At 37.5% G+C, this 115,343-nt stretch carries 115 protein-coding genes, 2 tRNA genes and 1 pseudogene (2 of these 118 only partly in view); 65 read left to right on the top strand and 53 right to left on the bottom strand.

Translation table 11 applies throughout. From position 1 onward, the window contains the following. On the bottom strand, positions 1 to 147 hold the start of the coding sequence (locus V3Z67_RS08765) for a tetratricopeptide repeat protein (protein ID WP_330442938.1). The gene continues 2,868 nt to the left of window position 1, outside the view; 147 of the gene's 3,015 nt are visible here — the first part of the coding sequence; the start codon lies at positions 145 to 147; its stop codon lies beyond the left edge, outside the window. 195 nt (positions 148 to 342) lie between these two features. On the opposite strand from V3Z67_RS08765, the gene V3Z67_RS08760 reads away from it, so the two are divergent. The 5 genes from V3Z67_RS08760 to V3Z67_RS08740 are packed head-to-tail and all read left to right on the top strand — an operon-like array spanning position 343 to position 4,909. Further along, positions 343 to 1,026, top strand: coding sequence for a cell division ATP-binding protein FtsE (locus tag V3Z67_RS08760; RefSeq protein WP_035132629.1), 684 nt, complete (start codon positions 343 to 345; stop codon positions 1,024 to 1,026). A 2-nt stretch (positions 1,027 to 1,028) separates the two neighbouring features. After that, a complete protein-coding gene (locus V3Z67_RS08755; protein ID WP_330442937.1) occupies positions 1,029 to 1,760 on the top strand; it encodes a glycosyltransferase in 732 nt (243 codons plus the stop codon). Then, positions 1,750 to 3,051 (top strand): hypothetical protein, encoded by a 1,302-nt coding sequence (locus V3Z67_RS08750; protein ID WP_330442936.1) that lies wholly within the window; start codon positions 1,750 to 1,752, stop codon positions 3,049 to 3,051. The genes V3Z67_RS08755 and V3Z67_RS08750 overlap by 11 nt, the downstream gene beginning before the upstream one ends. 28 nt (positions 3,052 to 3,079) lie before the next feature. Beyond that, complete coding sequence (locus V3Z67_RS08745; RefSeq protein ID WP_330442935.1) at positions 3,080 to 3,961, top strand: glycosyltransferase family 2 protein; 882 nt, start codon at positions 3,080 to 3,082, stop codon at positions 3,959 to 3,961. 3 nt (positions 3,962 to 3,964) lie between these two features. Beyond that, positions 3,965 to 4,909, top strand: a complete 945-nt coding sequence (locus V3Z67_RS08740) for a glycosyltransferase family 2 protein (RefSeq protein WP_330442934.1) — start codon at positions 3,965 to 3,967, stop codon at positions 4,907 to 4,909. Here the strand turns inward: V3Z67_RS08740 and V3Z67_RS08735 are convergent. Next, entirely contained in the window at positions 4,906 to 5,322 is a 417-nt protein-coding gene (locus tag V3Z67_RS08735) for a sugar 3,4-ketoisomerase (protein WP_330442933.1), read from the bottom strand. The genes V3Z67_RS08740 and V3Z67_RS08735 overlap by 4 nt on opposite strands. Beyond that, positions 5,319 to 6,134 carry a glycosyltransferase family 2 protein gene (locus tag V3Z67_RS08730; protein WP_330442932.1) on the bottom strand — a complete coding sequence of 272 codons (816 nt, stop codon included), beginning with the start codon at positions 6,132 to 6,134 and terminating at the stop codon, positions 5,319 to 5,321. Before V3Z67_RS08730 ends, V3Z67_RS08735 begins: the two co-directional genes overlap by 4 nt. A 44-nt stretch (positions 6,135 to 6,178) precedes the next feature. On the opposite strand from V3Z67_RS08730, the gene V3Z67_RS08725 reads away from it, so the two are divergent. Beyond that, a complete protein-coding gene (locus V3Z67_RS08725; RefSeq protein WP_330442931.1) occupies positions 6,179 to 7,315 on the top strand; it encodes a glycosyltransferase in 1,137 nt (378 codons plus the stop codon). A 2-nt stretch (positions 7,316 to 7,317) separates the two neighbouring features. On the opposite strand, the gene V3Z67_RS08720 is transcribed toward V3Z67_RS08725, so the two are convergent. Genes V3Z67_RS08720 through V3Z67_RS08700 form a run of 5 tightly spaced genes read right to left on the bottom strand, consistent with a single transcriptional unit; the run spans position 7,318 to position 12,591 of the window. Next, positions 7,318 to 8,592 (bottom strand): O-antigen translocase, encoded by a 1,275-nt coding sequence (locus V3Z67_RS08720; protein WP_330442930.1) that lies wholly within the window; start codon positions 8,590 to 8,592, stop codon positions 7,318 to 7,320. Between the two features lie 8 nt (positions 8,593 to 8,600). Then, complete coding sequence (locus V3Z67_RS08715; protein ID WP_330442929.1) at positions 8,601 to 9,542, bottom strand: GNAT family N-acetyltransferase; 942 nt, start codon at positions 9,540 to 9,542, stop codon at positions 8,601 to 8,603. Continuing rightward, positions 9,529 to 11,025 (bottom strand): hypothetical protein, encoded by a 1,497-nt coding sequence (locus V3Z67_RS08710; RefSeq protein WP_330442928.1) that lies wholly within the window; start codon positions 11,023 to 11,025, stop codon positions 9,529 to 9,531. Before V3Z67_RS08710 ends, V3Z67_RS08715 begins: the two co-directional genes overlap by 14 nt. A gap of 2 nt (positions 11,026 to 11,027) precedes the next feature. Next, positions 11,028 to 12,410 (bottom strand): class I SAM-dependent methyltransferase, encoded by a 1,383-nt coding sequence (locus V3Z67_RS08705; protein ID WP_330442927.1) that lies wholly within the window; start codon positions 12,408 to 12,410, stop codon positions 11,028 to 11,030. Next, a complete protein-coding gene (locus V3Z67_RS08700) occupies positions 12,394 to 12,591 on the bottom strand; it encodes a hypothetical protein (RefSeq protein WP_330442926.1) in 198 nt (65 codons plus the stop codon). The genes V3Z67_RS08705 and V3Z67_RS08700 overlap by 17 nt, the downstream gene beginning before the upstream one ends. 158 nt (positions 12,592 to 12,749) lie before the next feature. Between V3Z67_RS08700 and V3Z67_RS08695 the strand changes: the two genes are divergently transcribed. From V3Z67_RS08695 to V3Z67_RS08685, 3 genes are all read left to right on the top strand, one after another. Next, on the top strand, positions 12,750 to 15,215 hold the full coding sequence (locus V3Z67_RS08695; protein ID WP_330442925.1) for a gliding motility-associated C-terminal domain-containing protein: 2,466 nt from the start codon (positions 12,750 to 12,752) through the stop codon (positions 15,213 to 15,215). A gap of 13 nt (positions 15,216 to 15,228) precedes the next feature. After that, complete coding sequence (locus V3Z67_RS08690; RefSeq protein ID WP_330442924.1) at positions 15,229 to 15,792, top strand: hypothetical protein; 564 nt, start codon at positions 15,229 to 15,231, stop codon at positions 15,790 to 15,792. Between the two features lie 85 nt (positions 15,793 to 15,877). Then, a complete protein-coding gene (locus tag V3Z67_RS08685) occupies positions 15,878 to 16,459 on the top strand; it encodes a hypothetical protein (RefSeq protein WP_330442923.1) in 582 nt (193 codons plus the stop codon). Here the strand turns inward: V3Z67_RS08685 and V3Z67_RS08680 are convergent. Then, on the bottom strand, positions 16,456 to 17,061 hold the full coding sequence (locus tag V3Z67_RS08680; protein ID WP_330442922.1) for a trimeric intracellular cation channel family protein: 606 nt from the start codon (positions 17,059 to 17,061) through the stop codon (positions 16,456 to 16,458). The genes V3Z67_RS08685 and V3Z67_RS08680 overlap by 4 nt on opposite strands. Further along, positions 17,061 to 17,801 carry an RDD family protein gene (locus tag V3Z67_RS08675; RefSeq protein ID WP_330442921.1) on the bottom strand — a complete coding sequence of 247 codons (741 nt, stop codon included), beginning with the start codon at positions 17,799 to 17,801 and terminating at the stop codon, positions 17,061 to 17,063. The genes V3Z67_RS08680 and V3Z67_RS08675 overlap by 1 nt, the downstream gene beginning before the upstream one ends. 21 nt (positions 17,802 to 17,822) lie before the next feature. Between V3Z67_RS08675 and V3Z67_RS08670 the strand changes: the two genes are divergently transcribed. The 19 genes from V3Z67_RS08670 to V3Z67_RS08580 all read left to right on the top strand — a co-directional run bounded on the left by V3Z67_RS08670 (position 17,823) and on the right by V3Z67_RS08580 (position 38,594). Further along, positions 17,823 to 18,794 (top strand): stage II sporulation protein M, encoded by a 972-nt coding sequence (locus V3Z67_RS08670; protein WP_330442920.1) that lies wholly within the window; start codon positions 17,823 to 17,825, stop codon positions 18,792 to 18,794. Then, entirely contained in the window at positions 18,787 to 19,704 is a 918-nt protein-coding gene (locus V3Z67_RS08665; RefSeq protein WP_330442919.1) for a hypothetical protein, read from the top strand. The genes V3Z67_RS08670 and V3Z67_RS08665 overlap by 8 nt, the downstream gene beginning before the upstream one ends. After that, the gene (locus tag V3Z67_RS08660) at positions 19,697 to 20,443 is read left to right on the top strand and encodes a DUF4129 domain-containing protein (RefSeq protein WP_330442918.1); all 747 of its coding nucleotides are present in this window, start codon (positions 19,697 to 19,699) and stop codon (positions 20,441 to 20,443) included. The genes V3Z67_RS08665 and V3Z67_RS08660 overlap by 8 nt, the downstream gene beginning before the upstream one ends. A gap of 2 nt (positions 20,444 to 20,445) precedes the next feature. Then, entirely contained in the window at positions 20,446 to 21,639 is a 1,194-nt protein-coding gene (locus tag V3Z67_RS08655) for a DUF4350 domain-containing protein (protein ID WP_330442917.1), read from the top strand. A 116-nt stretch (positions 21,640 to 21,755) separates the two neighbouring features. After that, positions 21,756 to 22,712, top strand: coding sequence for an AAA family ATPase (locus V3Z67_RS08650; protein WP_330442953.1), 957 nt, complete (start codon positions 21,756 to 21,758; stop codon positions 22,710 to 22,712). Beyond that, entirely contained in the window at positions 22,712 to 24,043 is a 1,332-nt protein-coding gene (locus V3Z67_RS08645; protein ID WP_330442916.1) for a DUF58 domain-containing protein, read from the top strand. The genes V3Z67_RS08650 and V3Z67_RS08645 overlap by 1 nt, the downstream gene beginning before the upstream one ends. A 41-nt stretch (positions 24,044 to 24,084) precedes the next feature. Next, on the top strand, positions 24,085 to 24,873 hold the full coding sequence (locus tag V3Z67_RS08640; RefSeq protein WP_330442915.1) for a TrmH family RNA methyltransferase: 789 nt from the start codon (positions 24,085 to 24,087) through the stop codon (positions 24,871 to 24,873). A gap of 66 nt (positions 24,874 to 24,939) precedes the next feature. Beyond that, positions 24,940 to 25,347 carry a hypothetical protein gene (locus V3Z67_RS08635; protein WP_330442914.1) on the top strand — a complete coding sequence of 136 codons (408 nt, stop codon included), beginning with the start codon at positions 24,940 to 24,942 and terminating at the stop codon, positions 25,345 to 25,347. Beyond that, complete coding sequence (locus tag V3Z67_RS08630) at positions 25,337 to 25,870, top strand: hypothetical protein (RefSeq protein ID WP_330442913.1); 534 nt, start codon at positions 25,337 to 25,339, stop codon at positions 25,868 to 25,870. Before V3Z67_RS08635 ends, V3Z67_RS08630 begins: the two co-directional genes overlap by 11 nt. Then, positions 25,870 to 26,418, top strand: coding sequence for a cupin domain-containing protein (locus V3Z67_RS08625; RefSeq protein ID WP_330442912.1), 549 nt, complete (start codon positions 25,870 to 25,872; stop codon positions 26,416 to 26,418). The genes V3Z67_RS08630 and V3Z67_RS08625 overlap by 1 nt, the downstream gene beginning before the upstream one ends. Positions 26,419 to 26,518: 100 nt before the next feature. Further along, positions 26,519 to 28,741 carry a RelA/SpoT family protein gene (locus V3Z67_RS08620; RefSeq protein ID WP_330442911.1) on the top strand — a complete coding sequence of 741 codons (2,223 nt, stop codon included), beginning with the start codon at positions 26,519 to 26,521 and terminating at the stop codon, positions 28,739 to 28,741. Beyond that, positions 28,741 to 29,082, top strand: a complete 342-nt coding sequence (locus V3Z67_RS08615) for a hypothetical protein (protein ID WP_330442910.1) — start codon at positions 28,741 to 28,743, stop codon at positions 29,080 to 29,082. Before V3Z67_RS08620 ends, V3Z67_RS08615 begins: the two co-directional genes overlap by 1 nt. A 51-nt stretch (positions 29,083 to 29,133) precedes the next feature. Then, positions 29,134 to 29,586: a Fur family transcriptional regulator gene (locus V3Z67_RS08610; RefSeq protein ID WP_330442909.1), complete on the top strand. Its 453-nt coding sequence runs from the start codon at positions 29,134 to 29,136 to the stop codon at positions 29,584 to 29,586. A 107-nt stretch (positions 29,587 to 29,693) separates the two neighbouring features. After that, positions 29,694 to 30,965, top strand: coding sequence for an adenylosuccinate synthase (locus tag V3Z67_RS08605; protein ID WP_330442908.1), 1,272 nt, complete (start codon positions 29,694 to 29,696; stop codon positions 30,963 to 30,965). A 134-nt stretch (positions 30,966 to 31,099) separates the two neighbouring features. After that, positions 31,100 to 32,761 (top strand): OstA-like protein, encoded by a 1,662-nt coding sequence (locus tag V3Z67_RS08600; protein ID WP_330442907.1) that lies wholly within the window; start codon positions 31,100 to 31,102, stop codon positions 32,759 to 32,761. A gap of 14 nt (positions 32,762 to 32,775) precedes the next feature. Then, positions 32,776 to 33,963 (top strand): aspartate aminotransferase family protein, encoded by a 1,188-nt coding sequence (locus V3Z67_RS08595; RefSeq protein WP_330442906.1) that lies wholly within the window; start codon positions 32,776 to 32,778, stop codon positions 33,961 to 33,963. A gap of 116 nt (positions 33,964 to 34,079) precedes the next feature. Continuing rightward, positions 34,080 to 35,477 carry a tetratricopeptide repeat protein gene (locus V3Z67_RS08590; protein WP_330442905.1) on the top strand — a complete coding sequence of 466 codons (1,398 nt, stop codon included), beginning with the start codon at positions 34,080 to 34,082 and terminating at the stop codon, positions 35,475 to 35,477. Between the two features lie 168 nt (positions 35,478 to 35,645). Then, entirely contained in the window at positions 35,646 to 36,407 is a 762-nt protein-coding gene (locus V3Z67_RS08585; protein ID WP_330442904.1) for a shikimate dehydrogenase family protein, read from the top strand. Between the two features lie 156 nt (positions 36,408 to 36,563). Then, positions 36,564 to 38,594 (top strand): DUF349 domain-containing protein, encoded by a 2,031-nt coding sequence (locus V3Z67_RS08580; protein WP_330442903.1) that lies wholly within the window; start codon positions 36,564 to 36,566, stop codon positions 38,592 to 38,594. Positions 38,595 to 38,628: 34 nt separating this feature from the next. Here V3Z67_RS08580 and mazG read toward each other — a convergent pair whose 3' ends face one another. From mazG to def, 3 genes are all read right to left on the bottom strand, one after another. After that, positions 38,629 to 39,402 carry a nucleoside triphosphate pyrophosphohydrolase gene (mazG, locus tag V3Z67_RS08575; RefSeq protein WP_035132563.1) on the bottom strand — a complete coding sequence of 258 codons (774 nt, stop codon included), beginning with the start codon at positions 39,400 to 39,402 and terminating at the stop codon, positions 38,629 to 38,631. Positions 39,403 to 39,537: 135 nt separating this feature from the next. Then, on the bottom strand, positions 39,538 to 39,981 hold the full coding sequence (locus V3Z67_RS08570) for a DUF5606 family protein (RefSeq protein ID WP_035132562.1): 444 nt from the start codon (positions 39,979 to 39,981) through the stop codon (positions 39,538 to 39,540). Positions 39,982 to 40,038: 57 nt separating this feature from the next. Beyond that, positions 40,039 to 40,626: a peptide deformylase gene (gene def, locus V3Z67_RS08565; RefSeq protein ID WP_330442902.1), complete on the bottom strand. Its 588-nt coding sequence runs from the start codon at positions 40,624 to 40,626 to the stop codon at positions 40,039 to 40,041. Between the two features lie 167 nt (positions 40,627 to 40,793). On the opposite strand from def, the gene V3Z67_RS08560 reads away from it, so the two are divergent. After that, a complete protein-coding gene (locus V3Z67_RS08560) occupies positions 40,794 to 43,010 on the top strand; it encodes an FUSC family membrane protein (protein ID WP_330442901.1) in 2,217 nt (738 codons plus the stop codon). 49 nt (positions 43,011 to 43,059) lie between these two features. Here the strand turns inward: V3Z67_RS08560 and V3Z67_RS08555 are convergent, their stop codons facing one another. From V3Z67_RS08555 to V3Z67_RS08545, 3 genes are all read right to left on the bottom strand, one after another. Next, the gene (locus V3Z67_RS08555; protein WP_330442900.1) at positions 43,060 to 44,568 is read right to left on the bottom strand and encodes a malate:quinone oxidoreductase; all 1,509 of its coding nucleotides are present in this window, start codon (positions 44,566 to 44,568) and stop codon (positions 43,060 to 43,062) included. A 107-nt stretch (positions 44,569 to 44,675) separates the two neighbouring features. Further along, positions 44,676 to 45,092, bottom strand: coding sequence for a Holliday junction resolvase RuvX (ruvX, locus tag V3Z67_RS08550; RefSeq protein WP_330442899.1), 417 nt, complete (start codon positions 45,090 to 45,092; stop codon positions 44,676 to 44,678). A gap of 17 nt (positions 45,093 to 45,109) precedes the next feature. Continuing rightward, positions 45,110 to 45,856 (bottom strand): class I SAM-dependent methyltransferase, encoded by a 747-nt coding sequence (locus V3Z67_RS08545; RefSeq protein WP_330442898.1) that lies wholly within the window; start codon positions 45,854 to 45,856, stop codon positions 45,110 to 45,112. A 136-nt stretch (positions 45,857 to 45,992) separates the two neighbouring features. On the opposite strand from V3Z67_RS08545, the gene V3Z67_RS08540 reads away from it, so the two are divergent. After that, the gene (locus V3Z67_RS08540) at positions 45,993 to 46,808 is read left to right on the top strand and encodes a 2,3,4,5-tetrahydropyridine-2,6-dicarboxylate N-succinyltransferase (protein WP_330442897.1); all 816 of its coding nucleotides are present in this window, start codon (positions 45,993 to 45,995) and stop codon (positions 46,806 to 46,808) included. A 52-nt stretch (positions 46,809 to 46,860) separates the two neighbouring features. On the opposite strand, the gene V3Z67_RS08535 is transcribed toward V3Z67_RS08540, so the two are convergent. After that, positions 46,861 to 47,628, bottom strand: coding sequence for a lipopolysaccharide kinase InaA family protein (locus tag V3Z67_RS08535; RefSeq protein ID WP_330442896.1), 768 nt, complete (start codon positions 47,626 to 47,628; stop codon positions 46,861 to 46,863). A gap of 58 nt (positions 47,629 to 47,686) precedes the next feature. On the opposite strand from V3Z67_RS08535, the gene V3Z67_RS08530 reads away from it, so the two are divergent. Continuing rightward, positions 47,687 to 48,748, top strand: coding sequence for a glycosyltransferase family 9 protein (locus tag V3Z67_RS08530; protein WP_330442895.1), 1,062 nt, complete (start codon positions 47,687 to 47,689; stop codon positions 48,746 to 48,748). Positions 48,749 to 48,764: 16 nt separating this feature from the next. Here the strand turns inward: V3Z67_RS08530 and V3Z67_RS08525 are convergent, their stop codons facing one another. After that, the gene (locus tag V3Z67_RS08525; RefSeq protein WP_330442894.1) at positions 48,765 to 49,583 is read right to left on the bottom strand and encodes a glycosyltransferase family 2 protein; all 819 of its coding nucleotides are present in this window, start codon (positions 49,581 to 49,583) and stop codon (positions 48,765 to 48,767) included. A gap of 59 nt (positions 49,584 to 49,642) precedes the next feature. On the opposite strand from V3Z67_RS08525, the gene V3Z67_RS08520 reads away from it, so the two are divergent. Beyond that, positions 49,643 to 50,380, top strand: a complete 738-nt coding sequence (locus V3Z67_RS08520; RefSeq protein WP_330442893.1) for a glycosyltransferase family 2 protein — start codon at positions 49,643 to 49,645, stop codon at positions 50,378 to 50,380. Here V3Z67_RS08520 and V3Z67_RS08515 read toward each other — a convergent pair. Then, positions 50,372 to 51,082, bottom strand: coding sequence for a polysaccharide deacetylase family protein (locus V3Z67_RS08515; RefSeq protein ID WP_330442892.1), 711 nt, complete (start codon positions 51,080 to 51,082; stop codon positions 50,372 to 50,374). The two genes, V3Z67_RS08520 and V3Z67_RS08515, sit on opposite strands and share 9 nt — an antisense overlap. Positions 51,083 to 51,154: 72 nt before the next feature. On the opposite strand from V3Z67_RS08515, the gene V3Z67_RS08510 reads away from it, so the two are divergent. After that, entirely contained in the window at positions 51,155 to 51,907 is a 753-nt protein-coding gene (locus V3Z67_RS08510) for a glycosyltransferase family 2 protein (protein WP_330442891.1), read from the top strand. A 3-nt stretch (positions 51,908 to 51,910) separates the two neighbouring features. Here the strand turns inward: V3Z67_RS08510 and V3Z67_RS08505 are convergent, their stop codons facing one another. Together V3Z67_RS08505 and V3Z67_RS08500 are read right to left on the bottom strand one after the other, a co-directional pair. Next, positions 51,911 to 52,705: a glycosyltransferase family 2 protein gene (locus V3Z67_RS08505; RefSeq protein ID WP_330442890.1), complete on the bottom strand. Its 795-nt coding sequence runs from the start codon at positions 52,703 to 52,705 to the stop codon at positions 51,911 to 51,913. Then, the gene (locus tag V3Z67_RS08500) at positions 52,705 to 53,613 is read right to left on the bottom strand and encodes a hypothetical protein (protein WP_330442889.1); all 909 of its coding nucleotides are present in this window, start codon (positions 53,611 to 53,613) and stop codon (positions 52,705 to 52,707) included. Before V3Z67_RS08500 ends, V3Z67_RS08505 begins: the two co-directional genes overlap by 1 nt. A gap of 170 nt (positions 53,614 to 53,783) precedes the next feature. Here V3Z67_RS08500 and V3Z67_RS08495 point away from each other — a divergent pair, with 170 nt between their 5' ends. From V3Z67_RS08495 to V3Z67_RS08465, 7 genes are all read left to right on the top strand, one after another. Then, a complete protein-coding gene (locus V3Z67_RS08495) occupies positions 53,784 to 54,752 on the top strand; it encodes a hypothetical protein (RefSeq protein WP_330442888.1) in 969 nt (322 codons plus the stop codon). Continuing rightward, the gene (locus V3Z67_RS08490) at positions 54,753 to 55,700 is read left to right on the top strand and encodes a hypothetical protein (RefSeq protein ID WP_330442887.1); all 948 of its coding nucleotides are present in this window, start codon (positions 54,753 to 54,755) and stop codon (positions 55,698 to 55,700) included. A 26-nt stretch (positions 55,701 to 55,726) separates the two neighbouring features. Further along, positions 55,727 to 56,839 carry a DegT/DnrJ/EryC1/StrS family aminotransferase gene (locus V3Z67_RS08485; protein ID WP_330442886.1) on the top strand — a complete coding sequence of 371 codons (1,113 nt, stop codon included), beginning with the start codon at positions 55,727 to 55,729 and terminating at the stop codon, positions 56,837 to 56,839. A gap of 2 nt (positions 56,840 to 56,841) precedes the next feature. Continuing rightward, positions 56,842 to 57,417 (top strand): L-threonylcarbamoyladenylate synthase, encoded by a 576-nt coding sequence (locus tag V3Z67_RS08480; RefSeq protein ID WP_157483282.1) that lies wholly within the window; start codon positions 56,842 to 56,844, stop codon positions 57,415 to 57,417. Next, on the top strand, positions 57,418 to 58,860 hold the full coding sequence (locus tag V3Z67_RS08475; RefSeq protein WP_330442885.1) for a CCA tRNA nucleotidyltransferase: 1,443 nt from the start codon (positions 57,418 to 57,420) through the stop codon (positions 58,858 to 58,860). 138 nt (positions 58,861 to 58,998) lie between these two features. Next, positions 58,999 to 60,024 (top strand): COX15/CtaA family protein, encoded by a 1,026-nt coding sequence (locus V3Z67_RS08470; RefSeq protein ID WP_330442884.1) that lies wholly within the window; start codon positions 58,999 to 59,001, stop codon positions 60,022 to 60,024. Between the two features lie 109 nt (positions 60,025 to 60,133). Further along, positions 60,134 to 60,316, top strand: coding sequence for a CsbD family protein (locus tag V3Z67_RS08465; RefSeq protein WP_330442883.1), 183 nt, complete (start codon positions 60,134 to 60,136; stop codon positions 60,314 to 60,316). A gap of 86 nt (positions 60,317 to 60,402) precedes the next feature. Here V3Z67_RS08465 and V3Z67_RS08460 read toward each other — a convergent pair whose 3' ends face one another. From V3Z67_RS08460 to V3Z67_RS08430, 7 genes are read right to left on the bottom strand one after another with little or no spacing between them, the layout of a single operon-like run. After that, on the bottom strand, positions 60,403 to 61,158 hold the full coding sequence (locus tag V3Z67_RS08460) for a LytR/AlgR family response regulator transcription factor (RefSeq protein ID WP_330442882.1): 756 nt from the start codon (positions 61,156 to 61,158) through the stop codon (positions 60,403 to 60,405). A gap of 33 nt (positions 61,159 to 61,191) precedes the next feature. Continuing rightward, positions 61,192 to 61,518 (bottom strand): 2TM domain-containing protein, encoded by a 327-nt coding sequence (locus V3Z67_RS08455; RefSeq protein ID WP_330442881.1) that lies wholly within the window; start codon positions 61,516 to 61,518, stop codon positions 61,192 to 61,194. An 8-nt stretch (positions 61,519 to 61,526) separates the two neighbouring features. After that, positions 61,527 to 61,823, bottom strand: coding sequence for a 2TM domain-containing protein (locus V3Z67_RS08450; protein WP_330442880.1), 297 nt, complete (start codon positions 61,821 to 61,823; stop codon positions 61,527 to 61,529). A gap of 2 nt (positions 61,824 to 61,825) precedes the next feature. After that, positions 61,826 to 62,143: a 2TM domain-containing protein gene (locus V3Z67_RS08445; protein WP_330442879.1), complete on the bottom strand. Its 318-nt coding sequence runs from the start codon at positions 62,141 to 62,143 to the stop codon at positions 61,826 to 61,828. 2 nt (positions 62,144 to 62,145) lie between these two features. Next, positions 62,146 to 62,469, bottom strand: coding sequence for a 2TM domain-containing protein (locus tag V3Z67_RS08440; RefSeq protein ID WP_330442878.1), 324 nt, complete (start codon positions 62,467 to 62,469; stop codon positions 62,146 to 62,148). After that, positions 62,460 to 63,806, bottom strand: coding sequence for a 2TM domain-containing protein (locus V3Z67_RS08435; RefSeq protein ID WP_330442877.1), 1,347 nt, complete (start codon positions 63,804 to 63,806; stop codon positions 62,460 to 62,462). Before V3Z67_RS08435 ends, V3Z67_RS08440 begins: the two co-directional genes overlap by 10 nt. Before the next feature lie 42 nt (positions 63,807 to 63,848). Continuing rightward, positions 63,849 to 64,484 carry a hypothetical protein gene (locus V3Z67_RS08430; RefSeq protein WP_330442876.1) on the bottom strand — a complete coding sequence of 212 codons (636 nt, stop codon included), beginning with the start codon at positions 64,482 to 64,484 and terminating at the stop codon, positions 63,849 to 63,851. A gap of 318 nt (positions 64,485 to 64,802) precedes the next feature. On the opposite strand from V3Z67_RS08430, the gene V3Z67_RS08425 reads away from it, so the two are divergent. Continuing rightward, on the top strand, positions 64,803 to 65,324 hold the full coding sequence (locus tag V3Z67_RS08425; protein ID WP_330442875.1) for an STM3941 family protein: 522 nt from the start codon (positions 64,803 to 64,805) through the stop codon (positions 65,322 to 65,324). 32 nt (positions 65,325 to 65,356) lie between these two features. Here V3Z67_RS08425 and V3Z67_RS08420 read toward each other — a convergent pair whose 3' ends face one another. Beyond that, positions 65,357 to 67,510, bottom strand: a complete 2,154-nt coding sequence (locus V3Z67_RS08420) for a TonB-dependent receptor (RefSeq protein WP_330442874.1) — start codon at positions 67,508 to 67,510, stop codon at positions 65,357 to 65,359. A 184-nt stretch (positions 67,511 to 67,694) separates the two neighbouring features. Here V3Z67_RS08420 and V3Z67_RS08415 point away from each other — a divergent pair, with 184 nt between their 5' ends. The 10 genes and pseudogenes from V3Z67_RS08415 to V3Z67_RS08370 all read left to right on the top strand — a co-directional run bounded on the left by V3Z67_RS08415 (position 67,695) and on the right by V3Z67_RS08370 (position 80,353). Beyond that, entirely contained in the window at positions 67,695 to 68,069 is a 375-nt protein-coding gene (locus tag V3Z67_RS08415) for a VOC family protein (RefSeq protein ID WP_330442873.1), read from the top strand. Between the two features lie 15 nt (positions 68,070 to 68,084). Next, positions 68,085 to 68,441, top strand: a pseudogene (gene gloA2, locus V3Z67_RS08410) (SMU1112c/YaeR family gloxylase I-like metalloprotein); the annotation flags it as partial. A gap of 105 nt (positions 68,442 to 68,546) precedes the next feature. Further along, positions 68,547 to 69,086, top strand: a complete 540-nt coding sequence (locus tag V3Z67_RS08405) for an IS1096 element passenger TnpR family protein (RefSeq protein WP_157483299.1) — start codon at positions 68,547 to 68,549, stop codon at positions 69,084 to 69,086. Positions 69,087 to 69,151: 65 nt separating this feature from the next. Next, positions 69,152 to 70,210 carry a nucleoid-associated protein gene (locus V3Z67_RS08400; protein WP_330442872.1) on the top strand — a complete coding sequence of 353 codons (1,059 nt, stop codon included), beginning with the start codon at positions 69,152 to 69,154 and terminating at the stop codon, positions 70,208 to 70,210. Between the two features lie 149 nt (positions 70,211 to 70,359). Beyond that, on the top strand, positions 70,360 to 72,243 hold the full coding sequence (locus V3Z67_RS08395) for a hypothetical protein (RefSeq protein WP_330442871.1): 1,884 nt from the start codon (positions 70,360 to 70,362) through the stop codon (positions 72,241 to 72,243). Positions 72,244 to 72,336: 93 nt separating this feature from the next. Further along, positions 72,337 to 73,236, top strand: coding sequence for an ABC transporter ATP-binding protein (locus V3Z67_RS08390; RefSeq protein ID WP_330442870.1), 900 nt, complete (start codon positions 72,337 to 72,339; stop codon positions 73,234 to 73,236). A gap of 9 nt (positions 73,237 to 73,245) precedes the next feature. Beyond that, the gene (locus V3Z67_RS08385; RefSeq protein WP_330442869.1) at positions 73,246 to 74,085 is read left to right on the top strand and encodes an ABC transporter permease subunit; all 840 of its coding nucleotides are present in this window, start codon (positions 73,246 to 73,248) and stop codon (positions 74,083 to 74,085) included. 63 nt (positions 74,086 to 74,148) lie between these two features. Continuing rightward, the gene (locus V3Z67_RS08380; RefSeq protein WP_330442868.1) at positions 74,149 to 76,917 is read left to right on the top strand and encodes a T9SS type B sorting domain-containing protein; all 2,769 of its coding nucleotides are present in this window, start codon (positions 74,149 to 74,151) and stop codon (positions 76,915 to 76,917) included. Positions 76,918 to 76,973: 56 nt separating this feature from the next. Next, positions 76,974 to 79,469 (top strand): T9SS type B sorting domain-containing protein, encoded by a 2,496-nt coding sequence (locus V3Z67_RS08375; protein WP_330442867.1) that lies wholly within the window; start codon positions 76,974 to 76,976, stop codon positions 79,467 to 79,469. 65 nt (positions 79,470 to 79,534) lie between these two features. Then, on the top strand, positions 79,535 to 80,353 hold the full coding sequence (locus V3Z67_RS08370) for a hypothetical protein (protein WP_330442866.1): 819 nt from the start codon (positions 79,535 to 79,537) through the stop codon (positions 80,351 to 80,353). 40 nt (positions 80,354 to 80,393) lie between these two features. Here the strand turns inward: V3Z67_RS08370 and typA are convergent, their stop codons facing one another. After that, the gene (gene typA / locus V3Z67_RS08365; RefSeq protein WP_330442865.1) at positions 80,394 to 82,193 is read right to left on the bottom strand and encodes a translational GTPase TypA; all 1,800 of its coding nucleotides are present in this window, start codon (positions 82,191 to 82,193) and stop codon (positions 80,394 to 80,396) included. Between the two features lie 198 nt (positions 82,194 to 82,391). On the opposite strand from typA, the gene V3Z67_RS08360 reads away from it, so the two are divergent. Beyond that, positions 82,392 to 83,441, top strand: coding sequence for an endonuclease/exonuclease/phosphatase family protein (locus V3Z67_RS08360; protein WP_330442864.1), 1,050 nt, complete (start codon positions 82,392 to 82,394; stop codon positions 83,439 to 83,441). A gap of 62 nt (positions 83,442 to 83,503) precedes the next feature. Here V3Z67_RS08360 and rpsT read toward each other — a convergent pair whose 3' ends face one another. The 4 genes from rpsT to proS all read right to left on the bottom strand — a co-directional run bounded on the left by rpsT (position 83,504) and on the right by proS (position 85,567). After that, a complete protein-coding gene (gene rpsT, locus V3Z67_RS08355; protein ID WP_035132483.1) occupies positions 83,504 to 83,755 on the bottom strand; it encodes a 30S ribosomal protein S20 in 252 nt (83 codons plus the stop codon). A gap of 35 nt (positions 83,756 to 83,790) precedes the next feature. Then, positions 83,791 to 83,862 (bottom strand) — tRNA-Glu (locus V3Z67_RS08350). Between the two features lie 76 nt (positions 83,863 to 83,938). Beyond that, positions 83,939 to 84,010: transfer RNA gene (locus V3Z67_RS08345), tRNA-Glu, on the bottom strand. A gap of 81 nt (positions 84,011 to 84,091) precedes the next feature. Continuing rightward, on the bottom strand, positions 84,092 to 85,567 hold the full coding sequence (proS, locus tag V3Z67_RS08340; RefSeq protein WP_330442863.1) for a proline--tRNA ligase: 1,476 nt from the start codon (positions 85,565 to 85,567) through the stop codon (positions 84,092 to 84,094). Between the two features lie 105 nt (positions 85,568 to 85,672). On the opposite strand from proS, the gene V3Z67_RS08335 reads away from it, so the two are divergent. The 4 genes from V3Z67_RS08335 (at position 85,673) to V3Z67_RS08320 (ending at position 90,350) form a co-directional block, all read left to right on the top strand. Next, the gene (locus tag V3Z67_RS08335) at positions 85,673 to 86,791 is read left to right on the top strand and encodes a hypothetical protein (RefSeq protein ID WP_330442862.1); all 1,119 of its coding nucleotides are present in this window, start codon (positions 85,673 to 85,675) and stop codon (positions 86,789 to 86,791) included. 56 nt (positions 86,792 to 86,847) lie between these two features. Beyond that, positions 86,848 to 88,344: an OmpP1/FadL family transporter gene (locus tag V3Z67_RS08330; RefSeq protein ID WP_330442861.1), complete on the top strand. Its 1,497-nt coding sequence runs from the start codon at positions 86,848 to 86,850 to the stop codon at positions 88,342 to 88,344. Between the two features lie 142 nt (positions 88,345 to 88,486). After that, positions 88,487 to 89,815: a 30S ribosomal protein S12 methylthiotransferase RimO gene (gene rimO / locus V3Z67_RS08325; protein ID WP_330442860.1), complete on the top strand. Its 1,329-nt coding sequence runs from the start codon at positions 88,487 to 88,489 to the stop codon at positions 89,813 to 89,815. Positions 89,816 to 89,900: 85 nt separating this feature from the next. Continuing rightward, positions 89,901 to 90,350, top strand: a complete 450-nt coding sequence (locus V3Z67_RS08320; RefSeq protein ID WP_330442859.1) for a hypothetical protein — start codon at positions 89,901 to 89,903, stop codon at positions 90,348 to 90,350. 16 nt (positions 90,351 to 90,366) lie between these two features. On the opposite strand, the gene V3Z67_RS08315 is transcribed toward V3Z67_RS08320, so the two are convergent. Then, on the bottom strand, positions 90,367 to 92,580 hold the full coding sequence (locus V3Z67_RS08315; RefSeq protein WP_330442858.1) for a B12-binding domain-containing radical SAM protein: 2,214 nt from the start codon (positions 92,578 to 92,580) through the stop codon (positions 90,367 to 90,369). A 98-nt stretch (positions 92,581 to 92,678) separates the two neighbouring features. On the opposite strand from V3Z67_RS08315, the gene V3Z67_RS08310 reads away from it, so the two are divergent. From V3Z67_RS08310 to V3Z67_RS08295, 4 genes are all read left to right on the top strand, one after another. Next, the gene (locus V3Z67_RS08310; RefSeq protein ID WP_330442857.1) at positions 92,679 to 93,158 is read left to right on the top strand and encodes a hypothetical protein; all 480 of its coding nucleotides are present in this window, start codon (positions 92,679 to 92,681) and stop codon (positions 93,156 to 93,158) included. Positions 93,159 to 93,160: 2 nt separating this feature from the next. Beyond that, the gene (locus V3Z67_RS08305; RefSeq protein ID WP_035132470.1) at positions 93,161 to 93,511 is read left to right on the top strand and encodes a hypothetical protein; all 351 of its coding nucleotides are present in this window, start codon (positions 93,161 to 93,163) and stop codon (positions 93,509 to 93,511) included. Between the two features lie 167 nt (positions 93,512 to 93,678). Beyond that, entirely contained in the window at positions 93,679 to 95,268 is a 1,590-nt protein-coding gene (bshC, locus tag V3Z67_RS08300) for a bacillithiol biosynthesis cysteine-adding enzyme BshC (protein ID WP_330442856.1), read from the top strand. Between the two features lie 76 nt (positions 95,269 to 95,344). Then, positions 95,345 to 95,764 carry a nucleoside-diphosphate kinase gene (locus V3Z67_RS08295; protein WP_035132464.1) on the top strand — a complete coding sequence of 140 codons (420 nt, stop codon included), beginning with the start codon at positions 95,345 to 95,347 and terminating at the stop codon, positions 95,762 to 95,764. Between the two features lie 55 nt (positions 95,765 to 95,819). On the opposite strand, the gene V3Z67_RS08290 is transcribed toward V3Z67_RS08295, so the two are convergent. Beyond that, complete coding sequence (locus tag V3Z67_RS08290) at positions 95,820 to 96,116, bottom strand: DUF721 domain-containing protein (protein WP_330442855.1); 297 nt, start codon at positions 96,114 to 96,116, stop codon at positions 95,820 to 95,822. After that, entirely contained in the window at positions 96,116 to 96,538 is a 423-nt protein-coding gene (locus V3Z67_RS08285) for a hypothetical protein (RefSeq protein ID WP_330442854.1), read from the bottom strand. The genes V3Z67_RS08290 and V3Z67_RS08285 overlap by 1 nt, the downstream gene beginning before the upstream one ends. A 118-nt stretch (positions 96,539 to 96,656) precedes the next feature. Here V3Z67_RS08285 and V3Z67_RS08280 point away from each other — a divergent pair, with 118 nt between their 5' ends. Beyond that, positions 96,657 to 97,748, top strand: coding sequence for a serine hydrolase domain-containing protein (locus tag V3Z67_RS08280; RefSeq protein ID WP_330442853.1), 1,092 nt, complete (start codon positions 96,657 to 96,659; stop codon positions 97,746 to 97,748). Between the two features lie 36 nt (positions 97,749 to 97,784). On the opposite strand, the gene V3Z67_RS08275 is transcribed toward V3Z67_RS08280, so the two are convergent. The 12 genes from V3Z67_RS08275 to V3Z67_RS08220 form a co-directional block, all read right to left on the bottom strand. Beyond that, on the bottom strand, positions 97,785 to 99,005 hold the full coding sequence (locus tag V3Z67_RS08275) for an outer membrane beta-barrel protein (RefSeq protein ID WP_330442852.1): 1,221 nt from the start codon (positions 99,003 to 99,005) through the stop codon (positions 97,785 to 97,787). A gap of 36 nt (positions 99,006 to 99,041) precedes the next feature. Next, complete coding sequence (gene ftsY, locus V3Z67_RS08270; protein ID WP_330122788.1) at positions 99,042 to 99,995, bottom strand: signal recognition particle-docking protein FtsY; 954 nt, start codon at positions 99,993 to 99,995, stop codon at positions 99,042 to 99,044. 95 nt (positions 99,996 to 100,090) lie between these two features. Further along, entirely contained in the window at positions 100,091 to 100,243 is a 153-nt protein-coding gene (locus V3Z67_RS08265) for a DUF4295 domain-containing protein (RefSeq protein ID WP_330442851.1), read from the bottom strand. 9 nt (positions 100,244 to 100,252) lie between these two features. Continuing rightward, a complete protein-coding gene (gene rpmG, locus V3Z67_RS08260) occupies positions 100,253 to 100,435 on the bottom strand; it encodes a 50S ribosomal protein L33 (RefSeq protein WP_035132451.1) in 183 nt (60 codons plus the stop codon). Between the two features lie 28 nt (positions 100,436 to 100,463). Beyond that, entirely contained in the window at positions 100,464 to 100,700 is a 237-nt protein-coding gene (rpmB, locus tag V3Z67_RS08255) for a 50S ribosomal protein L28 (RefSeq protein WP_035132449.1), read from the bottom strand. 79 nt (positions 100,701 to 100,779) lie between these two features. Then, positions 100,780 to 102,027 (bottom strand): competence/damage-inducible protein A, encoded by a 1,248-nt coding sequence (locus V3Z67_RS08250; RefSeq protein ID WP_330442850.1) that lies wholly within the window; start codon positions 102,025 to 102,027, stop codon positions 100,780 to 100,782. 6 nt (positions 102,028 to 102,033) lie between these two features. Then, positions 102,034 to 102,378 carry an Hpt domain-containing protein gene (locus V3Z67_RS08245; protein WP_330442849.1) on the bottom strand — a complete coding sequence of 115 codons (345 nt, stop codon included), beginning with the start codon at positions 102,376 to 102,378 and terminating at the stop codon, positions 102,034 to 102,036. Next, entirely contained in the window at positions 102,378 to 102,992 is a 615-nt protein-coding gene (locus tag V3Z67_RS08240) for a fumarylacetoacetate hydrolase family protein (protein ID WP_330442848.1), read from the bottom strand. Before V3Z67_RS08240 ends, V3Z67_RS08245 begins: the two co-directional genes overlap by 1 nt. Positions 102,993 to 103,022: 30 nt before the next feature. Further along, on the bottom strand, positions 103,023 to 103,799 hold the full coding sequence (locus V3Z67_RS08235; protein ID WP_330442847.1) for a 3'-5' exonuclease: 777 nt from the start codon (positions 103,797 to 103,799) through the stop codon (positions 103,023 to 103,025). 9 nt (positions 103,800 to 103,808) lie between these two features. Next, positions 103,809 to 104,480, bottom strand: coding sequence for a M15 family metallopeptidase (locus V3Z67_RS08230; RefSeq protein WP_330442846.1), 672 nt, complete (start codon positions 104,478 to 104,480; stop codon positions 103,809 to 103,811). Between the two features lie 103 nt (positions 104,481 to 104,583). After that, positions 104,584 to 106,008, bottom strand: coding sequence for an RtcB family protein (locus V3Z67_RS08225; RefSeq protein ID WP_330442845.1), 1,425 nt, complete (start codon positions 106,006 to 106,008; stop codon positions 104,584 to 104,586). A 692-nt stretch (positions 106,009 to 106,700) separates the two neighbouring features. Next, positions 106,701 to 108,215, bottom strand: a complete 1,515-nt coding sequence (locus V3Z67_RS08220) for a TROVE domain-containing protein (RefSeq protein ID WP_330442844.1) — start codon at positions 108,213 to 108,215, stop codon at positions 106,701 to 106,703. A gap of 280 nt (positions 108,216 to 108,495) precedes the next feature. On the opposite strand from V3Z67_RS08220, the gene V3Z67_RS08215 reads away from it, so the two are divergent. The 3 genes from V3Z67_RS08215 (at position 108,496) to V3Z67_RS08205 (ending at position 110,523) form a co-directional block, all read left to right on the top strand. Further along, positions 108,496 to 109,515 (top strand): helix-turn-helix transcriptional regulator, encoded by a 1,020-nt coding sequence (locus tag V3Z67_RS08215; RefSeq protein ID WP_330442843.1) that lies wholly within the window; start codon positions 108,496 to 108,498, stop codon positions 109,513 to 109,515. Positions 109,516 to 109,732: 217 nt separating this feature from the next. Then, positions 109,733 to 109,948, top strand: coding sequence for a hypothetical protein (locus tag V3Z67_RS08210; RefSeq protein ID WP_330442842.1), 216 nt, complete (start codon positions 109,733 to 109,735; stop codon positions 109,946 to 109,948). A 32-nt stretch (positions 109,949 to 109,980) separates the two neighbouring features. Further along, a complete protein-coding gene (locus tag V3Z67_RS08205; RefSeq protein ID WP_330442841.1) occupies positions 109,981 to 110,523 on the top strand; it encodes a DinB family protein in 543 nt (180 codons plus the stop codon). Between the two features lie 76 nt (positions 110,524 to 110,599). Here the strand turns inward: V3Z67_RS08205 and V3Z67_RS08200 are convergent, their stop codons facing one another. The 4 genes from V3Z67_RS08200 to V3Z67_RS08185 form a co-directional block, all read right to left on the bottom strand. Continuing rightward, positions 110,600 to 111,922, bottom strand: a complete 1,323-nt coding sequence (locus V3Z67_RS08200; RefSeq protein WP_330442840.1) for a dihydrolipoamide acetyltransferase family protein — start codon at positions 111,920 to 111,922, stop codon at positions 110,600 to 110,602. A 104-nt stretch (positions 111,923 to 112,026) separates the two neighbouring features. Next, complete coding sequence (locus V3Z67_RS08195; RefSeq protein WP_330442839.1) at positions 112,027 to 113,187, bottom strand: glycosyltransferase family 2 protein; 1,161 nt, start codon at positions 113,185 to 113,187, stop codon at positions 112,027 to 112,029. A 103-nt stretch (positions 113,188 to 113,290) separates the two neighbouring features. Continuing rightward, positions 113,291 to 113,791: an Hsp20/alpha crystallin family protein gene (locus tag V3Z67_RS08190; protein WP_330442838.1), complete on the bottom strand. Its 501-nt coding sequence runs from the start codon at positions 113,789 to 113,791 to the stop codon at positions 113,291 to 113,293. 92 nt (positions 113,792 to 113,883) lie between these two features. Beyond that, positions 113,884 to 114,444 carry a DUF2199 domain-containing protein gene (locus tag V3Z67_RS08185; protein WP_330442837.1) on the bottom strand — a complete coding sequence of 187 codons (561 nt, stop codon included), beginning with the start codon at positions 114,442 to 114,444 and terminating at the stop codon, positions 113,884 to 113,886. Positions 114,445 to 114,546: 102 nt separating this feature from the next. On the opposite strand from V3Z67_RS08185, the gene V3Z67_RS08180 reads away from it, so the two are divergent. Then, on the top strand, positions 114,547 to 115,343 hold the beginning of the coding sequence (locus tag V3Z67_RS08180; protein ID WP_330442836.1) for an ABC-F family ATP-binding cassette domain-containing protein. The gene runs 1,069 nt beyond the window's last position; only the first 797 of its 1,866 coding nucleotides appear in the window; it begins with the start codon at positions 114,547 to 114,549; its stop codon lies off the right edge, out of view.

The raw sequence follows: 115,343 nt of genomic DNA, 5'->3' as shown, positions 1-115,343 counted from the left end.
TGCAGCCTGGTATTGCTTTTCACCATAAAGCGTCACAGCCTTATCAAAGTCTTTTAGGTCGTGTGTGTAAATTTTAGATTGTTGTGCCGATAGGCTAAGGGCACATAACGGTACTGAAAATAATAGTAACCTGTTTAGTCTGCGCATATTGGTTTTTTTATTTTATGGGTAGCCAAATATATCAATTCTTATTCTATTAAACGGTTTTTAATACAGATTTAGTATTAGTTTAATAAAAACCTCAAAAGCATAAAAAAGGTTAAATTTCAACCACCTTAAAGAATAATTTTTTGAATAAAACCGTTTACTTTATTACTTTTACCAAATAAACAGACTAAGACTATGTCCCAACCCGTATTATCGTTAAAAAACGTAAATGTATATCAGGATAACAATGCCGTAATAACCGATATAAACCTTGAGGTTTTTCCCGGAGAGTTTATTTATATTATTGGTAAAACCGGGTCTGGTAAAAGTAGTTTTATGAAAACCCTGTATGGCGACCTTAAGCTAAAACAGGGAGAGGGTACTTTTGTAGATTATGATCTTGCGACCCTTAAGGAAAGAAACATCCCTTACCTGAGAAGAAAAATAGGAATCGTTTTCCAGGACTTTAAACTCCTACCCGACAGAAACGTGTATGACAACCTTTTATTTGTACTTAAGGCCACAGGCTGGAGCGAAAAAAGGGAAATGGACGTTAAGATAAACGAGGTACTGGATAAGGTAGGAATGAAAAATGCCGTATACAAAATGCCTCACCAAATTTCAGGTGGTGAACAACAAAGGGTTGCGGTAGCACGCGCACTGCTAAATGACCCTGAGGTTATTATTGCCGATGAGCCTACCGGAAACCTTGACCCGCAAACCAGCGTAGAGGTAATGCAGCTTCTTAAGGAAATTAACCAAAACGGTAAAACCATTATTATGGCAACGCATGATTATGCCCTTTTAATGAAATTCCCTTCTAAAACACTTAAATGTGACAGCGGTACCCTTTTTGAAGTGGTACAGCGAACGGTATAATTATGAACAAAAAGCTATTGCTTATTATTCCGTTTTATAATGAAGCGTCCAGAATTGACTTAGCCACTTATAATAACACATTTCAACATTATACCGACTGTGACTTCCTGTTAGTTAACGACGGTAGCAGCGACAATACTGCTTCGGTTATTAAAGACCTAAGTAACAAACACCCTAATGCAACTACTCTTGATTTAAAAGTAAACAGAGGAAAAGCTGAAGCTATAAGACAGGCTGTACTACACAGTAAAAATAAAAACTACACGCACATAGGATATCTTGATGCCGATTTAGCCACTCCGTTTGATGAGTTTTTCAGAATGTGGGAGTTTGCACAGAAAAACTCTAATTACAGCTTTGTAATGGGAAGCAGGATAAAAAAACTGGGCAGCGATATAACACGCTACTCCTACAGGCATTATTCCGGTAGGATATTTGCAACCATTGCCAGTAAACTAATACTTAGAACCCCTGTTTATGACACTCAGTGTGGTGCAAAAATCATAAACTATGAACTGGCAATAACACTGTTTGAAAAACCTTTTATAACCAAATGGATTTTTGATTTAGAACTTCTTTTGCGATTCAAGGCAATTGAAAAGCATTACCTTCATAAAATATTTGAGTACGACCTTAGTATCTGGATTGAAAAAGGAGACAGTAAAATAACATTTAAAGATTTGTTAGGCTTCCCCTATCAGCTGGTAAAAATATACTTTGCTTATGGCAGGTAAAATAATAAATTTTATTACTAAAAAGCCCATTACCGCTATTATTGCATTTTGCATAATAAGCAGGCTTATTATTGTACTGCTCTATCAAAACATAACTATTTTCCCCGACTCATCCGGCTATATAGAGCTTGCAGAACGCATTGCCGGTTTTAACCTGAAAGATTATGACGGAACACGCAGCCCCGGCTACCCTATACTAATTGCCTTAGCCGGAAACTCATTAATTATCACTATAGCCTTACAATTCATTATAGGGATTGCAAATGCTGTTTATCAATACAAAACATTACGACTGCTTAATTTTACTACCCAAACATCATTTACCCTTACAGTAGTTTTTAACTGTTTGCTTCATGTAATTTTTTATGAAACAAACATTCTAACAGAAAGCCTCACATTGTTTTTTGTAACCCTTGTATTCTACTTTACCATTAAAGGAATAAACACAGAGCAGAAACTTAAAAACAGTATAATTATAAGTCTGCTAATAGGTTTTCTTGTACTTGTAAAGCCTTTTTATATTTTCCTCCCTTTTTTAATTTACGGTTTTTACACACTAAAAAACTTCAGGCTTTCAAACATTATAAATACTCGCCTTACACTACTTCTGTTCCCTCTTGTTTCTTTTTTAGGATGGTCTTATGTAAATAAGATGAATACAGGGTATTTTGTCTCTACTACTTTTTGGGGAATAAACATAGCCCAAAACTGTGTGTATTTTGCCGAAAAGTGCCCTGAAGAATATAAAGAGATAGGAGATGCATATGCCAATTACAGGGAAAGAATTATTGCTGCCGATAAGGATGTAGCTATGACCATTTGGTATGCAAGACCCGAACTTATGCACATAACCAAACTGTCTTCCCTACCCGACTTTTCTGCCAAACTTAGTCAATACAGCAAGGCCACCATAAAGAAAAATCCTTTAGATTATACTAAGCAGGTGTTTGTATCATGGAGAGACTTTTGGGATACTGCTATTTATTGGAACTATAAAAAATTTAAAGTACCACACGCCAATCAGGGACTGGTTGTAATTTGGTACATACAAAGTTTTATACTGTATTTAATTAAAGTACTCTTTGTATTACTTATACCCTATCACTTAATTCAGTTTCTGCGTAAAAAAGAGATAAATGCAGTAGTTATAATCACAACTGTTATTTTTGCAGCCTCGCTTTTACAGGCTATGGCAACCTATGGTACTAACTCGAGGTTTAGCTATCCCTTCGAGTTTTTAATGATGGTAACTATACTGCTCACTTTCGCAAAAAAGCTCAAACTAACATAATCTTGTTATTTTTGCTAAAACTCTGTTTATGCTATCTATATTAATTCCTGTATATAACTATGATATTAGCCAGCTTCTTCAAAAGATACATACTGAGGTTATTTCATTAAATATACCTTTTGAAATAATTGTGATAGATGACAAATCTGAAAAGTCTTTCCTGAAAAAAAACAAAACCCAGGCTGAACTGCTAAATTGCAAATTCATTGAAAACAAAGTTAACTTAGGACGTACACAAACCCGAAAAAAACTTGCGGAAGAGGCACGTTACCAATCGCTTTTATTTTTGGATTCAGATACACTTCCTGTTTCTGATAATTTTATAGCCAATTACATTAAAGTTATGGATAAAGCTCAGGTAATATTGGGAGGAATAGCTTATAAAACTGAACCAAAAGACCCAAACACTTCTTTAAGGCTGAAATACGGGATTGAAAGAGAGTCTAAACCAGCACAGGTAAGAAGCCTTAACCCGTATGGAAATGTACTTTCGGCAAATTTATTGATTGACAAACAGGTGTTTTTGGAAAACAACTTTTCAAAAGAAGCTAACTTATACGGACTTGATATTTACTTTGCTTACAATCTCTACAAAAATCACACCCCCCTACTACACATAGACAATCCTGTTTACCATATTGGACTGGAGAGTAACGAAGTCTTTTTTAAAAAATCACTAAATGCAGTAAAGTCCAGAAAAGATATCTTAGTAAATAAAGAAGGTATTGAAAACATAAACTCATTACTAAAACATTACAAAAAACTAAAAAAATACGGGTTAAAACCTTTGGTTTCGTTAGGGTTTAAAGCAGCAGAACCAGTCCTTAAACGAAAAATATTAAACGACAATCCTAATCTTTTTTGCCTTGACTTATACAGGCTTGGTTATATTTGTTCTTTAAAAGATTAACATATGCCTTTTTTCTCTGTAGTTGTACCATTATACAATAAGCAAAATGACATAAAAGCAACTTTGCTTAGTGCCCTTGAACAAAGTTTCAGGGATTTTGAGCTTATTGTTATTAACGATGGCTCTACAGATGATAGTGAAAAACACGTACTTTCACTTACAGATGAAAGGATAGTCTATATCAAAACTGAAAACAGTGGTGTTTCTCAAGCCCGAAACTTAGGAATTGAAAAGGCTAAAGGAACTTATATTGCTTTTTTAGATGCCGATGATTACTGGTATCCTAACCACCTTGAAGTACTGCATGAACTTTGCAAATCTTTTCCTGAAGCAGGCGCAGTTACTACAAATTATGAATTTTTACATCCCGGCGGATATATAGAAAACACGTTATTTAACGATATTGACACAGGATATACGGGAATCGTAAATGACTTTTTTAAATCAAGTCTAAAATACCGTTTAATATGGACTACTGCTGTTGCGGTTAAAAAGGAAGTTTTTAAAACGATAGGCGATTTTGATACTCAAATTACACTGGGTGCCGGTGAAGATACTGACATGTGGACACGCATAGCTTTAAAATATCCCATTGCCTATAATGATACCATTACTGCCACCTACAGGCTTGAAGGCGGAAATAGGGTTTCACATGCCCAAACATTAAAACGTGTATTTGCTAAGCTGGATAAGTTTAAGGAAGAGGAAAAAAATAATGTTTCATTGCAAAAGTTTCTTGATTTATATCGCGCTTCCTATGCTCTGAAGCATAAGCTTGCAGGTGATGATAATACATTCCGTTATTATTACAAATCCATAAACAGTCTAAAAAATATATCGGGCAAAACAGCTTTGCTTTTAAAACTCCCTGCACCTTTATTACGAATATTTTATCAGTTAAAACAGCAACTAAAAAAATCAAACATTCATTTTGACATTTACAGCTAAGAGTTTTTACTCTTAGTAAAGTCATCAAAATCACGAATGTAATCCTCTTCAAGGTACACGTCTGACGCTATTACAAGGCATACCGCTCCCGATGAAAAGTTTTTCAGTTCACGCCATATCCCTTTAGGAATTAAGAGCCCCTTGTTAGGGATGTTAAGGGTTACAGTAGTTTCCTGTTCTCCATCGTTTAAAACCACTTCAAAACTGCCGCTTAGTGCGATAAGGAATTCCTGCTGATCTATATGTGAATGCCCTCCCCTTTCGGCACCTCCGGGTACGTCATAAAGGTAGTAAACCCTTTTCATTTCATAAGGAAGTACCTCTTTCTCAATAACAGATAAATTACCACGCCTGTCTTCAATGCGCGGAAGTGAAATTATTTGTATATCTTTTATGGTAGTGTTGGTGTTCATTTTGTTTCAATTAGATCTTTTCTTCCTTTAGAAGCTGCTTTAAGTGCAGTATATATTTCTCCAAATTTAAGTTTTCCCTGTTTCAGGTCAAAAAATACTTTTAAAAACAGCCATTTAAAATAAGCCCCCTTAAAAACACGGCTTAGAAAAGCTCCCTGTACATAATACTTTTTCTTTACGCTTTGTATCAGCGCCGAGTGTACTTCAGGGTGCTGCACTATAACCTCGGGTTCCATAGCTATAATATAACCTTTATCTTTAAGGGTATAGATAAATATAGCTTCCTCTCCCATACTAAATTGTGCTCCAAGACCAAAGCGTTCGTCAAACTTAACATAATCCTTTAAAACGGCTTTATTAATCACCATTTCTACCGACATAATACTGAGCATATTAAAATCAGTAAGAGTAGTAATTCTTTTAGAAGGATATTTTTTAAATAACGAACCATCGGGCTTTACTGTCCTAAAAGCAATCAGGGCAGCATTTCTCTCGGCGTTAAATGCCTGCAGTACCTTTTCTTCAAACTGTGGTTTAAAAACCACATCATCATCGGTAATAATACATATTTTACCTGTGGCTTTACTAAGAGCCAAATTCCTACTTTTAGAGAGCCCTGTTTCAAATGAATTAATAACCCTAACATTGGGATAGTTTGATTCTGCTATAGCATCGCTGGTGGTTTGATTAATAACCAGTATGGAATAGCCCGAAAAATGGTTAGGAAACATCGGGATTAAAAAATCAAGCGAACTTCGGTTCATGGTAGAAACCAAAATTTCAATATCCGATTTTTTAAATCCTTCCTGCAATTGTTTATATATTTACACAAATATAAAAATTTCCCTACGCACTAATGAAAATACTTTTGGTTGGCGAATACAGCAGGCTTCATAACTCCCTAAAGGAAGGCTTAACCACTTTGGGGCATGAGGTAACCATAGTTGGTACAGGAGATCATTTCAAAAAATATGATACCGACTACTCCATCCATCCAAAATACTTTAGTGATTACCTGTTATTACGCAAGGCTAAAAACTTTATTAAAAAGCTTACCGGCTACAATTTTGAAGAAACCGAAAAAGGATATAGGTTCAAAAAATTACTCCCTAAACTAAAAGGGTTTGACCATATACAGCTAATTAACTCAAACGCCATTGAAACCCAACCCGGTTTTCAGATAAAATTGTACAAAAAACTATTACAACAAAACAGGCAAATGAGTTTGCTTGTTTGTGGTGACGACACCCCTATTATAGACTATTGCCTTAACGGAGACCTTAAATACTCCATACTCACACCTTATATTGAAAAAAGGGCAACGGCCCAATATTACAACTATTCTCTAAAGTACCTTACCCCTGCTTACCGCGTGCTATTTAATTGGGTTAAAGATAATTCGGTTTGCCTTGTAACATCTGATTTGGATTATGAAGTCCCTATGAAGGCTCAGGGTTACACTACACGCTTTATACCTAACCCTATTAATACTGATTTGATTACTTACAATCAACCTGCAATTACCGATAAGATTATCATTTTTTTAGGGATAAACCGAATGAGTTACACTAAAAAAGGAATCAGCTTTTTTGAGGAAGCACTCAATATAGTAAAGCAAAAGTATGAGGATAAAATAGAGATTATTGTAACCGAGAATATCCCGTACAAAGAATACATAAAGCTGTATGACAGGGCACATATTTTACTGGATCAGGTTTATGGTTACGACCAGGGATATAATGCCCTTGAGGCTATGGCTAAAGGAAAAGTGGTTTTTACAGGTGCAGAAACCGAATTTACCCAACATTATAATCTTACCGAAAGAGTTGCTGTAAATGCATTACCTGATGCCGAAGCCATTGCAAAAGAACTTTCGTTTTTAATCGAGAATCCCAAAGAGATTAAAGTTATCAGTAAAAGTGCAAGAAGTTTTATAGAACGGGAACACAACTACATTAATATAGCCGAAAAGTATATTGAGGCATGGAAATAAAATCAAGAAAATATCTTTTTTCTGAAGAAAAATGTTAAAATCAATAAATAAATAGCGTAGGTAAATGTGTGTGCCATAACAGCACCTTGTGCCCCAAAACTTTGTATAAAAAAAGTAGCCGTGATATAAAGTATTGCAAAAGACAACAGCTCTGTAATTATAAATGCCTTAGTCATTTTTTTAGCAAAAAACTCATAGCCCAATATAAGAGAGCATGCCTTTAAAAAATCTCCCGTTAATTGCCATACAAATAGCTCACTCATGGGTAAAAACTCATCACTAAGTAAAATGGTAATTATGAAACGTTTAATCAAAAAAATAAAAATCAGCGCAACTCCAAACAAAGGTATTACGGTTTTATAATAACTAAAAAAAACTTTTTGGGTTTCCTTATTTGTTACAGCTTTACTGAGTTTAGGAAAAAAATATACCGTAAGTAAAGTAGAGACAAACATAAGATAGTAAGTAGAAATACGGTTTACAGCCTCCCAGTAACCAGCTTCATTCTCGCCATACTGAGAAATAATACTATTCCTGATATACAACGACACCAAAGCTCCCATTACTACTGTAACCAAAGCCATTAAGCTATAAGAAAAAAAGTTTTTTAATACTCCCGGATTAAAAAAAGAGAAATCAATATAACCAAAGCCCGGCAGCTGTTTTTTTAGCATTAAAAATGAAAAAACAAACATAATTGCAGGCGTAAGGGTTACAGCCAGTAACGCCCCCTCTATACTATATTGCCAGGTTAAAAATGCAGAAAGCAATACACCTGTTATGTTACCTGCTATATTTACTTTTATAACCTGTTTGTACTTACTAAGTCCGTTTAAAACAGAAGTAATTACAATATTACCTGCATACCAGGGCAGTGCAAAAGCCAAAACCTTAAACACCCACTGATGCTCAGGATTCTTTAAAAAAAATAAGCTGAAATAATCTGCCGAAAAAAACAGGACAGTACCCAAAATAAGCACCAATCCCAGAATGGAAAAAAACAACGTAGATAAAACTTCATTTAGTTTTGTTTCATTTTTTTCAAACTCTGCAACATATTTAATTATACCGTTTTGAAAACCAAGGGTAGAAACCGAATCGGTTATAGAAAGAAAGTTTCTTTGATTTCCTATAAGAGCTAAGCCTGAAGGTCCTAAAAACTTAGCTATAATTTTAGAAGTTATAAGTCCGCCCAATACCCTTATCACTACACTAACAGAGTTAAGTGAAAAGACTTTAAAAAGCGATGATTCGAATATTTTTTTTATTCTTTTCAAGATTAATTTTATCCTATTTCCAACTCATAAAAGTCCTGTACCACAATGCGGGCACCAAAACTCTCTTTCCAAAACAAAACACCTTCGTTTATAGTTTTGCGGTCGTCACCAAAAGAAGGTCCTAAATCAAAGTATCTCTTATCTTTAAAAAGGGTTGTTATTAACTGCGAATACAGATAATCAATGCTCCCCAGTTCATTCTTATCGGGTGTAGCCGATATATATTGCGGCTTAGCAACCGTATCAGTAACAAACATAGTTGTTCCGGCTACGATTTCCCCATTATGATAAACATTAAAATGTTTTATGTTTTGAGGGAACTTGCTGTACAGCATTTTAATTTCTTCAAGCGTATGTACAGGGCGTGCTTCATGTTTCCTTTTAAGATTAGGTATTAAAACCTTACCCCAAAACAAGCCAAATTCGGGCTCTTCAACAATGGTAAGCTTGTTCTTCTCCCCTCTTCTTATAGCCTCTTTTCGCTTTCTTGTAAAAGGCAGCGGATTTTCTTGATCGTATACAGATACCCCGTCACGCCTTACCAATTTTGCTCCTAAATTAAACAAAGTAAACTCGGCCTCCTGAGCAGGATATTTATGATATATAGCAGGCACCTGCTTTAGGCAAAGCTTATTTATACCTTCATTCTTTAGAAAAGTGATAAGTGTAGTAAAAATCTCTGTAATGGCTAGCTGCTTAGTTTTAGGAGTATAAATGAGTCCGCCATAGGTAAGCCCCTGGTGTGAATACACAACACCATTATCCACATTAGCAGGAAGCACAGCAATTAGCTTATCTTCCTGAAATACCAGTAGTGAATAATCGGTAAAACGATCACTATGATATTCCATAAAATCTCTTTGAAACAAAAATGTACCGTTTTTGGACTCAGCTATAAAATCATTCCAAAGCGAGTAATGGGTAGTATTATATTTCTCAATCCTGTACATTTTCTAACTTTTCAAATACATGTTTCCCTTCGGCATCAATATAAATATATATTTCCTGAGGTTCTTTAAGATGAACATAACTTGCATCCTCCTGCAGGTTGTTTAATAATGCTTTGTCCTGAGAAAGATATGAAAACACAACCCTAAACAGGTTTACATTTGTTTTTAAATCTTTGTCAAACAGTTTAGCATTATCATCGTTCCATTTAATAGCCAGCAAAGTCCCGAACATTGAGTTCTTTTTAAGCTTATTATTTGTTTTATACTGACTTTGTAAACTATAGGCAAAACCTGCAAAACCACCATGATCTGCACCTATAATGATAATACCGTTAGGGTCGTTTTTAGTAATGTAGCCTATTAACTCTTCCAGCCAAACGTTAGCATCCTTAATACCATTTAGGTATGTAGCTCTCTCGGTGTCTATTTCTTTTTCAAGCTCATTATCCAAAAGCTTTTTATAAACACTAATATGCCCCGGAGTAAACTTTTCTACAAAGAAAAAATTCCCTCCCTGAGATGTATTTTGCATTTGTTGCTTTAAGTCCTCTATGACATTATAATTTTGAGACCAACCATCTTTTAAAAACGGAATATCACTATAAGCCACATTACAAAAATCATATCCCAAATCAGGTCTGTTTATTAACAGGTAAGGCTTTTCAGTTATAAAATGAGTTTTATAATCATTATGCTTTAATGTTCGTAACACAGCATTATCTCCCACAATAATATCTCTGGCACTATACTCCTCAATATCGCCTGCACAATAGTGATGTTTCATGGAGAAGGTTGCCGAGTTAGACAGTAATGTAGAATAGTAATTAGACCTTTGGTTTGGATATACTGTAAAGCCATTATTGTTTAGATATGTCCAAAAAGTACTGTTATCAAAATTATGGATACTATCTTTAAGGTTTACAGGGTTTGTATAGCCATCGGGCTGAATGTAGTATATATTAGGTTTCTTTTTAAAAGTAACCTGTTCAATAGTATCAGGTTGTTTTTGCCATTGGGTACTTCGTTTGGTAAAAGCAGCTTCTAAAATAGGCGGCAGGTTAAAAACCGAAAGAAAAAACAGCAGTACAATAAAAAGCTTATAATACTTTCTGTATTTTTTAGAAATAAACCAGCTAACAAGCATTATAGCCACAAGTGTTCCTTTCTCTGTAAACGGTAAAGCAATCAGTTCAAAAATGTAGTAAAAAAACAAAACAGGCATCACTACAAAAAGGTAGTTTTTCCTGTAGTTTTCCATTTTAAACAGCGGCAGTATTTTGTATCCGGCATACAAAACCACAACAGGAACAAGCACATAATAAGCCGTAAAAAATAAAAACTGAACTAACGAATTCGCTAAGGCAAAATTACCGGAGTAATAAAACAACATAAGATAAAACCCAACAGCCAAACCTGCCAGTACAGGAGTATCTTTATCCGAATTAATAAAATCTAAAATACGCTGCCTTAGTTTTTCTATCATACTTATTTCCTTTTGAGTAAAAACATTGTTCTGTGTGTGTTAGGTATTTTCTGTTTTTCTAAAACATCAAAATACACACTGTATTCCTTTTCAAAGTCGGTAAGATTATAACCGTCAAAGTGATTTTTAAACTCACGTTTGCTCTTTAAAAGGAAATCAACCCACGAGTCTTCCCTATCGGGAAACTCAATGATAAGATATGGCGTTAAGGAAGCAAACAGCTTTGCCGACATATCAAAAGGTACATTACCCGTAAGGGAGATATGATGTATTAAAGCTAGTGCCATAGCCACATCATAATTGGCATTTTTAATCCTGTCCAGTAATGAATCTCTTTCGGTATTGTTTAGCCCTATGCCCGGTACAGGGTTAACCAAATCACTTACCAACGGTAAAATATTAGTTTCCTTTTGCTTTAGTACCTCAACATAGTTTTGATCTACCGCATTTGGGTCAATATCTGTTACCAGTATCTCTTTGGCTAAATCTTTAAGAACTCTTGAGAAAGTACCGTCGTTACCGCCAAAATCAATTAGCTTATCGGCATTAATACCCTGATACCATTTCCTTATCAGGTCTTTTTTATAAGCAAACGAGTCGGCATCGTAGTTAGTTACGCTATAGTAATCTTTCCACTCTGTTTTCTCATTAAGTTCAAGGTCTTTTATATAGTTATATAAAGAATCGAGTATTTTGATTTGCGACTCTTTAGGTATATTAACTTTCTTTTCTTTACCGCTTTCCTTATTACTGCTGTATTTTAAATCATATTTTGCAGTAAGGTAAATATTAGTGTACAGTACAGGGCTAAACCTGCATTTAAACGGTAGCATTTTAGCCACTTTATCTAACGGAACCCCATCAATATACTGCAACATTATTTTAAGCATATCGTTACCGTAGTATTTTGCTAAAAGTAACGGAGCGAAAAAGTGCATTAAAAACTGCTTGTAGGCTCTCCAGGGTTCACCTTCGTTGTAAAAATCAAACGAAAGCGTATCTACAAATATTGGCTTTCCTTTATGGTAAGTTATATTAAAAGCTGTTGCATCTTTAAGACTATAACCATTTTGCAGGCAATACTTTTGCAGCTTTAAGGTATGCAAAGCCACATGCTTGTATTGATTAAAACTCCACTCATACGGATAGGAAAAAAAAGATATATTTTCGGGTTTTAGGGTTACCCCTGTTTGTGTTGACTCTGTTTCCTCATGCGGGATTAGGAGTCCTGCCTTAAAAAGCTTTTCATAAAAACCACTACCCTTAAGCGAGTTGTACTGCTCAAAATAAATGGGGTTTACCTGCCTGAAAACCTGCCCTTGGTTAGTAAAAACATAACCGGACGGATCCCTGAAGGAAGAAGAATGCCTATTCTTTGTCTGCATCTGATTTCTCTTCTATATCAATATCACCTAAAAGATCTTCTCCCTGCTTTTTACCGAAAATCGATTTAAGCTTTAGGCTTATCCTTTTATAAAATAAAGCTATGGAAGCCCCTATCGCTACTAAAAACTGAACAATAAGTGCTCCTGTACCTGGATCGAAATATAAAAGTATATGACTCATAATTGTAATTTGAACTGGTAAAAATAAAAAATTCTGCGGCATATAGAGAATTAATCATACCTAATCGCTAAAAACATCCTTTTTATTACCTATTTAGGTAAAAAACAGCAGCTTTGGTAAATATTTTCTATTTTTAAGCAAAAAATAAAAACCAAGCAGTGAAGAGAAAACTACTTCCTTTTATACTATTATTACTTTATACTTTAACCGCAAACAGCCAGGTAGATATTGAGCTATACGAACAGTTTAACGGCAGGTATGATTTCACCTTTGTAGGTAACACATTAAACCTGCAACCTAATGGTGCAGGGGTAGACTGTAGTATACTTACCTCATCGTCGGCAGAACTTACACTTAACCCCGATGACACGATACTTAGAGCTTACCTGTACTGGGCAGGATCGGGCAGCGGAGATTTTGAAATTCAGCTAAACGGACAGGATGTAGTGGCATCACGTACCTTCCCTGTAGTATTTACCAGTAGTACTGATTTTATACCCCGTGATTTTTTTAGTGCCTTTGCAGATGTAACTACACTGGTGCAAACTACCGGAAACGGTACTTATACAGTGTCTGATCTCGACCTTACCGATGTTATTAATAACGATGTACCGCCCACACAAAACCTTTACTGTGTAAACGGAACCAACTTTGGAGGATGGGCTATTTTTGTGGTTTATGAAAATGACAATCTTCCGCTTAACCAGCTTAACCTTTATGACGGCTTACAGTTTGTACCAAACTCAATAGATATTGAACTCCCAAGCCTTAATGTTATTGATAACATAGGTGCCAAAATAGGTTTTATAGCCTGGGAAGGTGATGAGAACATTGCTAATAATGAAGTGCTTTCCATAAACGGAAACGTTTTGGGCAACCCTCCGTTAAACCCATCAAACAATGCTTTTAACGGTACTAATAGCGTAACAGGAGCCAGTGACATGTACAACATGGATTTGGATATTTACGACATCCAAAACCTTATACAGATTGGTGATGAGTCGGCAGATATTAGTCTGGAATCAGGTCAGGATTTTGTAATGGTAAATGCCATTATTACCAAACTTAACAGTCAGCTGCCCGATGCTACCATAGAGTTAGATGATATTACCCTAGCCTGTAATTCATTAGTCATTGAGGCCGACTATACTGTATACAACGTTAACAGTACCGACCTGCTTCCTGCAGGTACTCCCATAGCTATATATGCCGATGGTGTACTGGTAGCTACAACGCAAACACAAACCGAACTCCCTATTGACGGAAATGAAAGTGGTTCTATAACTATTACTCTACCCGCAGGAACTCCAACCGATTTTGAACTTGTTTTTGTTGTGGATGATAATGGTACGGGAACAGGTACAATTACTGAAACTAATGAGAATAACAACAGCTTTAGTGTAGATGTAAGCCTATGGATGTCTCCGCCATTTCAACAATTGGAAGACATAACCGTTTGCGAAACATTTAATGGCAGCGGCATTGGTATTTTTGATTTTTCGGCTTATGAGGAAGAACTTAAAAACTCTCCTACTGATGTAGTCCGTTTTTACACTTCTATGGAGAATGCTGAAAACGAAACCGATCATATTACCAACCCCGAGAACTATACTTCAAACGGACCTTCACAAATTATTTATGCCCGCCTGCAGGATGAGAACGGATGTTACAGTATAGGTGCTTTTGCGCTGCATGCTGTAGACTGCCTTTTCCCCGATGCTACTATATCTACAAACAATATTGAAAAATCGTGTGACTCACGAATAATAGAAGTTGCCTTTACGGTTTACAATTTAGACAGCGACGATATACTGCCGGCAGGGACACCAATATCCATTTATGCCAACGGACAGTTTATCGAGTATACCGAAACCCTATTAGACATCGCCATAGGCGGAAGTGAGGACGATGTAATTGTACTTACCATACCCGGTGGTATACCTATGGATTTTGAACTTACTTTTGTGGTTGATGACGATGGTACAGGGAACGGAATTGTACAGGAGATTGATGAAACTAATAACAGCTACAGCATAAACGTATCGCTGGTATCATCTCCTGTAATTACTGGACTGGAAGATATAATTTCCTGTAACGAAGGGTTTGGTTTGGGTACTTTTGATTTTTCTGATTATGAACAAAGCCTGAAACAAAACCCCGATGACATTGTAGCTTTTTACCTTACCCAACAGGATGCCGAACAAGGAATTAATCCTATAACTAATACTTCACAATTTATAACTACCGATAACCCTCAGGAAATTTTTGTGAGGTTAAACGATGAGTTTTGCTACAGTGTAGCATCATTTTTGCTCTATACCAAAAACTGTCCGCCACAAACCTACAATTATGTTACTCCAAACGGCGATGGCATAAATGACACTTTTTTTGTAAGAGGGCTGCGTAACATCTTCCTTAACTTTAAAATGAGCATTTATAATCGTTGGGGAGCACTGGTATGGATAGGTGACCACAGTAAGGAAGACTGGGACGGAATAGCCAGCGAAGCCAAAGTAGGAGCCGATAGCAGAACTGTACCTGTAGGCACGTACTACTTTGTACTGGAGCTTAACGAACCTGATTATCCGCAACCTATAGTAGGCTGGGTATATGTAAGCAAATAACACACAACTTATTATGAATTCAAAAGGCTGGAAAAGTTTTGCAGAACACATTAATGGAGAATACTTTAAAAAAGGATTTTGGTACCCGCCTAAAGTTAAAAAAGTACATAATGGTCATTCCGTTATATTTGAAAATTACTCTACAGGTGGCGAAGCACCTGTAACGTGTACAAAGGTTTACACCTACATTATTCCAAAAAAATATTTTGAATTTCATATATACAACAGCAGCATATTCAGCTCAATAGGAAAATATTTCGGCATGCAGGATATAGAAACCGGTGATCCTGTTTTTGATAAAAACTACATTGTAAAAAGTAATGATGGGTTTAAGGTAAAACAGTTACTACGAGACCCGAAAGTAAAACATGAAATTGAAAACTTTAAACGTATAAATTTAAAACTCTCAAAACCCGGGAAACTTTGGAAAAAACTTCCTGAAGGGGCTTATGAGCTTGAGTTTATAACGGAAAGAGACATTCATGATTACAGGGAGCTTGAAACAATTTACCTTCTCATAACTACAGTATTAGATCAGTTAGAAGAAATAGGTGTTCTTAACAAGAAAACAATATAAATACTTATATAAATAAGTAACAATACATTTATACAAGCTACTAATAGCATAATAACATTGATGTCTCTGAACAAAAAACCTTACTATGAAGCCTGAAAAATGGAATGATTTTGCCGAATACATTAATGGTGAGTTTATAAAAGAAAATAATTGGCACTCTGCTAAGGCCATTAAAAAGTATAAAGACCATATAGTGGTTTTTGATAACCATATAGCTTATCAAACGGTTAATAACACGACAACTACACAAATTTACACAAGGGTAACTATTCCCATAAACACCAACTACGAATTCAATTTTGAAGTGTACAGAAGAAGCCTTCTAAGCAATATAGGCAAACTCTTTGGTATGCAGGACATAGAAATTGGACATACTAAATTCGACAGGGATTTTATTATAAAAAGTAATAATGGTTTTAAAATAAAGCAGCTTTTAAACAATCCGGAAGTAAGGCAATCCTTGGAACAACTTAAAGGAATTTATATCACAACCTCAAAAAAAGAGGGTATTTGGGGCAAAAAACTTCCTAAAGGCAAAACAGAACTTACACTCTATACCTATGATGACATAACCGATTTTGAAATGCTTAAAGCCTTTTATGACCTGTTAACTACTTTGACAGATAAACTTGAAAGTATGGATTATATAAAAAGTGAAGCTATCTAATTTTTACCCAGCGATGGCAACGACCATTTAAACATCACAGCCATTAGCCTAACGATAATAATAACCCCCGATGTAAGTATATAAAGGAGTCCGTTTGAAACATCGAGCACTTTTAGTAAAAAGAAAACCCCACCACCTAAAATACAGATGGTGGCATATATTTCCCTTCTAAAAACAACAGGTATCTGGTTACATAATATATCGCGGGTCACTCCGCCAAAACAGGCCGTCATGGTACCCAGAGCAATACAAATTACAGGATGCAGGTTAACATCCAGTCCTTTTTCAAGCCCTATAAGAGTAAAAACACCAAGTCCAATAGTATCAAAAAAGAAAAGGGATGTGCGTAGCTTATCCAGTTTTTTCCTGAATATTATGGCCAGTATAAACCCGGCAGTAATCACATACATATAGTTAAGGTCCTGCATCCACCCTACCGGTGTGCGGCCTATAAGTACATCACGCAAAGTACCGCCGCCAACAGCTGTTACAAAGGCAATGACAAATACCCCAAACGGGTCCATTTTTTTGTTTAGCGCCGTTAGCACCCCCGATATGGCAAAAGCCATAGTCCCTAAAATATCAAGAAGGTAAAAAAACATTACATGTTTTGAGTGTAGTAGTTATAATCTTTTATAATAGTATCCACAAAAGCCATAGGACTACTGGAAACCGATTTTATCCCGGTTACCGATTCGATTTTGCTAACCAGTTTGGCAATAATTTCATAATCGGCAGATTTTACTGCAGTCTCATACGTTTCCTTAATGATCCTCACATCATTATCACTAAGTTTTATAACCAGCGAATAAGTAGGGACATAGTCACTTTTAAGCTCCTTTAATATGGTATGGTCAATATTAATTTTGTTTTTAAGTGTAATTACGGCCGTACCTGCTGCCATATCACCTATTCGTTGTGTTTTATCGCTTATTATCATAACAATAAGTCCTATAAAACTAAGGGGTGGCGTTACCTCGATTATCCTGAAAAGCCATCTTATAAGATAATCGGCAAAGCTGGACTGATAGCCGTCTATTTTTATCACCTTTATCTTCAAAATCTTTTTCCCTACAGTTTGCCCTTCCATCAAATTTTCAAAAAAGAGTGCATAAAAAACCACAGGCAGAGATATTAATCCATAAATCGCCATTAAAGAAGCCCCGTCTGTTTCGGCTAAATTTTCAATATTGAAAATATTGAAAAACAATACAATAATTACCGTATAGTAGGAAATAATAATTACTAAATCAAGCAAATACGCCAGTACTCTTTCGCCTATAGATGCCGTAGTAAAATTTATATTAACATTTTGAGTTGTGGTTATGGATAATTCTGACATATTTTTTATTTTAGCTTCCCTATGAGAGAAGTAGCATTTATAAAACAAAATAAAGAAAAATGGCTTGAATTTGAACAGGCTATTTTTGGTAAAGCTAAAAAAAATCCTGATGAATTAGCGAGTTTGTATATTCATTTGGTAAACGACCTCTCATTCGCACAAACCTACTATCCTAAAAGCAAAGCTGTTACCTATTTAAACCATCTTGCATCTATCACATATCAAAAAATTTATAAAACAAAGAGGGAAGAAAGCAACAGGTTTATAAGCTTCTTTAAAACAGAAGTTCCCCTAATAGTATATCAATACAGGCGATATGTTTTATATGCCTTTATACTTTTTACTGTTTTCACAGCCATTGGAGTTATATCTGCCATGAACGACACCACCTTTGTAAGACTAATACTGGGCGACCACTATGTAAACATGACTCTTGAAAACATAGAAAACGGAAATCCTGTAGCTGTTTATAAAAGCGGTAGTAATTGGGGAATGTGGTTTTCTATTACAAAAAACAATCTGGAGGTAGGGCTTAAATCCTTTTTCTTTGGGATATTTGGTGGCCTGGGTACTGCTTATATACTATTTAGAAATTGTGTTATGCTGGGATCATTCCAGTACTTTTTTATGGAACAGGGTGTTTTTTGGGAAAGTGTTCGCGGTATATGGATACATGGCGCCATGGAAATATTTGCTATGGTAATAGAAGCCGCAGCAGGCTTAATTTTAGGTGCATCATTACTGTTCCCTAAAACCTACTCACGTAAAGCCTCACTTAAAATGGGCTTTAAAAACAGTTTTAAAATTGTATTAGCCACTATGCCTTTTACTATAATGGCAGGTATACTGGAAGGTTTTGTAACCCGATATTCGCCGGATATGCCCCGCTTTTTAAATGTATTTATTATACTGGCTACTTTAGCACTTATATCATTTTACTTTTTAATTTACCCATTCATTGTACATAAAAAAACACACCTGAAAAATGTTTAAACTATACCGACTTCGTGATTTTAGCGCTCTTATTAACGACAGCTTTTCTTTTTTTAAATATCACGGGAAAAACTATTTTAAAAATTACTTCATTATAAATGGGGGAATACTTGTTGTAATAGCACTGCTTACTTACCTTACCACTAATGTTATTTTTACATCTATAGGTGATCTTAATTCACCGGGAGCACAGGAAATGCTTTTGGATTATTTTGATAACAATCTATGGTATTTTATTGGCGTAGGGGGTGTTATAGTACTACTATTAATGATACTTTCATTATTAAACTACAGTTACCCTGTACTATACCTTAAAACCCTGCAAAACAATCAAAAACCTACTGTTAAGGATATAGTAACGCTATTAAAATCAAACGCAGGGAAAATAATATTATTCCCTATTGCTTCATTAATAAGTTTTATACCTTTATTTACAATAATTGCTCTTATATCGGGATTCTTTATCGTGACAATAATTGGTATTCCGGTTGCCTGTATCATAATAGCAGCAATGGCAAGTTGGATGATGCTTTCTTTTTACGACAACATTACTACCGATAACGGTTTTTTCACTTCTTTCTCTAAAGGAATAACCATATTAACAAACCGTTTTTGGCAAAACGTAGGTGTAACAATAATAATAGCCATTGTAGTATTTTGTACTAATTTATTTTTCTCATTGATTCCTGAGTTATTATTAAAATTCACCCTGTTAACTGAAACTACCGACATTTCTTCTGTATCTGTAATTATTGCTATAATAAGCACTATTTTATCAGTATTTATAAGTTATTTATTAACCAATCTTACTGTTATTTCTCAGGGAATGATTTATTACAGCTATGAAGAATCAGTACATAACAATTCACTGGATTCAGAAATAGACTTAATTGGAGGTGAAAGTGAATAAAAAGCTTGCAATATTATATATAATTTGTATTTCATTTTTCCAGCCTGTTTTTGCCGATACTATTGAAAAAGACACCCTGAAAATCGAAATGCACTTTCCGCTTGCAGATACGGTTAAGTATACTCAAAGACAATTATCCCCTAACTTTAAAGATAAATATGAGGGTAAAGATTTTGTGTATGAGGTTAAACCGAGGGCTAAAACTGCATGGGATCGTTTTTGGGAATGGGTTGGACGCCTTATAAGAGACCTTTTAGGGGCAGGCGATAAAGCCTCAAACTCCTATTTTCTTATCTATACTTTAAGGACAATAGCGATAGCTTTAATTGGGTTTGTAATTTACCTAATAGTAACAGCGCTGCTTGGAAAAGACAAATACTGGATTTTTAAACGTTCGAGCAAAAAGATAACCGCCGAAGAAATAATGACAGAAAAACTGTCTCAGGCAAACTTTAAAGAGCTAATTGAAAAAACAAAACAGGAAGGCGATTACAGGCTGGCTACAAGGTATTACTACCTGTGGTTACTAAAACTGCTTACATACAGGGAAATAATAGAGTGGCATCCTGACAAAACCAATACAGATTATTTGTATGAAATAACTAATACAGAACTGAAAGAAAATTTTAAATACCTATCATACATTTATGACTATATATGGTATGGCGAATTTGAAATAAAAAATGACGCTTTTATCAAAGCAGAAAAAGCATTTACTAAAACCATTAATACTCTTTAACCATGAAAAAAAGCCTTATCATATATATGGTGCTGTTCGCCTTGGTTATAGCACTAATAATGGTGGTTGATGCTAACAAACCCGAACCTATAAGCTGGAGACCAAGTTATAAAACCGAAGAAAAAATCCCTTTAGGGCTATATGTTTTCGATAAAGAAGCCAAAACTATTTTTAAGGACAGTAAACTTAAAAAATTCAGCGTTACACCTTATGAATATATTACTCCCCTATACGACTATGATATTGACAATTATACCGAAAAGGGTACTTTTATAAATATTGATGTAACCAATAAGATTGACAACGAGTCGGTACAGGAACTACTGTATTTTGCCGAATACGGAAGTACGGTATTCCTTAGTATGCAGGACTTCCCTAAGGCTATTCTTGATTCACTGAAAATAGAAACATCTTATCGTTATTACAGTACCGATTCGTTAAAGCTTACTCTTGCCGATAAAACTAAAAATATCGACAAGTTATATTATAGCGAAGGGGTTGGGTTTACCTATTTTGATAAACTGGATACTTTAAACACCCTAATACTGGGTTACCAAAGGCTGGATAAGAAAAAAGATGTCAATTTCATTAAGGTTCCTTATGGTAACGGAGCTTTTATATTACATACACAACCTGCGGCATTTACTAATTTCCACCTTTTAAAAAATAATCATTACCACTATGCAGAACAGGTACTGTCATACCTCCCACAAGGTAATATATACTGGCACTCAAAATCGTTAATAGATGACCAACTTGAAGGCTCAGCTTTAAGATATTTCTTAAAACAACCTGCCTTTAAAGCTGTATATCGCTTAGGACTATTATGCCTGTTTATATTTATATTCTTTAATGCCCGAAGAAAACAACGTATTGTACATGATATACCTCCGGTAAAAAACACAACTATAGACTTTACCAAAACCATAGGTAACCTTTATTACCAGGAGAGAAACCATCATACCATAATCCAAAAGAAAATTATTTATTTCCTGGAACATATAAGAACGGTTTACCTTATAGATACTTCCAGCCTGAATAATGAGTTTGTAGAAAAACTACACCAAAAAACAGGAAAGCCTCTTGAAGATATTGAAAAAGCCGTAAGTTTGATAAAACGACACCGAAACAGCTTTGAAAGTAGCGAGGCTGATGTGATACAGATTAATAAAGCAATAGAAAAACTGATACTATAATGGAATCATTTGAAAATAATAACACCGAAAACAATCCGGAGAACCTTACTAATACAGAAAACCACACACCGGAAAACAATAATACCGAAACGCAAAGCGACAACATTAACTTTGGTATGAGGCTTGATTTAAACGAGCTGCAACAAAGCATAAACGATGTTAAGCAGGAAATAGGCAATGTTATTGTGGGGCAACACAAAATGATAGACAGGCTGCTTGTCGCCATACTGTCTAACGGACACGTATTGCTTGAGGGTGTACCGGGAGTTGCAAAAACCATTACAGCCAAGCTTTTGGCAAAAACCCTTTCTCTTGATTTCAGCAGAATTCAGTTCACGCCCGACTTAATGCCTTCAGATATACTGGGAACATCGGTATTTGATATGTCTAAATCATCCTTTGATTTCAAAAAAGGACCTATATTCTCTAATTTCATACTGATTGATGAGATAAACAGGGCTCCGGCAAAAACACAGGCGGCGCTTTTTGAGGTGATGGAAGAAAGACAAATTACTATTGAAGGAAATAGCTATAAAATGGAATCTCCGTTTCTTGTAATAGCGACTCAAAACCCAATTGAGCAGGAAGGTACTTATCGTCTTCCGGAAGCACAGCTGGATCGTTTCCTTTTCAAAATTACAATAGACTATCCAAAACTTGAAGAAGAGATTGCTATACTGCAAAGAGAAAATGCATTACAAAACAAAGAGAAATTACAGGATGTAAAAACCATACTTTCTCAGGCAAACATCATAAAATACCAGTCACTGGTAAAACAAATTGTTATAGAGCCACAGCTTTTAGAGTACATTGCTAAGCTTGTAGCAAACACACGTGACAATGCTTTCCTTTACCTTGGAGCTTCTCCACGCGCCTCGATCGCCATACTAAATGCTGCAAAAGGATATGCAGCCCTTAGAGGCAGGGACTTTGTAACGCCTGATGATATTAAAGATTCTGCTGTACCTGTACTGCAACACCGTGTTGTAATAGCACCGGAAAGAGAAATGGAAGGACTTACCGGAGAACAGATAATAAGACAGATAATTGACACTGTAGAAATTCCGCGTTAATGAAAAAGTGGCTTAAGCAAATATATCTTAACAATTTCTTTTTCTATGTATTTATAGGCATACTAATAAGCTTCACAGTAGCTTATTTTATACCTGCACTATACCATGTAACCTGGATTTTGTTTTACATTTTTATTGCCTTTACGGCGATTGATTTTGTATTGCTTTTTACCAACCAAAAGTTTAAGGCATCCAGAAACACGCCCGAAAAGTTCTCTAACGGAGATGAAAACCCTGTTACAGTAACCATGGAAAGCGGTTATAATTTCCCGGTACATGCAAAAATTATAGATGAGATTCCGTTTCAGTTTCAGGAACGTAATTTTGAAATTAAAAAGAAACTCTCTACCAATAAGGAAGAAACCCTTAAATACCAGCTTAGACCGTTAGAAAGGGGCGAATACCACTTTGGGAAACTAAATATTTACATCTCTTCTCCGCTACAGCTGGCATGCAGGAGGTTTATTTTTGACGAAGGTAAAATGGTACCCACCTACCCTTCGTTCATTCAGCTTAAAAAGTACGACCTTATCGCTTTTTCTAATACACTTATGCAGTATGGATTAAAAAAAATAAGGCGCATAGGTCATACTATGGAGTTTGAACAAATTAAAGAGTATGTATCGGGCGATGATATTCGTACCATAAACTGGAAAGCCACTGCTAAAAGAAAACAGCTTATGGTAAACCAGTTTCAGGACGAAAAATCACAAAACGTTTACATGGCTATAGATAAAGGCCGTGTTATGAAAATGCCTTTTAACGGGTTAAGCCTTTTGGATTATGCCATTAACTCAACCCTTGTACTTTCTAACGTTATCTTAAAAAAACAGGATAAGGCAGGTATGTTCTCCTTTTCCAAAAAGGTAGAAAACCGTGTTGCATCTGAAAGGCGTACTTCCCAAATGCAAAAAATAATGGACAACCTGTATAATGTTGAGACCGATTTTTTTGAAAGTGACTACGGCAGGTTGTATGCCGATATTAAAAGGAATATCAACCACAGGAGCCTTATTATTTTATATACCAACTTTGAAACTATGGACGGGCTTAAAAGGCAGTTACCCTACCTAAAAGCTATTTCAAAAAACCATCTTCTTGTGGTTGTATTTTTTGAAAATACCGAGCTGGATGAGTTTATCAATAAAAAGGCGGATGATATACAGGAAGTGTATGACAAGGTGATTGCCGAAAAGTTTGCTTTTGAGAAAAGGCTTATTGTAAGCGAACTAAAGAAATACGGTATCCATTCGGTACTAACAAAACCCGAAAACCTTACTATAGAAAGCATCAATAAGTATTTAGAGATAAAAGCAAGGGGTATATTATAATTAATATACTTTGTACCTTTACTGCCTTTAACCCTGCTTACATGAAACAGATTTCAAGTACACAAAATCCCTATATAAAATCGCTTGTACAACTTCAGGACAAAGCCAAAGCCCGCAGGCAAAGCGGAACTTTTCTTATTGAAGGGCAACGAGAAATAATGCTTGCTGCAAAAGGCGGCTATACTGCCGAAACAATTTTGTTTGTACCCGATATGATTAGCGAATCTCAGGTAAGGGAACTAAGCCAGCCTGATACCGAATTAATTGAAATAAGCAGGGACGTATACCAAAAACTAGCCTATCGTGATACTACCGAAGGGATTTTGGCTGTTGCAAAAACAAAAACATTAAGCCTTGATGATTTAAAACTAGGTGACAATCCTTTAATAATGGTAGCCGAAGCTACCGAAAAACCGGGTAATATTGGCGCTATACTTCGTACTGCTGACGCCGCTAACCTGGATGCGGTTATTATTGCCAATCCTAAAAGCGACATGTACAATCCAAATATTGTACGCTCCAGCGTAGGTTGCCTGTTTACAAATCAAATTGCCACAGGTAGTACTACCGAAGTAATTGAATACCTTAAAAACAAAGGGATAAGCATATACTGTGCAACCTTACAGGAGTCTACCTACTACCATACACAAAACTACACCACCCCTACCGCACTTGTTGTAGGCACCGAAGCTACGGGACTAACACAGGAATGGAGGGATGCATCTACCAAAAATATTATTATACCCATGCAGGGCGAAATCGATTCCATGAACGTTTCTGTAGCGGCTGCAATACTTATTTTTGAAGCGAAAAGACAGAGAGGTTTTTAACTTCAACTTTATACTATAAATACCGGGAAAACCGTTACTTTACTAAATTTATTCCTGTATAAATTTATGGAGCATATAAGCGTATCCTATCATTTACTAATTCCAAGTCTTATTTGTAGTATAGGGCTTTGTATTATATGCTTTAATTTAAAAAAATTACTAGCTAGAAATAAAGTATTCTGGATAGCGGCTATTGCTTTCTTTACTATCTACCTGTTTATTGTGGGTAGCGCATTATACGACACTTATTACTACGAGTGGAGCCTTAATCAATACGATCTTAATAAAGACGGAATATTTTCGGGGAACGAAATTAACGAGGATCAAAAAAAAGCTATGCAAAACCTAATTAATGACTCCGGAAGAAACTTTTCTTTCATTACAGGCTTTATATTTGCATTAATAGTATCATCAGTCATTTATCTGTCAGGACGCCTAATCAGTAAAAACAACAAAATAAAAAATGCACACTAAACTATTAGCCTTATTCATTACACTTATTTCTTTTACTGTTTATGCTCAGGAAAACGAGGGTATTAACTGGGACGAGTCGACCATAAACGACAAAATAAAACTCAGCATCCCGCTTAGCGAGTTTCAGGATCGTTATAAAAGTGCCGATAGTACTGCTACTGTTTACAGATATTCGTGCACTGATATGCAGGAAAAAGAAACCGAATTTTACTACTACAAAGGTGTAGGTTTTGAGTTGGTTAACGATACATTGCACTTTAGAAATATTGATTTTACCGCTCGAAAAGCAATGTATTTTGCTACAGATGACGACTGGTTTGACCATACTACAAAACTAAAAAGCTTTGGCCGTTCTTTCCCCGAACAGTCTCAGTACATAGAAGACCTTTATGACGAAGCAACTAACGAAGAGTACCAAAGAGTAGTGATTTTCCCGAGAAACCTTTCGGCAGACTACGAATGGAATTTCAATTTTAAAGACGGAAAACTCTCCTCTATTGAATATGTAGAAAACTGCATGTAATGGGTACACCAAAAACCTATCATAACCCCATAAACGGGGAATATACCAAAATACTGGAAAGCGCTGCCGATACTAATGGAGAATATACCTTTCTTGAAGTAAGCCTTATGCCGGGAGGAGGGAATCCGCCACATTACCACACTAAGTTTACCGAAGAGTTTATTGCTGTAAAAGGGCTGCTGGGCATACAGTACAAAAAACAGGATATTCACCTTAAACCCGGTGAGAGCAGGCTGGTACCCATACGCACCGTGCATCGTTTTTTTAATGATACCGATGAAGAAATTGTTTTCAGGATCATACTCCGCAAAGGTCAACCCGGTTTTGAGAACTTTATAAAAACCCTTTTCGGGCTGGTAAACGACGGCAAAACAACCAAAAGGCAAACACCTAAAAACCCGTTGCACGCGGCACTATTATTACGCTGGGGTGATACTTATTTAAAAAATCCGTTTTTTTACCTCCTTACCCCTTTTGCCGGACTGGCATATTTTTTGGCTAAGATTACAAAAACCGATACTAAACTGCAAAACAAATACTGCCGTTAATCCCTATAAAATAAGGCTATACCATTATAAGATAATGTGATGTAACCCTATTGTAAATGTTAATATATTTGACTATTTTTAAGGCTAGTGTTACAGATATATGATAGAGATAGATATAGAACAGGAAAACAAGGCAATTGCCAAAGAGTACAAAGAGCTACTGCGCATTAGTTACCAAACCCTTACAGAGGAAGACAAAAAACTGATACGTAAGGCTTTTGACGTGGCTGTAGATGCCCATAAGGACCAAAGAAGGAAATCGGGAGAAGCATACATCTTCCACCCTATTGCCGTAGCCAAAATTGTAGCTGCCGAAATTGGTTTAGGTGCTACCTCTATTGCCTGTGCCCTTATGCATGATGTGGTTGAAGATACCGATATTACCGTGGAAGACATCGAGAAGATGTTTAACCCTAAAATAGCACAAATTGTTGCCGGACTTACCAAAATTGCCAAGGTAAAAACCGATCAGGAAATATCAATACAGGCAGAAAACTTCCGTAAAATGCTGCTTACCCTTAATGATGACGTTAGGGTAATACTTATCAAAATTGCCGACAGGCTGCACAATATGCAGACTATGGAATCGATGGTTGACTATAAGCAGGCAAAAATAGCATCGGAAACCCTTTACATATATGCCCCACTGGCACACCGTCTTGGTTTATACAACATTAAAACCGAGCTGGAAGATCTTGGCCTTAAGTATACAGAGCCCGAAACTTACAATGATATTGTGAGTAAAATGAAGGAGAGCAAGGAAGAGCAGGATGCTTATATCAAATCTATTTCAGATGTGCTTAAGGATTCCTTAAATGGTGAAGGTATTGAATACAATATTAAAGGAAGACCAAAATCCATATACTCCATAAGGAGAAAAATGCTGGCACAGGGCGTTACCTTCGACGAGGTTTACGATAAATTTGCCCTTCGTATTATTTATAAAGCCAAACCACAGGAAGAAAAATTCCTGGCATGGAAAATATACTCCATTGTTACAGATCATTACAGGCCAAGCCCCAGCAGGTTAAGGGACTGGATATCTTCACCTAAATCTACCGGATATGAAGCCCTGCATATTACCGTAATGGGACCTAAAGGACGATGGGTAGAAGTACAGATTCGTAGTGAACGTATGGACGAGATTGCCGAAAAAGGTTATGCAGCACACTATAAATACAAAGGTAATGGCGGTGAAGAACACGGGTTGGAAACATGGCTTAACCTTTTAAAAGAGGCGCTGGAAAACACATCGGGCAGTGCTGTTGATTTTGTGGAGGATTTTAAACTGAACCTCTACTCTAAGGAGATTTATGTATTTACACCAAAAGGAGATATTAAATCATTACCTAAAGGGGCAACATCACTGGATTTTGCTTTCAGCATCCACTCTGAAATCGGTATAAAAACAAGAGGTACACGTGTAAATGGTAAACTGGTTCCGTTAAACCACGTGCTTAACAGCGGGGATCAGGTAGAGATTATTACTTCTGCCAACCAAAAACCGAATCCACACTGGCTGGACTATGTAACCACCTCACGTGCCCGAAACAAAATAAAGAACGTACTTAACGAAAGTACCAAGAAGATTGCCGAAGAAGGTAAAGAACTGCTTACACGTAAACTACGCCACCTTAAGGTTACACTTAATGAGAGTGTGGTTAACGAACTGGTTAACTATTTTAAGCTAAAAACCAGTCTGGATTTATTTTACCGCGTGGGTGTAGGTACTATAGATAACCAACAGCTTAAAGAGTTTGCTGCGCTTAAGAGCAATACCTTTATGAACTTCTTTAAGGGCAATAAAATTAAGCGTACGCCAAGCCATCCGCAGGAGCAGGTACATAAAGATGAAATCAGCAGGAATTATGACCTGTTGGTATTTGGTAAAGATCAGGATAAACTGGACTATAAACTTGCCAACTGCTGTAACCCTATACCGGGAGACGATGTGTTTGGTTTTGTAACCATAAATGAAGGAATCAAGGTGCATAAAAAAGACTGTCCAAACGCCATAAGGCTACAGTCTAATTATGCTTACCGTATTATGCCTGCAAAATGGATAGACTCTTCTCAGGAAGAATTTAAGGCTACCCTTAAAATCACCGGTATGGATACACTGGGTCTTGCCAACGAGATTACCAAGGTAATATCAAACAACATGCATGTAAACATACAAAGCATATCCCTTAGCGGAAATGCCGGAATATTTAACGGACAGGTATCGGTTATTGTACAAAACAACACCATACTTAAAAAACTAATGGAAAATATTAAAAAGATAGACGGTATTGATAAAGTAACAAGAATTACCAACAATTAATGTGGTTTAGAAAAAAACATAAAGACCCCGTAAATCCGCTTTCTTATCATGAAAGCGGATTTAATCTTAATGACCAACACATTAAATGGAACGAAATACGCAAGGTAACAGCTTATAAGGAAGACCTCATAACTGTAGACTGTATACATGTAAATATTGAGATGGAAAACAATATAGCTTTTACCCTACATGAAGATTTATCAATATACAATGAGTTTATGAAAAAACTCCAAGATAATGTACAAATAAGTCTGGCTTGGTTTCAAAATGTGGCTTTTCCTGCTTTTGGGAGAAATGAGGCTGTTATTTATGATAAGAGTAAAATCAGTTTTAGCCAATAACCTTTTACTTCACAAAATTTAGTTTATCTTTGCACTTTGATTCACAAACTGATGGAAGAGAATAAAAACCAGGAGATTGTAAAAAATGTTTTCACGAAGTACCTTGAAGATAAGGGACATCGCAAAACCCCTGAGCGTTATGCTATACTTCAGGAAATATACAACAGCCAGGAGCATTTTGATATAGAGTCACTTTATATCAAAATGAAAAACAAAAACTACCGTGTTAGCCGTGCTACGCTATACAATACTATAGAACTGCTTTTGGAAAGCGGCCTTGTAAGAAGGCACCAGTTTGGCCAAAATCAGGCTCACTACGAGAAATCGTATTTTGACAAGCAACATGATCACATTATCATGACAGATACCGGAGAGGTTATAGAGTTTTGCGATCCAAGGATACAAAGCATCAAAAAAACCATAGAGGAAATTTTTGGTATTGAAATTCATAACCATTCTTTATACCTTTACGGCCAGAAAAAACAACCTGCTACCGATAATTAATTCGGTTGCATAAAGAGATATAATAAACCAACTCTTTCTAAGAAGTTGGTTTTTATTTTGTTAAGAACATACAATATCAGCATAATATAAACAAACAAGAACACAGAATGACTGTAGATTTGCTACTTGGGTTACAATGGGGAGACGAAGGCAAGGGTAAAATTGTTGACGTACTAACTTCTAAATATGATATTATTGCCCGTTTTCAGGGAGGGCCTAATGCAGGGCACACTCTTGAATTTGACGGCATAAAACATGTTTTAAGAACTATTCCATCCGGAATTTTCCATGAAAGCTCCGTTAACATCATCGGTAACGGTGTGGTTATGGATCCGGTTGTTTTCCAAAAAGAACTGGAAGGCCTTGAAAAATTCAATATCGATATTAAATCAAGACTGCTTATATCCAGAAAAGCACATCTTATCTTACCTACTCACCGTTTGCTTGATGCAGCATCTGAAGCTTCAAAAGGTAAGGCAAAAATTGGTTCTACATTAAAAGGTATCGGCCCTACTTATATGGACAAAACCGGAAGAAACGGTATCCGTGTAGGTGATATTGAGCTGGAAGACTTTAAAGAGCGTTACAGAGCTTTAGCTGATAAGCACGAGGCTATGATTTCTTTTTATGATGTAAACCTTCAATACAACCTTAAAGAAATGGAAGAGGAGTTCTTTGCAGCTGTAGAAGCACTTAAAGAACTTACCTTTATAGACAGTGAAGCTTACCTAAACCAGGCACTTAAGGATGGTAAATCTATCCTTGCAGAAGGTGCACAGGGATCACTTCTTGATATTGACTTTGGTACATATCCGTTTGTTACATCATCAAACACAACTGCTGCAGGAGCATGTACCGGTTTAGGTATTGCACCAAACAGGGTTAAAGATGTATTCGGTATCTTTAAAGCATACACTACACGTGTGGGTAGTGGACCATTCCCTACTGAACTTTTTGACGAAGTTGGATCTACAATGGCTAAAGTGGGTAACGAGTTCGGTTCTGTTACAGGACGTGCAAGACGTTGCGGATGGCTAGACCTTGTAGCACTTAAATATGCTGTACAGGTTAATGGTGTAACTCAGCTTTACATGATGAAAGGTGACGTGCTTTCGGGCTTTGAAACCCTTCAGGTTTGTACTGCATACAAATACAAAGGACAGGAAATAGACCACCTTCCTTACAACATTGAGCCGGAAAACGTAGAGCCGGTATATGTTGAGAAAAAAGGCTGGAATGCCGATCTTACCGGAATGACTTCTTACGAAGAGTTTCCGCCAGAATTAAAAGAATACATCGAGTTTATTGAGAAAGAACTGGAAGTACCTATCAAAGTTATCTCTGTAGGGCCGGACAGAACTCAAACAATAATAAAATAATAGCAAAGCGCTTTAGAATTCTAAAGCGCTTTTTTTTTTACACTTTGGTTCGGTTATTGCTCTAACACAACAGTTATAAACAATTAAGGTTAGTGAATTGTATTTTACTTAAATTTGCAACAAATTTTTACACATTGAAAAAACTGTTTTTTATTCTGCTCTCATTTTTAGCTTTTTACAGCTCCCCTGCCCTTGCTCAGGAAAAAATAAAAGTACTGCATACTGACTATACCGATAAAAACGAAAACGAAGTACCGGGAGCTATTACCCTTATAGGCAATGTTGAAGTAGAGCATAACGGTTCTATCATGAAGTGTAACAAGGCCTATATACTGGAAAAGGAAAACTACCTAAAGGCTTATGGTAACATAAAATTCAATCAGGGGGACACTCTGCATATGAATAGTGATTATGCCGAATATAACGGCAACAAGAACTTTGCATTTGCATCGGGCAATGTAGTGATGCGTTCGCCGGAAATGACCCTTACTACCGATACCATTTATTTTGACCGAAACAAACAGGAGGCTTATTACAATTCGTATGGTACCATAGTAAACGGAGACAATACACTTAAAAGTAAGTCGGGAAGGTTTTATGCCAACCAAAAGAAATATCAGTTCCTTACAGCGGTTACATTAACCAATCCGCAATATGTATTAAAGTCAAACCATCTTGATTATTATACCAACTCGGGGCACTCCTATGTATTCGGACCAACAACTATTACCAGTGAGGAGAACTATATTTATACCGAGAAAGGTTTTTATGACACTAAAAAGAATTTTGCACACCTGTTAACCAACTCCTACATTAAATATGACACTCAGGTTATAAAGGGTGATAGCATTTATTATGACAGGAACAGGGAATTCTCATCGGCAACTAATAATGTAAGGGTTACCGATACCGTAAATAAATTTGTAGCAAGAGGGCATTATGCCGAAGTATACAAACAACTGGATTCCCTATACCTTACAAAAAGAGCCGAAGTGGTTACACTGGTAGAGAAAGATTCGCTTTATACTCATGCCAAACAAATTGTAATTACCGGTAAGGAAGGCGAAAGAGTTGTAAGAGGTTATAACAATGCACGTTTCTACAAAGTAGATATGAGTGGTAAGTGTGATTCTATACATTCTGAAGAGGTAACCGGACTTACACAGCTTATTGGTCGCCCTGTGATATGGAATGGTAAAAGCCAGCTTACAGGCGATGTTATGCATCTTATATCAGACACTAAAACCGAGAAACTGGACTCTCTAAAGGTAATCAACAATGCCTTTATGATACAACTGGATACTATATCGGCTAAAAACACACCTAACAACCCTAACTATAACCAGATAAAAGGAAAAAACCTGTATGGTAAGTTTAAAGATAACAAACTCTCGTATGTAGAGTTTAATAAAAACACCGAAAAGGTACTTTATAATTATGACAAGGAGAACCTAATAGGGATAGACAAAAGTGTGAGCAGTAAAATCACCATGACTTTCGTAGACAATCAGTTGGCCGAGGTGTATTCGGTTACTAACGTAGACGCTACAACTTATCCTCCCAGCATGTTCCCCGATAATATTAAAAAACTAAGGGGCTTTATTTGGCGTGGCGATGAGATTATTGAAAAACGGGAAGATATTTTCCCGCCTGAAGAACAGGAACTTCACGAACAAATCGTAAAAGAAAGTCTGGAAAAGAAAAAAGAAGAAGACACACCTATGGAAGTGCTTCAGGAAACACTTGATTACGACAAGAACAACCCTAAGCCTAAACCTCCTGTAAATAAAGAATAACACATTTACATTATATGATTAATGACTTTTTAAAGTACCAGGCACAAACTTCTCCTTACCCGCTGGGGATGGAAGTTTCACATGCCAGGGGCTCTTATATATATGATACTAACAACAAAGCCTATCTTGACTTTGTAGCCGGAGTATCGGCAGCCAGTCTGGGGCATCAGCACCCAAGGGTAAACAATGCCATAATCGATCAGCTTAATAAGTATTCGCATGTTATGGTATATGGCGAATATGCACAGCATCCTGCCACCGAGTTTTGTAGGCTTTTAGCCCAAAACCTTCCTGCGAAGCTTAACAAGACCTACCTAACCAATTCGGGTACCGAAGCGACCGAAGGAGCTTTAAAACTGGCACGCAGGGTTACAGGCAGGAGTCAGCTAATATCATGTTTTAACGCCTACCACGGCAACACTATGGGTTCTATGAGCGTTATGGGGTTTGAGGAGCGCAAGCAAATATTCAGACCTTTAATTCCGGATGTAGACTTCATTACGTTTAACAACGAAGAAGACCTGCTAAAAATAACCACAAAAACGGCCGGTATTATACTGGAAACCATTCAGGGTGGTGCAGGATTCATTCAGCCGCAAAACGATTTCCTTAGGAAAGTAAGGGAACGCTGTGACGAAGTGGGTGCGGTAATGATACTCGACGAGATACAACCGGGCTTTGGCCGTACGGGAAAACTTTTCGGTTTTCAAAACTATGATATCGTTCCTGACGTAATTATTATGGGAAAAGGTATGGGCGGAGGAATGCCTGTGGGCGCCTTCACCGCATCGGAAGAGATGATGGATCTGCTTAGCCATGATCCTAAACTGGGGCATATTACCACCTTTGGCGGACATCCGGTTATTGCAGCAGCTTGTCTTGCTACATTGCAGGAGCTGACGGAAACCGACATAATGACACAAACCCTGGAAAAGGAAAAACTGTTTAGAGAGCTACTGGTACACCCCTTAATAGAAGATGTAAGAGGTCGCGGACTCATGCTTGCCGCAATGACCAAAAGCGATGATATCACTAACAGAGCCATTTTAAGATGCCAGGAAAAAGGACTTATTCTTTTCTGGTTACTGTTTGAAGGCAAGGCCATAAGGATTACTCCTCCCCTAACTATCTCAAACGAAGAGATTAAAGAGGGATGTGGCATTATTATTGAAGTATTAAATGAGATTTTAGCAGAACAATAACAAGATTAAACCCTCAAAAAATTGTTAATTAAATTGTTCAAAACAAATAAGGATATATTCTTATTGAGTGTTACATTTTGTAACTTTAATAAGGATAATTTTAAACTAAAGGGAGTATGAATTTGAGCCACGAAGAAGAAGATCGCAGTTTATCCTTATCAAAGTTCGAATCAATGTTGAAAACCAACAAAGTATTCTTCTTTGATTCCGAAGAGTTTGAAGATATTATTCTTCATTATCTTGACTCCGGAAAAATTAATTTAGCTAAGAAGGCCTTAAAATTAGGTTTGGAACAACACCCCAAATCAACAGGCTTAAAATTAGTACAGGTTGAACTATTAGTGTTTGATGACAGGCTTGATATTGCCGAAAGATTACTTAACGATCTTTATGCCATCGAACCTACAAACGAAGAAATTTACATCCAAAAAGCCAATATTTATTCTAAAAGGGACCAACACGATAAAGCTGTAGAGTTGCTTAATGTTGCCCTTAAGTATACAGATGATTATGCTGATGTATACTCACTTATTGGTATGGAATACCTGTTTATGGATAACCTTGAACAGGCAAAAGAAAGTTTTATTAAGTGTCTTGAAGAAGATACTGACGACCACTCTGCATTATACAATGTAGTGTATTGCTTTGACTTTTTAGATCAAAACCTTGAAGCAATTGATTTCCTTAACAGCTTTATTGACCGAAACCCATACAGCGATGTAGCATGGCACCAGCTGGGCCGCCAGTACTATGCCGTAAACAATTTCGAGCAGGCGTTAAGGGCGTTTGATTATGCCACCCTAATTGACGAGAGTTTCCTTGGTGCTTTTCTTGAAAAAGCAAAAACCCTTGAAAAACTAAAACGTTATGAAGAAGCTATTGGGTGTTACAATATTACTATGGAGCTTGATGACCCAACCTCTTTTGCACTGCTTCGTGTAGGTAAGTGTTATGAAAAGCTTGGCAATCATGAAAAAGCTCTTAAGTTTTATTTAAAAACGGTTCATGAAGATCCGTTACTGGACAAGGCGTGGATAGCTATAACTGATTTTTATATCCGTCGCCAAAATTACCAGAAAGCACTTTACTATGCCAACAAAGCAATAGGCATAGACAACGAAAATAAAATGTACTGGAAACGCTATGCCGTAATTAACAAAGCGCTTAACTTCCATGAAGAAGCCGAAGAGGGTTACCGTAAAGCTGTAGAGTATGGCGATTACCAGTTAGATACATGGTTGTTTTGGACAGATACACTTCAGTTCCTTGGCGAGTATGAAACAGCTGCAAATACCCTACTACAGGCATCTGAATACTATCCTGAAGAGTATGAGGTAGAATACCGCCTTGCCGGATTGTATTTTATGATGCATCAGGAAGACAAAGGTGTTTTCCACCTTAGCAACGGGCTTAGGCTTAATTTTAAAAACCATGTTCTTTTAGAAGAGTTTTTCCCTATCATATGGGAAAACACTACCGTACAGGAAACTATTAAAAAGAACAGAGCGAAATAACAGAGAAATAAATACCGTAATATTGGCTGGCAACATAGAATTTATAATCTTTGTTGCCAGTTTTTATTTACAAAAACCCACCAACACATAAATTAACAATTAGAACACAGCCTGATAACAAAGAAATAGCAATCTTTGTGAGAAGCTTTTATAAATTGAGCCAAATAAATGAAGGACATTTTGAAAAAGAAGTCAAAAAAAATATACGGACTTGTAGGCAAAGGGATTAGTTATTCATTTTCTGCCAAATATTTCAATGATAAATTCACTAAGAAGCAACTGGATAACTGTTACTATCAGAATTTTGACCTTGAATACATAGGTGAACTACGTAACATACTGGAGGAAACCAAAAAGCTTAGAGGCCTTAATGTTACCATACCGTATAAGGAAGATGTTATTTCCATGCTCGATTCGCTTCATAAAACAGCACGTGTAATAGGCGCGGTAAACACCATAACCATTTCCAAAAAAGGAAAACTTAAAGGCTATAATACCGACCATACCGGATTTAAAAAAGCATTAAAGCCATTACTGGAATCACATCATCAAAAAGCACTTATATTGGGAACAGGCGGAGCATCTAAAGCGATTGCCTATGCCCTGCGTAAACTAAAAATAGAATACGACTTTGTTTCCCGTAAGGAAAGCGATGTGATATTTTCATACAACGACCTTGACAGGGAAATTTTTAACGAGTACCAAATAATTATAAATACCACTCCACTGGGCACTCACCCTAATATAGACGAATGTCCACCGCTGGATTACAGCCTGTTTACCAATAAGCACATCGCTTTTGATTTAGTATACAATCCCGAAGAAACGACCTTTATGAGAAAGGCTGCCGAACACGGAGCTAAAACATCTAACGGATACAAAATGCTGGTATATCAGGCAGAGAAAGCCTGGAAGATATGGAATAAATAAAAATTTAAATATTTAAACCTATTTAAATCAAAAACTTAACTAAATATTCAAAACCAAACTATAATTAACATAAAATAGCGTTTTTTTTTGAATTTTAAACAGGCTTTACTATCTTCGGGAAGTAAAGAACAATATAAACCTTAAGCATTTAAAGAAATGTTAGAAGAAAAGAATGATAACCTGCACGATGCAGATGGAAAGGAGTTAAAGGAACTAAACGGAGCAATAGACAAGAATGAACTTGCCAACGTACCCAATGAAGAAAACAAAGGGCTTAACGAATTTGGTGATATTCATGAAACAGAAGGGCAAATGCCTTTTGCTCCCGAAGAACTATTGGGTGCAGGAAACGAGCAGGAAGGCACTCCTAAGAAAAAATCAGCAGTCGAAGCGATAGAAGATTCTAATGCAGAGGACAGCGAAGATGATTCCGCTTCAGAAAGGCATAATATACCTATGCAGAACTACGAAGCTTTTTCTATGGAAAAACTTACCGATGAGCTGGAAAAATTAGTCGCTCACGAGAAAGTAATGTCTGTTAAAGAACACGTTGAAGAAATAAAGAAAGAATTCTATTCTAAATACAATCATCTCATTGAAGAGAAAAGAGATGAATACAGCCATGATAATGATGGCGACACATCGGGGTTTGAATATCACTTCCCGTTAAAAAGCAGATTTGATTCTGCCTACAGCGAATACAGGGATAAAAGAAATGCGCATTTCAAATCACTACAAAACAACCTTAAAGCCAATCTTGAAAAAAGGGTTGCTCTCATAGAAGAACTTAAAAGGGTTATAGATGGCGACGAGAGTATAAGCGATTCGCTTAAACACGTTAACACCATTCGTGAACAGTGGAAAAATGCCGGACCTATCCCTCGTGATAAATACAACCACGTTTGGAACAACTTCCATTTCCACATTGAGCGTTTTTACGACCATCTTCACCTTGACAGGGAAGCCCGTGATTTAGACTTTAAGCACAACCTTGAGCAAAAGCAAAAAATCATAGAGCGTGTTGAGGAACTGCTACAGGAAGAAGACATCAATAAAGCCTTTAGGGAACTACAGTCTTTACATAAAATATGGAAAGAAGAGATAGGACCTGTAGACAGAGAACACCGCGAGGAAATATGGAATCAGTTTAGCGAGCTTACAAAACAGCTACATGATAAACGTGAGGCATTTTTCGCTCAACTGAGAGGTAAGGAAGAAGAGAACCTTGCCAAGAAAAAAGAAATCATTGCCAAAATTGAAGAGATTGCTAAAGAAAAAGTTAGCTCTCACAATGCATGGCAGGGACAAATAGAAAAAATTGAGGCTTTAAGATCTGCGTTCTTTGAAGCGGGTAAAGTACCTATTGAAGTAAACGAAGACACCTGGGCTAACTTTAAGTCGGCAGTACGAGAGTTTAACGCTAACAAAAACTCTTTCTACAAAGACATTAAGAAAGAACAACAGGACAACCTTACCAAAAAAATGGAACTGGTTGAAAAGGCCGAATCACTTAAAAATAGTGAAGATTTCAGCGCTACCACTCCTATCATGAAACAAATTCAGGAAGACTGGAAAAAAATTGGTCATGTACCAAGAAAGTATTCTGATAAGGTTTGGAAAGAATTCAAAGCTGCATGTAACCATTATTTTGACAGGCTTCACGCTGTAAGAAACGAAGTTAACAAAGAGGAAATTGAGGCTTTTGATAAGAAAAAAGAATACCTTGAAGACCTTAAAAACTTTGAGCTTACAGGCGACCATAAAACTGATCTTGATGCTATTAAGCAACATATAGACAACTGGAAAAATCTGGGTCGTGTACCACAATCAAGGCGTCATATTGAAGGTAAATTCAACAAAATACTGGATGCATTGTTTGACAAACTGAGCCTGTCTAAAAAAGAGGCGGAGATGGTTAAATTTAATAACCGACTTGAACAGCTTGTAGACAGCGATGATTCCCGCAAACTTGAAAACGAACAGATTTTCATTATGCGTAAAATTGACGAGGTACAAAGCGAAATACTACAGCTGGAAAACAATATTCAGTTTATCTCTAACGCTAAGGATGATAATCCTTTTATAAAAGAAATACACAAAAATATTGACCGACATAAGGAAGAGTTAAAAACCTGGAAAGAAAAACTTAAACAAATAAGAACCATCCAAAAGGAGAATAACGAATAACAAAAAAGCCATCTTACTGAGATGGCTTTTTTGTTTATAATTTTTTTGCCTCATTCCAAAACACATCCATTTCGGCTAGTGTCATATCGGCTAATGATTTACCCATTTCGCCAGCTTTACTCTCAAGATAGGTAAAACGTTTAATGAATTTTTTATTGGTACGCTCCAGGGCATCTTCGGGATTTACATTTAAAAAACGTGCGTAATTAATCATGGAAAACAGCACATCACCAAATTCTGATTCTATTTTATCCTGATCGCTTCCCTGTACCTCATCATGCAGTTCCTGAAGTTCTTCCTGTACTTTTTCCCAAACCTGTTCGGGCTCTTCCCAGTCAAACCCCACTCCTTTTGCCTTATCCTGAATACGGCTGGCTTTTACAAGTGCCGGCAAACTTTTAGGCACACCTTCAAGCACTGATTTTTTCCCCTCTTTAAGCTTAAGCTTTTCCCAGTTTTGTTTCACTTCCTCTTCATTTTCCACCTTTACATCACCATAAATATGCGGATGGCGGTGTATTAGCTTTTCACAAATTTCGTTTGCCACATCGGCTATATCAAAGTCATTTGTTTCGCTTCCTATTTTGGCATAAAACACAATATGCAGCAATATATCGCCCAGCTCCTTTTTAACTTCCTGCAGGTCGTTATCAAGTATGGCATCACCAAGCTCATAAGTTTCCTCAATGGTTAGGTGACGTAAGCTCTGCAGCGTTTGTTTCCTATCCCACGGACACTTTTCCCTTAAATCGTCCATTATATCCAGTAACCTGTTAAAAGCCTCTAATTGCTGCTGTCTTGTATTCATAAGAAGTATATTTTAAACAAAGATAAAATATAAAAAGAGTTTATACCTATTCAATATTTTATATACGTGTAAAATAAAAAATCCTGCCGCTGTATGGGATAGCGACAGGATTAGTTAATTAAGTAAGATAAATTTTTATTCCTCTGATTTAACTTCTGCTTCGGTAGCAGGAGCTTCTTCACCTTCTGCAGGCTCATCTTTAGAAACAAGTCCTTTTGGCTGAAGCATGTTATACCAGTTAAGTATTTTTTTAATATCAGAAGCATATACTCTGTCTTCGTCAAACTCAGGAAGCACTTCTCTAAAGTAGTCAGTAAGCGTATCGTTGCTTTCTTTGTGAGAAATAGCAGGACCGTTATCTTCTTTTTTAGCGATTGCAGTGAACACTTCGCTTAGGCGAACTTCTCCGTCATACGTATAAATAGAGATCTCAGATAAAAGGCTAACATTACTTCTTAAACCTACAGTAATTTTTTTACCATCTACTAAAGACTCTGCAACAAACCCTGTACGGGTTTGTAATTTAAGGGCATATAAACCCGGTTTTCCTGAAATTGATAATATTTTCTGAATGCTCATTATTGTTGTTTTTTTTAAGGGAGACAAATATCTAATCTTTGGCTATAAAAACAAAAATTATCTGCCTTTTTTGGCAACAAATTTCATTTTATAATCAGGTCTTGTTTTCCCTTCCATTATATTTTGCAGTTTTTTCTTAATAAGCTTCTTTTTAAGCGTAGAAATCCTGTCTGTAAACAATATACCTTCTATGTGGTCATACTCATGCTGAATAACCCTTGCAATAAGTCCGTCATACACATCGGTATGCTTATTAAAGTTTTCATCGTAGTATTCAATTGTTATTCTTTCTTTACGGTATACGTCTTCACGCACATCCGGTATACTTAGGCAACCTTCATTAAAGCCCCATTCTTCTCCTTCTTCCTTAGTAATAACAGGGTTTATAAAGGCCTTTTTAAAACCGCTTAACTGCTCCTGCTCCTCTTTACTAAGCTCATCATCATCTGCAAACGGACTCGTATCTATAATAAATAGTCTAACAGCAAGCCCTATTTGTGGTGCGGCAAGACCTACACCATAAGCATTATACATCGTCTCAAACATATTAGCAACCAGTTCGCTAAGGTTTGGATAATCCTGTGGTATATCTTCTCCTTTTTTCCTTAAAACCGGATCGCCATATCCTATAATCGGTAAAATCATATCTATTTTAATTTATTTTGGGCTGAGCGCAAAAATAGTAAATAAAAACGATACTCTTTTTGTCAACCTCCCTTATAATGCCAAATGCTAAAGTTTTGTGAGAATTAACTCGTAAACAAACATAAATTTTAAAGCATTTAGTAACTTTGCACATCATTCGGACACGTATGATTGAGAGATTAAGACGCTTTGCAGACAGCACCAATTTTACTAAAGCAGTTATAGTAACCATAGCTTCGGCAATGCCGCTTATTATACTCACGCAACTGGGTTACTTTCAATATGGTATCGCAGTGGCACTGGGCGCTTTTCTTACTTACCCTGCCGATATTCCCAGTAACCTGCAACACAAAGTAAGAGGGTTACTTATCACTACACTAATAGTATCGGGCTGTACCCTTATGGTAAACCTGCTACACCCTGTACCCTTGCTTTTTTACCCGTTTGCCATAGTAATGGTATTTTTTCTTTCCATGATTTCAGTTTACGGACAAAGGGCTACTATGGTATCGTTTTCGGGGCTGCTTGCTATAGCACTTGCAACAGGGCACCTTCGTGACGGATGGGACATTGCAATATACACTGCACTTTCGCTTGCCGGCGGACTTATATACACCACCATATCAGTACTGTTCAAGCTTGTTAGCCCACACCGCTACACCGAACTCCAAATGGTAGAATGCCTTAAGCTTACTGCCAAGTACATGAAACTGCGCGGTAACCTTTGGGAAAAAGATGCCGACAGAGAAAAAATAGTAGAGAAACAGCTACACCTTCAGGTGGAGTTAAACACCATACACGAGAGTTTAAGGGAAATACTTATACGTAACAGGTCTACAGCGGGTAGCTCCAACCGAACCCGTAAAATGTTGTTAGTTTTTATATCGATGGTAGATATACTGGAACTGGCACTCTCTACCTCTTTTGACCACAGTAAGCTACAGCATAAATTCAGCGACCATCCTAAGGTGCTTGATACTTATCAAAACCTGGCGTATAACTTAGGTGCTTCACTTAAAAGGATTGCCAAAAGTATAGAGAACCGAAAAAAATATATTTCCAAACACAACCTTATTGAAGATTTGGAAAGTGTACAAAGAGCCATAGAGTCTTACCGTAATGCCCTTAGCGAAGCCGAAGCCTCCGAAGGCGTATGGATGCTTTTAAACATGCTGCATTATGCCGAGAAGCAGGTTGAAAAAATCAAGACTATTGAAAGGGCTTTTACCACCACAATGAACTTTAAGGAATTAAAGGAAAGAGATAAGGATCTTCAAAAATTCCTAACTCCCGAATATTATCCTTTCAGGATACTTAAGGAAAACCTTAGTTTATCGTCTACCATTTTCAGGCATTCGTTACGACTAACAGTTACCATGATAATAGGCTTTGGTTTAGGACTCATTTTCCAGATGCAAAACCCTTACTGGATACTGCTTACCATAATCGTGATTATGCGTCCCGGTTACGGACTTACCAAACAGCGTTCCTTTCAGCGTATAATAGGTACGGTTGCCGGCGCAGTAATCGCCTTTGCATTGTTAAGTGTTATAAAAAGTACATCGATAATTGCAATACTGGCTGTTACCGCTATGGTATTAGGACTTGCCTTTACCTCTATCAATTACAGCATTGGGGCTACTTTTGTTACTATATATGTGGTATTCCTGTATGGTATGCTTACTCCAAATGTTAGAGAGGTAATACAATACAGGGTATTCGATACTGCCGTAGGCGCAGTACTGGCTTTTGCAGCCAATTATTTCCTGTGGCCTGCCTGGGAGTTTTTGAGTCTTCCGGTATATATTAAAAAATCTATTGAGGCTAACAGAAATTACCTTAACGAAATATCCCTTTTTTATAACGAGAAAGGAAGCGTATCCACCGCCTATAAACTAGCCCGTAAAAGCGCCTTTGTAGAACTGGGTAACCTGATGTCATCCTACCAGCGCATGATACAGGAACCTAAATCAAAACAGAAACAGGTACAGCAGGTATACAAACTGGCGGTACTTAACCATACACTGGTATCGTCACTGGCGTCGCTGGGTACTTATATACAATCGCACAAAACATCAAAAGCATCTGAAGCTTTTAATGTGGTGGTTAATGCCGTTATAAAAAACCTGGATCATTCGGTAGCATTGCTTTCTGCAGAAACCTCAACACAGGCTTACTGTTCTGACAAGGAAGAACTGGCTATGCGTTTTACAGAACTCAGAAACATACGTGCACGTGAGCTAAAAGAAAGTACACCTGATGATGAAAATGAATTCCGTTTAAAAATGGAGGAAGCCAACCTGATAATAGAGCAGTTGGTTTGGCTTAACGGACTATCGGAAAAAATACTTACCGCTACAAAACAACTGGAACTTAGCAAATAAAAAAATCCCCTGCATGGCAGGGGATTTTTTATGTATATACTATTCCGTATTAATCTTCTAAGCTTACAAGGCCAAGCATCTTTTCAGAATGCTTTCTTACTTCTTTAAGAAGTTCCTCGTTCTCATTAAGCGGCTGCCCGAAAGAAGGTATCATTTCCTTAAGTTTAGCCTGCCATTCCGGCGAAGCTACTTTTTCAGGGAAACAACGCTGAATAAGATCCAGCATGATAGATACTGCTGTAGATGCTCCCGGAGACGCTCCTAAAAGCACTGCCAAAGATCCGTCGGCACTATTAATAACTTCTGTACCAAACTCAAGCTTACCACCTTTTTCCTCATCTTTCTTGATAACCTGAACACGTTGTCCGGCATTTTCAAGAACCCAGTCTTCCATCTTAGCATCCGGAAGATATTCTTTAAGCGCTTCAAGTCTGTCGGCTTTAGATTGTGTTACCTGCTCTATAAGATATTTGGTAAGCGACATATTGTGGTAACCTGCCGCAAGCATTGGTCCAATATTGTTTGCCTTGATAGAAGTAGGCAAATCAAAATAAGAACCGTTTTTAAGGAATTTAGTACTGAAACCAGCATAAGGGCCGAATAACAACTCCCTTTTACCGTTTATCATACGGGTATCAATATGAGGAACCGACATAGGCGGTGCTCCAACCGATGCTTTACCGTATACTTTAGCCTGGTGCTTTTTAATAACTTCTTCGTTAACGCATTTAAGCCACTGGCCGCTTACAGGGAAACCACCAAAACCGCTACCTTCAGGGATATCTGCTTTCTCCAGTAGGTGAAGTGATCCTCCGCCAGCACCAATAAATACGAACGGCGTATATTGCCTGAACTTTTTACCCGTTTCAAGGTTTTTGATTTTAAGCTTCCATTTTCCGTTGCCAAGGCCTGAACGTCTCATACTCGATACTTCGTGACCGAAGTATAGGTTTACTCCTTCCTGCTCACCTAACCATGCAAACATATCGCGTGTTAGTTCGCCAAAGTTCACATCGGTACCAATTTTCATATTGGTCGCTGCAATAGGCTGTTTCTCATCACGCCCCTCCATAACAAGAGGCATCCATGATTCGATAGTTTCCCTTTCGGTAGAGAATTCCATTCCTTTAAAAAGCGGGAATTTCTGTAAAGCCTCAAAACGTTTTTTAAGGTACTCCACATTATCTTCACCCCAAACAAAACTCATGTGTGGCACACTCCTCACAAAATCTTCAGGGTTAGTAATACGGTTTTTCTCTACAAGGTAAGCCCAAAATTGTTTTGAAACCTCAAACCATTCGGCAATCTTCACGGCTTTTACAGTTTCTATAGAGCCATTTGGAAGCTCGGGAGTATAATTTAGTTCACAAAAAGCAGAGTGCCCTGTACCCGCATTATTCCATGCATCAGAACTTTCGGCAGCTGCCACATCCAGCCTTTCATAAATATCAATCTTTACTTCAGGCATAAGCTCCTTCAGGAACATACCTAAAGTGGCGCTCATAATACCAGCGCCAATAAGAACCACATCTGGTTCGTACTGTATAGTAGTGGACATTTTGTAAATTTTGAAAGTGCAAAGTTACTTTTTAACTATCAAAAAACTATCATAAACCGCACCTATACTTATGTTAAAGTTAATTTTTACGAAATGTTAACAAAAAGTTATATTTTTTTTCTTGATAAATAATCCTGAAGCAAAATTGTTGCAGAAATTTCATCAATTAAGGCTTTATTCTGTCTTTGCTTCTTTTTAAGACCACTATCTATCATAGTTTGAAAGGCCATCTTACTTGTAAAACGTTCATCTACCCTTTCTAATTCCATATCAGGAAATTGCAGCTTAAATTTCTCCACAAAAGCGTTAATTAACGGCGCGCTTTGTGAAGGTTCGTTATTCATTTGTTTTGGCTCTCCAATAAGTACTTTTCCTACATTTTCTTTAGTAAAATAATCGGCTAAAAAGTCTAATAATTTAGGGGTATCAACTGTGGTTAGACCCGATGCTATTATCTGCATATCATCGGTTACTGCTATACCTGTTCTTTTTTGTCCGTAATCTATTGCCAGTACTCTTGCCATGTTATAAAATTTGCTGTTTAAAGTGTAGTTAGCTTACACTTTCCAATACGCAAAAGTAATGGAAAATAAACTTTTTTATCCCCTTTTTGCCAGGCTTCTCGCAGTGCTTCCCTAATCAGGTCGACAGGATTGGAATTATGCTGTTTTATATAATGCTGTACTGCCGACCATGTTTCCAGGTACCCCGTAAGTTGTTCAAACTCCCAGTTAAATTCATTTACAAACTTAGGAGTTTCCTGCTCCTCAAAAGGAAACGGTATTGTAGTATAGTTTTCATCCAGATATTTGCGTTCGGGATCCCAGTATGATCCCACTATATCTGTATAAAAATCGTGCAGTATCCTGTCGGCACCGGCATTGGTATAAAGGAGTCCGTAACCCAGTACAGCAAATACCCCATTCGGTTTTAGAATACGATGTATCTCTTTATAAAATAGATCAAAATCAAACCAGTGAATTGCCTGTGCTACAGTTATCAAATCAAAAGTATCTGCATCAAAATCTATATTTTCAGCAGCGCTCACCCTGTAAACTATATTCTCCTTTTGTATGGCATTGTCCAATTGCTTTTGACTAATATCAGTAGCAAACACTTTTGTAAAATGCTCTGAAAGTGCCCCGGCTACCTGTCCGTTTCCGGTAGCAACATCGAGCGCCATTTCTTTATTTGTAACCTGCGACATTATATAATCAATCATCTCTTTAGGGTAAGAGGGACGAAATTGCGCATACAAACCTGCCTGAGTGGAAAAATTGTCTTTCATACTATAATCTCATTAATACCGTAAAGATACCAAATAAGAAGTAATTTAATAGAATGGTATTAGTTTGTGATATTTGTTTATTCGTTTTCAGTTTTGTAACACCTATGCTTATCTTTGCGCAAAATAAAATTTGAACATGAGCAATTTACAAACCATTATAGAACAGGCCTGGGAAAACAGAGCCCTGTTACAGGAGGAGACAACAACAAATGCGATTCGTGAGGTTATTGAGCAGCTTGACTTAGGTAAGCTTCGTGTTGCGGAACCAATTGAAGGCGGATGGCAGGTAAACGAATGGGTTAAGAAAGCAGTGGTTATGTATTTCCCTATCCAGAAAATGGAAACCCTTGAAGCGGGTATTTTTGAATACCACGATAAAATGCCTTTAAAACGCAATTATGCCGAAAAAGGTGTTCGTGTGGTACCAAATGCTGTGGCACGTCATGGTGCTTATATCTCATCGGGTGTTATCCTTATGCCAAGTTATGTAAACATTGGTGCCTTTGTAGATGAAGGTACAATGGTAGATACTTGGGCAACTGTAGGTAGTTGTGCTCAAATTGGTAAAAATGTTCACCTTAGCGGTGGTGTAGGTATTGGTGGTGTATTAGAGCCATTACAGGCCGCTCCGGTTATTATTGAAGATGGTGCCTTTATAGGCTCAAGATGCATAGTGGTAGAAGGTGTGAGAGTAGAGAAAGAAGCCGTACTTGGCGCTAATGTTTGCCTTACTGCATCTACAAAAATTATTGATGTTACAGGAGATACTCCTGTAGAAATGAAGGGTATTGTACCTGCACGCAGCGTAGTAATACCGGGTAGCTATACCAAAAAATTTGCAGCGGGAGAATATCAGGTTCCGTGTGCACTTATTATTGGTAAACGTAAAGAATCTACTGATCTTAAAACATCCCTTAACAATGCACTTAGGGAATATGACGTAGCAGTATAATCATACCGTTTATATAACATAAAAAAAGGGATTGTTTTCACAATCCCTTTTTTTATTTCTTTTTTCCTTTAAGCTTTCGCTTCAGATATTTCTTTTTGGTAATCTTCTTTTTAAACCCTATAGTTTTTTCCATTAATATCGCATAAAGCTTTTCGGCAGGCTGATTGCTTAATCCGGCATACTTATCAGCCATAATCTTAACCATAGCACGCGACGGCCATAACTTTTTAAAGTTATCCATACGTGCCTCGGTATCCATATCCTCAAACTTCATCCTGTTAAGATCAATCAGGTAAAAATCATATTGCCCGTTACCCTTATTCACTATAAGTGTGTTTCCCGGCGAATGATCTAAAAAGTTAACCCTGTTTTCATGCATCTTAAAGGTAAACTCGGTAAACTGCTCCAGTATAAGCTTTCGGTTTTCAAACATAGGGTCGTGTATCAGTTCCCTAAAAGTAAAATCATAATCTATATGCCTGCAGATGTAAAAACTCTCTTTTAACCCTGTTGCCGTACGTTCTTCCACATAAGCAATGGGAAACGGCGTAAGTATATCATGCTCCAAAAGGTACTGCGCATACTCAAACGATCGCCTGGCTTTAGAGGGTCTTAACCACGAATACACAACCGAATTCATTGCATTGGGCCTTTTAAAGTACTTGATATTGACTTTTTCGTTGCCTAATGTATTTATCTTTATAATGTTTCGGGAGCCTTTAACCAGCAGTTGCCCCTCGTTGTGAAATCCCTGCACTAAACTGAGTATTAAGTCTTTTTGGGAAGCATAGTCGGGATGGGTATAGATGTTTAAAGGCATAGGATAATTTTGCCTTAAAAGTAGAAAAAAAGTATTACTTTGCAATAGATTTAGTTGTATGAAGAAAGTACTTATTATCCAAAATAAGCGAATAGGCGACGTTTTAATCGCATCGGTAATTGCAAATAACTTTAAAGCAAAATATCCCGAGAGTGAAATCCACCTTATGGCATACGATTTCACCGAAGGCGTGGTGATGAACAATCCTAATATTGACCAATTTATTTCGCTTAATGAGAAGGAGTTAAAAAGACTCCCTGTACTTATAGAAACCATACAACAGGTAAGAGCCGAAAAATATGATATTATTTTTGACTCCTACTCCAAAACCCAAAGCAGGATTATCTGTAAATTCTCGGGCGCTAAAATGACCATTGGTAACAAAAGCCGTAAAAAGCTGGGCAACTGGGGGTACTACACCCACCCTACCCGTCCGCTTAAGGAAGGCAGCCACATTTGCGGTAAAGCCATTGAAGACCGTATACACCTGTTAAGAATAGCCGATAATTTTGAAACGGTAGATTATGAGCCGCATATATTCCTTTCGGAAGATGAGAAAAAAGAAAACTGGCTAAGCAAATACAGCGACAAAAAGGTTATTGTTATGGGAGTACTGGGCAGTACACCACAAAAATCAATGCCTTATGAGTATGTTGCCGAAATATGTGATTTTATTGCCGAAAACTATAACGTGTACATCTTTTTCAATTATGCGCCGCACCAAAAGGACGAGGCCATGAAAATTTATGAGATGTGCAAACACAAAGAGAGCATCATACTGGATATATATCCTAAAACCATACGCGACTTTATTAAAGTAATGTATCAGGCCGATGCCCTTGTGGCAAACGAGGGCGGAACGGTACACATCGCGAAGGCTTTAGGCAAACCTACATTTACTATTTTCTCGCCTTATGTAAACAAGGCGCACTGGGCAAGTTTTGAAGATGGCAAGTTTCATAAAAGCGTGCACCTGCTGGAAATGAAACCTAACCTGTTTGATAGCTTTACTTATGATGAGCGCAAGAAAATAGAGAAAGATCCGCACGAACTTTACAAACAACTTACCCCGGAAATGATTTTACCGGAATTAGAAACTTTCCTTAAAGGCAACCTATAGACAAAAAAAAGCATCGTTATTTAACGATGCCATAGTCTGTCCATTTTCTTTTCTCGGTTCGGGTTACTTTCCTTATCGACCTGTTTTTATTTATCGATTCGGGAGTTGCATAGCCCCTTGGGTGATCTAAATGCAGGCAAATAGTACTGTAGCGTATCTGTTTTGGTATAATACCAAGGTTAACCAGCCTTTCGCCCAGTTCCCTGTCCTGTCCGCCATACTGCATTCTTTCATCAAAACCGTTTATAGCCTTGATGTCTTTTATCCAACCCGAAGAGTTGTGACCGTTCCAGCTTGGCTTGGTTGTGGTTACCATATTAAGTATAGCACTCTTTATACCCATAGCATCTACCTTATTGTTTTTAAATGAGGTAGCCATACCGTTCTTTTTAAGCCAGTCGACATCAAAGCATCTGCCCGAATATATATCTTCTTTAGAAAGTGACTTAGAAAGTTCCATAGGCAGTTTGTGGTATCCTCCCGAAAGGAAATACCCCTCTTCCCTAAACTTAATGTGCTGCTCCACAAAATCAGGTCGCGGTATACAGTCACCATCACTCATTAACACATAATCTGTAGTACAGGCAAGTATTGCCTTGTTTAAAATTTGTGATTTTTGGAATCCGTTATCTTCATGCCAAACGTGAATAATAGGATAAGAAACCTCTTCCCTCATTGCATCAATCATTTGCTTTGTATCTTCACGTGAGCCATCATCTGCAATAACCATTTCAAACTCTTTATAAGTTTGAGTGTTATAACCCCATAGCACTTTTTTCAGCCATTCTACCGAATTGTATGTACTAATTATTACAGAAATATTCTTTTGCATCATACCGCAAAGATAATTCAATTTTTTTTAGTTTTGTGTAATTCTAATTCGCGCTACAGCTTATGAATAAACTTTCTGTAATTATCCCGACCTACAATGAAGAAGCCTATATAGAGGATGCTGTAAAATCAGTTAAAGGAGCTTATGAGATTATTGTAATAGACTCTTACAGTACCGACAGCACTAAAGAAAAGGCACTGGCACTGGGATGCAAGGTTATAGAAAGGAAGTTTGATAATTTTTCGGCACAAAAAAACTTTGCTCTTCCACATGCTACAGGAGACTGGGTACTGTTTATGGATGCCGATGAACGCGTTACCCAAAAACTGTGGTTTGAAATACAGGATACTATAGCCAACCCAAAACACCAGGGCTATAAAATTAAGTTCCTGCATTTTTACATGAACCGCTTTTTATACCATAAAATTGACCGCGTTACCAGACTGGTAAAAAACAACGATGTTAAGTTTACCGGCGACGTACACGAAAAGCTAAACGTAAACGGCAGTATAGGTGAGCTTAAAAACTTTATGGTTCATTACACCTATAAAGGCTTTTTTAACTGGTTGCAAAAAAAGGATTCTTACGCTTGGTTTCAGGCTGGCATGAGCCTTAAAAAAGGAAAAAGGGTAACCTTTTTCCACCTTATATTTAAGCCTATGTACCGTTTTTTTCATACCTATATTATTAAAGGAGGCTTTTTAGACGGTGTACCGGGGCTTGCCCTTGCCAGCATTAATGCCTATGGAGTATTATCACGCTACGCAAAGCTATTACTGTTACAAAGAGGCTTAAAATAGTTTTAGTTTACCAAACTTAAGTTTTAGCTTAAATTTAAAAAGGCTGTCTTCTCCCTTTACATCAATGCGCTGTATTTCGTAGTTTTCCCTTAAAGGATATTTATTAATCCTGTTACCTATTTTAAGTCCCATTTTCATTCCGTTTTTATCGAGCAATTGCTTAAAATGTGTTTTTGCAGGTTCCTTTTTTGGGTAATTCCCGTATGGGTAAGCCACTGCAGGGTAAACATTAAGATTGTTTTTGTCAATAAAAGTACGGCATTGGTCAAAATCGTTATTTATCTCTCCCTCGCTCATTTGAGCATAACGACTATGCATAAAAGAATGATACCCCAGTTCAATCAAATCACTATTTAACGACTGTAACTGTTGTACATCCATAATAGGTTCAGCACCATTATTCCACAAGTCAGATTTACCCACATAATTAAACGGAATAAAAAAGGTTGCCTTAAGCTTATATTTCTCTAACAATGGCACAGCAAACTCTAACTGATTTACTGTAACATCATCAAAAGTTATCACAATTCCCTTATCCTTAATATTTTCATTTTTTTCGAGTTCAGATAAATGAAAAGTAGTATAATTGCATGCCAGATATTGAAATTGCTCCTCTAATTTTTGTTGCGAAATTGTCAGCCCTTTGCTCATTTCGTTAAAAGCGCACACGTTATGATACATTAAAACGGGTAATTGTGTCATTATTTTTAAAATTTTAGTAAGTGTAAAATTATTACATTTGCCAATTATATAACATTTATGCCAGAAAATAATTTGAGTACGAAAATAACTGCCCTCGCCATTACTTATAATGAAGAAGAGAATATAAACAGGTATGTGGAAAGCCTGTCTTTTGCAGATGAAATTATTATCGTAGACTCATACAGCACCGATGCTACCGAAAAACTGGCAAATGAACTTAACGTAAAGTTCATTAAAAACGAATTCACTGATTTTTCAAGTCAAAGAAATTTTGCCATAGAACAGGCATCTAACGACTGGATATTATTTTTTGATCTCGACGAAATTGTTACCCCCGCCCTTGAAACCGAGATAAAACAAGCCGTAGAAAACAAAAACGGCATTGTTGCCTACTTTGTAAAGCGTAAGTTCCACTTTATGGGTAAACACATTCGCTTTGGCGGATGGAGAACTGATAAGGCTGTTCGTGTTTTTAATAAAAAACACTGTAAATATACCGGACTTGTACACGAAGTGATTACAGCAAAAGGAAGAGTATGTACACTAAAGGAAAAAGTAGATCATTACAGCTATAAAAGCTTTGACAACTACAACAATAAGCTAAACCTTTACAGTAAACTACAGGCAGAAAACCTATACGGAAGAAAAGTTAGGCCAAATGCCTATCACTTTTTATTCAGGCCGTTTTACCGCTTTTGCTGGCAGTACTTTTACAGGCTTGGTATACTGGATGGTAAAGAAGGCTTTGTTCTAGCCTACATCCACTCCTTCTCGGTATTTAAACGCTACATTCAGCTTTGGATGAAGTACAGAAAAATAAGCTAACAATTACAAATACTTGCTTACGCCCTCTTCACAACGCACTATTTTATTAGCAATAGTTTCCTGTTGTATCCTGTCGTTAGTTTCAAAGTTATCCCTTGAGTTTATTTTGTGGTGTATATGGAAAACAATACCTGCATAGCGCAGTCGTTTTGCCATAACTCCGTCATTACCCATTCGTATAACCAAATCAGAGTCTTCCCTGCCCCACCCTTCAAAAGCTTCGTTATAGCCGTTTACCGCTATAAAATCACTTTTCCAGTAAGACACGTTACATCCCCTGAATTTATCTGAATACTCTTTATGAGGTTTATACATACCTGCTAAAAAAGGAATGTGCAGGCTACGTGTTTTGTTTTTTATCAGTTTTGAAGAAAACCCGAATGAAGTAACCTTATTCTCAAGCACCTGTGCTACTCCGCTTTCCAAAATATTAACCCTGGCACCATAAAGGTACATCCTCTTTCGGGCAGCCTTTGTATGATCTTCCACAAAATTACGATGTAAAATACAATCACCATCCACCTGTATAATATAGTCAGATGTGCTTCCTGCAACAGCTTTGTTAAGTATTTTTGATTTCCTGAAACCGTCGTCTTCCTGCCAAAAGTGCTTTACGGGCACCTTTATTTGGGAAGCAAAAGTATCTATCAGTTTTTTGGTTTCGTCTTTAGAACCGTCATCAGCAATCAGAATCTCATCGGGAAGTACCGTTTGTTCCTTAATACTTTTAAAAACTACCTCCAGTGCCTGTGGCCAGTTGTAAGTAGAAATCAGTAATGCGGCAGAAAACTTTTCCATTAGCTGTTAAAATACTTTTCATAATAAGGCTTATAGCCTGGTTTTTTAATTTTAGAATGTTTAAACCACTGCCCGAAATTCCTGAAAAAGAGTTTCATTTTCGGGATTTGCAGGTTAGGGTCATTCGCTACCAGTTTTTTAAGGTCTGTCAGGGATTTGGAAGGCAGGTACCCCAGCTCTTTCCATATTCCCGGTTCAAGATAAAAAACATCCTTAATGGTATGGTAATTATCTTTATTTGCCATTTTCCATTTATCCAAAAAAGTCATATTTACTTCATGCATATGCCCCCAGTTAGCCAATTTAAGTTCCAGTTCCTCTTCGGTTCTGGCAAGGCCTTCATGCAGGATAAAAGTATCATGATACACTATTCTTTCTTTGGTATTTTTGGCATTCTTATAATTAGGATAATTAGTAGCCAAAAGCAGCTTTGTAGGCTTATTTACATACAGCAATCCATCGTCAAGGTATTTGTATACATTGATGTGGAAACCGGCAAACTGTATAGGATTCTTTTCAGGATTTTTAAGGTAGCAGTCATATCTCCTAAGATTTTTCACAAAACGCTCAAAATCTATAAAATACTCATCACTATCTACCTGTATTAACCAGTTGCCTATACCCATTTTAAGACCTAACATATGCCTTTCACGGGTATCGTTTTGTATAGCATTAAGTTCCGGAATATAAAAATTGTCTTTATAATACTCTATTTTATTATCTACATCAAACTCCTTAACCCATTCAAAAAATGAAGGATCCACCTCAAAAGTATTACCAGACCAGGTTCTTAATTCCTCATCCATTGCTATAAAAATCCTGTCTGCCCCCTTATATACAGGAGGAATAGCCAGTTTAAGCTTCTCATAGTCATAGGACAAAAGGAACCCAACGTGAATCTTCTTCATAATAACGTACTTTTAACTTGCCTACAAATGTTAAAGTGGGCAAAAATACCAAAATAATAATGGAATCATAATTTGTTTTAAATTATTATTTTTTAAACAATTCCGTCGTTAAAAATAATATTTTTGCAATAATTTATGAGTTATAAGCCTTTCTCTTAAAATCCATTCAAATGAAAATATGCCTCATCAGCTTTGACCACTGGGAATACGACCAACATATAATAAAAGTCCTTAAAGACAAAAATATAGAGGCACACCATATTAATACCGGGAAATTTAAGTACAAATACCCTACCCCTTTTCACAGGATAACCAATAGTCTAAGCAAAACACTCCTTAAAAGGAATATTAAAAAGATAAAGCAGCACCAATATATTTTAGACGAACTAAAAAAACTGGGACCACAGGACAAAATACTGGTTATAAACCCAGAGCTTATACCTGTTGCTATACACAGGCAGATAAAAACACATACCAAACAATATATAGCCTACCTGTATGACAGCTCCAAACGCTACCCTATAGACCATTTACTGGACAATATTTTTGATAAGATATTCTCTTTTGACAGTGATGATGTTGCCCAATATGGTTTTTCGCCAATAAGCAATTACATCTATATGGATAAAAAACCGTTACAGCAGCCAACCGAAGCTACTTACGGAGCATTTATGATACTATCAATAGACGAAAGGTTACAGGCGCTTAACGCCATAGCAAACAGCTTAGACAGTATAAACATTAATTACAACTTTATGCTGGTAGGTAAACATAAACCTGCCGACTTAAATCCAAACATAAATCACCAAAAGGATATTATAAAACTGGACAAGCTTGACCAGTACATGAACGATGCACAGGTTTTTGTAGATATTGTAAGGGTTAACCAAACCGGTCTCAGCTTTAGGGTATTTGATTCCCTTTGCTACCAAAAGAAACTGATAACAACAAACAAAACCATTAAGGACTATGACTTTTACAATCCTAATAACATTTTGATTGTAGATGCCGATAATCCTGTAATTAAGGCTTCCTTTTTTGAAACTCCTTATGAACCGTTAAACGAAAACATATACTATAAATACACTATAGACAACTGGGTCAACACTGTATTTTTTGATAAAGGTGACACTATATAAATGGAAAAGAAACTACTATTTTTAAGCAACGGACGCTATGACCTGTACAAAGTTTTTGAAGAGGGATTCAAAAAATATTCGGGTTGTGAGGTAACCACCGTTTTATATAAAAACTATAAATACAAAAACACCTGGGAAAAGGTTCAAAACTTCCTTTTCAAAATATTCCTGAACAAAAACCTTAAAAAAATTAAAGCAAGTGAGCAGAACCTTTACGGGCTGAAAGATCACTACGATTATCTGGTAATGATTTCTGCCGAACTGGTATTACCTCAACATATAAAAAAACTAACACAAAAAGCCAGTCACAGTGTTGCTTACTACTGGGATTCGTTTGACCATATTCCGGCGGCACACACTGTACAGTATTTTGACGAGGCATTTACTTTTGAACCAAAAGACGCTAAAGATTTTAATATTAACCTTATCACTAACTTTTACTTCCATGAAGAAAGGGTGACTGATTATGATTATGATCTGTTCTTTCTGGCATCATACGATTCCAGGTATCCGCTTATTGCTACCATAGCTACAGCGCTGGAAGCCCAAAATCAAAAAGTGGTAATAAAGCAATATGCCGAAACATTACCCGATGTTACAGATGTGCCAAAATCGGTTGAGTTTATAGACAAGCATATCTCTTTTAACGAAACAAAAGAGCTTATGAGAAAGTCACGCATTATACTGGATATACATAAGGATATACAACGCGGACTATCCTTTAGGGTGTATGAAGCTATGGGACTTGGTAAAAAACTGATTACCACCAATCCTGATATAAAGGGTTATGATTTTTACAATCCAAATAATATTTTTATCTGGACTCCAGAGACAAAATCAATCCCCGCAGCGTTTTTAAATACACCTTATGAGGAGCTGCCGGAACACATCTATAAAAAGTACAGTCAGGAAAACTGGGTTAAAACACTACTCAATATTAAGGATTAATAGTATTTTTATACAAAATTGAATCAATGATAAAATTCCTCGACATACAAAAAATCAACCTGCAACACCAGCAGGAAATAGAGGAACGTTTGCTAAAAACCTTTAGAAGCGGATGGTATTTGCTTGGCGAAGAGGTAAAAGCTTTCGAGAAACAGCTGTGTGAATACATAGGCTGTAATCATGCTATTGGTGTGGCAAACGGGTTGGATGCACTACGCCTTATATTTAAAGCCTATATTGAAATTGGTGTAATGAAACCGGGTGACGAGGTTATAGTGCCGGCTAACACCTATATAGCATCCATACTTAGTATTACCGATAACGGACTGGTTCCTGTTTTTGTGGAGCCAGACATCCATACCTATAACATTGATTTCTCATTAATAGAGGAAAAGATAACCGAAAGAACAAAAGCCATAATGACCGTACACTTATACGGGCAAACGGCTTTTAGTGGTTTGCTAACACAATTAGCAACAAAACACAACCTAAAGATTGTTGAAGATAATGCCCAAGCCATAGGAGCCGATCTTAACGGAGTAAAAACCGGAAACCTTGGTGATGCTGCAGGCTTTAGCTTCTATCCGGGTAAAAACCTTGGAGCATTAGGTGATGCCGGTGCTGTTACCACAAACGACACTGAACTGGCACAGGCTGTACGCACACTGGCCAATTACGGTTCACAGCAAAAATATATAAATCAATATCAGGGACTAAATTCAAGAATCGACGAAATACAGGCTGCTGTGCTATCGGTTAAGCTAAAGTACCTTGATACCGAAAACCAGATACGAAGGGAAATTGCCCAACGTTATATCGATTCGGTTAATAACCCCGAAATCATACTGCCCGAGGCAGGAAATGTTACCATAAAAAGCAGGCATGTATGGCACCTGTTCGTAATCAGGACAAAAAACAGGGACAGGCTTCAGCAATATCTTGCTAATAATGACATACAAACACTTATCCATTACCCTACACCACCTTACAAACAGGAAGCTTACAGGGAATACAACCACTTGTCATTCCCAATTACAGAACAAATACACAACGAAGTACTAAGCCTGCCTATAAGCCCGGTACTTACAGACGAAGAGATACAACACATTATAGATACACTAAACAGTTATACAAGTTAGCCATGAGCACAGAAAATGTAAATGAAGAGGTACACAATGCCTATGAGGTTATTAAAAACGGAGGCATAATACTTTACCCTACTGATACGGTTTGGGGAATAGGCTGTGATGCTACAAACGAAGAGGCTATTAAAAAAATATATGCCCTTAAACAGCGTGAGGAAACTAAAAGCATGATTGTTTTAATGAACGGCGACCGTATGCTGTACAATGTTTTTAATGAAGTGCCCGAGGTAGCCTGGCAAATACTGGATGTGACAGATAAACCTACTACCCTAATACTTGATAACCCGCGTAATGTAGCAAAAAACATTGTAGCACCAGATAATACTTTAGGCATGCGACTGGTAAAAGAACCCTTTTGCTACAAGCTTATGGAGAGGATGAAAAGGCCTTTGGTATCCACCTCTGCTAACATAAGCGGGATGCCTACACCTAATTCTTTTAAAGAAATAGACCATCATATTTTGGACGGAGTAGACTATATCGTAAATTTGCACCACGATAAAGTTGCCGCCAAGCCTTCAACAATCATTAAGCTTGGCAATGATTTACAGGTAAAAGTGATACGACCTTAAATGGAAAACAAAACTTCATATAAAGAAGCTCTGGATAACAGGATATTTGAAATCATTTCTCAGGCCGCAGCACAGCTTAATTTAGAAAGCTACGTGATAGGCGGTTATGTAAGGGATTTTCTTTTAAAACGAAACTTTAAAAAAGATATAGATATCGTTGCTGTGGGCAGCGGTATAGAACTGGCAAAACAGGTTTCTGCACTGTTGCCAAACAAGCCAAAAGTACAGGTATTTAAAAACTATGGTACTGCCATGCTGCGCTATGAAGAGAGCAAAGGCGAGTTTATAGACATTGAGTTTGTAGGTGCCCGTAGGGAATCTTACCGCAGTGAAAGCCGTAACCCGTTTGTGGAAAGCGGTACGCTGGAAGATGACCAAAACCGCAGGGATTTTACCATCAATGCATTGGCACTTTCGCTGAATAAAAACAATTATGGCGAACTGGTAGATCCGTTTAACGGGGTGAGTGATTTGCACAAAGGTATTATCCGTACACCATTAAACCCTGATATTACTTATTCAGACGATCCGCTGCGAATGATGCGTGCCATCCGTTTTGCTACTCAGCTTAACTTTACCATTGAGGAAGAGTCGCTAAAGGCAATTACCAAAAATAAGGAGCGCATTAAAATCATATCGGGCGAGCGTATTGTAGATGAACTGAATAAAATACTGCAGTCACAAACACCTTCCATCGGTTTTATACTAATGGAAAAAACAGGACTACTGGATATAATAATCCCCGAACTTACCGCACTTAAAGGTGTGGAGGAAGTGGAAGGACAAACCCATAAGGATAATTTTTACCATACACTGGAAGTGGTAGACAATATTGTACCAAATACCGAAGATGTATGGCTGCGATGGGCTGCGCTACTGCATGATATAGGAAAAGCACCTACCAAAAAGTTTAGTAAAAAACACGGTTGGACATTCCACGGGCATGAGTTTTTAGGTGGTAAAATGGTAAAAAAACTGTTTGAAAGGCTGCACATGCCACTTAACCACAAAATGAAATATGTGGCAAAAATGGTTATGCTTAGTTCCCGCCCTATTGTACTGGCTCAGGATATAGTAACTGATTCGGCTGTACGCAGACTGATATTTGATGCAGGTGAAGATGTAGATGATTTAATGACACTGTGCTCTGCAGATATCACAACCAAAAATCCGCAAAAATTCAAAAAGTACCATAACAACTTTAATATTGTACGCCAAAAAATTGTAGAAGTTGAGGAAAGAGATCATGTTCGTAATTTCCAGCCGCCAATATCGGGTGAGGAAATCATGGAGATATTCAACCTGAAACCATCACGCGAAATTGGTGTGCTTAAAGAAGCTATTAAAGAAGCTATACTGGAAGGAGAAATTCCTAACGAGTATCAGGCTGCTCATGATTTCATGATGAGCAAGGCAAAAAAAATGGGACTTATTACCAAATAACATTTAACCTGTAGGGACTCCCCGCAGATTTTGTTTATATGCCTGTACGATTATATGGTAAAGTATGACATAAATCATATACAGCACAGGGCAACCAAATGTAAATTTGCATCACAAACGTGACTTAGTATTTAAACCATGAAAATAAATTTTATAAAATCGGCAAGAATAGCCTTAATACTAGTTTATCTTGTAATTGTGGCAGGGGCTTTAGTACGTATGACAGGTTCGGGTATGGGATGCCCTGACTGGCCTAAATGTTTTGGCTACTACATACCTCCTACTGATGTTACCGAACTTACCTGGAGTCCTGATCATGAGTTTAAAAAAGGGCAGGTTATCATTAAAGATGAAAAGCTTTGGGTTGCTAAAGAAACCTTTACGACTAACGATAGTTATAATGAAGGGAACTGGGAAGCCTACACCAAACACGATTATGCCGAGTTTAACCCTGTACATACCTGGGTAGAATATGGTAATCGACTGGTTGGTGCACTTGCCGGAGTTGCTGTGTTTATAATGGCGTTACTGTCGTTCACTACGCGTAAAAAAATCATTATTATCTTATCGTGGATAACCGTTTTCTGTATGGGCTTTCAGGCATGGCTTGGGGCTACGGTAGTATACTCGGTACTTAACCCTATAAAAATTACAGTACACATGGTTATGGCTCTGCTTATAGTAGGGTTTATCCTGTACATTATACACAAGGCTAAAGAAACGACTGCCGAATTTAAACAGGACAAACTGTTTAAAAACCTGCTTGTTGTTGCCATACTGCTAACCTTAATACAGGTAGTACTGGGCACACAGGTACGCCAGTTTGTAGATGAGCAGATAAAATCACTTGGCTACGACAATATGGATATGATACTTAACAGTCCTGAAGTTTCCTTTTACATCCACAGAACTTTCTCGTTTGTTGTATTTGGTATAAACCTATGGCTGTACCTACGCAACAAAAAACTTAGACTTGGGTATAACAAAGTAAACTGGGTAATTGCATTACTGTTAGTCGAAATAGCTTCGGGTATTGCTATGTATTACCTAAACTTCCCGTTTGGGTCACAAACCATACACCTTGTAACTGCTTCTTTACTCTTTGGTATACAATATTACATTTGGCTGGAAACTACAAGAAGTAAAGAGCTACAACCAGGTTAAATTTTCACATAGCTTTAAGGCGGGGTTAAAGTTGTACTAAACCTCTGGCATTATACATTATATGTTGGTACCTTTATGTAAATAAAAATCAACATAAAATAAAAAAGCTATGCCAAACAAAGAAGAAATCCACGGAAACTGGAGCGAGTTTAAAGGTAAACTCAAACAAGAATATGCCCAACTTACAGATGACGATTTGATGTATGAAGAGGGCAAAGAAGATGAAATGTGGGGAAAACTAGAAAAGAAGCTGGGTAAGGCAAAAAAAGAAATATTATCCGTTTTTGAGTAAACTCAATTCTTTTTGAGCAAAATACTACATTTCGAAGCTGTTCTGTAAACAGGTAATGGTTTGCAGAACAGTTTTTTTTTATGCAGTTACCCCAACCACTCTCTAAAGTCGTTAACACGCTCCCTACTCACAATAACCTCATCGCCATCATAAGTATTAAGTACCAGCTTTAAACGGGAATTGGTATACATTACAATATCCTTAATCGCATTTACAGATATGATAAACTTACGGCTCACGCGGTAAAACTTAGCAGGGTCCAATTCACCTTCAAGCAATTCCAGGGTACCGTCCAGTAAATAATCCCTGTTATCGTTAGTATGCAGGTAAGTCCCTTTGTTTTCACTGTAAAAACACTCTACATCCTCAATATTAATCATTTTAAGGCGTTGTCCCATTTTAATGGTAAAACGTTTCTTATAGTTTTTATCCAGCGGGTTTACCAACATGCGTTTTATTTGATCAAAATCAAAAGAGAAACTGTCTTTTGCAGGTATGCGTTCGCGGTATTTGTTTACAGCAACTTCAAGATCATCCTCATCAATAGGCTTTAGCAGGTAATCAATACTGTTAAGCTTAAAGGCACGCAGGGCATACTCATCATAAGCCGTAGTAAATATAATAGCACTGTTAACCGGTACGGCATCAAAAATCTCAAACGAAAGTCCGTCAGAAAGCTGAATATCCAAAAATATCAAATCAGGATGTTCATTGTTACTAAACCATTCTACAGCCTCTTCTACCGAGTGTAACATGGTATTAGCCTCAAGGTTTAGTTTTAGCAATTTTCGTTGCAGGAGTCTTGCTGCAGGCTTTTCGTCTTCTATAATTAAAACATTCATTGGTTGGCGTTTATTTGTGTTTGGTTGTATTGTTTATTCCCAGCGGTTTTCGCTTTTTCGTTTTTTATTTTGCTCCATTATTTCGTTAATCTTACGTTCTTCCCAGTTGCTCCCGAAAAAAACATTTCTCCCGAAAACACTGACTCCGTGTAAAAGTAAACCTATTCCCCATGGTATTGCTGTTGAGAAGGTATGCCATTCCCAAAAACTCTGTCCGGGATCCATATTAATATAATGCATAACTAATATAAATGCATTAATACACATGTATACTACAAGGTGCCTGTAAAATCCTTTTATTGCTTTCACTCTTTTCCTGGCACGCTCCACTCTTAGATTCTCCTGAAATGTATTTTCCATTTTAAGTTTTATATTTTCTTTTTGGTTTTAGATAGTATCTTTTTAATCATTCTCTCATCCCATCCTTTCGGCAATAAATAGTTGTGCCAAAACAGTATGATAGTATGTGTCAAAACAGCCAATCCTCCTAAACCTGCAGTTATAAAAAAGGTTCGTTCCCAAAATATATCGGCTATATTAAAATCAAGTCCCCACATTAGTAGTAAAACGATATTAAGCCCTACATAAGCAAATAGGTGGGTATAAAAATTACGTATACATTCTATCCTGTTATGAGCCCTTTCCAGTGGTGTAGTTGTTTTCATAATTATTCGTATCGGGTTCGTTCCTGTCTTTCCTTATCCATGAGCTCCCTCATTTTGCGTTCTTCCCAACCGCGTCCTAAAAACGGATTGTATCCAAACACTTCCATCGCGTGAAATCCTAATCCAAGTCCCCACCCTATTAGCGAGAAAAAGAACCATAAAAACTGTGGTGAAAACGTAAGGTTAATAAAAATTATTAACGGCATTATCACTAAGTAGCAGGTTAGATGATAATAAAACCCACGTAGTTCTTTTACTTTCTTTCTGGCTTTTCTGTACAAAAGCCTTTCTTCTTCTGATTTGTTGTAAAAATTGTCCATAACTACTCTTTTTTACCGGATTGCTCCTTTTTCATTATTTCCTTCATTTTCTTTTTTTCCCAGCTCTTTCCTAAAAAAGGATAAAACCCAAATACCTTCATGGCATTTAAAAACACTCCGAAACCCCAACTGACTGTTATAATTAAAAACCAGTACAGTAATGGTTTAAAAGTAAGATCAAGCAGTATAAGCATTGCAAAAACACTTATTAGGTAACAGATTAGATGAATGTAAAAGGCCCTTAAATCCCTTACTTTCCTTCGGGTCTTTTTATATAAAACACTATCTTCGTCAAATTCATTGTAATACTTCATACCTACTGCCATTTATTGGATTTTTCCTTCTCTATAAACTCCCTTATTTTTCGCTCTTCCCAGTCCCTGCCTAAAAAAGGCATAAAGTTAAACACGTTTAAACCGTGAATTATAACCCCAAGCCCCCATCCGAATAACGGGAACAAAAACCAGTAAAATTGTGGTGAGGTTATATAGTTTAGTATCCCCAGCCCCGGTACTACAACAAGGTAGGACATTAGGTTACCGTAAAACCCTTTTATATCCTCTACCCTCTTCTGGGCTTTGTAGTAATCATTTTCTTCCTCACTATACGCTATACTATCCATAATTTCTATCTGTTTGGTTAAAATAGGCAGGTAAACGGTAAAGTATTCTGTGGTTTGCTCAATCTCTACCTTCCTGCTGGTTAAAATGGCATAACGGCTTACAATGTTTTCCAGCCCTACACCTTTCCTGTCCTGTAACACCTCTTTTTTCTGTAAATTGTTCTCTACAACGAGGCTACCGTTTTTCTCATAAATACGAATATGTAAGGGCTTTTGCGGACTCACTATATTATGCTTTATCGAATTTTCCAGTAATAACTGAAGTGACAACGGTACTACCTTCCCTTCGGGATTAGCCAGATCTGTAGGAGGTTCATAAAAAAGGCTGTTTTCAAACCTCATCTTAAGGAGGTTCATATAAGTTTTAGCGAATGATAATTCCTCCTGTATACTTACCAGCTCCTTATCCCTTTGTTCCAACACATAGCGGTATACCTTTGACAATGATGTTGTAAAACGTTGTGCATTATCGGGGTTTTCCTCTATAAGCGAACTCAATACATTAAGGCTGTTGAAAAGGAAGTGCGGATCAATTTGGTTTTTTAAAGTTTCAAACTTGGCCGATGCCGTACCTGCAATTATTTTTTCCTTTTTAACCCTGTTTTCCTGATATCTTTTGTAAAAATGAAAAGCATGTATTAAAAGTGTAACGATAAGGGTAATACCCAGAGCAAAGTAGTAATTAGATAACCTTTCATTCTCAAAAAACCGGCTAAAAGATCTGCCTTCTATTATTACATCTTCAAAAACCCTGAGCAGAAACACAAAGAAGCCACTAACGGCAAACGATATCAGTATCCCTACAGCTATACGTTTTACGGATGTTTTTCCTTTACCAAACACCCTATCCAGCCCTATGAAAACCGAAACGTTTACCATATAGAGTACCACACTGTAAAGCATGGTATATGAAAAGGCCGTAAACAGTGCTTCACCGGTAGCAAATCCGTTGCCTAAAATAGTTTTTAGCACATACAGTATCACAAAAACAACTGCGCCCAGCGATACGGCCTTTAAAAGCTCTTTAATTATTAATCTCATTGTTTACGGTATTATATTATTCTATTAGGAAAATCAATCGTATTATTCCTTTTTCTCGCTGTTGCACTTTGCCAGTGTAGCCTGCGCCCTGTCCAGTCCCCACTGTGGGTAAAATGCCAACTCGGACTTAAAGTTATTAAAAAGCTCTATAGAACGTTCTACCTCAGCACACATAGGCGTGGTATCCTGACCGAAAAAGGCGGCTCCTCCCATATCAAATTCTGCTGCACAAAATACGACTCTCGGGTTTTCGGGCGCTAAGGTTTTTGCTTTTGTATAAAGTTGTTTTACAACCGGCGAAAGCTTCATGCCGTTTGTCATTGGGTCAAATGCTATCCAGGCGGTGTGTATCATGGCCTGCATTACCAGTAACTCTGCATTATCGGGCGAAATTAAATCAGCCTTATCATATGCCTCCTGTGCTTTGGTTAAAAGTGCATTTACCTGCTCTTTATCTTTTGTCTGGAACGCTGTTGTGGTATTAACAAGTGCCACATAGTAGTTAGGTAGCCAGTTGTCTTTTTCGGCGGCGGCTATTCTTTCAAATAATGCCGATGCTTCTGTACTTTTACCTTCACTCCAAAGACCGAAAGCTTTTTGCATTCCTGTTTCATATTGTGACTGTCCGCAAACGGTGTGACACACAAATAAAATTATAATTGTTATTGCTCTAATCATGACTGTTGGTTTTTTAATTAATAATTGTTTGATTTTGATGAGACAAATATCCTAACAAAAACACAACTGTTAAAAAGTGTTTTACCCAATTGTAGAATAAAAGGGATGAATTGTTATTTTAATTATTTTTACCATCATGCTCTAAGATTCTTTTTACTCTAATTGAGCTAAAGATACAAAATATCTTTACCGAAAAGGGTAAGGCACATTACTGAACCCTATCACATTAAAGCATATAAAAAACAGTTTTTCAACAAATTAAACCAACCAAAAGTAATAACAAACACCAATCTATAATTACCTGAAAACAATAAAAAAATGGAACCTAAAATAATTACGTTTAATAAAGTCCGAATAATTATATTACTACTTATGGCATTACTATTTGTAATTGCAAGCATATTTATAATTAGCTATCCAATAAAAATACCAAGCCTATTAAAATACCTTGCAGGAATATTAGGTATCTTATTTTTTGGTGCAGTTTTTATCACAATGATATTAAAATTAGCCCGTAATAAACCTGCAATCATTGTTGATGATAAAGGATTAACCGATAATGCTAGCGGAGTTAGCGCCGGGCTTATTGAATGGAGCGACATACTTGGTATTGAAATAACCTCTGTAACCAATCAGTTATTTATAAGTATTTATGTAAGAGATCCGGAGAAGTATATGCAAAACACTGGCCTCTTTAAAAAATGGATGATGAAAATGAATCAGTCTATCCAAGGTACAAACATTAATATCCCAAAAACCACACTGGGAGATGATTTTGATGAACTATACAAATTACTGGTTTTAGAACTGCAATTAAGAAACGGAGATAAAATTGCCTAAATATAAAAGAGCCGCTTAAAGCGGCTCTTTTGTTACAAATTATCAAGTTGGTTGGATTTCTTATCATCACTAATAGTCCAAAAGAAACCTACGAAAAAGAACCTGTCTGCCGGCTGTACTACCGCCTGTCTTGCAAACTGCCCGTTTACATCGGGGTTATTGGCATAATCGTATCCAAATACGTTTTTACTACCCATTACATTTGACACCGAGAAGTAAAGTATTTTTTGCTGACTTAACAACCATGCCCAGCTTACACTAAGACTGTTGTAGCTTTTTGTAAGTCCGCTCATAAACTCGGTATCATTAGGGTTGTCATAAGGTCTACCTGAGTTGAAGCTGTATGTTACCCCTAACTGTGACCTCAGGCTGTTTACCCAATACTTTGTCACTAAAGAAAAATTGTGTTTTGCCACATAGCTTGGAGTAACCTTATTTTCATAATTTTTATAATCTCTTTCGGTATCAATAAAGGAATACGACACCCAATAGTCCAGATTTTTAACAGATTTGCTGTCTCTCCAAAAAAGATCCAGTCCCTGTGCATATCCGCTACCGTTACTGTTGTATAACGAATTGTACATTGGCATTTCGCCATCATACTTTACAAGACTTGAATAATCTTTATAATACGTCTCTGCCCTAAACATTTTCCCATCACCATTATACATATAATTTAAAATGTAATGACTGGTTTTCTCGTATTCAAAGTTTTTATAATACTTCAGGTAATCAGCATTAGGTGTTTGATGAAAATCACCATAGGCTAGAGAAAACTGTCCTTTTTTACCCGCTTTATAAGCTAGTGATGCACGCGGTTCTACTACAGATTTACCCAACACATCAGAGTACGATCCTCTCACACCTGCCTTTAACGCCAGCTTTTTTGAGAAAAAGATATCAGCCTCAGCATAAGTAGCGGCGATTGAATTGTTATAACCACTATTATAAACAAAACCTGTTGGCTCACTATAATCCTCTGTAAAATCAGTTAGGAAATAATCTGCTCCAAAACTCAACTGAAAACGGTTACTGAATTTTTTACTTAGCTTCAGTTTCATGTGTGAACTGTTTTCTGCATTGTCCACTTTGTTCCCGGCTGGTCTAATATCGTTATGACCGTAGCCATAACTTAGTCCTGTTTGTATGGTCCAGTAATTACCCAGTGAACCTTTGTAGGAAGTATTTAAGTAAAAGTTATTATTGGTAAGTGCAACCCTTACTGGATTTGGTTCATTAATATCCTTCTGATTGATATCGAAGTCAGAATAATCAAACGCAGCATATATTTTTAGCATACCGCTATTAAACTTGTGGCGATAAACCGTTTCTCCCGAAAGGGACTGCACAGGTTTGTTCCAGTCTATATTTTGAGGTACTACCCACTGGTAAGGCTGCAGGTTAATGTAAGACATGTTGAAACTAAGCGAATTCTTTCCCCATTTTTGGGTATTACCAAGCCCTAAGCCCACTGTCATTAACGAAATTTCGGTTTGTTGCTGATCGGGTTCTTCAATAGTATTAAGCAGTAAAACACTAGACAGGGCCTCTCCATATTCTGCCGAATAACCTCCGGTAGAGAATGTCATTCCCTTAAACAGGAATGGGGAAAAGCGTCCGCGGGTAGGCAGGTTATTTGTGGTAGAGCCATAAGGCTGTGCTACGCGTATACCATCAACATAAGTTTGCGTTTCGTTTGCCTCACCACCACGTACAAAAAGCCTTCCGTCTTCCCCTACGGTTTGTGTACCCGGTAAGGTTTGCAGGGCAGCGATGATATTGCCTGCCGATCCTGCTGTTGTTACAATATCAAGAGCGTTTAGCGCTGTTACCTTACTGTTGTCTCCGGCAGAAAAAGTTCCTGCCGATATCACTACGGCATCAAGCGTATTAACGCTTTCACGCATTTTAAAGTTTTGTGATGTGTAGTTCTCAACAGTTATTTTCTGCATTACATCTTCAAACGATAAAAATGTAATAACAAGTACCTGTTCGCCTTTTGCAGTGGTCTCAAAAGAGAAATCACCTTTTGCATCGGTAATAGCTCCGTCATAAGTTCCCTCTAAATAAACATTAGCTCCCGGTAAAGGTTCACCTTTGTGGTCGGTTACATGTCCTTTTAATACATACTGTGCATTAAGGTTTAAAGCTGTAAGCAGAAATAAAATAATAACTGTTGGTTTCATGTGATTGATGATTAAACTGATTGTTTGGTTGTTTTGTTGGGACAAATTTGCAGCGGTTATTTCTCTTATCATAAAGAATAGTACCCAACTGTAATTTTTTTGGGATGAATTGTAAAATTTAATTTAAAAGGCTTTTCATTTCAGTTACAACGCGGTAACTTTATATATCAATCAAGTTTACATTATGAAAATTCCTGAAAATTACTTACCCGTTATGCCTTACTTGGTTCTGGACAAGACAGTTGAATTTAAACAGTTTTGTGAACATACCTTTAACGCTACCGAACAAATGATTGTTCACGGTAAAGACAGCAGCGTAATAATGCACGGCGAACTCAAAATAAACGATGCCGTGATTATGTTTGCAAACAGTAACGAAAACTGGAAACAGAAAACATCAGGTATATTTATTTTTGTGGAAAATGTAGATACCGTTTACAAATGTGCCATTGAAGCAGGTAGTATATCACTGCAAAAACCTACGCACGAGGTATATGGTTATGCAGCAGGGTTTGAAGACCCCTTTGGCAACCACTGGTGGATTAATGAAATAAAATAGCGTGCTTAACATAAAAGGGTACATCACTCAGCAATTATTTGCAGTGATTACCAAAAATCAAAACACTTTTACACCAACATACTCGGGTTTACTATTGATGCCGAAAACTACAGGGAAAGCAGGCAATCTTATAAACGGTATTTATCTTTAGAACTTTTTTCGTTCCTAAATCCACCACAAAGAGTCTCCCGTCCCGAAGCTGCCGGACTAAGGCACATTGCCTTTGAAACCGATGATATTAACAAAGCGGTAAACTGGCTTTCGCAAAATAATATTGCTACGGAACCTATAAGAACCGACGAATTTACCAGAAAAAAATTTACTTTCCTTTCAGACACTGATAATCTGCCTATTGAGCTTTACGAAATATAGTTTTTTTACTATTTTAGGCTACCCTTATATCTAAAAAATCTAAAATTCCAAAAAGCAAAATCAGAATTAATGGCTTACCTTTGGGGTTCAAAAATAACATAAACTATGGTTTACAAATTCAGAGTAATACTTGATGCTGAGGAAGATATTTTCAGGGATATTGCCATCCAGGAAAATGATACGCTGGAAGATTTACACAATGCTATTGTTAATGCTTTTGGTTTTGACGGACTTGAAATAGCTTCTTTTTATACCTGTGACGACGAATGGACACAGCAGGATGAAATTCCGCTTTTTGATGCGGGCGAAGTTCCGGGCGAAATGAAAGCAATGGCAGATTATCCGCTTAGCTCCATTTTAGACAGTGAGAACACAAAAATAATTTACGTATACGATTTCCTTAATATGTGGACGTTTTTTGTGGAACTGGGAGCTATTGAAGAGCCTGAAAACGGTGTGAGCTACCCAGACCTTTTATTCTCTCACGGACACATGCCTAACACTGCACCTGAAAAAGACTTTAGTGCCGAAGGTGACGATATTTATGGTGATTTTGAAGACGATTATGACGATGATGATCTTGATATGTTTGGCGACGGAGAAGATTTTGACGACATGAGCTTTGATGACAACCAGTGGAATTAAACCTATACACTAAAACAAAATCAAAACAAGAACTCAGGACCTAACAAACTAAGCATCTTTACACCATGATAAACCTTTTTAATACTCACATTGAAACCCTTTCTGTACACAGGGTAGGAAACAAAAGCCGTAATGAGGCTATCTTTTTATCAGAACAGCCTTATAACCTAAATGATGAGATTGCTCCGCTTTTAAAGGAGTACTTCTTTAAACCTTTTAGGGAAAAAGAGGAAAACTATTTCCAGTTTGCACACGAGGTAGATTTAGATTACCACGATATGTACAACCTGGTAACCGAAATGTTTACCGACCCGAGTAATGCTCACGAGGTTTCTAAAAAAATAACCAAGCATCTTTTTGATCAGTCAAACCACCCGCACATTAAAAACGGAGAGGTATATGTGACTTACCTAACTAACTTGTCTATAGATAACAATACGGTAGATGCCGTAGGTATATTTAAAAGTGAGATTAAAACCGATTTCCTTCAGTTTGAAGAAAAAAGCAGTAACCTTGATATAGTACTTCAGCAGGGTATTAACCTTAATAAGCTGGATAAGGGTTGTATTGTTTTCAATTATAAAAAAGAAGAAGGTTATAAAATATTAACCATAGACAGTAACAGGTATGATGCCCGTTACTGGTTGGAGCATTTCCTTTCGGTAGATGCTTTCCAGGACGAGAACTTCGTTACTAAAAAGTACCTTAAATTCTGTCAGGATTTTGCTAAAGATGTAGTACTTCCGGCAGAAGACAAAAAAGAAGAGGTTATGTTCATGAACCGTTCTGTAAACTACTTCGCTAAAAACGACGAGTTTGAAGAAACGGCTTTCCTTAACGAGGTAATTGATAACCCGGACCTTATTCCTGAATTCAAAAACTACAAGGTAGAAAAAGCACCGAAATACAGTATTGAAGATGTTACTACCTTCCCTATTGCTAACTCAGCAGTAACCGATGCACGTAAGAAAATAAAGAACGTAATTAACCTGGATACTAACATCCAGATTAAAATGGATTTTGTAAATCCTGAAAGTGCCGAAAAGTTTGTGGAAAAAGGATGGGACGAGGAAAAACAAATGTACTACTACCTTGTTTACTTTAACAAAGAACAAAAAAGCTAAACTACTTAGCTTAAGCATACTAAAAAGAGGCCCTGAGCCTCTTTTTTTATTGTGTTAAATGAATGGTAAAACGCGCTATACTCCCTTAATTTAGCGTTTTCTTATAGTTTAATTTTATAACTTACGATTTGTAAAGCTTTTCGCAGGAAATGACCAAAACATTACGGTTCCTCATATTATTAACCTTACTCTTTGTGGCTGTCCCTATGGCTGCACAGGTCACTCCTGTCCAAGACTCTGTACCCCAATTAAACGACACCATAAAACAAAAACGGGACGAGATGTACAAAAACATACAGAACTATTCTAAAAAAAGAAAGTTTACCAAGTTTTTGCACAAGCTTATATTTAGACCTGTACGCGAACAGGAAGCATCGGGCACCCGTAAAAAAACCAGAGAAAATGCTCCCGAAATGCAGGATCGTTATACCAAATACAGTGACAAAGTAATTAGAAAAATAAAAATAATAACACTCGATCCTTTTGGGTATTCTATAACCGATACTGCCAGAAGACCGAGAAACTGGGCCGAACGCTTTGGTAATGGTGTGCACCTTAAAACAAAGCAAATGACTATAAAAAACCTGCTGCTGTTTAAAGAAAAAGAACGACTGGACACTTTAATCGTAGCAGAAACCGAGCGTTTAATACGTTCGCAACGCTATACCCGTAGGGTAATTATAAATGCCATACCTATTGAAGGCACAAAAGACTCTATAGATGTAGTGGTAAGAGTACTGGACTCCTGGAGCCTTATACCGAATGGTTCGGCATCATCCTCAAAAACTTCATTTGAGGTTACCGAAAGAAATTTCTTCGGGCTTGGGCATGAGTTCCGCAATGAATTTGACAAGGAACTTAACACAGGTCAAACAGCCTATTTGGGCCAATATACAGTACCTAACATTCTTAATACCTACATGCAGGGTCAGCTTACCTACAGGATACATACTGATGAAAGCTATCTTAAAAGTTTTGGGCTGCAAAGAGAGTTCTTCTCTGCTTACACCCGCTGGGCAGGTGGTATTTATCTGGAAGAAAAACTGGTTAGGGATTCCCTCCCCGATGTACAGAATGTATATGCCATGCAGAATATGAAATCTGACTATAAGGAATTTTGGGGTGGTTACTCCTTCAAGATATTTAAAGGCTTTACCGAAGAAGACCGTACTACAAACCTTGTAGTGACCGCAGGTTTTAACAACAGGCGGTACAAAGAAAAACCTACTATTGCATACGACTCGGTTGGGTATTACTCCAACGAAAGGCTTTATTTGGCCAGTATTGGTTTAACCTCAAGAAAATTCGTTCAGGATAAGTTTCTCTTCAATTATGATATTGTAGAAGATATACCAATTGGACGCACCTACTCCATTACCGGAGGTACCCAGGCAAAAAACGGAGAAAACCGTATTTATCTGGGCGGGCGGTATGCCATAGGTAACTACTTTAAGTGGGGCTTTTTAAGCCTTAGTACCGAACTGGGATCTTTTTTCTACAGGGATAAAACCGAACAGACCACACTACGGTTTGACCTGCTTTACTTTACTAATATGAAAGAATGGGGCAACTGGCGTTTCAGGCATTTTATACAACCCCGCGTTGTTTTTGGTGATAACAGGATGCCTTTCCTTAAAGATCGGCTTAATCTTGGCGATGACACAGGGATACAGGGTTTTGATAGCACAACGCCACTGGGTACTAAAAAATTCATATTAACACTACAAACCCAAAGTTACGCCCCTTGGGAGGTACTTGGTTTTCGTTTAAATCCGTTTGCCAATATTACCGTTGGTGTAATTGGTGACGAATACAATAAACTATACGAAAGCAAGTTTTACAGTAAGTTTGGTGTAGGCCTGCTTATAACTAACGACTACCTTGTATTTAGCAGCTTTCAGTTATCGTTTGCCTATTTCCCTAATATACCGGGCAATGGTGATAACATATTCAAAACCAATAGCTTTAAAAACAACGACATTATGCTGCCTGATTTCCAGATTGGCAAACCTGAGGTGGTACCTTATAATTAACTAATTTACTTTTTCCTGAAAATTTTATTTAAATTGGTAACAAAACCTTATAAGGTTCGTCATATTGTCACAGTAACCTAAAACAACAAGCTTTTGGAAACCATACTAACCATCAACAATCTTCACAAAAAATTTCGCCATGTACATGCGGTAAACAATGTTTCCTTTGAAATAAAAAAAGGAAATGTTTACGGGATATTAGGTCCTAACGGAAGCGGAAAATCTACCACTTTGGGTATCATCCTTAATGTTGTAAACAAAACATCGGGCAGCTATAGCTGGTTTAATGGTGACCTTGAAACACATGATGCCCTTAAAAAAGTGGGAGCTATTATTGAAAGACCTAACTTTTACCCTTACATGACAGCTTACGAAAACCTTAAGCTGGTATGCGGCATTAAAGGGGCTCCGTTGGAAAAAATTGATGAAAAGCTGGAGCTGGTAGGATTACTGGAAAGAAAAGACAGCAAATTTAAAACCTATTCTCTGGGTATGAAGCAAAGGCTGGCAATAGCCAGTGCCCTGCTTAATGACCCTGAAATACTAATACTTGATGAACCCACAAACGGACTTGACCCACAGGGAATACGACAAATAAGGGATATTATTAGGCATATTGCCTCACTGGGCACCACCATACTACTGGCCTCTCACCTGCTCGATGAAGTAGAAAAGGTATGTTCGCATGTTGTAGTACTTAGAAAAGGGGTTGTACTTTATACAGGTACCGTTAATGGAATGATTTCAAACGAAGGCTTTTTTGAACTTCAGGCTAACGATAACCAAACGCTAAAAACTATTTTACAGCAACACCCGGCTATCGATAAAATTGAAGAAAACGAAAGTAAACTTATCGTTTACCTTAAAGAATCCCTTGAGGCTGACAATCTAAATAAATACCTAACAGCACAGGGTATTTATCTAAGTCACTTAGTTAAGCGACAATACAGCCTTGAAGAACAATTTATCCAGTTAACCTCATCTGCAAAATAAACCGCCACTATGAAACGACTTTTAAATATAGAATTGCAAAAACTTTGGAAAAACAGATCCAGTAAAGTACTCATCATAACTTATTTCGTACTGTTAAGCTTTTTGGCTTTGATGTCAAGTATTAAGCTAACCCTTTTTGGACAGGAAATAAAACTTGCCGATCAGGGAATATTTGATTTCCCTTACATTTGGCATTTTAACTTCTTTTTTGCCGGGCTACTTAAAATTTTCCTTGCCTTGGTTATTGTTTCCATGATGTCTAACGAATACACTTATGGAACCCTGAAACAAAACCTTATTGACGGATTGAGTAAAAAGGAATTCCTCACCTCAAAAATGCTTACGGTTTTACTATTCTCGGCAGTATCTACGCTTTTTGTATTTACGATTACCATTATATTAGGCTACAGCTTTTCTTCTTACACAGAAGCTTCAATAGTATTCTCTGATTTATTTTATATACCATCTTACTTTTTAAAACTGGTTGCTTTCTTTTCATTCTGTTTATTTGCAGGCGTATTAATAAAGCGTTCGGCTTTTGCTATTGGTTTTATAGCAGTGTGGTATGTAATAGAGAAAATTATACACTTTTCCTTGTTTAAATATGTATTTGGAAACAACAAGACGCTGGAAACGGCTATAGGTTTTATGCCTTTAGAGTCCATGTATAACATGATGAAAGAACCCATTACAAGATTTAAAACTTATAATGCCATAGAAAATCAGGTTAGCGGTGTTGGTGAAGTACGTTTTTACGGTGTACACTGGTATGAAATTGTTATAGTTTTAGCATGGACTGCCATATTTATAACATTATCATATAATATTTTGAAAAAGAGAGATTTATAAAAGTAACAGCAAGGAGGTTTTATAAATTTTATATAAATTTACAAAAACCTTAACATTGCTGCTGTGAAATTGAGATTTATATATTTATTACTCCTTTTTTTTAATATTTCTGTTTGGGGACAAAGTGACTGCCCCGAAGCCATAATTGTTTGTGGCGGTATGGATTATTATGGGCTTAGTGCAGGAGGAGTAGGTAATATAGTAGAACTAAGTACTGCTACTAACGATTGTCATAGTGAAGAGCACTTTAGTGTTTGGTTTAAAATCCAGATAAAAGACGGCGGTACACTGGGTTTTGTACTTACTCCCGAAGAAATAGATGATCTTGTTGTTGATTTTGATTTTTGGCTTTTTGGACCTAATCTTGAATGCGGTAACCTTGGCGATCCTATAAGGTGTTCTACCACTAACCCATTACAGGCAGGCCTTGATTACAATACAACCGGAATGAACGAAACCGAGATTGACGTATCTGAAGGTCCTAGTTCAGACGGAAACGGATTCATACAATGGGTCGATGTTGAAGATGATGAAATTTATTACTTAGTGGTAGACAGACCACACGGTTTTAGTAACTTCTCTATAGAATGGACTGGTACAGCCACTTTTCATGAAGTACCTTATTTTGACAACCCAAACGACATTCCGCTTGGGTTAACCCAGTGTGATGGTGATGACGGAGTGTATGACCAAATGGCTGTTTTTGATCTTACCGTATATCAGGATATGTTTATAGGTACACAAACCGATGTTGAGCTTACCTATCATATCAGTATGAATGATATGATTACAGGAGAAAATCCCATGACTAATCCGCAATCGTTTACATGTGGTACTCCTGTAACAACAGTATATCTTAGAATGACAAATCCGGTTACGGGGTGTTATGATATACAAACCTTTAATCTTGATATACCTGTTATTAGCGGAGATGCTGAAGACATTACACTTTGTGACGATAATCAAAACGGTATACGGGAGTTTGACCTCACGGTTAACGATGCCGGTATTATTGGTAATACCCCTAATGCTTCTGTAAGTTATTATACCTCTATGCAGGATGCCGAAAATGACATAGGAGCAATTGGTCCTTTATATGAAAACACCACTCCCTATGAAAGTGAAACAATATGGGCAAGACTGGAAAAAGTCGACGAAAACTGCTTTGACCTGATTCCTTTTACCATAAGCGTTTATAACTTTGAAATTCCGCCTATACCTATTAATCTTTGTGATAGTGACGGTACTGATGACGGACTCACCACCTTTAATCTTACTATAAATGAAGAGTCTTTTTCGGGCAATACTCCAAATACTTCTTTCACCTACTATGCTTCGGGTTCTGATGTACTAAATGATAATCCTATAAGCAATCCTACAAGTTATTTCAGCACAGCTAATCCGCAAATGATATATGTGAGGATGACCAATAACGACACCGGGTGTTATACTACACAGGCTTTTTCCATAGGTACATCAACAGTAAGCCCCGGAACTCCGCAAAATCTTGCTATGTGTGATGATAACCAAAACGGAATACAACAGTTTGATCTTTCTGTAAATGATTCCTTAGTACAGGATGGAGATACTTCAACCGAGATAACCTATTACAATTCGCAGGAAGACGCTGTTAATGCTACGAATGCACTTAATTTACCTTATCAAAACCAGCAGCCATATACCGATGAGACTATTTGGGTAAGAATGGAAAGAAGCAACGATAGTGAGTGTTTCAGCATAACATCTTTTACGATTAGTATACTCAACCTTCCGGTTTTCAATAATCCTAACGATATATTATTAGACCTTAGTCAGTGTGATGATGATGGTATAGACGACCAGTCGAACGCGTTTGACCTTACCGTTCACGAAGAAATGTTTACGGGACAGCAAACCAATTTGGCATATTACTATTATGCCAGTATAGACGATTTTAACTCGGGAAATGCAATTGTCAATCCGCAGGCTTATGCCAATATTACCAATCCGCAAACAATCTATACGCAAATCTATAATACGGAAACAGGTTGTTACAGTCCGTTGCAAAACTTCACTATCGAAATCATCAACCCTATTGTAGCAGGCGAACCTGCCGATTTATGGCAGTGTGACCTTCACATGAACGGTTTACAGCTATTCATACTAAGCGTTAATGATGAGCTTATAGCAAATGGCGAATCTAACAGGGAGGTTACTTATTACCCTTCACTCCAGGATGCTCAAAATGAAACTAATCCCTTAAACGATGTACATCAAAATAGTGTGCCCTACACAGGTCAAACCATTTGGGCGAGGCTTGAAAGCACCAATGGCTGTTTGGGGTACGACATTACATCGTTTACCATAAGTGTCGCACAACTACCGGTAATAGACTACTCCATAAGAATTGAAGACTTTACTCAATATGATAATTCCATCGCTATTGATATTCCGAACTGGGAAGATTTTGAATACTCTATGGATGGGGAAAACTATACCGATATACCTTATTTTGGGAGTCTCCCTCCGGGGTTATACGAAGTATACATACGATCAAAAGACGGCTGTAAAACAGAGCAGGAAGATGTGGTACTTTTAAACTATCCTAAATACTTTACACCAAACGGAGATGGTATTAACGAAACCTGGCAGGTGTACTTTATTTACTTCCTCCCAAAATCAAAAATCTCCATTTTTGACCGTTACGGCAAACTGGTTAGTAGTTTTTGGGGAGACAGTATAGGCTGGGATGGTATGTATAACGGAGAAGCTCTTCCATCAACTGATTATTGGTTTTTACTTGAATTAGAAGACGGAAGGAACATCAAAGGGCATTTTGCCATGGTTAGGTAATTTTTTTTTGTAATTTTATAAAACCTTTAACGTTAATCCGTTATATGGGCTATGCTATGAAAAAAATTACCTTACTATTACTTTTATTTCTATCATTAAATGCTTTTGCCCAAAAAGAAGCTAACTACTGGTACTTTGGCAACAATGCCGGTTTGCACTTTTTAGACAACGGTACAGTACAAACCCTCACTGACGGACAAATGACAACCAATGAAGGTTGTAGTTCCATATCAGATGAGCTGGGCAACTTACTTTTTTACACTGATGGCCGTACCGTTTGGGATCGTAACCATGTCATTATGCCTAATGCAAATTATCTTGCCGGCACAGGGTTATTAGGAGATCCTTCCAGTACACAATCGGGCATTATAGTACCAAAGGCAGACGACCCTGATATCTATTATATTTTTACGGTTGATGAACCCCATCATGAAAATGCTGCTACCTACCCTAACCCTTTTCCCGGGCCTTATCAGGATGGTAGTAATATACCGGCATCTGACGACGGATTAAACAATGGTTTCAATTACTCTATAGTAGACCTTTCGGTAACGGGAGATAATGGCAGCATAGGCGATGTTACAACCAGAAACGTACATTTAGTTACTTATGACGATACTAATATTGAAGAACTAAAATACAAATGTTCTGAAAAAATTACTGCCGTAAAAAATGCCGAAGGAACCGGATACTGGGTTATAACCCATTTTATAAATAAGTTTTACGCCTTTTTTATAGATAGTAACGGGGTAAACGAAACTCCGGTAATAAGTGAGCTAGCCCCTGTAATCCCTACATCCGGTTATCGTCGAAACGCAATAGGATGTTTAAAGGTATCTCCTACAGGAAATAAACTTGCCATAGCACATACGCAGTCAGGAACTCAAACCGGAGGAACAGAGTCAAACGGTATGGTATACCTGTATGATTTTAATAACACTACAGGGGTAGTTTCAAATCCATTATTGATAAAAGAAAATGGATCGCCCTATGGAGTTGAGTTCTCTCCGTCGGGCAAAAAACTTTATGCATCTTATGATGCAGCAAATGTTATTAGCGGAATTTATCAGTATAATCTTGAAGCGGCTGATATTCCAGGCTCAGAAATTTTTATTTCAGACACTCCGCAATCAGGAACGCTTCAGTTAGGGCCTAATGGTAAAATATACAGAGCAGTGGTGGCATCACAAAATCTTGATGTGATAAACAACCCCGAAGAAACAGGTGTAGCCTGTGGTTACCAAACTAATGCCGTTACTTTACCTGCAGGTACCGAATGTTTTTTTGGACTTCCGCCTTTTATAACCTCTTACTTTTTTGCAAGCATTGAGGTTGAAAATACCTGCTTGGGTGAAGCTTCAGAATTCACTCTTCTTGTATCCAATGAGTTTGACTCCATATCCTGGGATTTTGGCGATGGTTCTCCTACTTCAGCCGACACAATACCAACGCACACATACACCAGTCCCGGCACATATAATGTAGTTGCTACCATAACTTATGCAGGGGAAGATTTTACTTTTTCACAAAATGTTACTATAGCAGCCATTCCGGTTGCTAATGATGCCCCTAACCTAACCCTTTGTGATATTAGTGACGACGGCACCGAAAACTTTGTTTTAAGCAACAACACCGAAATAATACTAGGAGATCAAAACCCTAATAATTATGAGGTAACTTATTACGATTCATTAGAAAATGCCCAAAATGCAAACCTCCCGGTTAATCCAAATAGTTTCAGTAACAGTAGTGACCCTCAAATAATATATGCGCGTGTGCAAAACACAAGTAACACCAGTTGTTATGCTATAACATCATTTATGGTAAGTACTATGGCTATACCAGCTATTAATACCGCTAATGAAGAAAGAATATGCGCTAACTCTAACAGCTACATAACACTTAGCTCAGGCATTACAAGCTCACAATACACCTACGAATGGTCTACCGGAGAAACGACTCCTGTAATACATGTAAATCGTTCGGGTACTTATGCTGTTACCCTAACCAACGAGAACGGCTGTAAAAAAACTCAGGTTATAACGGTAACACCTTCTGATGTTGCTCAAATAGAAAGTGTAGATGTAGTTGATCTTGTAGACAATAACACGGTAACTGTATATGTTACACCTACAGGAGGTGTTAATACTACCTACGAATACAGCATAGATATGCCTAACGGTCCGTTTCAGGAATCTAACTTTTTCGAAAGGGTACAACCAGGGGTACATACCGTTTATGTTTCCGACGTAAACGGATGTGGTACCGTGTTTAAACAATTCTCTGTTCTTTCTATCCCAAAATTCTTTACTCCAAACGGAGATGGTGTTCACGACACCTGGGACATTATAGGTATGAATTTAAAGTTCTATCAAAATAGTACCATATTTATTTATGACAGGTATGGTAAACTATTAGCCAGTATAGACCCTAAAAGTAAAGGATGGGACGGCACCTATAATGGTGAACCGTTACCTTCAACAGACTATTGGTATGTGGTTACCCTTGATGACGGAAGGGTTGTTAAAGGACATTTTAGTATGATAAGGTAATACTTACAATTATTTTAATTATAATTTTATCTTTGACTAAAACAAATTTAATCAACCATAACCTTATGAAAAAATTATTAGCACTGTTTAGTGTTGTTACCCTTATTACAGCTTGTTCCAAAGATGACCTATCATCTAACCTAACTGAAGTTGTTGTACAAAAATACAGTAACGGTAATCGAACAGAAATAGCACATTATTCTTATTCTGATGGAAAAATCACTCAAATAATGCATTACAACAATAGTAACTTTCGCATCGGAAAAACAAAATACGAGTATTATTCAAACGGAAGCCTTCTTAGAATCACTAAAACCGGTACTGATAATTTTACACCTATTTATTCTTATGAATATATTTATGATGAACATGAGAGAATCGCGTTTAAAAAATATCGAGGAAGCCAATCATACAATACTGATTACACTTATAACAACGACAATACAATCTCAGCTCTACGAATGGTCAATGGTGGAGGAGAATCAACAGCAACATTTTACTTAAACAGTGACAATCTTATATACAAACAAGTATCAAATTTAGAAGAATATACTATTACGTATAATGGTCAAAATCCCACATTAACTACAAACGGAAGTAATACTATACTTTATGAATATGATGAGTTTCATAATAGGTTATTATTAAACGACAGAAATAAAAACAACCTGTACTTAAGCAATAATATTTTAATGGCTGACAATATTCTTGATGACATAGATTCAATTACCGATAAATATTTAACAAAAATAACTGTTGAAAGCGGACCAATATCATCTGTAAAAAAATATGATTATATATTTAACGATATAGGATTACCAACAAACAGAAAAGAATATCACAATGATATTCTGATAGAAGAAACAGAGTATATATACCAATAAAAAAAGCCCCGCATTTGCGGGGCTTTACTTTTATATATCATTAAGCGATTTTAAAACGCTTTCTGTCATTTTCATTCAGGTAGATTTTACGTAAACGTAAGCTCTTAGGCGTTACTTCTACATACTCATCTTTCTGGATGTACTCAAGTGCCTCCTCAAGAGAGAATTTGATAGCAGGGATAATTCTTGCTTTATCATCTGCACCGGATGAACGAACGTTAGTAAGCTTTTTGGTTTTAGTCACGTTTACAACCATATCGTCTCCACGAGAGTTCTCACCAATAACCTGACCTTCATAAATATCTTCGTTAGGATCTACGAAGAATTTACCACGCTCCTGTAATTTATCAATAGAGTAAGGAATAGCCTTACCGTTTTCCATAGAGATAAGAGAACCGTTAATACGTCCCGGTATATCTCCTTTAAACGGTTGGTACTCTAAGAAACGGTGTGACATAATCGCCTCACCCGCAGTAGCAGTAAGCAACTGGTTTCTTAAACCTATAATACCACGTGAAGGAATGATAAATTTAACAATCATACGTTCACCTTTTGGCTCCATACTAATCATCTCACCTTTACGAACAGTTACAAACTCAACTGCACGTCCTGAAAGGTTTTCCGGTAAGTCGATAGTAAGTTCCTCAACCGGCTCACATTTAACACCGTCAATTTCTTTGATGATAACCTGTGGCTGACCGATTTGAAGCTCATAACCCTCTCTTCTCATCGTTTCGATAAGTACAGATAAGTGAAGTACACCACGACCAAATACCATAAACTTATCAGCACTGTCGGTTTCATTCACTCTAAGAGCAAGGTTTTTCTCAAGCTCCTTGTTTAATCTTTCTTTAATGTGCCTAGAAGTAACAAATTTACCCTCTTTACCAAAGAATGGCGAATCGTTAATAGTGAAAAGCATACTCATTGTAGGCTCATCAATTGCAATTGTTGCAAGAGCTTCAGGATTTTCAAAATCAGCAACAGTATCACCAATCTCAAAACCTTCAAGACCTACAAGTGCACAAATATCTCCTGCTTCTACTCTGTCTACTTTTTTACGGCCAAGACCTTCAAAAGTATGTAATTCTTTTATTTTTGATTTCACTACTTTTCCATCACGCTTAACAAGAGATATGTTCATACCTTCTGTTAGGTTACCTCTTTGAAGACGACCGATAGCGATACGTCCTGTAAAGCTTGAAAAGTCAAGTGAAGTAATAAGCAATTGCGGAGTACCTTCTGATACTTTTGGAGCAGGTATGTGCTCAATAACCATATCAAGAAGTGGCTCTATATTTTCTGTTTTGTTTTTCCAGTCAGTACTCATCCAGTTTTGCTTAGCAGAACCGTATACTGAAGGGAAGTCAAGCTGCCATTCTTCTGCACCAAGTTCAAACATAAGATCGAATACTTTTTCGTGAACCTCATCAGGAGTACAGTTTTCCTTATCTACCTTATTGATAACCACACAAGGCTTAAGGCCAAGATCAATCGCTTTTTGAAGTACAAAACGTGTTTGCGGCATAGGTCCTTCAAAGGCGTCTACTAAAAGAAGTACGCCGTCGGCCATATTAAGTACACGCTCTACCTCACCGCCAAAGTCGGCGTGACCAGGGGTATCGATAATGTTAATCTTAGTTCCCTTGTAATTAACCGATACGTTTTTAGAAGTAATGGTAATACCTCTCTCACGTTCCAGGTCGTTGTTATCAAGTATCAGGTCGCCCGTGTTCTCGTTTTCACGGAATAACTGGCAATGGTACATAATTTTGTCAACCAGCGTAGTCTTACCGTGGTCAACGTGAGCAATAATTGCAATGTTTCTTATAGACGCCATTTTTATTTTTTTGAAGGTGCAAAGGTACACTTTATTTTGATATAAAAAACACTAAAAACGAGACACTTAAGATTGTCATAATCTTTATAACACCCAAAATTAACATAGTTAAATTACAATTAACAGTCCTCTTATTACAAAAGCAAATAAGTATATTTGAAGAAGCTCAGTGTTTTAACATAACTTATCGCATAATAAATGAATGCTTTTTTAATAATTTTTACAGTCTTAATTATCCTCTTCACCATTATACCACTTATAAGAAATGATTACTGGACTTTCAGGGTTTTTGATTATCCGCGGCTGCAAAAGCTAACTCTTTCTGTTATCTGCATTATCCTAATTATATTTTATTATGATAGCCCGGTAATAGAATATGCAATTATACTTTCTATAATATCTCTTAATATTATTTACCTGCTTTATCATATATTACCGTTTACACCTCTTTCAAAAAAACAGATGCTTACAGCCAAACGCACAGACAAAGCTAATACTATAAATATAGTGATTGCAAACGTATATCAGGAAAACCGTAATGCAAGGGGATGCCTTACAGAAATAAAAAATGCAGATCCTGATATTGTACTACTTATAGAAACCGATAATTTTTGGGCTGATGCTACATTGCAGTTAAAAGAAACTTATCCTTACAACAGACTTCTACCGCTTGAAAACACATATGGAATGATTTTATACTCAAAACTGGAGCTTAAAAATACTGAAGTAAAATATATGGTTGAGGATGATATACCCTCTATACACACCAAAGTAATATTACAAAGCGGTGAAGAAATTCAGTTATACGCACTGCACCCTACACCACCAGTACCTAACGAAAACGTGCAATCTACCGAAAGGGATAAGGAACTTTTGCTTGCAGCAGATTTATGCAAAAAGAGTAAACTTCCGGTAATTGTAATGGGTGATCTAAATGATGTAGCATGGAGCTATACTACAAAACTGTTTTTAAAAATGAGTGGTATGCTGGACCCAAGGATAGGGAGAGGTTTCTTTAACACCTTCCATGCACACTACCCTTTTATGCGGTTTCCTTTAGACCATGCATTTGCGTCTCCGCACTTTAAATTTGTATATATGAAACGACTTAATAACTGCGGTTCAGATCATTTCCCTATAAATGTAAGCCTACAGTTTGACAAAGAAGCGCAGTTTAAACAACATGGTGAAAAACCTGACAGCGATGATATAGCTGAAGCTAATGAAAAGAAACAAAAAACAACATAGCAAAAAAAGCTCCCGTTGTCGGGAGCTTTAATTTTATATCTTAACAAGCAGTTATTCTTTTATTAAAGAGCTGCTACGTGTCTAGTTAGCTTTGATTTTAAGTTTGAAGCTTTGTTAGCGTGAATGATATTTTTCTTAGCTAATTTATCAATCATTGAAATAACAGTAGATAATTTTCCTGAAGCTTCATTCTTATCTGTAGCTATACGTATTGCTTTAATAGCATTACGAGTAGTTTTGTGTTGATACTTGTTCAACACTCTTTTCTTTTCGTTGCTTCTGATTCTTTTTAAAGCTGACTTGTGATTTGCCATTTTGTTAACTTAAATATCTTGTTATATAAAATTTGTAGTCCGTAGGGGAATCGAACCCCTGTTACCAGGATGAAAACCTGGCGTCCTAACCCCTAGACGAACGGACCATTGTTTGTTACTCTGAAGTCCTTTTTTTGGATTATTCTCAGTAAATCAGTAAATAAATTTAGAACTTCAATTTTGTAGTCCGTAGGGGAATCGAACCCCTGTTACCAGGATGAAAACCTGGCGTCCTAACCCCTAGACGAACGGACCGTTTTGTTTCGTTATTGCGGTTGCAAATGTACAACTATTTTTCATTTACGCAATAGCTGAAACAAAAATTTTTATTTTTTTTTAATATGCCTTAGCAAACAGCACTCGTCCCTTTGATGGCGCGCCTGTAAGTACACATTTACCCTCCTCTTCTACCCTATCAAGAGCTATACATCTGATTGTAGCCTTAGTAAGGTCTTTTATCTTCTCTTCAGTCTCGCTTGTACCGTCCCAATGAGCCGCTACAAAACCACCTTTATTGTCTAAAATATCTTTAAATTCTTCAAAAGAATTTACTTCGGTAATATGCGAATTTCTGTAATCAAGAGCTTTATTAAACAGTTCAGACTGGATTTTTTCCAGCAGGTCCTGTATGTAATTTACGATATCATCCTTAGCGACTACCTCTTTAGTAAGGGTATCACGACGGGCAACCTCAAAAGTTCCGTTCTCAAGGTCTTTTGGCCCCATAGCGATTCTTACAGGTACGCCCTTAAGTTCATACTCGTTAAACTTCCATCCTGGCTTGTGCGTAGTCCTGTCGTCAAACTTAACAGATATATTCAGCTTTCTTAGTTTAGCAACAAGTGTATTTACTTCCTCGCTAATTTCGGCAAGCTGTTCGTCTGTTTTATGTATCGGTACAATCACAACCTGTATAGGTGCAAGGTTTGGCGGCAATACAAGCCCGTTATCATCACTATGCGTCATTACAAGCGCTCCCATTAAACGGGTAGATACCCCCCATGATGTAGCCCAAACATAATCCTGCTTCCCTTCCTGATTAGCAAACTTCACGTCAAAAGCCTTAGCAAAGTTTTGACCAAGGAAGTGCGAAGTACCTGCCTGTAATGCTTTACCATCCTGCATAAGCGCTTCAATACAGTAAGTCTCCTCTGCACCGGCAAAACGCTCGTTAGCAGTTTTAACTCCTTTCACTACCGGTATCGCCATAAAGTTCTCAGCAAAGTCAGCATACACGTTCATCATTTGTTCTGCCTCGGCTATTGCCTCCGCTTTTGTAGCATGGGCAGTGTGCCCTTCCTGCCATAAAAACTCTGCAGTTCTTAAAAACAAACGCGTTCTCATTTCCCAACGCACTACGTTAGCCCACTGGTTAACAAGTATAGGCAGGTCACGGTACGATTGTACCCATTTCCTGTAGGTATCCCATATAATGGTTTCAGAAGTAGGTCTTACAATAAGCTCTTCTTCCAGCTTAGCATCAGGATCTACTTCTATTGTTTTTCCGTCTTCACCGGTTTTCAGCCTGTAATGAGTAACCACTGCACATTCTTTAGCAAAGCCATCTACATGGCTTGCCTCCTTACTAAAGTAAGACTTGGGTATAAATAAGGGGAAATAAGCGTTTTGATGTCCGGTTTCTTTGAACTTCTTATCCAATTCTGCCTGCATTTTTTCCCAAATTGCATAGCCGTATGGTTTTATTACCATACATCCCCTAACCCCTGAATTTTCAGCAAGGTCTGCTTTTACAACCAGTTCATTATACCATTTGGAATAATCTTCTGACCGTTTAGTTAAATTCTTACTCATTTCTAATAAATTGGCACAAATATTGTTTTTATAAATATATTACTAATTATGTTTGGCAAAACTAACTATTTTTGTGTAGTCCAACAATAAAAAAAATGCAGCGTTATGAAAACTAACTACTTTACATTACGTCAAATCTCCTTATACTCTGTATTGGGACTTCTGGCGATAACTGCATCGTCGTGCAGTTCGTACCAGAACAACTCATCATACAACGACGGCATTTACGGATCTGTACCACGAGACAGCAACAATAACCCTGTGTACACTTACAACGACGGTAACGTACAGCAATACAGGGATGGAGAAGTTTCTGGTCAAAATATGAATTACCAGGGATATTTCAGTTCTCTTGAAGACGAATTCCCTATATACGATGAGCAAAATGACGCTTATTATGATAACGACACCGTTGTTAGTGTTACTAATTACAACAGCAATTACAACGGAAACTCTTATGCAGGATGGGGCGAAAACCCAAGCGATATAACCGTTAACTATTACGGTGGCGGATATGGCGGTTACTACAACAACTGGTATAACCCTTGGTGGGGTTATGGCGGATGGGGTGGCCCGGGATGGAGCATAGGCCTTGGATGGAACTCTTGGGGCGGTTGGAATGTTGGCCTTGGATGGGGCTGGGGTTACGGCGGCGGATGGGGATACCCATACTACGGCGGTGGCTGGGGTTCTCCATACTACGGTTGGGGAGGCTATAATAACTGGTACTACTACCCTTACGGACACTCATACTACTACAACCATAACGGTTACTACAATAACAGAGGCAGATCTAACGCTTCTTATGGCGGTAACAGAAGTATAATTGCAGGAAGAAGCCCATATAGCGGAAGAAGTAACGTATCTGGCAGAAGCAATGTTTCAGGTAGAAGTAATGTTTCAGGACGCAACTACACTCCCGGAAGAGGTACTACACAATCAAGAAACAGCGCTACAGTAAGAAGCAGAGGAAATGCTTCCGACAGAAGCTCTTACTACAACAACTCCTCAAGAACAAGAAGTACAAGAAACTACACTCCTTCCACAAACTCAAGAAATAATAGTAACAACAGCTATACACCTTCTACAAGAACAAGATCAAGTTCACCTAGCAGATCGTACAGCCCATCTCCTTCCAGAAGTTCTGGTGGCGGATTTGGCGGCGGAAGATCCGGTGGCGGAGGTGGAAGATCCGGCGGCGGTGGCGGCGGAAGAAGAGGCTAATTACTACACAATACATAGCCCCGTGGTAACGCGGGGCTTAAAAAAACCACTACACTATGAAAAGATATTTATTTATAGCTGCTTTTTCACTAACAGCAGCAGCACTACACGCGCAACAAAACCTTAATACTCCCGAAGATGCTGTAAGATATGCGACCGGAAATCTAAACGGTACAGCACGTTTCAGAGCAATGAGTGGTGCATTTGGAGCACTGGGAGGAGACATGTCTGCCATTAATGTAAACCCTGCGGGTTCGGCTGTTTTCAATTATAATACAGCTACCATATCGCTTACCAATTACAACATCAGGAACAAATCTGATTACTTTGGTACAGGAACTAAAGATAACGACAGCTCACTGGAATTAAACCAGCTGGGAGCTGTTTTTGTATACAACAACACTAAAGAAAATGCTACAGTTAAAAAGTTTGCCATAGCATTTAACTACGAGAATACCGATAATCTGGATAACAGTTTCTTTTCTGCCGGATACAACCCAAACAATTCTATAGACCAGTACTTTTTACGCTACGCTAACGGTATTGGCAACGAAGGCGGAATTTATTTAAGCACACTAAACAATTCTTACTATGAAGATTTAAGCTTTATAGACCAACAGGCTTTTTTAGGATATAACGCTTATATGTTTAATCCGGATACCTCGTCGCCAGACAATACTACCTATTCCAGCAATGTACCGGCAGGACCTTATTATAACGAAAACAGCATTTCTACAAGAGGATATAATGGTAAGGTAGCCTTTAACTTTGCAATGCAAATTCAAAACTGGCTTTACCTTGGCGCTAACCTTAATGCACATTTTACCGATTATATTAAAACATCATCACTGTATGAAGATTATGCCAATCCGACCACTGGGCTAGAAGCGGTTCGTTTTAACAACAGACGATATACCTATGGCGGAGGTTTCTCTTTTAACGTAGGTGCCATTGCTAAGGCTACCGAATCACTTCGCTTTGGTTTAGCTTATGAATCGCCAACATGGTACAGATTACAGGATGAGATAACTCAAAACATAATTGCCCGCAATAACGGAAGCAATATTGTTACCGATCCCGGAATAACATTTATTCTTGACGATTACGGATTAAAAACTCCGGGCAAATACACAGGTAGTTTAGCTTACATATTTGGCGGATCGGGGTTAATAAGTTTTGATTACTCCCTTAAAGATTACAGCCAAACAAAATATACCAGCAGTGGTTATGGCTCTATAAACAGCGAACTGGAAAACAGCCTTGACACAGCAAGCGAATTTCGTGTAGGTGCTGAGTACCGCATTAAATTCCTTAGCCTAAGGGGTGGTTACCGCTATGAGCAAAGTCCGTATAAAAACGGCTATACCGTAGGCGACCTTACAGGATGGTCTGCCGGTTTAGGTTTTGCTTTCAACAATTCAAGACTTGATCTTGCTTATTCTTATTTTGAAAGAAAATCAAACGCACCGTTACTAACTGCAGCTCTTACCGATTCGGCAAGGATAAACAGCAGTAATAATAACGTAACGCTGTCTTACACGCTTGACTTATAATTTCATCTTGCTTTATACTGAAAAAACCGTCTCTTTTTATAAAGGGCGGTTTTTTTATTACTGCTCCCTCATATAAATTTTAACGCTATATACTCCTGTTTATCAATAAAAAGCGTAATTTTGCACTCCAATTTTCAAATACATGAGAACCAAATCGTTAAAGAAAAATAAAATCAATGTAATAACCCTGGGCTGTTCTAAAAACGTTTATGACAGCGAAGTGCTTATGGGCCAGCTTAAAGCAAGTGGCAAAGATGTTACCCACGAAGCTCCGGCTGAAGAGGAAGGAAACATCATTGTAATAAACACCTGTGGTTTTATTGATAATGCAAAAGAGGAATCGGTTAACATGATCCTTAATTATGCTGACAAGAAGGAACAGGGAATTGTAGACAAAGTTTTTGTTACAGGATGCCTTTCTGAACGATATAAGCCTGATTTGATGAAGGAAATTCCTAATATCGACCAGTATTTTGGTACAACCGAACTACCATTACTGCTTAAAGCATTAGGAGCCGACTATAAACACGAACTTCTGGGGGAACGCTTAACCACTACCCCAAAAAACTACGCTTACCTTAAAATTGCCGAAGGCTGTGACCGCCCGTGCAGTTTTTGTGCTATCCCTTTAATGAGGGGCAAACACGTTTCCCAACCTATTGAAAAATTGGTTAAGGAAGCCGAAGGTTTAGCTAAAAACGGAGTTAAAGAACTTATACTTATTGCTCAGGATCTTACTTACTACGGTCTTGATCTTTATAAAAAACGTAACCTTGCCGAATTACTTGAAAACCTTGCTAAGGTTGAAGGTATAGAATGGATAAGATTACACTATGCTTTCCCTAGCGGATTCCCTATGGATGTACTGGAGCTAATGAAACGCGAACCTAAAATATGTAATTACATAGATATTCCGCTTCAGCATATTAGCGACAATGTATTAAAGTCAATGCGCCGTGGCACTACCTATGAGAAGACTACTAAGCTACTTAGAGACTTTAGGGAAATGGTACCGGGAATGGCTATCAGGACTACCCTTATTGTAGGATATCCGGGAGAAACCGAAGAGGACTTCCAGATACTTAAAAACTGGGTAGAGGAAATGCGTTTTGAGCGTTTAGGCTGCTTTACTTATTCTCATGAGGAAAACACCCACGCTTACCTTCTTGAAGATGATGTTCCTGCCGATGTAAAACAACAGCGCGCTAACGAGATCATGGAGTTACAATCTCAAATTTCGTGGGAACTTAACCAGGAAAAAATCGGTCAGGTATACCGTTGTATTATTGACCGTAAAGAAGGAAACTATTTTATTGGAAGAACCGAGTTTGACAGCCCTGATGTAGATAACGAAGTACTTATTGACGCTACCGTTACCTACCTTAAAACAGGAGAGTTTGTTGATATAAAAATTACCGACGCTACAGAGTTTGACCTGTATGGCGCTCCGGCAAATACAACTGCCGAATAATACCTTAAAAGCTAAAGTTCAACAACTTTAGCTTTTTTTGTTTAAAAAATGATTAAGTTTGAATTTCTTTAAAAGCAATACAGTTATGAAATATTTTAAGCTTTTGGTTTTTGCCTTCCTTCTTTTGTCTGGATATGAGTCTATGGCGCAATATGGTTATGGCAGTTACTACGATCCTTATTATGGTTCAGGCTACAGGCCGGGTGTAGACAGAAGGATAGATACCCAAAGAAACAAAAAAAGCATCAGGAAGAATAAGGATGAGAAACCTAAAGACATATCAGTGCTAATGTCTGACTATTTAGCTAAGGAGCTTAAACTGGACGATTTCCAAAAAGCCGCAGTTAAATCAGTTTATGATGAGCGTAAGGATGAAATACTTGCTCTTTCACAAAATCAGGCTGACACCAGAGATGTTATAACTGATAAATTCAGGATAATAAGTGAAGAAATAGATAAGGAGATTTTCCCTTTACTTTCTGAAGAACAAAAAACAGCTTATCAAAAAATTATAGACGAACGTAATAAGGAATAATCAATTCTACTATAACTTACAATACAAGAAGCCCATATTCACGTAAAGTGTTTACGGGTTTACTATACCAAAACAGTTCAAAATCGTCCATTCCTTCAGCCTCATAACTTTGTTTCACCTGCTGGAAACCCATTACCTTATTTTCCGGATTAGCAGTAATTTGGGCTAGTAATTTAACCAACCACTCCCCCTGCTCACGGTTTACCTGTATGCTATAACTTTCCTTTTTATCATGAAAGGTTAGTGAGGCGGTTTCAAAAGTTCTTCCTTTTTTATTTTTGGTAAAGTAAGACACCGTAGGCTTACCCCCTATCCATACTACTTTTGCAGTAGGCTTAACGGTAAACGTATCATCTTCATGAAGTACGTTATATATATAATCCTCACTCACCTTAGTACGCGGCACTTTAAACTCGAACCAGTCCTGTAACGGATAGTCAAAACAAATGCCGTGCATAAAATTGAACAGTGACTTTTTTAGTCCGTAACTAAACTTATCGTGGTTAGCTCCTGTTTTATCAATATGTACAATATCGTTATTGGCAAAAGCTCCTATTGCTTCGGTTTCCTTTAGCACACCAAACTTTTCGGGATACATACCTACAGGGCTATGAGCCGTCATGGCAAACTGATGCCAAAAGCCCGACTGTAATATACCCAGTTCAAACATCTGCCTTACCATTTCAAGCGAATCGATAGTTTCCTGAGCCGTTTGTGTAGGGAAACCATACATAAGGTAAGCGTGTACCATAATACCGGCTTCGGTAAAGTTGCGTGTAACTCTTGCTACCTGTGCTACAGTAACTCCTTTTTGGATAAGTTCTAGCAATCTGTCAGAAGCCACTTCAAGTCCGCCCGAAACCGCTATACAGCCCGATGCTTTTAGCAGTCGGCATAAATCAGCCGTAAAGCTTTTTTCAAAACGGATGTTAGTCCACCAAGTAACAGCCAGTTTACGACGGATAATTTCCAGTGCCAGTTCACGCATCAATGCCGGCGGTGCGGCTTCGTCCACAAAATGAAAACCGTTTTGCCCAGTTTGCTCTACCAGTTCTTCCATACGGTCTACCAGCAGTTTAGCAGCAATAGGTTCGTATATCTTTATATAATCTAACGATATGTCACAAAAAGTACATTTACCCCAATAGCAACCGTGTGCCATGGTAAGCTTATTCCACCTGCCATCACTCCACATGCGGTGCATAGGGTTTACAATCTCGATAACCGAAATGTAATCGTCCAGTAATAAATCAGAATAATCAGGAGTACCAACCTCACTTTGCTTGTAGTCCCTGCATCCTGAATTATCTATATAAGTAACCTTACCTTCAATTAAAGTAAAAGTACGCTTCAGTTGATTTACATCTCTTTTCCCTTCAAGATGCTCCACAAGACATTCCACCGGAGCTTCCCCGTCATCAAGAGTAATAAAATCAAAAAACTCCATTACTCGGGCATCAGTAAGTGACCGGAGTTCGGTATTTGGAAAACCACCTCCCATACTCACCTTTGCATCAGGAAATATCTTTTTGATATACTGTGCACTCCTAAAAGCTGAATACAAATTCCCTGGGAAAGGCACCGAAAAACCAACCAGCATTGGGTTAGAGTCCCGCATACGCTCGTGTAGTAAATCTATAAGCAGTTCGTCAATATAAGTATAAGGCTGTTGCAGGCTCTCGTAAAGCTCATCAAACGAATTAGCCGAACGTCCCAGTCGTTCTGCATAATGGCTAAACCCAAAATGAGGGTCTATACAATCTACAATCAGGTCAGATATATCTTCAAGATAAAGAGTCGCAAGGTGCTTAGCCTTATCCTGAGTACCCATACTACCAAAAGCCCAGTCAAGTTCCTCAAGCTGTGCAAAGCGCGACGCCTCGGGCAGGAAATCTTCCTGACATATAAGATGGGAAAGCGTAGGGTTTTTCCCTTGCAGGAACAGCATTACCGCATCAATGGTTTTAAGGTACTCGTCTTTAAGCGCAATAATACGTTCTGAATTAGCAGACGGTTGCAGGTTCCCAGCATCCAGCCCCTCCTCTATACGGGTAAAAAGATTTGCCAGTCCCTGTTTTGAGAAAAGTTTTAATATCACTTCAATACCTAAATCGGCCTGAACACAGCTAATACCTTTAGTATTAAGGAATCCCTTAAGGTATGCCGTAGCCGGATAAGGCGTATTAAGCTGGGTAAAAGGTGGTGTTATTAATAATACTTTAGTACTCAAAACAGTAATGGTTTAGCCTGCAAAAGTAGGAGATATTTTTGGTTTTTTATTTTTATTACACTCTCTAATTTAAGTATATTTACTCAAACCAACCGCAAATGAAAACCATGTTATTACAATCCCGACTCAAAATACAGTCGTTACTTATCCTTTTTGCACTAAGTCTCTCGTTCAGCTCCTGCAAAGTACAGCTTGTAGCTCCCTATGATGACGGAATGGTACAACAGATTGAAACCACCGCAAAAGAGATAGACCGATTTTACCTGATTATGCTTGAAGTTACAGCAGAAGAAGAAAACGGAAGGGCTTACCAAATATTCCAGGAGCAGTACATTAACTTTGAAGTCGAGTTGAACTCCTTACTAACCAAAAACAAGGTAAAGCCGGTTAACGAACACTCTGCAAGGATATGTGAAATCACACTACAGCTATGGAGGAAATACAAAGCCGAACACAAAGAGCAGGACTATTTAAGTGACGGTGAAATAAAACTGAATCGTAAAACCTTTGATGACCTGTTCTTCGCTATGCTTTCGGCTGAAAAAGGAAAACAAATTGCAAACAATCCACCCGAATAAAAATGACAAACTTACAAACCAACGACCCTATATTTGACATCAACGAAGTATTGGCTCAAATGCTGGGCACCGTTAAAGATACGGTAACAGACAACTGGGAAGAAGTAAAATCAGTAGCTAACGAGTTTTTAAACCGACGCAAGGAAAGGTTGGAGCTTTTAGCAGAACTTACCCTTACAGGCGACCTTCCTATAGAAAAACTCAAATCAAGACTGGAAGATGAAAAACTTGTTTTTGAAGCCGAACTGCATGCTATAGCCATAATATCTAAAGCCATAGCGCAAAAAGCGGCTAATGCTGCACTGGACGTACTTTATAATGCCATCAAAAAAATATTTGAGATTAAATTGTAATATAACGAATAGCTTTGACAGCTATAAATTTAATGGTGAATATTTTAAAAAAGTTAACTAATAAAACAGCCTATCATTATCACTTTGTCTCTTCCATAACTGGCATAATCAACAATACAGTTTGTATTTCTTTTTTCCCTAACTTTACAGGAAAATAAATTACTACAATGCCGTCAGACTGTATTAGCTTCCAAAGTTCAGGATATTTTACCCCGCTTATTACCGATTACCTTAACCAAAAAGAAAACCTGAAGCCGTTATACAACCGCTTCCCTACCCTGCAAAACTTTAAGCAGCAAATACAGGAAAAACAGCAAAACTACAGTAGTGATTCACGCAGTGTTTTATTCAATGCTTTAGAAAAACAATATGCAGGCTTCAATACTACCGAAGCCACAAAACACAACCTTGATTTACTAAAACAGGAAAACACCTTTACCATAACCACGGGCCACCAGCTAAACCTGTTTACGGGTCCGCTTTACTTTCTATACAAAATTGTAAGCACCATAAACCTTAGCAAACAGCTTAGCGAAACCTACCCTGAGTACAACTTTGTACCGGTATACTGGATGGCTACCGAGGATCATGACTTTGACGAAATAAACTACTTTAACTTTAAGGATAAAAAAATAAGCTGGAACAGGGAAAGCACAGGTCCGGTAGGGAGATTATCTACCTTGGGACTTGAAGCTGTGTTAGAGGTTTTTGAAAAAGAACTTGGCCCGGGCAACAACGCTGCATGGCTAAAAGAACTTTTTAGTGAAGCCTATATAAAACACAGCAATCTTGCCGATGCTACCCGATATCTGGCAAATGAAATATTCGGTAAAAACGGATTGGTAATTATTGACGGCGACAACGCTAACCTTAAAAGGCTGTTTACCCCTCATGTTAAAGAAGAACTTTTAAACCAGACATCGCACACTAAAGTAGCCGAAACAGCCGATAGCCTTAAAGATTATAACATACAGGTAAACCCAAGGGAAATAAACCTGTTTTATATAGAAGATAACATAAGGGAACGCATCATTTTACAGGATGGCGTTTACTATGTAAACAATACCGAAATTCAATTTAGCGAAACGCAAATACTGGCTTTACTGGAAACTAACCCGGAAAAGTTTAGCCCTAATGTAATTATGCGTCCGCTTTATGAAGAGGTAATACTGCCTAACCTATGCTACATAGGCGGGGGTGGAGAACTGGCTTACTGGCTGGAACTTAAATCCTACTTTGAGTCGGCTGGAGTTACTTTCCCTATGCTGTTATTGCGTAACTCGGTACTGATTGCTACCGAAAAGCAAGCCGAAAAACTGGATAAACTTAACCTGAGCTGGGCCGATGTGTTTATGAAACAGGATAATCTTGTAAATAAAAAAACGGTTGAGTTTTCAGAATTAAGCCTCGACTTTAATGAGCAAAGAGAATTTTTACAGCAACAGTTTGCCAAACTTCATGCTATGGCAACCAAAACAGATGCTACTTTTGGCGGAGCTGTAAAAGCACAGGAAACAAAACAGTTAAAAGGACTGGATAATTTAGAGAAAAAACTCCGCAGGGCAGAAAAACACAATCATGCCGATAAGCTGGAACGTATAACCGAAATACAAAACGAACTGTTCCCGAGCAGGAGCCTGCAGGAACGAAAAGCCAACTTCTCTCAGTTTTACCTGGAGTACGACGGTAAACTTATTGACAAACTGTTTGATAGTCTTAAACCTTTGGAACACAACTTTAATATTGTTGTACTGTAAAAAGTAAAAAACATTAATAATTTATTAAAGTTATTAATGTAAAAACTACTACTTTTGCACAAAATTTAAAAAGACTATGGCAACTAACAGGACATTTACAATGATTAAGCCGGATGCTGTTGAAAACGGACACATCGGTGGTATTTTATCTATGATAACTGAGGCTGGTTTCAGAATCGTTTCTCTGAAATTAACTCAACTTACTTTAGCTGATGCTCAGGCATTTTATGCAGTACACAAAGAAAGACCTTTCTTTGGTGAGCTTGTTGAGTTTATGACAAGAGGACCAATCGTAGCTGCTATCCTTGAGAAAGACAACGCTGTTGAAGATTTCAGAGCATTAATTGGTGCTACTAACCCAGCTGATGCTGCAGAAGGTACTATCCGTAAAAAATATGCTACTTCTGTTGGTGAAAATGCAGTTCACGGTTCAGACAGCGATGAGAACGCTGCTATCGAGAGCAACTTCCATTTTGCAGGAAGAGAGCAGTTCTAATAAATATCCTGAACTGACAACATAAAAAAAGCCGCTTATTAAGCGGCTTTTTTATTTATCTTAATACAACTTCCTTAATTATTTCCCTTCCCATTTCCTCATTAATCATTTTAACGATTTTTTCCTTACCATAGCTAAGCTCTTCCCTTAACACTGCCGATGTTAACTCTACATAAAGCGTAGTACCCTTCAGCATTATCTCACGGGTATAGTTATTTACACCATTACCCATAAGGTTTTTCCATGCATCCCTAACATCTATCTTATCCATACCCTTTTGCAGATTATTAGACTCAATAAACTGTTTAAGCACATCGCTTACCGAATTGTAATCGTTTAATCGTTTTGCCATTATTTCTTATTAGTAAAAGGTTTCTCTCTTTTATAATGATATTCTATATCCTGTTCATTTTTAACAACAAGCTTCTCCTCATTTACCTCAAGTATCTGCTCCTTCCACTCAGCATGCTCGGTTTTGTAGGCAATATAGGTTTTGTTGTCTTCTTCTGTAATAGTCATTTTCTCACGAAGACCATTAGTCCTGTAGCCCCCCTCTAGCAAAGGCATTACTTTTTGACGAAAACCTTCTTCACCACTCAGCATAAAAAAGTCAATTGTTGGGTTTACTTTATATTCCTTCTTCTCTCCGTCGGGCATTACAACTTCTTCAATTTCCCAGTAACCGTTTAATTTTTTTAAATCGTCCTTCTCAATTTTTTGCGAACATGATACAGCAGCAATCGCTACAAATAAAAAAAGGTATAATTTTTTCATGATTAGTTTTTAGTTATTAACAAGCAAATTTAAGCATTTAAAAATGTCTGCAAATTTTAAAACACGAGTTTAACGAAAACAAGTATTTAATATCTTTAGCATCAGTTACTATAACCGTATGAAAAAATTATCACTTATAGCATTAAGTTCCTTTTTGGTTTTCGCCTGTAGCTCATCAGACGACAGTACAACCGAATCGGGAGGAACAACCAACCCTCCCGCAGAGGAAGCCATGTACTTCCCTGATAACGGAACCGATACCTGGGAAACCAAGTCTCCCGCTACACTGGAGTGGAACGAAAGTAATATTCCGCCACTACTGGAATACTTAGAAACAAAAAATACCAAATCCTTTATGATACTTGTTAACGGACGTATTGTAATGGAAAACTATTTTAACGGACACACAGCAACTACTCCGTGGTATTGGGCAAGCGCTGGTAAAACCCTTACAGCAACATTAACAGGCATAGTCGAACAGGAAGGGTTTATTAATACTAATAATAAAGTCTCCGATTATTTAGGCACAGGATGGACCAGTACAACATTAGACAAAGAAAATCTTATTACATGCAGGCATTTACTAACCATGACATCCGGACTGGATGATTCATTGGGGGACGATGTTTCTCCCGCCAACCTACAATACATTGCAGATGCAGGTGCACGATGGGCTTATCATAATGTATATGTAAAACTGCAGGGTGTTGTAGCACAGGCTACCGGACAATCGTGGAGCACTTACTTTAACAGCAAACTAAGAGATCCTATAGGAATGACAGGTACCTGGTTGGAAAGCGGAGAAGACCTGAGTGTATACTGGAGTACCACCCGTAGCATGGCACGCTTTGGCCTACTGGCACTTAATAACGGTAAATGGAAAGAGACACAAATTATAAACAGCAGCTATTTTAATAGTACCATAAATACCTCACAGGAAATCAATAAATCCTACGGATATCTATGGTGGTTAAACGGAAAGGAAAGCTACCACCTACCACAAACACAGTTTGAGTTTAACGGTCCGGTTATACCATCGGGACCAACAGATATGTACATGGCACTGGGAAAAAATGACCAGAAAATTTATGTGATTCCGTCTAAAAAAATGGTAGTCATACGAATGGGTAATGCTGCCGATGGTGAAAATTTTGCATTATCGGGCTTTGACAATGAGCTTTGGCAAAAAATAAACTCCGTTATAGAGTAAAAAAAAGAGCCGCTTTATAAGCGGCTCTTTTTCTTTTTATAAAAATGTATATTTAAAATTCAGTCCTAATTTACTGAATTTATAATTACTGTTATAATCTACAACTTCCCTTGGAGTATCGTATCTTACTTCTACACCCATTTTATCTGAAAGAGCATAACCAAACCCAACACTCAGGTAAAAATTATGTGCTAAATCATACTTTGTTATAGACCCCACAAAATACTCTCCTGTTCCATACCTGGTTTTCACTAACTCTCCCGAGGCAAAGCCCATCCCAAAACCTGCATCAAGAAACAATCCTTTATTGTTTTTATTTTCGTTAAAATAATATCTCGGCCCTAAAACAATACTAAAATAACTAACATCCAGCTTAGACTCTTCTGCAAGCCTATCTGTACTGGCAGAAGGTGTGATTGTTTCAAGTTCGGATGCCAACATTGCATACTCAAGTCTTAAAAAGCCTCCTAAATTACCTGAAGATGTCACAACAACAACCTCAGCTCCTATGTTAAGTCCGAAACCGCTATCATTACCACTTCCTCCTTGTGTTTTTGTAGAGAGCATATTAAGCGTAGGACCCGCATAACCATTTACTGAGAGTTCAATTTTTGAAGCCACTTTGTTTTCATACACTGCATAAGCTCCTTTATGACATTCATTGTAGGCTACAAATACTTTTTTAAGAGAGCTTTCGGTATAACTTAAAGAATTATAGTTAATATCTGAATCATCACATCTAACATTATTATACAAATCCTGTTTGTAAGTAATATTCTCTTTTACATCGTTATTATTAAAAAAGTATTTTTTGTACACTAACTGACTCAGTCTTATTTGTTTTGAATTTATCTCGTAAAAAAATTTATTTTCTCCGTTATAAATACAAGAATACAAAGAAGCATCCCCATCTACTATTACATTAAGGAACAATGTTGCTTTTTGCCAGTCGGGATCTTTGAAATTAGAATAAAATTTTACAGATGAAGATCGTGATCTATCCACTTCAACTGTTTTCTTAATTATTCTGGTGCGATTATCAATACCATACTCTTTTATCGTTTGAAGCTCTAATTTTTCAAAAGACTCTGAATCATCTTTTCTAAATTCAATGTCATTTAGATTTGAAAAATTATCCGACTTAAAATAGCCGTTAATTCTCACATCGCCATTAGTAACATAATAGCCTTTATTTTCTTGGGAATAAGAAGCTACAGTGACAAAGAAAAATGCCACCAACAGAACATAAAATTTCATTTATTTGTAAGGTGATTAATTGATTAATTTTGGTTTTTATTTAAAGAATGAATCTACAAATTCATATTTATTAAATACCTGTAAATCCTCTATCCCTTCACCAACACCAATATATTTTACAGGTATCTGGAACTGGTCTGATATACCAATTACAACTCCTCCCTTAGCAGTACCGTCAAGTTTGGTAACTGCAAGCGAAGTAACCTCTGTAGCAGCCGTAAACTGCTTAGCCTGTTCAAAAGCATTTTGCCCGGTAGAACCATCCAGCACAAGTAACACATCATGCGGAGCATCGCCTACTACCTTTTGCATTACTCTTTTCACTTTAGAAAGTTCATTCATCAGGTTCACTTTATTATGTAACCTTCCGGCAGTATCTATAATCACAACATCGGCATTTTGAGTAACGGCCGACTGTAACGTATCAAAAGCAACAGAAGCAGGATCACTACCCATTTGCTGTTTTACGATAGGAACACCTACCCTGTCTGCCCAAACCTGTAACTGATCAATAGCGGCAGCTCTAAAGGTATCGGCAGCTCCAAGTACTACATTGTGTCCGGCTTTTTTAAACTGATAAGCAAGCTTACCAATTGTAGTAGTTTTACCCACACCATTCACACCTACCACCATAAGCACATAAGGCTTTTTATTGGCAGGAATTTCAAAATCGGTAGCTTCACCCGTATTGGTTTCAGACAATAATCCGGCAATTTCTTCCCTTAATATCTGGTTAAGCTCATCTGTCCCAAGGTATTTATCTTTGGACACACGCTCTTCAATACGCTCTATTATTTTTAAGGTAGTATTTACACCAACGTCAGACGATACAAGTATTTCCTCAAGGTTATCAAGTACCTCATCATCAACTTTAGATTTACCTGCAACAGCCTTGGAAAGCTTAGAGAAAAAAGAAGTTTTTGTTTTCTCAAGCCCTTTATCTAAAGTCTCCTTCTTTTCAGAAGAAAATATTTTTTTAAAGAAGTTCATATGCTTTTAAGTCTCGTTTTTCCGATGGTAAATATAGAAAATAAAAAAGCTACTCCCGTTACTGAAAGTAGCTTTTCTATATATGTATTGGATAATTATTTCTTCTTTAGAAATTCATCCACAAGTTCTGGTACCATAACAGCCTCAACAAATGTATAAGCTCCTGATTTTGGAGACTTTACCATTTTTATAGCTTTAGTAAGCCTTTTTGAAGATGTTTGTAACGTTGCTACGGTTTTCTTTGCCATGACGTATAATTATTTGATTTCTTTATGTACAGTTACTCTCTTAAGGACAGGGTTGAATTTTTTAATCTCTAGTCTGTCTGGAGTATTCTTTTTATTTTTAGTAGTAATATACCTAGAAGTTCCTGGTACACCTGAAGCTTTATGCTCAGTACACTCTAAAATTACCTGTATTCTGTTACCTTTCTTTGCCATCTTGCTATATATTTATTAGGTAAGGATATTATTTAATAAATCCATTAGCTTTAGCATCTTTAAGAACTGCAGCTAAACCTTTTTTATTAATCGTCTTGATAGTAGAAGCAGCCACCCTAAGAGTAATCCATCTGTCCTCTTCAGGAAGATAAAAACGCTTCTTCACTAAGTTTACACTAAACTTTCTTTTAGTCTTGTTCATCGCGTGGGAAACGTTATTTCCTACCATCGCTTTTTTACCAGTAAGGGCACAAACTCTTGACATTATTTATCGCTTTTATATCGTTATTCAAAATCAGGGTGCAAAGTAACAAAAAATAAAACTATTACACAAACATAATCAATCAGTTTTTTAAAATTTCCTGATAAATAATTTCCAAAGCTTTGTTTGCCGCACGTTCTATGACCTTTTCACGTGGTTGACCAAAGTCAAACTTCTCACTATAAACCCCTTTTGGAGTAGCAATACCAATAAAAACAGTACCTACTTCGGCATCAGAGTCACCTTTTGTAGGGCCGGCATTTCCGGTAGTGGCAACAGCATAATCAGTACCAAAAATTTTCTTTGCCTGAGATGCCATAGCTTCAGCTACCTTAGCACTAACAACACTAAATATATCTATGAGTTGTTGGTCTATTTTCAGCATATTCACTTTGGCTTCGGTTGCATAAGCCACCGCACTACCCTTAAAATAGGCAGACGACCCTGGTTGTGCCGTTAACATTTGCGCTATCCTTCCGCCGGTACAGCTTTCAGCTGCCGATATGGTAAACTTCTTTTCGGTTAAAAGTTTGGCTAAAACTACCTCAAGAGTCTCATCCTCATCATAACCAACAATAATATCACCTATAATTGCTTTTAGTTTTTCAGCCTCCTCTAAAATGCTTTTGCGTAAAAAATCTTCGTCTATACCTCTTGCAGTTAGGCGCAACCTTACCCTACCAGGACTTGGCAGATAAGCCAGCCTGATAAACTCCGGAAGGTTATCTTCCCATTCCTCTATACGCTCGGCAATAAGGCTTTCACCCTGCCCATATGTAAGTATGGTTTTATGAACTATAAAAGGACGTTTGAATTTTGAAATAAGCCTCAGGATAACCTCATTATCCATTAGGTACTTCATTTCATAAGGCACTCCCGGAAGCGATATGAAAACCGTGTTTTGGTTTTCCATCCATATACCCGGTGCGGTACCTACCCTGTTAAACAGCACAGTACTTCTTGACGGCATCAGCGCCTGATCTTTATTCATTTGTGAAGCCGGGCGCTTCATTACCTTTTCAATAAGCTCTGTTACATGTTCCAGTACAGTTTCATCTACCACCAGCTCATCATTAAAATACTCGCAAAGTGTTTTTTTGGTAATATCATCTTTTGTAGGCCCAAGCCCCCCTGTCATAATAACAAGGTCAACGCGGTTTTGAAGTGAGGAAAGCGTTTCCAGTATATGCTCTCGGTCATCACTTATAGAGAGCATCTCTATTACTCCTATGCCTATTTTATCTAACGATTTTGCTATAAAGGCCGAGTTAGTATCTACTATCTGTCCTATTAAAATCTCATCGCCTACGGTAACAACTGCTGCTTTCATACTATATTAAAGGCTGTAATCTTTTTTTATCTCTTTAAGCGCGTGTTCTATTTTATCTTTAAGGCTTTTATAAACCTCTTTAATTTCTTTTTTCTTACCCTCGCTCCTGCTCCATGTTTCTATAGCAAGCACTTCTTCATAAGCCAGGTCCATACCCAACATATCCAGCGTTGGCTTTATTTTATGGGCCGCATGGTATACCATTTCATAATCCTTCTCCTTTAGTCCTCGCCTTATGTTTTTCACCTCCGGCGGAACCTCTTCTGTAAAAAGTACCATTATTTGTTTTGCAAATTCCACATCGTTATCAGAAATCGCATAAACCTTAGATAAATTATAGTGTAATGCCATTATTTTACCTGTATCCTGAATATTTTTTTTCCTTCAATCGAACCTTCCAGCACATCGTCCGGGTTTACTTTACCTACCCCTTCAGGCGTACCTGTAAAAATAATATCTCCTTTTTTAAGCGTAAAGTACTGCGAAACATAGGCAATAAGTTCATCTATTTTCCATAGCATGTTTTGCGTATTGCCTTTTTGTACTATTTCACCGTTTTTAACAAGCTCAAAATTAATATCATCTACCGAGGTAAACTCCGACTTATTAATAAACTCTTCTCCTATTACTGCCGAACCGTCAAACCCTTTGGCTTTTTCCCAAGGCAATCCTTTTTCCTTTAGTTTGGACTGCAGGTCGCGGGCGGTAAAATCTATACCAAGCCCTATCTCACTGTAATACTTGTGGGCAAATTTAGCATCTATATACTTACCTACCTTATTAATTTTTACAAGTATTTCCACCTCATAATGTACATCGTTGCTAAACTCAGGGATAACAAAAGGAAACTTCCTTAGAACCGGGGCTGTATCCGGTTTTAAAAAAATAACCGGCTCTTCCGGCCTTTCATTTGCAAGCTCCTCTATATGGCGGGCATAATTCCTGCCAATGCAGATTATTTTCATTCTTGTAACGTTATCTAAACGGGGATTATTTTATACTAATTTATTGTTTAATTTTCTCAATTTAATAGCAGTAAGCACTTTTTTTGTATACAAAGGAAAATCGGCATTTTGTATCCACCCGAAATAACCCGGTTCCTTTTCCAGTATTTCTTCCACTTTTGCCCCCTTATGTTTACCAAAGGTAAATATCTCGTTTCCGTCTTCATCCAGCGCTATGAAACCGGCAAAGTCTACCGCTTTTTTACGTGTGGTATACTCCGAAAGCAATTTCATATCGTTCTCCAAATCGTCATATCTGTCCAGTTGAGACTTAAGTATTTCATATGTGGCATTCACATCAGCCTCGGCACTGTGGGCATTTTCAAGTATTTGTCCGCAGTAAAATTTAAATGCCGCACTAAGGGTACGTTCCTCTTTTTTATGGAAAATGGTTTGCACATCTACCGTTACCCTGTTTTTCATATCAAAGTCTACATCGGCTCTAAGTAACTCTTCTGCCAGTAACGGAATATCAAATCGGTCTGAATTATATCCTGCCAAATCAGAATCCTTAATCATGTTATATACCTGATGCGACAAATCTTTAAACGTAGGTTCGTTCGCCACCTTTGCATCATCTATACCATGAAACGTGGTAGACTGTGGCGGTATAGGTCTTTCTGGGTTCACCAGCCAGGTTTTACTTTCCTTGTTCCCATTTGGGAATACCTTTAATATTGATATTTCAACTATTCTGTCTTTGGTTATATCTGTCCCTGTTGTTTCCAGATCAAAAAAACAGATAGGCCTGTTCAGTTTTAGTTCCATTTCTTTTATTTATTGTTGTGTTTTGTCGTCGCATTCCCACCTAAAGTCGGAAGTTTCATATCGTCTCTTTCTATAATCAAAGTGCCACCATTCATTATCATAGGGAGTAAATCCCGCTTCCTTCATAATATCACGCAGCTGTTTGCGGTTATTTTGGGCTTTCGCCGATATCTTATCGGAAATATAATGAGAAAGACTCGAAAAATCATCAAATTCATTCCCCATATCCAGTAAATTCCCCTCATTATCTGCCAGAGACAAATCTACGGCTGCACCCCTGTTATGGTTTGAACCTTTACCCGCAGGCGCTACATATTTGGGATTGTTTACTATTTCAAACATTTTTTGCTGATACCCGTAAGGACGGTAGCAGTCAAAAATAACCAATTTAAGACTTTTTTGATTAGCCAGTGTGTTAGCTTTTTCTAAAGCTTCGGCTACTTCCGGCCTAAGGAAACATTTGGCACAGGGATAAATTTTCTGCCCCATAAAGTTAGCCGTATCGGCATAAGCCATTTTATTGACCATGCCTTTAGCATCCATATTTATTTCCTGCCAGTCGCTACTGTCTTTCATAACCAATTCCTGATGAAAATTATTTGTACGCTTTTGATCTGTAACCGTACTTGTACCAAGCACCAACAGCACCAAAACACCTAATATAGTCAAAATAGTTTTCACCTGTTTTTTGTTTTATATCACAAAGATAGGGAATTGAATTAATGACCAAAGACAAATAAAAAAGGGAGACAGAAAAAAACTGTCTCCCTTTGCACCACATTGTTTAATCTTCCTGACTTCCGTCGTCGGCCATTCGTACCATTTTCGGGGTAAACTTAGCCACAACATCTACCAGGTCTTTTTGAGAGGCCATCACTGTATTGATGTCCTTATAAGCCATAGGCGCTTCATCTTTTCCGGCCCCAATAAGGGTCACGCCATGATCTTTAAGCACCTGCCTCATATCATCTCTTGTAATATTCTTAATAGCCTGTGTTCGGCTCATTAACCTTCCTGCACCGTGTGAGGCCGAATTAATTGCGTTTTCCTCACCTTTACCTCTAACAAGGAATCCCGCCGCAGTCATACTTCCCGGTATAATACCCATGACACCTTTCCCTGCCGGAGTTGCTCCTTTACGGTGTACAATTACCTCTTCACCGTTTAAAATTTCCTTCCAGGCAAAATTATGGTGGTTCTCTACCTTTGCAAGCACTTTACCTCCCACAGTCCTCGTCATTTTATCGTGTATCACCTGATGACAGGCCGATGCATAATCTCCGGCAAGGTTCATGGCTATCCAGTATTCCATACCTTCCTGCGAGTTCATATCAAGGTAAGCAAGGTTTTCTGTCTCTCTTGGCAGCTTACAAATGCTTTTTGCCAGCTTGGTATAATGACCCGCAACAATACCTCCCAATCCTCTCGAACCCGAATGGGTTAACAGGGCGAGGTATCTCCCCTTATCAATATTAAGTACCTCATCCCTTTGTTCAAATTCTATAATACCGAACTCCACAAAGTGGTTACCTCCACCCGATGTACCTAATTGTGACCAAGCTTTATCCTTTAAGCTTTTTAATAACGGATTTATATTGAACTCTTCTCGGTCAAGTACATCGTGGTTTGCTTTTTCCTTACCCTTAAATCCCTGCCCGGCACCAAATTTAGACTGGGCAATTAATTCCCTTTTAAATTTTGCCTGATTTTCCATAAAGAAACTTTCAGGGATATCATATATAGACAAAGCCATTCTACACCCAATATCTACACCTACACCATAAGGAATAATGGCATTTTTTGCAGCCAGCACACCACCAATCGGCAGTCCGTAACCCTGATGAGCATCAGGCATTAATGAACCTGCTACTGTTACCGGTAACTTCATAGCAACCTTCATCTGGTCTTTTGCACCTTCTTCAATATTCTGCTCTCCGTATATGGTATATTCGTTAGTGTTTTCAACCAGCGGAATCACTACATCTTTCGGCTTGTTAGCTTCATCAATTATAGCATGAGCCAGATTCCCTAACGCTTCATCTTCAAGAAAACTTTCGGGAGCATCATTCAGGTTTTTCAGTAAAACCAATACTTCTTCTTTATCCTGCGAAGCGTATTTTCTGTTCACAAGAGCAAGGGTTATACCTAAAACTGCATTTTCTTTAAAACCAATGTTTAACAAATCGGTTCCCGTAATTAATCGTTCCATAATTTTATTATGTATGCAAAAACATGCGTTAAAACTAAAATTTATAATTTTTTAATAAAAAAGAGGCAAAAAGCGTAAAGTGACTGAATTTTTGGAGAAACGAAGTAACACTTAACAACGGCACTCTTTTATTAGCCGGGCTAAAGGCGTGAAGTGACCTGCGGGACTTGAACCCGCTTTAATCAACCGGACGAAGTAACACTTCCCTACGGCACCCGACAGATTTTTAAAAGAACAAAGAAGCAAAAAGCGGCAAGAGAACGGGGCATGTCTAGCCGGAGTCGAACCGGATAACCTTGCCATATAAAAATAACTACGCTATTCCTCCCCAAAGTTGAGACGAAGTATCCCTTACCTACGGCATCCTTTTTTCTTAAAACAGGGTTACAAACGAAAAGAGACTATTTTTCTTGCTCTACCGGACTGAGCTACATTTTACAATGACAGGATTCGAACCTGCGACACAGAAATGGACGAAGTAACTCTTATCTACGACACCTGTTATATTTAAGATGAGGCTATAAACGGAAAGACCTCTTTAACAAGTCTTACCAATTAGACCATATCCCTTTCAGGATAGCAGCTATCGAAACTGCATTGTGCCAACCCAAACGAAGTAATTCTTCCCTACGGCACTCATCTGTAATGAACTTTTATTAAGCTCCCGCAGCATCCCCGGCTGCAGGAGCGGTCTACAATTTGATTTGGCTTATCTTTTCCATAGCAATCGCCGTATCATCTACAGCATTAAGAACATCAAAGATCTTGTCAGACCAACCTGCAATCAAATACACATCATTTCTTTTTATATCCAGAGGCATACTACCATGCCCTGCAAGGTCAAATATATACAGCTTAGCTTTTGGCGCTAGTTGCTTGTACATTTTCCATGAATTCTCAAACGAATTAAATCCATTATTACTATACATCTGTACATCGGTAAACAGCATCACCTTATCCACAACCTGTTTTCTTTTTATAAGGTCGTCTATAACCAAATAACCGTATGTAGAATAACCTACTTCACCAGCTCTCCTGTAATACTCCTGTACATTTGCAAGCACATTTCTACGTGGCATGTTTATTATTTTCCACTTATCGCCAAACATACCGCTAATCACATTTTTACATTGAGACTGTAGCAACATACCCAGCATAAGTCCCACATCATAAAGCATTACACTACTTCTTGCCGAAACAGGCTGCTGCATGGAGCCCGAAACATCGCAGGCAATAACTACCGAAGTATCAGCATCAAAACCCTTTACATTACGCGCACTGTGCATAACGGCATCTTCCAGAGCTTCCAGTACTACAGAAGCATATTTAGAGTTATGCTTTTTAACCTCCCTGTATGCTGCAAGAAACCTGAAAGGCAATTGCTTTGAATTTGCCACAGCCTGCTCGTTTGCTATGTAATCGCAAACCATATATAAATGGTTTATCGAGACATTTGCATCCAGTATATTCCTTAGGTTACGCATAATTGCCATATAACCTACTTTTTTACTTTCTATAAGTTCCTCCCATTTTTGGGCTATTGCTAACTGTTTAACATGTTCGTTTTCAAATTTAGCTTTACCCAGTTCAGACAGTTCTGTTTCCCATGTATAAGGCGTAGCCAGAGTATCGGCAGCAATTTTATTGAATACTGCCTGCTGGCTCTCATCTTTTGCTTTTGGGTGTACCAGAAACAGGGCATCTTTTAGTTTTACTTCTGTTTTCCTGTTGTACTTCGCAAACTGATACTCATCAAACCTGTTAAATGATGCTGCAAGTCCTTTTTGTACCTGCTTAGAAAGCCTGTTCAGCTTTTTTACACCATTACGCTGGTTTGCTATTTGATAGTAAGCCAAAAGCTCGGCTATCTCATCAGCACGCTGCACTACACCGTTTATAGTCTGACTCACAATAGAAGTGCCCGATGCCTGTTTTGCAAGCTCTACCGAAAGTACCAGTGGTACACTCCTTAAGTACATTTGTGTTCTCACATAAACGGCTAACTTTGCAACAAACTCAGCATCACATTGGGTTATCAGGTTTTTAATCCTTTTAAGTCTGTCATCCCCCGATTCGTAAAATGTATTACTCAGCCCGGTTGTAACCACCGCTGTATACAGTTCTATTTCGGGAGTAACTTTATAAGCTTTTGCCCCTTGGTAATTCACAGTTGTGTTTTTTGTTTTGGCTAAAAAATTGAATTTCATAATACAAATCTTTATGGTTAAACTTAAAATTGGAAAGGTGTGGCTTTAATGTCTCATCCTGACATTGCAAAGATGGTCACCTATATACGCAATGAATATGCGCAGTAAAATATTTTTTGAAAATTTTTATTTAAAAAACTGATTTAAAATAAATTAAATCTTAAAATAATTTTTAAAAATTATCAAAAAATAAAATGTACGCAATTACACTGCGCAGTAAAATGATTTTTACCTACATTTGAAGTATCAATTTTTACCCAAAACCGACAAAATCATCAATATGGCTACAAATAAGCTTGCCCTTTTGCGATACAAAACCATTGACCAATGCCTTAAAAACAGGTTTAGGAAATGGACACTGGAAGATCTTATTGAAAAAGTATCGGACGCTTTGTACGAATATGAAGGTATCACCACAGGGGTAAGCAAACGCACGGTTCAGTCAGATATACAAACAATGCGTAGTGACAAGCTGGGTTATAACGCTCCTATAATAGTTACCGATAAACGCTTTTACACATATGAGGATGCTGATTACAGCATTACCAACTCCCCTATCAATACTGCCGATATGGATAAAATGAAGGAGATTGTAAGCGTACTCAAACAGCTTAACGGGTTTAACTACTTTGATGAGATGAGTGACCTGATTGCAAAACTGGAGAACAACGTAAACAAATCGGCCGACAGCAATAAGAACTTCATACAGTTTGAAGATAATAAGGAACTAAAAGGCAGGGAACATATAACCCCTTTGTATCAGGCAATATTTAATAAAACGCCTTTGTTTTTAGAATACAAATCGTTTAAAGCATTAAAGCCAAGCAAGGAAATATATTACCCATACCTTTTAAAGGAATACAGAAACCGTTGGTTTTTGGTTTGCAGACCAAAATCTAACCCAAACCTGTTAACCCTAGCTCTCGACAGGGTTATTGAGTTTCACCCGTTACCTAAAGAACTGTATGTAGAATATGAAGGAGTTAACTTTGAACGTTATTTTGACGACCTGCTAGGTGTAACCAAATCACACAAGGATAGGCCAAACAAAATAATATTACACGTAAACAAGTACAACGCACCTTATGTTATTACTAAGCCCATACATGCTTCCCAACAACTGTTAAGTAAAAATGAAACCGGTATAACAATACGTATAGATGTAGTGCATAATTTTGAACTGGAAAGAGAAATATTAGGATTTGGAGAAACTATAGAAGTCCTGTCTCCCAAAAAACTTAGGGATATAATTGCACGCCGTTTACACAAGGCTTCAGACAGATACAAGGATAACCATTAACCCTCTTTTCTACCATTTATAGTATTGTCAACACTATTGTCAACACTATTGTCAACACGCCATTTATCACCGTAAATGGCTGTGAAATAATTTTGTATCACTTTGCCAAATAAAATGACAGGCATTAAACTTTAAAGTACAATTATTATCATTGTTTCTATTGTAACTTTACACTACTTAATAATCATCATCAATCATCATCTAAAAACCAACAATTATGAAAAAAGTGTTCGTTTTTAAAACTTCTGTCCGCACCAGTAAACAAATACGTTTTGCCAACAGGATACTTGCTGCTATCGATTCGGTTTTAAGAGTCGATTTTGACCCCGAAGACTGTGACCGTATTGTAAGAATTGAAAGCAATAAGGAAATCGCAACAAAGGTTATCAACCTATTTAAGGCAAACGGATTAAACTGCGAGGAATTAGTTTAACCATTCAACAATCAATCAAAAGAACAAACAGTATGATTACCAAACCCGAAACAAACGAGTATCCGCCAAGATTAGAAATGTATATAGGCCTAACTAAAGAAAATGGGCTTATACAGCTTATGAGACAGGACCGTAAGCAAACGTACAACTTTTTTAAAAACATTAGTCCCGATATGGCAAACTACCGCTATGCCGAAGGCAAATGGACTATTAAACAGGTATTAATGCATATAAATTATGTAGAAAGAATAATGCAGTACCGCGCTCTGGCAGCTTCCAGAGGAGATGACCAAACTCCGTTTGGATTCACTAACCATGAGGCTTACATAAAAAATGCCGAAGTAGAACGCCATGATATTGACGAGCTACTGGAAGAATTCAATGTAATTCGCAACTACAGTATAGAGTTCTTTTCGGGACTTACCGAAAAGCAACTCCAATTATGCTTAGGAAGCGGGGAAGATGCTGTTTCTGCAAGAGCTGTGGGTTATGCGCTTATAGGGCATGTACGCCATCATATGAATATTATTAACGAACGCTACCTTAATACTGTAGCAGAATACAAAGCGCTATAAAGAAGCATTGCTATGAATAAGAAACAAAAAAGCCTCCCTTAATACGGAGGCTTTTTTTTTATGAGTCAAGAGATGATTATATATCTCTGTTTGGATCAAATGCTTCAAGGTATTCAGCAACACGCTTAACGAACGAACCTCCCAGCGCTCCGTCTACCACACGGTGGTCATAACTATGTGAAAGGAACATTTTCTGACGGATACCTATAAAGTCACCCTCCGGAGTTTCGATAACTGCAGGTACTTTCCTAATCGCTCCGAGAGCAAGAATACCTACCTGAGGCTGGTTGATGATTGGTGTACCAAACACACTACCAAATGTACCTACGTTAGTTACTGTATAAGTACCTCCCTGAGTATCGTCCGGCTTAAGTTTACCAGCCTTAGCACGGTTACCTAAATCGTTAACCGCTTTTGCCATACCTACAAGGTTAAGTTGATCTGCATTTTTAATTACCGGAACGATAAGGTTACCGTTTGGTAATGCAGCCGCCATACCAAGGTTAATATTTTTCTTCCTGATGATGTATTCACCATCAACAGATATGTTCATTAGAGGGAAATCTTTAAGAGCTTTTGCCACAGCCTCCATAAATATAGGAGTAAATGTAAGCTTCTCACCTTCTCTCTTCTCAAATGCACCTTTTACCTTATCTCTCCATTTTACAATGTTGGTAACATCTACTTCGATAAACGACTGTACGTGTGCCGAAGTTTGTACCGACTGTACCATGTAACCTGAGATAAGTTTTCTCATCCTGTCCATCTCCACGATCTCATCCTGTCCGTTTACAGATACAGGAGCAGCTTTAGCAGCCTGCGCCGGTTGTGCTGCAGGAGCAGGCTTAGCAACAGGAGCAGCAGTTTGAGCCGGTTGTGCAGCTGGCTGAGAACCTCTGTTCTTAATATAATCTAAGATATCGTTTTTGGTTACCCTTCCATCTTTACCTGTACCGTTAATGGCTTCAAGTTCAGCTAGAGATACACCTTCTTCTTTTGCAATGTTTTTTACTAACGGAGAGAAAAACTTCTCAGACTCAGAGAAGTCTACTTGAGCAGTAGCAGCAGTTTCCTGAGCTACCTCAATCGTTTTGGCTACAGCCTCTGCAGCAGCAGGAGCAGCTTCGGTTGCTTTTGGAGCTTCTGTTGCAGCACCGCCTTCAGTTTCGATATAAGCGATAGTTTGCCCCACCTGAACCACATCATCCACCTGGAATAAAATCTCGGTAAGTACTCCCGAAACTTCCGACGGAACTTCTGAGTCCACTTTATCTGTGGCAATTTCTAAAACCGCTTCATCAGCTTCAATGCGGTCTCCCACATTTTTTAACCAATTTGTAATCGTTGCCTCAGCAACACTTTCACCCATTTTGGGTAATGTTAATTCAAATTTTGCCATATCGTTAACCTAAAGGTAAAATTAATCTTTCCGCTTGCGAAATTACTAAAAAAAATCAGTTTTTGCCCGTTTTACAATAGGTTTGTGAGCACTTTTACAATTATTTAAGCTTTAATTGTAATTACCTGCCCCCTGTCGTTACTATCGTTACTACCAATAATAAAACGGCTGCCTTCCGGCCTGATCTTAAAGGTAAGTCCTGATTGGCTTAATTTCTCCATAAATTTAATTATCTCAAAAAAATCAACCGAATTATTGTCAAAAATCACCTCAACCTGTCCGTATCCGGAAAACGATTGCGAATTTAATAATTTTTCATCAGGTTTAGCATAACGCGTTACTTTTTTTTCAAGACTGTCTTCCAAGGCAATACGCAAACTCTCATCGCCTGAGAAAAGCACATACTCTTGAGGAACAACAACCTCTCCTTTCCTACTGCGCTTTACTACAGCAAAAAACAAAGTACCTGCACGCATAAACAAATCAAAAACAGGAGAACTCCTAAAGTGTTTTTTATAAAAAAACTGCATTGCCTCCCTAAAGCGCTTCATATAAGTACTGTCTTTAACCGTGCTCTCACCTTTATAATGTACAACCGTAGTTTCGTGAAAGTAATAGTTAACCTTACCCATTTGCTGTATAGTATACGACAAATCGATATCATCACTATACATAAAACACCCTTCATCAAAACCACCTGCCTGTAAATACAGTTCACGTTTCATAACCATAAAGGCTCCCACCAGTATATCTACCACACCCGTTTCATTTTGAGTAATGTGCTGAGCATAATATTTATTAAACATTGATGACTTAGGAAAAAACTTATACAGTCCGCCTATTTTGGTAAAAGCCACCCAGGGAGTAGGCACACCCCTTTTGCTTTCCGGTAAAAAAGTACCACGACCGTCTACCAGCTTAACTCCGGTAATCCCCATATCAGATTTCCTTTCAGCAAACTGCAACACTTTTGTAAAAGTATCTTCCGCTACTACAGTGTCCGGGTTCAGTATACATATATACTCACCCTTAGCCGCAGCTACACCTATATTATTACCTTTTGGAAAACCCGAATTCTCTTTACTTTCAATAAGGGTAACATAAGGAAAGCGCTGTTTCATCATTACACAGCTATCATCAGGAGAGTTATTATCTACTACAATTATTTCGCCGTCAATATCTTTAAGAGCCTTTTGTACACTTAGCACGCACTGCTCCAAAAAATAGCGAACATTGTAATTAAGAATAATAACCGATAACTGCATAGCGCAAATATAATTATTATGTTGAATTGGTTATTTACCTAATGTACCAAAATAAAAAAGCGTCCTTCATCAGGACGCTTTTCAAACCAACTAACTCAAATCATTATGAAATACTAATCACTTTTTTCTCTTTTGGAAGTGCTTCGTCTTTTTTCGGAAGCATTATTTTTAAGATACCGTCTTCATACTGAGCTTCAATACTTTCCTGATTTACTGTTTCAGGCAAAGTGAACGATCTTTTGAAAGAAGAATAACTAAACTCCTTACGGGTAAACTTACCTTCTTCTCCTTCTGTATTCTCCGTTTTCACTTCGTTAGAAATAGTAAGGATATCATTATCCAGCTCAATATTAAATTCTTCTTTTTTAAATCCCGGAGCCATAAGCTCTACAAGGAAATTATTTTCTGTTTCTTTTATATTAACAGGTGCCGTTTTATTTACATACTGTGTACCACCCATTAAATCTTTAAATAATTCATCCATTACAAATGGAAAGCTGTTTGTGTTGTTACGTTTTACTAAGTTCATATCGTTTAATTTTTTAGTTTCAAACATTTGCTTAGTAATAGTCAACTTCTGTTCCAATACAAAAAATAATGTCATTTTGTCGGTTTACATGACTTTTTGTCTATATCGCCAATAAAAAAGCGTTCCTCATAGAAACGCTTCTGCCAAAACACCAGTAACATAACCGGTTAAGCTTCACTATCGCAACCTTTTAAAACATTATCAACACGTTTTTGTGCTTCTTCTTTAGAAATACCATTATAATATTCCTCAACAAAAGGATGGGAAAAACTTTTATGTGGTATAATTTCAGGCCTGTTGGCACCTCCATTATATACCACATTAACAGGAACACTCAAAGTATCATCATACCCCTCTAAAATATTACTTATCCAACCAAAATACACAGCTTCATAATCATTTGAATCAAAATGAGATTTATAATCTAAAAAACTCTTTTCACTAAGAGACACCCATAATCCGTAATGTAAATCTTCACAGCTACCAACCACCTTTTGAAAAAGCACTACACGAATAAACCTATCTATTTGATTAGAATGCTCTATAACACAAAAATCACTATTTAAAGAAGCTATATTCTCCTTATCATAATCAGATAATTGTGAATAATAAATAGGAGCATTATAGCCCAATGCGGGCCAGTTTTCATGATATTCACCACATTCTGCGCATTTATATTTTACCCTCTCCCTTTTATTAAAGAAAATATTTTTTAACCTGTTGAACATATAGTATAAATTAAACACTTAAATGTAAAGATAAGAGCGAAAACATGTTTCAGAAACAAAACATGACACAAAAAGACTATTTTTGCACAAAATCATACAGCAGTGAACTATCTTTCAGTTGAAAACATATCCAAATCATTTGGCGAACGTACCCTTTTTGAGAATATCTCTTTCGGAATCAATAAAGACCAGAAAATTGCCTTTGTTGCCAAAAACGGAACCGGTAAAACAAGTATACTCAAAATAATTACCGGAGAAGACACACCCGACAGCGGACAGGTAGTGATACGCAAGGAAATCAAAATGGCTTTCCTGTCACAGGAACCCAACCTTGACCCCGAACTCACTATTGAGGAAAGCATATTCGCATCAGACAACGATACACTGAAAGTAATTGAGCAGTACGAAAAAGCACTGGAAAACCCCGAAGATGAAGAAGCTTACCAAAAAGCGTTTGAGCACATGGACGCCAATAATGCCTGGGATTTTGAAACACAGTACAAGCAAATACTATTCAAACTAAAGCTGGAAGACCTGAAACTGAAGGTTAAAAGCCTTTCGGGAGGACAAAAAAAGCGTTTAGCCCTGGCTATCATCCTTATTAATAAGCCCGATCTTTTAATACTGGATGAACCTACTAACCACCTTGACCTTGAAATGATTGAGTGGCTGGAAAATTATTTCGCCAAAGAAAACATGACGTTGTTTATGGTTACTCACGACCGCTTTTTCCTGGAACGTGTATGTAACGAAATAATAGAACTTGAAAACGGAAACCTATATCAATACAAAGGCAACTATTCGTACTACCTTAACAAAAAAGAGGAACGTGTAGCTGCCGAAAACGCAAGTATTGACAAAGCAAAAAATCTTTTTGTAAAAGAACTGGACTGGATGCG

The sequence above is a fragment of the Flavobacterium sp. C4GT6 genome, assembly GCF_036347315.1.
GTDB lineage: Bacteria > Bacteroidota > Bacteroidia > Flavobacteriales > Flavobacteriaceae > Flavobacterium.
This window is presented reverse-complemented; position numbering and strand designations above follow the sequence as displayed.

What these genes read in the sequence shown, in the direction of transcription:
- V3Z67_RS08540 (WP_330442897.1), top strand. Translation starts at nt 45,993, where the DNA reads ATGAGCAATTTACAAACCATTATAGAACAGGCCTGGGAAAACAGAGCC.
- V3Z67_RS08290 (WP_330442855.1), bottom strand. Translation starts at nt 96,116, where the DNA reads ATGGCAAAACGATTAAACGATTACAATTCGGTAAGCGATGTGCTTAAA.
- V3Z67_RS08680 (WP_330442922.1), bottom strand. Translation starts at nt 17,061, where the DNA reads ATGTTTTTTTACCTTCTTGATATTTTAGGGACTATGGCTTTTGCCATA.
- rimO (WP_330442860.1), top strand. Translation starts at nt 88,487, where the DNA reads ATGAGAACCAAATCGTTAAAGAAAAATAAAATCAATGTAATAACCCTG.
- V3Z67_RS08545 (WP_330442898.1), bottom strand. Translation starts at nt 45,856, where the DNA reads ATGAAAGACAATTTTTCCACTCAGGCAGGTTTGTATGCGCAATTTCGT.
- V3Z67_RS08715 (WP_330442929.1), bottom strand. Translation starts at nt 9,542, where the DNA reads ATGTACAGGATTGAGAAATATAATACTACCCATTACTCGCTTTGGAAT.
- V3Z67_RS08205 (WP_330442841.1), top strand. Translation starts at nt 109,981, where the DNA reads ATGATTACCAAACCCGAAACAAACGAGTATCCGCCAAGATTAGAAATG.
- V3Z67_RS08485 (WP_330442886.1), top strand. Translation starts at nt 55,727, where the DNA reads ATGATAAAATTCCTCGACATACAAAAAATCAACCTGCAACACCAGCAG.
- V3Z67_RS08250 (WP_330442850.1), bottom strand. Translation starts at nt 102,027, where the DNA reads ATGAAAGCAGCAGTTGTTACCGTAGGCGATGAGATTTTAATAGGACAG.
- V3Z67_RS08580 (WP_330442903.1), top strand. Translation starts at nt 36,564, where the DNA reads ATGTTAGAAGAAAAGAATGATAACCTGCACGATGCAGATGGAAAGGAG.
- V3Z67_RS08450 (WP_330442880.1), bottom strand. Translation starts at nt 61,823, where the DNA reads ATGAAAACAACTACACCACTGGAAAGGGCTCATAACAGGATAGAATGT.
- rpmG (WP_035132451.1), bottom strand. Translation starts at nt 100,435, where the DNA reads ATGGCAAAGAAAGGTAACAGAATACAGGTAATTTTAGAGTGTACTGAG.
- V3Z67_RS08710 (WP_330442928.1), bottom strand. Translation starts at nt 11,025, where the DNA reads ATGATAGAAAAACTAAGGCAGCGTATTTTAGATTTTATTAATTCGGAT.
- V3Z67_RS08555 (WP_330442900.1), bottom strand. Translation starts at nt 44,568, where the DNA reads ATGTCCACTACTATACAGTACGAACCAGATGTGGTTCTTATTGGCGCT.
- V3Z67_RS08495 (WP_330442888.1), top strand. Translation starts at nt 53,784, where the DNA reads ATGAAAATATGCCTCATCAGCTTTGACCACTGGGAATACGACCAACAT.
- V3Z67_RS08265 (WP_330442851.1), bottom strand. Translation starts at nt 100,243, where the DNA reads ATGGCAAAGAAAACCGTAGCAACGTTACAAACATCTTCAAAAAGGCTT.
- V3Z67_RS08400 (WP_330442872.1), top strand. Translation starts at nt 69,152, where the DNA reads ATGATAAACCTTTTTAATACTCACATTGAAACCCTTTCTGTACACAGG.
- V3Z67_RS08745 (WP_330442935.1), top strand. Translation starts at nt 3,080, where the DNA reads ATGCTATCTATATTAATTCCTGTATATAACTATGATATTAGCCAGCTT.
- V3Z67_RS08425 (WP_330442875.1), top strand. Translation starts at nt 64,803, where the DNA reads ATGGAACCTAAAATAATTACGTTTAATAAAGTCCGAATAATTATATTA.
- V3Z67_RS08200 (WP_330442840.1), bottom strand. Translation starts at nt 111,922, where the DNA reads ATGGCAAAATTTGAATTAACATTACCCAAAATGGGTGAAAGTGTTGCT.
- V3Z67_RS08240 (WP_330442848.1), bottom strand. Translation starts at nt 102,992, where the DNA reads ATGAAAATAATCTGCATTGGCAGGAATTATGCCCGCCATATAGAGGAG.
- V3Z67_RS08620 (WP_330442911.1), top strand. Translation starts at nt 26,519, where the DNA reads ATGATAGAGATAGATATAGAACAGGAAAACAAGGCAATTGCCAAAGAG.
- V3Z67_RS08560 (WP_330442901.1), top strand. Translation starts at nt 40,794, where the DNA reads ATGATTGAGAGATTAAGACGCTTTGCAGACAGCACCAATTTTACTAAA.
- V3Z67_RS08535 (WP_330442896.1), bottom strand. Translation starts at nt 47,628, where the DNA reads ATGCCTTTAAACATCTATACCCATCCCGACTATGCTTCCCAAAAAGAC.
- V3Z67_RS08635 (WP_330442914.1), top strand. Translation starts at nt 24,940, where the DNA reads ATGGAGCATATAAGCGTATCCTATCATTTACTAATTCCAAGTCTTATT.
- V3Z67_RS08420 (WP_330442874.1), bottom strand. Translation starts at nt 67,510, where the DNA reads ATGAAACCAACAGTTATTATTTTATTTCTGCTTACAGCTTTAAACCTT.
- V3Z67_RS08480 (WP_157483282.1), top strand. Translation starts at nt 56,842, where the DNA reads ATGAGCACAGAAAATGTAAATGAAGAGGTACACAATGCCTATGAGGTT.
- rpmB (WP_035132449.1), bottom strand. Translation starts at nt 100,700, where the DNA reads ATGTCAAGAGTTTGTGCCCTTACTGGTAAAAAAGCGATGGTAGGAAAT.
- V3Z67_RS08515 (WP_330442892.1), bottom strand. Translation starts at nt 51,082, where the DNA reads ATGACACAATTACCCGTTTTAATGTATCATAACGTGTGCGCTTTTAAC.
- V3Z67_RS08330 (WP_330442861.1), top strand. Translation starts at nt 86,848, where the DNA reads ATGAAAAGATATTTATTTATAGCTGCTTTTTCACTAACAGCAGCAGCA.
- V3Z67_RS08690 (WP_330442924.1), top strand. Translation starts at nt 15,229, where the DNA reads ATGAATTCAAAAGGCTGGAAAAGTTTTGCAGAACACATTAATGGAGAA.
- V3Z67_RS08445 (WP_330442879.1), bottom strand. Translation starts at nt 62,143, where the DNA reads ATGGACAATTTTTACAACAAATCAGAAGAAGAAAGGCTTTTGTACAGA.
- V3Z67_RS08735 (WP_330442933.1), bottom strand. Translation starts at nt 5,322, where the DNA reads ATGAACACCAACACTACCATAAAAGATATACAAATAATTTCACTTCCG.
- V3Z67_RS08220 (WP_330442844.1), bottom strand. Translation starts at nt 108,215, where the DNA reads ATGAAATTCAATTTTTTAGCCAAAACAAAAAACACAACTGTGAATTAC.
- V3Z67_RS08590 (WP_330442905.1), top strand. Translation starts at nt 34,080, where the DNA reads ATGAATTTGAGCCACGAAGAAGAAGATCGCAGTTTATCCTTATCAAAG.
- V3Z67_RS08750 (WP_330442936.1), top strand. Translation starts at nt 1,750, where the DNA reads ATGGCAGGTAAAATAATAAATTTTATTACTAAAAAGCCCATTACCGCT.
- V3Z67_RS08665 (WP_330442919.1), top strand. Translation starts at nt 18,787, where the DNA reads ATGTTTAAACTATACCGACTTCGTGATTTTAGCGCTCTTATTAACGAC.
- ftsY (WP_330122788.1), bottom strand. Translation starts at nt 99,995, where the DNA reads ATGAACTTCTTTAAAAAAATATTTTCTTCTGAAAAGAAGGAGACTTTA.
- V3Z67_RS08245 (WP_330442849.1), bottom strand. Translation starts at nt 102,378, where the DNA reads ATGGCATTACACTATAATTTATCTAAGGTTTATGCGATTTCTGATAAC.
- V3Z67_RS08705 (WP_330442927.1), bottom strand. Translation starts at nt 12,410, where the DNA reads ATGCAGACAAAGAATAGGCATTCTTCTTCCTTCAGGGATCCGTCCGGT.
- V3Z67_RS08740 (WP_330442934.1), top strand. Translation starts at nt 3,965, where the DNA reads ATGCCTTTTTTCTCTGTAGTTGTACCATTATACAATAAGCAAAATGAC.
- V3Z67_RS08470 (WP_330442884.1), top strand. Translation starts at nt 58,999, where the DNA reads ATGAAAATAAATTTTATAAAATCGGCAAGAATAGCCTTAATACTAGTT.
- V3Z67_RS08295 (WP_035132464.1), top strand. Translation starts at nt 95,345, where the DNA reads ATGGCAACTAACAGGACATTTACAATGATTAAGCCGGATGCTGTTGAA.
- V3Z67_RS08530 (WP_330442895.1), top strand. Translation starts at nt 47,687, where the DNA reads ATGAAGAAAGTACTTATTATCCAAAATAAGCGAATAGGCGACGTTTTA.
- V3Z67_RS08185 (WP_330442837.1), bottom strand. Translation starts at nt 114,444, where the DNA reads ATGTTCAACAGGTTAAAAAATATTTTCTTTAATAAAAGGGAGAGGGTA.
- V3Z67_RS08235 (WP_330442847.1), bottom strand. Translation starts at nt 103,799, where the DNA reads ATGGAACTAAAACTGAACAGGCCTATCTGTTTTTTTGATCTGGAAACA.
- V3Z67_RS08595 (WP_330442906.1), top strand. Translation starts at nt 32,776, where the DNA reads ATGATTAATGACTTTTTAAAGTACCAGGCACAAACTTCTCCTTACCCG.
- V3Z67_RS08465 (WP_330442883.1), top strand. Translation starts at nt 60,134, where the DNA reads ATGCCAAACAAAGAAGAAATCCACGGAAACTGGAGCGAGTTTAAAGGT.
- V3Z67_RS08520 (WP_330442893.1), top strand. Translation starts at nt 49,643, where the DNA reads ATGAATAAACTTTCTGTAATTATCCCGACCTACAATGAAGAAGCCTAT.
- V3Z67_RS08430 (WP_330442876.1), bottom strand. Translation starts at nt 64,484, where the DNA reads ATGATTAGAGCAATAACAATTATAATTTTATTTGTGTGTCACACCGTT.
- V3Z67_RS08405 (WP_157483299.1), top strand. Translation starts at nt 68,547, where the DNA reads ATGGTTTACAAATTCAGAGTAATACTTGATGCTGAGGAAGATATTTTC.
- V3Z67_RS08570 (WP_035132562.1), bottom strand. Translation starts at nt 39,981, where the DNA reads ATGAGCATTCAGAAAATATTATCAATTTCAGGAAAACCGGGTTTATAT.
- proS (WP_330442863.1), bottom strand. Translation starts at nt 85,567, where the DNA reads ATGAGTAAGAATTTAACTAAACGGTCAGAAGATTATTCCAAATGGTAT.
- V3Z67_RS08685 (WP_330442923.1), top strand. Translation starts at nt 15,878, where the DNA reads ATGAAGCCTGAAAAATGGAATGATTTTGCCGAATACATTAATGGTGAG.
- V3Z67_RS08310 (WP_330442857.1), top strand. Translation starts at nt 92,679, where the DNA reads ATGAAAACCATGTTATTACAATCCCGACTCAAAATACAGTCGTTACTT.
- V3Z67_RS08275 (WP_330442852.1), bottom strand. Translation starts at nt 99,005, where the DNA reads ATGAAATTTTATGTTCTGTTGGTGGCATTTTTCTTTGTCACTGTAGCT.
- V3Z67_RS08285 (WP_330442854.1), bottom strand. Translation starts at nt 96,538, where the DNA reads ATGAAAAAATTATACCTTTTTTTATTTGTAGCGATTGCTGCTGTATCA.
- V3Z67_RS08500 (WP_330442889.1), bottom strand. Translation starts at nt 53,613, where the DNA reads ATGAAGAAGATTCACGTTGGGTTCCTTTTGTCCTATGACTATGAGAAG.
- V3Z67_RS08615 (WP_330442910.1), top strand. Translation starts at nt 28,741, where the DNA reads ATGTGGTTTAGAAAAAAACATAAAGACCCCGTAAATCCGCTTTCTTAT.
- V3Z67_RS08525 (WP_330442894.1), bottom strand. Translation starts at nt 49,583, where the DNA reads ATGATGCAAAAGAATATTTCTGTAATAATTAGTACATACAATTCGGTA.
- V3Z67_RS08630 (WP_330442913.1), top strand. Translation starts at nt 25,337, where the DNA reads ATGCACACTAAACTATTAGCCTTATTCATTACACTTATTTCTTTTACT.
- V3Z67_RS08475 (WP_330442885.1), top strand. Translation starts at nt 57,418, where the DNA reads ATGGAAAACAAAACTTCATATAAAGAAGCTCTGGATAACAGGATATTT.
- V3Z67_RS08385 (WP_330442869.1), top strand. Translation starts at nt 73,246, where the DNA reads ATGAAACGACTTTTAAATATAGAATTGCAAAAACTTTGGAAAAACAGA.
- V3Z67_RS08435 (WP_330442877.1), bottom strand. Translation starts at nt 63,806, where the DNA reads ATGAGATTAATAATTAAAGAGCTTTTAAAGGCCGTATCGCTGGGCGCA.
- V3Z67_RS08700 (WP_330442926.1), bottom strand. Translation starts at nt 12,591, where the DNA reads ATGAGTCATATACTTTTATATTTCGATCCAGGTACAGGAGCACTTATT.
- V3Z67_RS08625 (WP_330442912.1), top strand. Translation starts at nt 25,870, where the DNA reads ATGGGTACACCAAAAACCTATCATAACCCCATAAACGGGGAATATACC.
- V3Z67_RS08725 (WP_330442931.1), top strand. Translation starts at nt 6,179, where the DNA reads ATGAAAATACTTTTGGTTGGCGAATACAGCAGGCTTCATAACTCCCTA.
- V3Z67_RS08415 (WP_330442873.1), top strand. Translation starts at nt 67,695, where the DNA reads ATGAAAATTCCTGAAAATTACTTACCCGTTATGCCTTACTTGGTTCTG.
- V3Z67_RS08755 (WP_330442937.1), top strand. Translation starts at nt 1,029, where the DNA reads ATGAACAAAAAGCTATTGCTTATTATTCCGTTTTATAATGAAGCGTCC.
- rpsT (WP_035132483.1), bottom strand. Translation starts at nt 83,755, where the DNA reads ATGGCAAATCACAAGTCAGCTTTAAAAAGAATCAGAAGCAACGAAAAG.
- V3Z67_RS08225 (WP_330442845.1), bottom strand. Translation starts at nt 106,008, where the DNA reads ATGGAACGATTAATTACGGGAACCGATTTGTTAAACATTGGTTTTAAA.
- V3Z67_RS08675 (WP_330442921.1), bottom strand. Translation starts at nt 17,801, where the DNA reads ATGTCAGAATTATCCATAACCACAACTCAAAATGTTAATATAAATTTT.
- V3Z67_RS08760 (WP_035132629.1), top strand. Translation starts at nt 343, where the DNA reads ATGTCCCAACCCGTATTATCGTTAAAAAACGTAAATGTATATCAGGAT.
- typA (WP_330442865.1), bottom strand. Translation starts at nt 82,193, where the DNA reads ATGGCGTCTATAAGAAACATTGCAATTATTGCTCACGTTGACCACGGT.
- V3Z67_RS08655 (WP_330442917.1), top strand. Translation starts at nt 20,446, where the DNA reads ATGAAAAAAAGCCTTATCATATATATGGTGCTGTTCGCCTTGGTTATA.
- ruvX (WP_330442899.1), bottom strand. Translation starts at nt 45,092, where the DNA reads ATGGCAAGAGTACTGGCAATAGATTACGGACAAAAAAGAACAGGTATA.
- def (WP_330442902.1), bottom strand. Translation starts at nt 40,626, where the DNA reads ATGATTTTACCGATTATAGGATATGGCGATCCGGTTTTAAGGAAAAAA.
- V3Z67_RS08210 (WP_330442842.1), top strand. Translation starts at nt 109,733, where the DNA reads ATGAAAAAAGTGTTCGTTTTTAAAACTTCTGTCCGCACCAGTAAACAA.
- V3Z67_RS08370 (WP_330442866.1), top strand. Translation starts at nt 79,535, where the DNA reads ATGAAAAAATTATTAGCACTGTTTAGTGTTGTTACCCTTATTACAGCT.
- V3Z67_RS08215 (WP_330442843.1), top strand. Translation starts at nt 108,496, where the DNA reads ATGGCTACAAATAAGCTTGCCCTTTTGCGATACAAAACCATTGACCAA.
- V3Z67_RS08375 (WP_330442867.1), top strand. Translation starts at nt 76,974, where the DNA reads ATGAAAAAAATTACCTTACTATTACTTTTATTTCTATCATTAAATGCT.
- V3Z67_RS08610 (WP_330442909.1), top strand. Translation starts at nt 29,134, where the DNA reads ATGGAAGAGAATAAAAACCAGGAGATTGTAAAAAATGTTTTCACGAAG.
- V3Z67_RS08460 (WP_330442882.1), bottom strand. Translation starts at nt 61,158, where the DNA reads ATGAATGTTTTAATTATAGAAGACGAAAAGCCTGCAGCAAGACTCCTG.
- V3Z67_RS08585 (WP_330442904.1), top strand. Translation starts at nt 35,646, where the DNA reads ATGAAGGACATTTTGAAAAAGAAGTCAAAAAAAATATACGGACTTGTA.
- V3Z67_RS08640 (WP_330442915.1), top strand. Translation starts at nt 24,085, where the DNA reads ATGAAACAGATTTCAAGTACACAAAATCCCTATATAAAATCGCTTGTA.
- V3Z67_RS08505 (WP_330442890.1), bottom strand. Translation starts at nt 52,705, where the DNA reads ATGGAAAAGTTTTCTGCCGCATTACTGATTTCTACTTACAACTGGCCA.
- V3Z67_RS08645 (WP_330442916.1), top strand. Translation starts at nt 22,712, where the DNA reads ATGAAAAAGTGGCTTAAGCAAATATATCTTAACAATTTCTTTTTCTAT.
- V3Z67_RS08195 (WP_330442839.1), bottom strand. Translation starts at nt 113,187, where the DNA reads ATGCAGTTATCGGTTATTATTCTTAATTACAATGTTCGCTATTTTTTG.
- V3Z67_RS08395 (WP_330442871.1), top strand. Translation starts at nt 70,360, where the DNA reads ATGACCAAAACATTACGGTTCCTCATATTATTAACCTTACTCTTTGTG.
- V3Z67_RS08320 (WP_330442859.1), top strand. Translation starts at nt 89,901, where the DNA reads ATGAAATATTTTAAGCTTTTGGTTTTTGCCTTCCTTCTTTTGTCTGGA.
- mazG (WP_035132563.1), bottom strand. Translation starts at nt 39,402, where the DNA reads ATGAATACAAGACAGCAGCAATTAGAGGCTTTTAACAGGTTACTGGAT.
- bshC (WP_330442856.1), top strand. Translation starts at nt 93,679, where the DNA reads ATGCCGTCAGACTGTATTAGCTTCCAAAGTTCAGGATATTTTACCCCG.
- V3Z67_RS08650 (WP_330442953.1), top strand. Translation starts at nt 21,756, where the DNA reads ATGAGGCTTGATTTAAACGAGCTGCAACAAAGCATAAACGATGTTAAG.
- V3Z67_RS08305 (WP_035132470.1), top strand. Translation starts at nt 93,161, where the DNA reads ATGACAAACTTACAAACCAACGACCCTATATTTGACATCAACGAAGTA.
- V3Z67_RS08605 (WP_330442908.1), top strand. Translation starts at nt 29,694, where the DNA reads ATGACTGTAGATTTGCTACTTGGGTTACAATGGGGAGACGAAGGCAAG.
- V3Z67_RS08670 (WP_330442920.1), top strand. Translation starts at nt 17,823, where the DNA reads ATGAGAGAAGTAGCATTTATAAAACAAAATAAAGAAAAATGGCTTGAA.
- V3Z67_RS08490 (WP_330442887.1), top strand. Translation starts at nt 54,753, where the DNA reads ATGGAAAAGAAACTACTATTTTTAAGCAACGGACGCTATGACCTGTAC.
- V3Z67_RS08190 (WP_330442838.1), bottom strand. Translation starts at nt 113,791, where the DNA reads ATGACATTATTTTTTGTATTGGAACAGAAGTTGACTATTACTAAGCAA.
- V3Z67_RS08440 (WP_330442878.1), bottom strand. Translation starts at nt 62,469, where the DNA reads ATGGCAGTAGGTATGAAGTATTACAATGAATTTGACGAAGATAGTGTT.
- V3Z67_RS08455 (WP_330442881.1), bottom strand. Translation starts at nt 61,518, where the DNA reads ATGGAAAATACATTTCAGGAGAATCTAAGAGTGGAGCGTGCCAGGAAA.
- V3Z67_RS08280 (WP_330442853.1), top strand. Translation starts at nt 96,657, where the DNA reads ATGAAAAAATTATCACTTATAGCATTAAGTTCCTTTTTGGTTTTCGCC.
- V3Z67_RS08360 (WP_330442864.1), top strand. Translation starts at nt 82,392, where the DNA reads ATGAATGCTTTTTTAATAATTTTTACAGTCTTAATTATCCTCTTCACC.
- V3Z67_RS08335 (WP_330442862.1), top strand. Translation starts at nt 85,673, where the DNA reads ATGAAAACTAACTACTTTACATTACGTCAAATCTCCTTATACTCTGTA.